At 42.9% G+C, this 109,327-nt stretch carries 111 protein-coding genes, 1 tRNA gene, 2 pseudogenes, 1 riboswitch and 1 other annotated feature; of the genes and pseudogenes, 23 read left to right on the forward strand and 91 right to left on the reverse strand.

Annotation, left to right across the window (positions count from 1 at the left end; translation table 11 throughout):
* The first annotated feature begins 404 nt into the window (after nt 1-404).
* Nucleotides 405-1,952, forward strand: coding sequence for a recombinase family protein (locus EDD57_RS02565; protein ID WP_131847925.1), 1,548 nt, complete (start codon nt 405-407; stop codon nt 1,950-1,952).
* A gap of 50 nt (nt 1,953-2,002) precedes the next feature.
* On the opposite strand, the gene EDD57_RS02570 is transcribed toward EDD57_RS02565, so the two are convergent.
* Complete coding sequence (locus EDD57_RS02570) at nt 2,003-2,536, reverse strand: DUF3298 and DUF4163 domain-containing protein (protein WP_131847926.1); 534 nt, start codon at nt 2,534-2,536, stop codon at nt 2,003-2,005.
* 219 nt (nt 2,537-2,755) lie between these two features.
* Here EDD57_RS02570 and acpP point away from each other — a divergent pair, with 219 nt between their 5' ends.
* Nucleotides 2,756-3,004, forward strand: coding sequence for an acyl carrier protein (gene acpP, locus EDD57_RS02575; RefSeq protein WP_131847927.1), 249 nt, complete (start codon nt 2,756-2,758; stop codon nt 3,002-3,004).
* An 81-nt stretch (nt 3,005-3,085) separates the two neighbouring features.
* On the opposite strand, the gene EDD57_RS02580 is transcribed toward acpP, so the two are convergent.
* The 17 genes from EDD57_RS02580 to EDD57_RS14300 all read right to left on the reverse strand — a co-directional run bounded on the left by EDD57_RS02580 (nt 3,086) and on the right by EDD57_RS14300 (nt 14,497).
* Nucleotides 3,086-3,517, reverse strand: coding sequence for a pyrimidine dimer DNA glycosylase/endonuclease V (locus EDD57_RS02580; protein WP_131847928.1), 432 nt, complete (start codon nt 3,515-3,517; stop codon nt 3,086-3,088).
* Nucleotides 3,518-3,531: 14 nt separating this feature from the next.
* Nucleotides 3,532-4,557: a spore photoproduct lyase gene (gene splB, locus EDD57_RS02585; protein ID WP_131847929.1), complete on the reverse strand. Its 1,026-nt coding sequence runs from the start codon at nt 4,555-4,557 to the stop codon at nt 3,532-3,534.
* Between the two features lie 150 nt (nt 4,558-4,707).
* Entirely contained in the window at nt 4,708-5,679 is a 972-nt protein-coding gene (locus EDD57_RS02590) for a polyprenyl synthetase family protein (protein ID WP_131847930.1), read from the reverse strand.
* 18 nt (nt 5,680-5,697) lie between these two features.
* Nucleotides 5,698-6,537 carry a menaquinone biosynthesis protein gene (locus tag EDD57_RS02595; protein ID WP_243649419.1) on the reverse strand — a complete coding sequence of 280 codons (840 nt, stop codon included), beginning with the start codon at nt 6,535-6,537 and terminating at the stop codon, nt 5,698-5,700.
* Entirely contained in the window at nt 6,534-7,127 is a 594-nt protein-coding gene (locus tag EDD57_RS02600; protein ID WP_131847932.1) for a UbiX family flavin prenyltransferase, read from the reverse strand. Before EDD57_RS02600 ends, EDD57_RS02595 begins: the two co-directional genes overlap by 4 nt.
* Entirely contained in the window at nt 7,124-7,996 is an 873-nt protein-coding gene (locus EDD57_RS02605) for a UbiA-like polyprenyltransferase (RefSeq protein ID WP_131847933.1), read from the reverse strand. The genes EDD57_RS02600 and EDD57_RS02605 overlap by 4 nt, the downstream gene beginning before the upstream one ends.
* 19 nt (nt 7,997-8,015) lie before the next feature.
* Entirely contained in the window at nt 8,016-8,738 is a 723-nt protein-coding gene (locus EDD57_RS02610; RefSeq protein ID WP_131847934.1) for a demethylmenaquinone methyltransferase, read from the reverse strand.
* 18 nt (nt 8,739-8,756) lie between these two features.
* Nucleotides 8,757-9,440 (reverse strand): heptaprenyl diphosphate synthase component 1, encoded by a 684-nt coding sequence (locus tag EDD57_RS02615; protein ID WP_131847935.1) that lies wholly within the window; start codon nt 9,438-9,440, stop codon nt 8,757-8,759.
* A gap of 80 nt (nt 9,441-9,520) precedes the next feature.
* Nucleotides 9,521-9,976, reverse strand: coding sequence for a hypothetical protein (locus EDD57_RS02620; RefSeq protein ID WP_131847936.1), 456 nt, complete (start codon nt 9,974-9,976; stop codon nt 9,521-9,523).
* A gap of 81 nt (nt 9,977-10,057) precedes the next feature.
* Nucleotides 10,058-10,279, reverse strand: a complete 222-nt coding sequence (mtrB, locus tag EDD57_RS02625; protein ID WP_131847937.1) for a trp RNA-binding attenuation protein MtrB — start codon at nt 10,277-10,279, stop codon at nt 10,058-10,060.
* A 105-nt stretch (nt 10,280-10,384) separates the two neighbouring features.
* Nucleotides 10,385-10,461 (reverse strand) — tRNA-Pro (locus EDD57_RS02630).
* 70 nt (nt 10,462-10,531) lie between these two features.
* Nucleotides 10,532-11,110: a GTP cyclohydrolase I FolE gene (folE, locus tag EDD57_RS02635; RefSeq protein ID WP_131847938.1), complete on the reverse strand. Its 579-nt coding sequence runs from the start codon at nt 11,108-11,110 to the stop codon at nt 10,532-10,534.
* A gap of 174 nt (nt 11,111-11,284) precedes the next feature.
* A complete protein-coding gene (locus EDD57_RS02640; protein ID WP_131847939.1) occupies nt 11,285-11,560 on the reverse strand; it encodes an HU family DNA-binding protein in 276 nt (91 codons plus the stop codon).
* Nucleotides 11,561-11,736: 176 nt separating this feature from the next.
* Complete coding sequence (spoIVA, locus tag EDD57_RS02645) at nt 11,737-13,215, reverse strand: stage IV sporulation protein A (protein ID WP_072329960.1); 1,479 nt, start codon at nt 13,213-13,215, stop codon at nt 11,737-11,739.
* Between the two features lie 149 nt (nt 13,216-13,364).
* Nucleotides 13,365-13,499: a hypothetical protein gene (locus tag EDD57_RS14900; RefSeq protein WP_279388930.1), complete on the reverse strand. Its 135-nt coding sequence runs from the start codon at nt 13,497-13,499 to the stop codon at nt 13,365-13,367.
* Between the two features lie 115 nt (nt 13,500-13,614).
* Nucleotides 13,615-14,310 carry a hypothetical protein gene (locus EDD57_RS02650; RefSeq protein ID WP_131847940.1) on the reverse strand — a complete coding sequence of 232 codons (696 nt, stop codon included), beginning with the start codon at nt 14,308-14,310 and terminating at the stop codon, nt 13,615-13,617.
* 19 nt (nt 14,311-14,329) lie between these two features.
* Nucleotides 14,330-14,497, reverse strand: coding sequence for a hypothetical protein (locus EDD57_RS14300; RefSeq protein ID WP_165873643.1), 168 nt, complete (start codon nt 14,495-14,497; stop codon nt 14,330-14,332).
* Between the two features lie 139 nt (nt 14,498-14,636).
* On the opposite strand from EDD57_RS14300, the gene EDD57_RS02655 reads away from it, so the two are divergent.
* Nucleotides 14,637-15,191, forward strand: coding sequence for a hypothetical protein (locus EDD57_RS02655; protein ID WP_131847941.1), 555 nt, complete (start codon nt 14,637-14,639; stop codon nt 15,189-15,191).
* Between the two features lie 217 nt (nt 15,192-15,408).
* On the opposite strand, the gene EDD57_RS02660 is transcribed toward EDD57_RS02655, so the two are convergent.
* The 10 genes and pseudogenes from EDD57_RS02660 to EDD57_RS02705 form a co-directional block, all read right to left on the reverse strand.
* Nucleotides 15,409-16,431 carry an NAD(P)H-dependent glycerol-3-phosphate dehydrogenase gene (locus EDD57_RS02660; protein ID WP_131847942.1) on the reverse strand — a complete coding sequence of 341 codons (1,023 nt, stop codon included), beginning with the start codon at nt 16,429-16,431 and terminating at the stop codon, nt 15,409-15,411.
* Nucleotides 16,432-16,454: 23 nt separating this feature from the next.
* Nucleotides 16,455-17,042 carry a glycerol-3-phosphate 1-O-acyltransferase PlsY gene (plsY, locus tag EDD57_RS02665; protein ID WP_131847943.1) on the reverse strand — a complete coding sequence of 196 codons (588 nt, stop codon included), beginning with the start codon at nt 17,040-17,042 and terminating at the stop codon, nt 16,455-16,457.
* Nucleotides 17,043-17,069: 27 nt separating this feature from the next.
* Nucleotides 17,070-18,383: a ribosome biogenesis GTPase Der gene (gene der / locus EDD57_RS02670; protein WP_131847944.1), complete on the reverse strand. Its 1,314-nt coding sequence runs from the start codon at nt 18,381-18,383 to the stop codon at nt 17,070-17,072.
* 93 nt (nt 18,384-18,476) lie between these two features.
* Nucleotides 18,477-18,665, reverse strand: a complete 189-nt coding sequence (locus tag EDD57_RS02675; RefSeq protein WP_131847945.1) for a capping complex subunit for YIEGIA — start codon at nt 18,663-18,665, stop codon at nt 18,477-18,479.
* Entirely contained in the window at nt 18,662-19,558 is an 897-nt protein-coding gene (locus EDD57_RS02680) for a YIEGIA family protein (RefSeq protein ID WP_131847946.1), read from the reverse strand. Before EDD57_RS02680 ends, EDD57_RS02675 begins: the two co-directional genes overlap by 4 nt.
* 87 nt (nt 19,559-19,645) lie before the next feature.
* Nucleotides 19,646-20,767, reverse strand: a complete 1,122-nt coding sequence (rpsA, locus tag EDD57_RS02685) for a 30S ribosomal protein S1 (RefSeq protein ID WP_131847947.1) — start codon at nt 20,765-20,767, stop codon at nt 19,646-19,648.
* An 89-nt stretch (nt 20,768-20,856) separates the two neighbouring features.
* Nucleotides 20,857-21,450 (reverse strand): lysophospholipid acyltransferase family protein, encoded by a 594-nt coding sequence (locus tag EDD57_RS02690; protein WP_131847948.1) that lies wholly within the window; start codon nt 21,448-21,450, stop codon nt 20,857-20,859.
* 1 nt (nt 21,451) lies between these two features.
* Entirely contained in the window at nt 21,452-22,123 is a 672-nt protein-coding gene (cmk, locus tag EDD57_RS02695; RefSeq protein WP_131847949.1) for a (d)CMP kinase, read from the reverse strand.
* Between the two features lie 314 nt (nt 22,124-22,437).
* A complete protein-coding gene (gene ypeB, locus EDD57_RS02700) occupies nt 22,438-23,784 on the reverse strand; it encodes a germination protein YpeB (RefSeq protein ID WP_131847950.1) in 1,347 nt (448 codons plus the stop codon).
* Between the two features lie 15 nt (nt 23,785-23,799).
* Nucleotides 23,800-24,213 (reverse strand): annotated as a pseudogene (locus EDD57_RS02705) (cell wall hydrolase); the annotation flags it as partial.
* Between the two features lie 247 nt (nt 24,214-24,460).
* Between EDD57_RS02705 and EDD57_RS02710 the strand changes: the two are divergent.
* Together EDD57_RS02710 and EDD57_RS02715 are read left to right on the forward strand one after the other, a co-directional pair.
* Complete coding sequence (locus EDD57_RS02710; RefSeq protein ID WP_131847952.1) at nt 24,461-25,096, forward strand: GDSL-type esterase/lipase family protein; 636 nt, start codon at nt 24,461-24,463, stop codon at nt 25,094-25,096.
* An 18-nt stretch (nt 25,097-25,114) separates the two neighbouring features.
* Nucleotides 25,115-26,302, forward strand: a complete 1,188-nt coding sequence (locus EDD57_RS02715; protein ID WP_131847953.1) for an acyltransferase family protein — start codon at nt 25,115-25,117, stop codon at nt 26,300-26,302.
* Between the two features lie 25 nt (nt 26,303-26,327).
* On the opposite strand, the gene EDD57_RS02720 is transcribed toward EDD57_RS02715, so the two are convergent.
* The 9 genes and pseudogenes from EDD57_RS02720 to EDD57_RS02760 all read right to left on the reverse strand — a co-directional run bounded on the left by EDD57_RS02720 (nt 26,328) and on the right by EDD57_RS02760 (nt 42,167).
* Nucleotides 26,328-27,599 carry an MFS transporter gene (locus tag EDD57_RS02720; RefSeq protein ID WP_131847954.1) on the reverse strand — a complete coding sequence of 424 codons (1,272 nt, stop codon included), beginning with the start codon at nt 27,597-27,599 and terminating at the stop codon, nt 26,328-26,330.
* 131 nt (nt 27,600-27,730) lie between these two features.
* Nucleotides 27,731-28,759 (reverse strand): bifunctional 3-deoxy-7-phosphoheptulonate synthase/chorismate mutase, encoded by a 1,029-nt coding sequence (locus EDD57_RS02725; protein WP_424205255.1) that lies wholly within the window; start codon nt 28,757-28,759, stop codon nt 27,731-27,733.
* A 35-nt stretch (nt 28,760-28,794) separates the two neighbouring features.
* The gene (locus tag EDD57_RS02730) at nt 28,795-30,189 is read right to left on the reverse strand and encodes a DHA2 family efflux MFS transporter permease subunit (RefSeq protein ID WP_279388931.1); all 1,395 of its coding nucleotides are present in this window, start codon (nt 30,187-30,189) and stop codon (nt 28,795-28,797) included.
* A gap of 13 nt (nt 30,190-30,202) precedes the next feature.
* The gene (locus tag EDD57_RS02735; RefSeq protein WP_131847956.1) at nt 30,203-30,424 is read right to left on the reverse strand and encodes an MbtH family protein; all 222 of its coding nucleotides are present in this window, start codon (nt 30,422-30,424) and stop codon (nt 30,203-30,205) included.
* Between the two features lie 14 nt (nt 30,425-30,438).
* Nucleotides 30,439-37,584 (reverse strand): amino acid adenylation domain-containing protein, encoded by a 7,146-nt coding sequence (locus EDD57_RS02740; RefSeq protein ID WP_131847957.1) that lies wholly within the window; start codon nt 37,582-37,584, stop codon nt 30,439-30,441.
* Nucleotides 37,585-37,617: 33 nt separating this feature from the next.
* A pseudogene (locus EDD57_RS02745) lies at nt 37,618-38,497 on the reverse strand (isochorismatase).
* Between the two features lie 14 nt (nt 38,498-38,511).
* On the reverse strand, nt 38,512-40,140 hold the full coding sequence (locus EDD57_RS02750; protein ID WP_131847958.1) for a (2,3-dihydroxybenzoyl)adenylate synthase: 1,629 nt from the start codon (nt 40,138-40,140) through the stop codon (nt 38,512-38,514).
* A gap of 28 nt (nt 40,141-40,168) precedes the next feature.
* Nucleotides 40,169-41,356 carry an isochorismate synthase DhbC gene (gene dhbC / locus EDD57_RS02755; RefSeq protein ID WP_243649420.1) on the reverse strand — a complete coding sequence of 396 codons (1,188 nt, stop codon included), beginning with the start codon at nt 41,354-41,356 and terminating at the stop codon, nt 40,169-40,171.
* Between the two features lie 19 nt (nt 41,357-41,375).
* On the reverse strand, nt 41,376-42,167 hold the full coding sequence (locus EDD57_RS02760; protein WP_131847959.1) for a 2,3-dihydro-2,3-dihydroxybenzoate dehydrogenase: 792 nt from the start codon (nt 42,165-42,167) through the stop codon (nt 41,376-41,378).
* Nucleotides 42,168-42,464: 297 nt separating this feature from the next.
* Here EDD57_RS02760 and EDD57_RS02765 point away from each other — a divergent pair, with 297 nt between their 5' ends.
* The 7 genes from EDD57_RS02765 to EDD57_RS02795 all read left to right on the forward strand — a co-directional run bounded on the left by EDD57_RS02765 (nt 42,465) and on the right by EDD57_RS02795 (nt 49,487).
* On the forward strand, nt 42,465-43,406 hold the full coding sequence (locus tag EDD57_RS02765; RefSeq protein WP_424205204.1) for an ABC transporter substrate-binding protein: 942 nt from the start codon (nt 42,465-42,467) through the stop codon (nt 43,404-43,406).
* 29 nt (nt 43,407-43,435) lie between these two features.
* Nucleotides 43,436-44,443, forward strand: a complete 1,008-nt coding sequence (locus EDD57_RS02770; RefSeq protein ID WP_131847960.1) for a FecCD family ABC transporter permease — start codon at nt 43,436-43,438, stop codon at nt 44,441-44,443.
* A complete protein-coding gene (locus tag EDD57_RS02775; protein WP_131847961.1) occupies nt 44,436-45,446 on the forward strand; it encodes a FecCD family ABC transporter permease in 1,011 nt (336 codons plus the stop codon). Before EDD57_RS02770 ends, EDD57_RS02775 begins: the two co-directional genes overlap by 8 nt.
* An 18-nt stretch (nt 45,447-45,464) precedes the next feature.
* Nucleotides 45,465-46,298: an ABC transporter ATP-binding protein gene (locus EDD57_RS02780; RefSeq protein WP_131847962.1), complete on the forward strand. Its 834-nt coding sequence runs from the start codon at nt 45,465-45,467 to the stop codon at nt 46,296-46,298.
* The gene (locus EDD57_RS02785; protein ID WP_131847963.1) at nt 46,295-47,119 is read left to right on the forward strand and encodes an alpha/beta hydrolase; all 825 of its coding nucleotides are present in this window, start codon (nt 46,295-46,297) and stop codon (nt 47,117-47,119) included. The genes EDD57_RS02780 and EDD57_RS02785 overlap by 4 nt, the downstream gene beginning before the upstream one ends.
* Before the next feature lie 109 nt (nt 47,120-47,228).
* Nucleotides 47,229-48,197, forward strand: coding sequence for an asparaginase (locus EDD57_RS02790; protein WP_131847964.1), 969 nt, complete (start codon nt 47,229-47,231; stop codon nt 48,195-48,197).
* An 18-nt stretch (nt 48,198-48,215) separates the two neighbouring features.
* Nucleotides 48,216-49,487 carry an NCS2 family permease gene (locus EDD57_RS02795; protein WP_165873644.1) on the forward strand — a complete coding sequence of 424 codons (1,272 nt, stop codon included), beginning with the start codon at nt 48,216-48,218 and terminating at the stop codon, nt 49,485-49,487.
* Between the two features lie 76 nt (nt 49,488-49,563).
* Here EDD57_RS02795 and EDD57_RS02800 read toward each other — a convergent pair whose 3' ends face one another.
* From EDD57_RS02800 to EDD57_RS02810, 3 genes are all read right to left on the reverse strand, one after another.
* Entirely contained in the window at nt 49,564-50,535 is a 972-nt protein-coding gene (locus EDD57_RS02800; protein WP_131847966.1) for a YpdA family putative bacillithiol disulfide reductase, read from the reverse strand.
* A 73-nt stretch (nt 50,536-50,608) separates the two neighbouring features.
* On the reverse strand, nt 50,609-51,892 hold the full coding sequence (locus tag EDD57_RS02805; RefSeq protein WP_424205211.1) for a Glu/Leu/Phe/Val family dehydrogenase: 1,284 nt from the start codon (nt 51,890-51,892) through the stop codon (nt 50,609-50,611).
* Nucleotides 51,893-52,101: 209 nt separating this feature from the next.
* Complete coding sequence (locus tag EDD57_RS02810) at nt 52,102-52,701, reverse strand: genetic competence negative regulator (RefSeq protein WP_131847967.1); 600 nt, start codon at nt 52,699-52,701, stop codon at nt 52,102-52,104.
* A 719-nt stretch (nt 52,702-53,420) separates the two neighbouring features.
* Here EDD57_RS02810 and EDD57_RS02815 point away from each other — a divergent pair.
* The 6 genes from EDD57_RS02815 to EDD57_RS02840 all read left to right on the forward strand — a co-directional run bounded on the left by EDD57_RS02815 (nt 53,421) and on the right by EDD57_RS02840 (nt 58,809).
* Entirely contained in the window at nt 53,421-53,630 is a 210-nt protein-coding gene (locus EDD57_RS02815) for a ferredoxin (protein WP_072330023.1), read from the forward strand.
* 204 nt (nt 53,631-53,834) lie between these two features.
* A complete protein-coding gene (locus EDD57_RS02820) occupies nt 53,835-54,329 on the forward strand; it encodes an inorganic diphosphatase (protein WP_131847968.1) in 495 nt (164 codons plus the stop codon).
* A 130-nt stretch (nt 54,330-54,459) separates the two neighbouring features.
* Nucleotides 54,460-54,699, forward strand: a binding site (T-box leader).
* A 64-nt stretch (nt 54,700-54,763) separates the two neighbouring features.
* On the forward strand, nt 54,764-55,921 hold the full coding sequence (locus tag EDD57_RS02825) for a pyridoxal-phosphate-dependent aminotransferase family protein (protein ID WP_131847969.1): 1,158 nt from the start codon (nt 54,764-54,766) through the stop codon (nt 55,919-55,921).
* Nucleotides 55,914-57,494 (forward strand): phosphoglycerate dehydrogenase, encoded by a 1,581-nt coding sequence (gene serA, locus EDD57_RS02830; protein ID WP_131847970.1) that lies wholly within the window; start codon nt 55,914-55,916, stop codon nt 57,492-57,494. Before EDD57_RS02825 ends, serA begins: the two co-directional genes overlap by 8 nt.
* A 45-nt stretch (nt 57,495-57,539) precedes the next feature.
* Nucleotides 57,540-58,247, forward strand: a complete 708-nt coding sequence (locus EDD57_RS02835; protein WP_165873645.1) for an SDR family oxidoreductase — start codon at nt 57,540-57,542, stop codon at nt 58,245-58,247.
* A gap of 10 nt (nt 58,248-58,257) precedes the next feature.
* The gene (locus tag EDD57_RS02840) at nt 58,258-58,809 is read left to right on the forward strand and encodes a hypothetical protein (protein ID WP_131847972.1); all 552 of its coding nucleotides are present in this window, start codon (nt 58,258-58,260) and stop codon (nt 58,807-58,809) included.
* Nucleotides 58,810-58,875: 66 nt separating this feature from the next.
* On the opposite strand, the gene EDD57_RS02845 is transcribed toward EDD57_RS02840, so the two are convergent.
* Complete coding sequence (locus tag EDD57_RS02845; RefSeq protein ID WP_131847973.1) at nt 58,876-60,030, reverse strand: cation:proton antiporter; 1,155 nt, start codon at nt 60,028-60,030, stop codon at nt 58,876-58,878.
* A 343-nt stretch (nt 60,031-60,373) separates the two neighbouring features.
* Here EDD57_RS02845 and EDD57_RS02850 point away from each other — a divergent pair, with 343 nt between their 5' ends.
* Genes EDD57_RS02850 through ribD form a run of 3 tightly spaced genes read left to right on the forward strand, consistent with a single transcriptional unit; the run spans nt 60,374 to nt 62,876 of the window.
* A complete protein-coding gene (locus tag EDD57_RS02850; protein WP_165873646.1) occupies nt 60,374-60,958 on the forward strand; it encodes a TetR/AcrR family transcriptional regulator in 585 nt (194 codons plus the stop codon).
* Nucleotides 60,955-62,145: an FAD-dependent monooxygenase gene (locus EDD57_RS02855; protein ID WP_131847975.1), complete on the forward strand. Its 1,191-nt coding sequence runs from the start codon at nt 60,955-60,957 to the stop codon at nt 62,143-62,145. Before EDD57_RS02850 ends, EDD57_RS02855 begins: the two co-directional genes overlap by 4 nt.
* A complete protein-coding gene (gene ribD, locus EDD57_RS02860; RefSeq protein ID WP_131847976.1) occupies nt 62,142-62,876 on the forward strand; it encodes a bifunctional diaminohydroxyphosphoribosylaminopyrimidine deaminase/5-amino-6-(5-phosphoribosylamino)uracil reductase RibD in 735 nt (244 codons plus the stop codon). The genes EDD57_RS02855 and ribD overlap by 4 nt, the downstream gene beginning before the upstream one ends.
* Nucleotides 62,877-63,180: 304 nt before the next feature.
* Here ribD and EDD57_RS02865 read toward each other — a convergent pair whose 3' ends face one another.
* The 31 genes from EDD57_RS02865 to EDD57_RS03015 form a co-directional block, all read right to left on the reverse strand.
* Nucleotides 63,181-64,089, reverse strand: a complete 909-nt coding sequence (locus EDD57_RS02865) for an EamA family transporter (RefSeq protein WP_165873647.1) — start codon at nt 64,087-64,089, stop codon at nt 63,181-63,183.
* A gap of 88 nt (nt 64,090-64,177) precedes the next feature.
* Complete coding sequence (locus EDD57_RS02870) at nt 64,178-66,067, reverse strand: ATP-binding protein (RefSeq protein ID WP_131847978.1); 1,890 nt, start codon at nt 66,065-66,067, stop codon at nt 64,178-64,180.
* Entirely contained in the window at nt 66,064-66,786 is a 723-nt protein-coding gene (locus tag EDD57_RS02875) for a response regulator transcription factor (RefSeq protein ID WP_131847979.1), read from the reverse strand. Before EDD57_RS02875 ends, EDD57_RS02870 begins: the two co-directional genes overlap by 4 nt.
* 11 nt (nt 66,787-66,797) lie before the next feature.
* Nucleotides 66,798-68,000 (reverse strand): c-type cytochrome biogenesis protein CcsB, encoded by a 1,203-nt coding sequence (gene ccsB, locus EDD57_RS02880; RefSeq protein WP_131847980.1) that lies wholly within the window; start codon nt 67,998-68,000, stop codon nt 66,798-66,800.
* 23 nt (nt 68,001-68,023) lie between these two features.
* Nucleotides 68,024-69,619 carry a cytochrome c biogenesis protein ResB gene (locus EDD57_RS02885; RefSeq protein WP_131847981.1) on the reverse strand — a complete coding sequence of 532 codons (1,596 nt, stop codon included), beginning with the start codon at nt 69,617-69,619 and terminating at the stop codon, nt 68,024-68,026.
* A gap of 97 nt (nt 69,620-69,716) precedes the next feature.
* On the reverse strand, nt 69,717-70,430 hold the full coding sequence (locus EDD57_RS02890; protein WP_131847982.1) for a pseudouridine synthase: 714 nt from the start codon (nt 70,428-70,430) through the stop codon (nt 69,717-69,719).
* 172 nt (nt 70,431-70,602) lie between these two features.
* Complete coding sequence (locus EDD57_RS02895) at nt 70,603-71,142, reverse strand: spore maturation protein (protein ID WP_131847983.1); 540 nt, start codon at nt 71,140-71,142, stop codon at nt 70,603-70,605.
* A 21-nt stretch (nt 71,143-71,163) separates the two neighbouring features.
* A complete protein-coding gene (locus tag EDD57_RS02900) occupies nt 71,164-71,766 on the reverse strand; it encodes a nucleoside recognition domain-containing protein (RefSeq protein WP_131847984.1) in 603 nt (200 codons plus the stop codon).
* A complete protein-coding gene (locus EDD57_RS02905; protein WP_243649421.1) occupies nt 71,759-72,934 on the reverse strand; it encodes a D-alanyl-D-alanine carboxypeptidase family protein in 1,176 nt (391 codons plus the stop codon). Before EDD57_RS02905 ends, EDD57_RS02900 begins: the two co-directional genes overlap by 8 nt.
* A gap of 116 nt (nt 72,935-73,050) precedes the next feature.
* Complete coding sequence (gene ytfJ / locus EDD57_RS02910) at nt 73,051-73,545, reverse strand: GerW family sporulation protein (RefSeq protein ID WP_131847985.1); 495 nt, start codon at nt 73,543-73,545, stop codon at nt 73,051-73,053.
* Nucleotides 73,515-74,198, reverse strand: coding sequence for a DUF2953 domain-containing protein (locus EDD57_RS02915; protein WP_131847986.1), 684 nt, complete (start codon nt 74,196-74,198; stop codon nt 73,515-73,517). The genes ytfJ and EDD57_RS02915 overlap by 31 nt, the downstream gene beginning before the upstream one ends.
* A 46-nt stretch (nt 74,199-74,244) precedes the next feature.
* Nucleotides 74,245-74,829, reverse strand: coding sequence for an SMC-Scp complex subunit ScpB (scpB, locus tag EDD57_RS02920; protein WP_131847987.1), 585 nt, complete (start codon nt 74,827-74,829; stop codon nt 74,245-74,247).
* The gene (locus EDD57_RS02925) at nt 74,826-75,578 is read right to left on the reverse strand and encodes a segregation and condensation protein A (RefSeq protein WP_131847988.1); all 753 of its coding nucleotides are present in this window, start codon (nt 75,576-75,578) and stop codon (nt 74,826-74,828) included. Before EDD57_RS02925 ends, scpB begins: the two co-directional genes overlap by 4 nt.
* Nucleotides 75,579-75,599: 21 nt before the next feature.
* Nucleotides 75,600-76,073, reverse strand: coding sequence for a 6,7-dimethyl-8-ribityllumazine synthase (ribH, locus tag EDD57_RS02930; protein WP_131847989.1), 474 nt, complete (start codon nt 76,071-76,073; stop codon nt 75,600-75,602).
* A 15-nt stretch (nt 76,074-76,088) separates the two neighbouring features.
* Nucleotides 76,089-77,288, reverse strand: coding sequence for a bifunctional 3,4-dihydroxy-2-butanone-4-phosphate synthase/GTP cyclohydrolase II (locus EDD57_RS02935; RefSeq protein WP_131847990.1), 1,200 nt, complete (start codon nt 77,286-77,288; stop codon nt 76,089-76,091).
* Nucleotides 77,272-77,958, reverse strand: a complete 687-nt coding sequence (locus tag EDD57_RS02940) for a riboflavin synthase (protein WP_131847991.1) — start codon at nt 77,956-77,958, stop codon at nt 77,272-77,274. Before EDD57_RS02940 ends, EDD57_RS02935 begins: the two co-directional genes overlap by 17 nt.
* A gap of 186 nt (nt 77,959-78,144) precedes the next feature.
* Nucleotides 78,145-78,287: riboswitch (FMN riboswitch) on the reverse strand.
* A gap of 219 nt (nt 78,288-78,506) precedes the next feature.
* A complete protein-coding gene (locus EDD57_RS02945; RefSeq protein WP_131847992.1) occupies nt 78,507-79,436 on the reverse strand; it encodes a COX15/CtaA family protein in 930 nt (309 codons plus the stop codon).
* Nucleotides 79,437-79,627: 191 nt separating this feature from the next.
* Entirely contained in the window at nt 79,628-79,879 is a 252-nt protein-coding gene (locus EDD57_RS02950; RefSeq protein WP_131847993.1) for a hypothetical protein, read from the reverse strand.
* A gap of 122 nt (nt 79,880-80,001) precedes the next feature.
* On the reverse strand, nt 80,002-80,592 hold the full coding sequence (gene spoVAEA / locus EDD57_RS02955; protein WP_131847994.1) for a stage V sporulation protein SpoVABEA: 591 nt from the start codon (nt 80,590-80,592) through the stop codon (nt 80,002-80,004).
* A gap of 7 nt (nt 80,593-80,599) precedes the next feature.
* Nucleotides 80,600-80,953: a stage V sporulation protein AE gene (gene spoVAE / locus EDD57_RS02960; RefSeq protein ID WP_131847995.1), complete on the reverse strand. Its 354-nt coding sequence runs from the start codon at nt 80,951-80,953 to the stop codon at nt 80,600-80,602.
* A gap of 18 nt (nt 80,954-80,971) precedes the next feature.
* Nucleotides 80,972-81,403, reverse strand: a complete 432-nt coding sequence (locus EDD57_RS02965; protein ID WP_131847996.1) for a stage V sporulation protein AB — start codon at nt 81,401-81,403, stop codon at nt 80,972-80,974.
* A complete protein-coding gene (locus EDD57_RS02970; RefSeq protein WP_131847997.1) occupies nt 81,381-82,010 on the reverse strand; it encodes a stage V sporulation protein AA in 630 nt (209 codons plus the stop codon). The genes EDD57_RS02965 and EDD57_RS02970 overlap by 23 nt, the downstream gene beginning before the upstream one ends.
* 146 nt (nt 82,011-82,156) lie before the next feature.
* Entirely contained in the window at nt 82,157-82,864 is a 708-nt protein-coding gene (locus tag EDD57_RS02975) for a polysaccharide deacetylase family protein (protein WP_131848029.1), read from the reverse strand.
* Nucleotides 82,865-83,008: 144 nt separating this feature from the next.
* Nucleotides 83,009-83,770: an RNA polymerase sporulation sigma factor SigF gene (gene sigF / locus EDD57_RS02980; RefSeq protein ID WP_131847998.1), complete on the reverse strand. Its 762-nt coding sequence runs from the start codon at nt 83,768-83,770 to the stop codon at nt 83,009-83,011.
* A gap of 9 nt (nt 83,771-83,779) precedes the next feature.
* Entirely contained in the window at nt 83,780-84,241 is a 462-nt protein-coding gene (gene spoIIAB / locus EDD57_RS02985; RefSeq protein WP_424205233.1) for an anti-sigma F factor, read from the reverse strand.
* Nucleotides 84,238-84,591: an anti-sigma F factor antagonist gene (gene spoIIAA, locus EDD57_RS02990; RefSeq protein WP_131847999.1), complete on the reverse strand. Its 354-nt coding sequence runs from the start codon at nt 84,589-84,591 to the stop codon at nt 84,238-84,240. Before spoIIAA ends, spoIIAB begins: the two co-directional genes overlap by 4 nt.
* A 121-nt stretch (nt 84,592-84,712) precedes the next feature.
* On the reverse strand, nt 84,713-85,873 hold the full coding sequence (locus EDD57_RS02995) for a D-alanyl-D-alanine carboxypeptidase family protein (RefSeq protein ID WP_131848000.1): 1,161 nt from the start codon (nt 85,871-85,873) through the stop codon (nt 84,713-84,715).
* 64 nt (nt 85,874-85,937) lie between these two features.
* Nucleotides 85,938-86,708, reverse strand: a complete 771-nt coding sequence (locus EDD57_RS03000; protein WP_131848001.1) for an IucA/IucC family C-terminal-domain containing protein — start codon at nt 86,706-86,708, stop codon at nt 85,938-85,940.
* 2 nt (nt 86,709-86,710) lie between these two features.
* Nucleotides 86,711-87,517, reverse strand: a complete 807-nt coding sequence (locus tag EDD57_RS03005) for an ABC transporter ATP-binding protein (RefSeq protein WP_131848031.1) — start codon at nt 87,515-87,517, stop codon at nt 86,711-86,713.
* A gap of 42 nt (nt 87,518-87,559) precedes the next feature.
* Entirely contained in the window at nt 87,560-88,627 is a 1,068-nt protein-coding gene (locus EDD57_RS03010; RefSeq protein WP_131848002.1) for a FecCD family ABC transporter permease, read from the reverse strand.
* Nucleotides 88,624-89,628, reverse strand: a complete 1,005-nt coding sequence (locus tag EDD57_RS03015) for a FecCD family ABC transporter permease (protein ID WP_131848003.1) — start codon at nt 89,626-89,628, stop codon at nt 88,624-88,626. Before EDD57_RS03015 ends, EDD57_RS03010 begins: the two co-directional genes overlap by 4 nt.
* A gap of 151 nt (nt 89,629-89,779) precedes the next feature.
* Here EDD57_RS03015 and EDD57_RS03020 point away from each other — a divergent pair, with 151 nt between their 5' ends.
* Nucleotides 89,780-90,745: an ABC transporter substrate-binding protein gene (locus EDD57_RS03020; protein ID WP_131848004.1), complete on the forward strand. Its 966-nt coding sequence runs from the start codon at nt 89,780-89,782 to the stop codon at nt 90,743-90,745.
* Between the two features lie 138 nt (nt 90,746-90,883).
* On the opposite strand, the gene EDD57_RS03025 is transcribed toward EDD57_RS03020, so the two are convergent.
* From EDD57_RS03025 to EDD57_RS03075, 11 genes are all read right to left on the reverse strand, one after another.
* A complete protein-coding gene (locus EDD57_RS03025; protein WP_131848005.1) occupies nt 90,884-92,209 on the reverse strand; it encodes a pyrimidine-nucleoside phosphorylase in 1,326 nt (441 codons plus the stop codon).
* 4 nt (nt 92,210-92,213) lie between these two features.
* The gene (locus EDD57_RS03030; protein WP_131848006.1) at nt 92,214-93,032 is read right to left on the reverse strand and encodes a purine-nucleoside phosphorylase; all 819 of its coding nucleotides are present in this window, start codon (nt 93,030-93,032) and stop codon (nt 92,214-92,216) included.
* 24 nt (nt 93,033-93,056) lie between these two features.
* A complete protein-coding gene (locus EDD57_RS03035; RefSeq protein WP_131848007.1) occupies nt 93,057-93,878 on the reverse strand; it encodes a purine-nucleoside phosphorylase in 822 nt (273 codons plus the stop codon).
* A gap of 23 nt (nt 93,879-93,901) precedes the next feature.
* The gene (deoB, locus tag EDD57_RS03040; protein ID WP_131848008.1) at nt 93,902-95,077 is read right to left on the reverse strand and encodes a phosphopentomutase; all 1,176 of its coding nucleotides are present in this window, start codon (nt 95,075-95,077) and stop codon (nt 93,902-93,904) included.
* 84 nt (nt 95,078-95,161) lie between these two features.
* Nucleotides 95,162-95,407 (reverse strand): DUF4227 family protein, encoded by a 246-nt coding sequence (locus EDD57_RS03045; protein WP_131848009.1) that lies wholly within the window; start codon nt 95,405-95,407, stop codon nt 95,162-95,164.
* Between the two features lie 59 nt (nt 95,408-95,466).
* A complete protein-coding gene (gene ald, locus EDD57_RS03050) occupies nt 95,467-96,582 on the reverse strand; it encodes an alanine dehydrogenase (protein ID WP_131848010.1) in 1,116 nt (371 codons plus the stop codon).
* A gap of 99 nt (nt 96,583-96,681) precedes the next feature.
* Nucleotides 96,682-97,161: a ferric iron uptake transcriptional regulator gene (gene fur, locus EDD57_RS03055; RefSeq protein ID WP_131848011.1), complete on the reverse strand. Its 480-nt coding sequence runs from the start codon at nt 97,159-97,161 to the stop codon at nt 96,682-96,684.
* Nucleotides 97,162-97,252: 91 nt separating this feature from the next.
* A complete protein-coding gene (spoIIM, locus tag EDD57_RS03060; protein ID WP_131848012.1) occupies nt 97,253-97,921 on the reverse strand; it encodes a stage II sporulation protein M in 669 nt (222 codons plus the stop codon).
* Between the two features lie 164 nt (nt 97,922-98,085).
* Nucleotides 98,086-98,640 (reverse strand): hypothetical protein, encoded by a 555-nt coding sequence (locus tag EDD57_RS03065; protein WP_131848013.1) that lies wholly within the window; start codon nt 98,638-98,640, stop codon nt 98,086-98,088.
* Nucleotides 98,641-98,771: 131 nt separating this feature from the next.
* Complete coding sequence (locus EDD57_RS03070; protein WP_131848014.1) at nt 98,772-99,272, reverse strand: hypothetical protein; 501 nt, start codon at nt 99,270-99,272, stop codon at nt 98,772-98,774.
* Entirely contained in the window at nt 99,245-99,787 is a 543-nt protein-coding gene (locus EDD57_RS03075) for an NUDIX domain-containing protein (protein WP_131848015.1), read from the reverse strand. The genes EDD57_RS03070 and EDD57_RS03075 overlap by 28 nt, the downstream gene beginning before the upstream one ends.
* 124 nt (nt 99,788-99,911) lie before the next feature.
* Here EDD57_RS03075 and EDD57_RS03080 point away from each other — a divergent pair, with 124 nt between their 5' ends.
* The gene (locus tag EDD57_RS03080) at nt 99,912-100,094 is read left to right on the forward strand and encodes a hypothetical protein (RefSeq protein WP_131848016.1); all 183 of its coding nucleotides are present in this window, start codon (nt 99,912-99,914) and stop codon (nt 100,092-100,094) included.
* Between the two features lie 46 nt (nt 100,095-100,140).
* On the opposite strand, the gene EDD57_RS03085 is transcribed toward EDD57_RS03080, so the two are convergent.
* From EDD57_RS03085 to EDD57_RS03120, 8 genes are all read right to left on the reverse strand, one after another.
* Entirely contained in the window at nt 100,141-101,889 is a 1,749-nt protein-coding gene (locus tag EDD57_RS03085; RefSeq protein WP_131848017.1) for an aromatic amino acid hydroxylase, read from the reverse strand.
* 438 nt (nt 101,890-102,327) lie between these two features.
* Nucleotides 102,328-103,764 (reverse strand): aldehyde dehydrogenase family protein, encoded by a 1,437-nt coding sequence (locus EDD57_RS03090; protein WP_131848018.1) that lies wholly within the window; start codon nt 103,762-103,764, stop codon nt 102,328-102,330.
* A 390-nt stretch (nt 103,765-104,154) separates the two neighbouring features.
* A complete protein-coding gene (locus EDD57_RS03095) occupies nt 104,155-105,018 on the reverse strand; it encodes a dihydrodipicolinate synthase family protein (RefSeq protein ID WP_131848019.1) in 864 nt (287 codons plus the stop codon).
* Nucleotides 105,019-105,117: 99 nt separating this feature from the next.
* Nucleotides 105,118-106,119 carry a proline racemase family protein gene (locus tag EDD57_RS03100; RefSeq protein WP_131848020.1) on the reverse strand — a complete coding sequence of 334 codons (1,002 nt, stop codon included), beginning with the start codon at nt 106,117-106,119 and terminating at the stop codon, nt 105,118-105,120.
* Nucleotides 106,116-107,300: an NAD(P)/FAD-dependent oxidoreductase gene (locus EDD57_RS03105; RefSeq protein WP_131848021.1), complete on the reverse strand. Its 1,185-nt coding sequence runs from the start codon at nt 107,298-107,300 to the stop codon at nt 106,116-106,118. Before EDD57_RS03105 ends, EDD57_RS03100 begins: the two co-directional genes overlap by 4 nt.
* A gap of 24 nt (nt 107,301-107,324) precedes the next feature.
* Nucleotides 107,325-108,548: an NAD(P)/FAD-dependent oxidoreductase gene (locus EDD57_RS03110; RefSeq protein WP_131848022.1), complete on the reverse strand. Its 1,224-nt coding sequence runs from the start codon at nt 108,546-108,548 to the stop codon at nt 107,325-107,327.
* Nucleotides 108,545-108,880 (reverse strand): (2Fe-2S)-binding protein, encoded by a 336-nt coding sequence (locus EDD57_RS03115; protein WP_424205250.1) that lies wholly within the window; start codon nt 108,878-108,880, stop codon nt 108,545-108,547. Before EDD57_RS03115 ends, EDD57_RS03110 begins: the two co-directional genes overlap by 4 nt.
* Nucleotides 108,881-109,147, reverse strand: coding sequence for a (2Fe-2S)-binding protein (locus EDD57_RS03120; RefSeq protein WP_131848023.1), 267 nt, complete (start codon nt 109,145-109,147; stop codon nt 108,881-108,883).
* Nucleotides 109,148-109,327 lie beyond the last annotated feature (180 nt).

Genomic DNA, 109,327 nt, shown 5'->3' on the forward strand with positions numbered 1-109,327 from the left:
GACAAGTTAGCCACCTCTTTTTTGGCGTTTGTATATCTGGCTTCCATTTTTAGACTGGCTCAGTGAGATAGAAAATAGTTTTAAGACACACCCTAGTTTCTCTTTAAAAATAGGGTCGTAATTCTTTCTTTTCACTTTGCAACACCACTTTCTATTGCTCTCATTATATCTCGTCTAATCTTTGTGGTGTTACAATTTCACTATATCAGGTCAGAAATCTATGTTCTTCGCTTTCCTTATTATTATGCTATTACTTTTAACTATTCTGTTTGCATTCTCAACTTCAATCATTCAACAGACATTATTTTAAGTAAAGTATTGGGTTTAATCCCAATACTTTACTATTACGACAAATGTATAATTTTATTTATCAAATATACCAACTGTATAAGGAAGTGATTAGTATGGAACGAGTAGCAATGTATTTACGGAAGTCCAGAGCAGATGTAGAGGCGGAAAATCGAGGGGAAGGAGAAACATTAGCTAAACATAAGAGAGCACTTTTTAAATTAGCTAAAGACAAGGGTTTAAACATAATTAAAGTCAGGCAAGAAGTTGTTTCTGGAGAAAGCCTTCTACATCGTCCAGAAATGATGGAATTGCTTAAAGAAGTCGAAAATAAACTCTATGACGCAGTTCTTGTAATGGATATGGATCGTCTTGGACGTGGCAATATGCGCGATCAGGCAATTATTTTGGAAACATTTAAGAATTCAAAAACAAAAATCATTACTCCTCGTAAAACATACGATTTAGAAGATGAGTTTGATGAAGAGTATAGTGAATTTGAAGCATTTATGGCTAGAAAAGAATTAAAGATCATTACCCGACGTATGCAAAGTGGCAGAAAGCGTTCTGTTATGGAAGGAAATTATATCGGCCCAACGCCACCGTACGGTTATCAAATTGTAAAGGAGAAAGAACGCCGATTCCTAGTACCCGATCCAGAGCAATCATTGGTTATAAAGATGATTTTTGACTGGTATACAAGCGAAAATCCAAAAAATAGATTAGGAACTAGAAGAATCGCTCACAAATTAAATGATCTAGGTTTTCTCAGTAGTACAGGAAACACATGGAAACCGGTAAGCATTCGAGTAATATTAAGAAATGCAGTATACATCGGTCGAATACAGTGGAGTAAGTCTGCGAGAAAAAAATCTATTGACCCATCACAAAAATACAACACCTATGTACAACCCCGTGATACATGGGTAGATGTCAAAGGTTTTCACGAACCTATTATATCAGATGAGCTTTTTGAAAAAGCCCAAGAAATCCTAAATAACCAACATCACCCACCAGTGGGGAGTGGGAAAAAAATAGCCAACCCCTTTGCTGGTTTAATTAAATGTAAAAAATGTAAATTCTCCATGTATAAGCGATCCTATCATGGAAAAGCTAGGGACAGAATTTTTTGTAAGGAAGTTACTTGTGATTGTAAATCTGGTATTTTTGAGGTTGTTGAAAAACGATTACTATCTTCATTACAAGAATGGTTAGATGAATATAAAATAAGTATATCTGAACAGGACATTACACAGAGAAACGATATGTCAAATGTCGAGTATCTACAAAAAAGTATATGTAATCTACAAAGTGAAATAAAAAGCCTACAAGAACAGAAAGAAAAGCTACACGACTTTCTAGAACGTGGAATTTATGATGAGATTACCTATTTAGAGAGATCCACAAATATTGCTGAACGTACAAAGCATGTCCAAGATCAACTTAGTAACACTCTTCAAGAATTAGAGATAGAACGTAAACGAATAGAGGCAAAAACAAAGATAATCCCGAATGTCGAACATGTATTACAACAATATCCCAAATTAGACAATCCTCTGGATAAAAATACGTTACTAAAGAGTGTTATTGACTACTGTCTTTTTGAAAAAAATACAACACGTCAGGTTGATGACTTTACTTTAATTGTATATCCAAAGCTCTAGCATCGATCTATAGGAAGATTGCTTTTTTTATAGATCGATGTGTATCTGTATTATGTTATCCCATAAACATACGGGAGTAGATCGTATAACGGAAACGTAATAACCAATGACTTATCGGCAATATAGAAATCTTGATCCGGTTTTATACTTTTAAAGGGTTCAAATACAGGGAGATCGCGTTCCTTAATTTGCAGTCGAATAATCTCAGAAATTTTCGCTACATAGTCACTATTTGGTTTAAATAAATCCTTCAGTTCGTACTTCCTTCCCGTAGTCGTATCAAAAGTGAGCGGACGAATGACCGTGTTACCATGCGCTCCTCCTGTAAAGGAGTACACACCTAAAACAAGACTTAAGATATTTCGTTCGTTTGTCTTAATCTCAAAATTCCCTACCATCTCCTGAAGATCTGGCTGCCCTAATCCTTGATCACGAAGTAAGCGGTTCAGCGTTGTCTGGATAGTATGATTGATTTTTTGTTGCACTGTCTGGTTAGATAAGCCATATACTTCAGGCTCATAAACATGAATGTGTGGATTAGGAGAATAAAGCTTCGTGTGAATATGAACCGGAAAAGTTACCATAGATGATATCTCCTTTAAATCGTTTTATACCAATCTATGATTTAGATCCATCATCCAGAATCAGCAACGTATATAACTATGCAACACGGTATTCGGCTTCCCAATGAAACCTTTTATTTTTAATCCAAAACTCCTGCAACTAATTTTTTTGATATAATATATAATGTAAATATTCTATATTTATAAACAAAAGGACCATCATAGCGAGAGGGTGATTGAATGTCTGATTTTGAAAAGCGGGTTAAAACCATTGTTGCAGAGCAATTAGGAATTAGTATTGAAGAAGTTAAAAATGAAGCATCCTTCGTAGATGATTTAGGTGCAGATTCCTTAGATACCGTAGAACTAGTCATGGCACTAGAAGATGAATTTGGTATCGAAATCCCTGATGAAGAAGCGGAAAAAATCACAACCATTCAACACGCTATTGACTATGCAAGAGTTCACGAACGTGCTGCTCATGAATGATTTTCACCCGTAGCGAATCAACATGAAGTGCTATCCTAAATAAATCAGATGGCACTTCATATCTTCATTCCATTTATTACACTATACTATTTTTTCCCAAGCTTCTATTTCACCGTCCACTACTTCAAACAACGGATGTACTTCCATTTTCGCGACGTGTTTCCATGTCTCCAATAAAGATGGATCCCGCACCTTCAACTTCTCGCATAGCCATTTCCATTCGTAATCTACTTGTCCTTTCGTCACTTTCATTTTACACTCTGTACGAACGTCCCCTACTTTGGTCTCATCAAAACGATATCCCCGTTCTTTCGATTCTTGAAGAATATACATTAAATATGTAGCAATTGCTTGAAGAGGCTGTTCATGTTGTTTGAAACGAAGTAACTGAGGATGTTTCGTATACCCTTTCGTTTGTCCACTTAAAACCGCTTGGGCCAGTAGAGATTCCCGCCAGAGTGCAACCAAGCCTTTTGAATCTAAATATTTGGGGTGGAGACTCCACAATCTCATCGGTTCATCCTCCCTTACGTAAAATATTCAATGACCGAGTTCGGAAAAAACTGATGAACATACCCTTCGATGGTCTCATGCAAATCCGTTGCTCGATCTGTATCATAGACGTATTTCATAATGCCATACCTTCCCCACTTCAATTTCCGTTCCTCTTCATTCATTTCCAACTTCGTCTTCGGATAATTTTTTTCAATCACTCGTTTTGCTGGTTTGGTAAATCGATGTTGGATCAATTCAAAGGTAATATGATCAGATAATTCTTTCGGGATTTTAGCTGATAGCATGTGGAAAAGCTCCAGATAACCTTCCTTCCATCCCTCGTGCATGTAAAGAGGTGCCACTACAAAACCAAGAGGATAACCTGCTTTAGCTACTTTAACAGCGGCCTCCACTCTTTGTTCAAGGGAAGAAGTCTTGAGTTCAAAGTTTTTGATCACATATTCTGAGTTGACACTAAATCGAAAACGAGTATTTCCGTTATGTTTAGCATGAAGCAAATGATCTACATGGTGGAATTTCGTTGTAAATCGCAATCTCCCATGGGTTGTTCCTCCAATAAATTCAATGGCTTTATATAGAGAATGGGTTAGATGGTCTATCCCTACAATATCAGAAGTACAAGAAGCTTCAAAGCGAGTAATTTCTGGTTCTCTCTCGTCCATATATTTCTGAGCTTGATCGAAAATATCATCCAGGTTTACATAGGTTCGAATGTATGGCTTCTGCCCAAGTGTTGTTTGTAAGTAGCAATAATGACAATGCGCCATACATCCAGTAGCTAGCGGAATGGCGTATTCTGCTGATGGTTTCGAGGTATCAAACTTTAACGTTTTTCTGATTCCTACCACAAGAGTAGACTTCGCAATCCGATATTTTTGCGCATCATTTTCACCAGGTAAGTCCCGAATTTGATTATGGGAAGTCGTTTCTCGTATCTCAACGTCTAATTTTTTAAATTTCTTATATAGTTCTTGTCCAAGAGGATACTTTAACGCATTGGGTTCAAAATACACAAGTTGAGGAATAAATGGCTCCACTCTAACACCTCCGATTAATAGGTCTTAGTTTGCACAAACATTAGGTAGCCATTCTAGAATTTGATTCCAACGAAACACACATAACATTTTAATGCCCCTCTATACACAAAAACCGCCTCTAGACCGACGTCCAGAGGCGATTATTCATATCTAAAACGACCGAGTCACAATAAACTCCCCAATAAAGCGCAACGACTCCCGCTCATACGTATCCGGCAACTTTTCCAAAGCCGTTAATGCCCGATTCAAATATCGTTTCGAAAGCGCAAGCGTATACGGAATGCCCTCCGATTGGCAAACCATCTTCAAGATCTGAGGCAAATCCCCTTCAGTCCCCCGTGACTCTAGATAACTACGGATCATTTGCTGCTCCACAGGTGTGCCGTTTTCCAATGTATGGATAACCGGTAACGTTACATTTCCTTGTAATAGATCACTCCCTGCCGGCTTTCCTAACACCTTTTCATCTCCTGTTAAATCGAGAACATCATCCGTCATCTGAAAAGCCATACCGACAGAGTATCCATACTGATACAAGGCCCTCACAGCCGATTCAGAGGCCCCACTCACAATCCCCCCTAGTTGACAGCTAATTGCCATCAACAAAGCTGTTTTTCGCTTAATTCGATGCAAATAACGTCGTAGGGACTGATCAGGTTGATACAGGTCATGAATTTGATCGATTTCTCCACGAACGAGGAAAACCAGAGCCTTGGCTAATATCTGATGAACACGAGGATCTGAGAGGCCTGCTACTTCAGTCAATGCACGAGCAAAGATAAAATCGCCTGTGTACATGGCAACTTGATTATCCCACTCCGCTTTTACTGTTTTTCGCCCACGACGAGTCTCAGCATCATCGATCACATCATCATGAACCAATGTGGCCATATGAATCAATTCTAGCGCAACTGCCACTTTTTCTAACTCTGACAAACGATACTCCCCAAAGTGACCTGCTAATAAGACAAATAACGGTCTCATCCGTTTGCCGCCTGCATCAAGCAAATGCCTGGACGAATGGAGTAGCTCCTTCTCATCTGTGTGAATGGTTTCCGCTAATCGATATTCAATTTGTTTTAAATCCTTTTTTAAACTTTGATATATATCTGTTAGAAGCATCTCTTCACCCTAGTTTCTCTAGCTCTTAGAAAAGGACAATTGGAACATCTGGATAGCGATTTCTGGTGGAAGCGTTCCGAGTTCCGCCGCATAGCGATAAAACAACTGTAACCCTTCCAGTTCACGTTTTCCCAAATCGTGAGACAGGCCTGCAAAGTATTGTTTCCAATACGGAACCTCTCCGCCCACTTTTCGTTGCGCCGCTTTTATAATTGCCATTGGTTCTTGCTTTCCGCTCTTTTTACTTCTCATAAACCGATCATAAATCTCTGCCATCAAATCGGGGCGCTTCTGAGCAATCTCTTTTCGAACGGCCCATACAGCAAAGACCATAGGGAGACCCGTTTGCTGATACCATAGCTCACCGAGATCATATACATGGTAGTGTGGTTTACTCCAAGCCGCTCGGATGGCATCATCTCCGATTAGTAAAGCTGCATCGGACACTTGCATCATTTGCTCCAATTTCGGCTCCATCACTTGATACAAAGGCGCTACACCGGCAAATTTCTCTAAAATCACACGCAGTAAGTTAACCGAAGAAGCCGATGCATTTGTCAGAGCGATCGATGCTTGATCTAGCTCCTGTAGGGACTTCCCTTTTGTAAATAAAAAAATAGAACCCACTGGACCATATGCGCTCACTGATAGATTCGGAAAGAGGTAATAACGATCCGAGTGCTCTGCAAAAGCAAACGAAGAGATTGCGCCTAGATCGATCTCACCTTTGGACATAGCTTGATTCAAAGTAGCCGGGACATGATTCACCCACTCGATAGGTAAGCCATTTGAATCAAAAAAATGAAAAACAGGTAAAACATTTGTGTAGGAAATCTCACCGATTCGGATAGGTTTCACTTGCCACCCTCCCATCTTTTATATAACTGATGAGCAACCCCAAGCTGGTCTAAAACCTTTCCTGATACAAAACAAACCATCTCATCTAAACTCGATGGACGATGGTAAAAGCCCGGCATAGGGGGAACGATTTGTACTCCTAGTCTACTTAACTTTAGCATATTTTCTAGATGGATCGGGCTAAGTGGAGTCTCACGGGGTACAAGGATGAGAGGATAACGTTCCTTTATCATGACATCGGCCGCTCGCTCCAATAAGTTGGACGAGATACCGGAAGCAATCTTTGCTAACGTACCCATCGTACATGGAACCACAACCATTCCATCTACTTGAAAAGACCCGGAAGCAACCTGTGCACCAATATCACGAATAGGATGGTAGACTAATTCTCCAGAGAGATGGCCAAATCGCTCGACAAAATTTTGCTCTCTCTTTACTACTTCCCAATCATGCTCCTCTAATAACACCCTCCAAGCCGCTTCCGTCACGATCACATGAACTTCATGACCCTGACGTAGCAACTCTTCCATGACCGATAAGGCGTAAGGCGCTCCGCTTGCTCCACTCATCGCTACAATATAACGTTTCATATCATCAACACATCCGCAAAGCTAAAGATGAATACGATCATACTTAATACTCCATTCATGGTAAAAAAGGCCATGTTTAGACGAGATAAATCATCTGCCGAAACAATTGAATGTTCATAAACGAGGATCATAACAGCAATCACAACACCCAGTACATAAATCCAACTTAATTGGGTGAAAAAAGCAAGAGCAATCAGTCCGAGCGCTGTTCCCACGTGCATCCAGCTTGAAATAACGAGTGCTACTCGTACTCCAAATCGAGATGGGATCGAATGTAAGCCTTCACGCTTATCAAAATCTACATCCTGACACGCATAGATAACATCAAAGCCGCCAATCCAAAGAGCCACTGTTGCAAATAAAATAAGTGACTTCAGATCAATCTGACCTGTTGTAGCCACCCAACCACCCAGAGGCCCAAGTGCAGTTGCAATTCCCAACACAACATGACAAAGCCACGTAAACCGCTTCGTATAGGAATAAAGCACAAGGAAAAACACAGCAACCGGTAGTAACTTGACAGCTAACATATTCAACTGATACGCGGCCACGAACAGTACGATAAAGGAAACGACTACGAATCCCCAAGCAAACATCTCCGATATCAGACCTGCTGGGATATGTCTGGTAGCTGTTCGCGGATTTCGGGCATCAATTTTTCGATCGATCACGCGATTGAGAGCCATAGCGGCACTTCTCGCACCCACCATCGCAAGCGTAATCCATCCGATCTGTGCCCAAGTCGGAAATCTCCCTAATACTTCTAAACTACCTAAAACTGCACCCAGATATGCAAATGGCAATGCAAAGATCGAGTGTTCAAACTTGATCATATCTTGTATGAGTCTGAGCTTGTGAAAAAATTTCATAATCCTACCTACACCATCCTTACTCGGAACGCTTTCTCCCCACATGTAGTGCTGTAATTCCGGCTGTGAGAGGGTATACATCTACCTCTAACCCAACCTCATTTTTCATCACGCTAGCTAACTCTTCATAGTCAGGAAAAGCGATAAGTGACTCAGGTAACCAGCTATACTGCTCATATCGATTCGCAAACAGTTTCCCTAAAAGAGGTAATAGGCGTTGGAAATAAAAGTAGTATAGTTTACGAAATGGCTTCCAAGTAGGCTTGGATAATTCAAGCGATACGACGAGACCACCTGGTTTCACAACACGTTTCATCTCTTTTATTACTTGTACATAATCCGGAACATTACGCAAAGCAAAGCCAATGGTTACATAATCGAAGCTAGAATCCTCAAACGGAAGACTCATCGCATTTCCCTGCACAAGTTCAATCTGGTCGCTACGCCCACTGTCTTGTACTTTTTGTCGCCCGATCTCTAGCATATTGGAGCTAAAATCTAATCCGACTACATTTCCATCTCCAGATGCTTCCGCTAATGCTAGGGTCCAATCGCAAGTTCCACAGCAGATGTCTAATGCCGTCTGCCCCGGCTGGACATTCATCTTTTTCATTGCAAATTTACGCCATGCTTTATGACGGCGGAAACTAAGCAGTGTGTTCATCCGATCATAATCTTTGGCGATACTTTGAAACACACCATGAACGAATTTTTCTTTCTCAGCCCCAGTCCGTTTCTCCATCTCCGTTACCTCTTTCTGTTAGAGATTCCTGTGTTCTTGCTCAATCCATTGCTCTAATTCACGCCGGAGCCATACTGGAAAATGAGATTGTCTCCAGATCTCTTCTGCCTGAGAAACGGCGTCGTGAAAGCGTTCTTGCCATCGGGGATGCTCTTCTTGCTCGTCCAATAGCAATAATGGCAATAGAACCGTCATCCATTCTTTGCCTATATGATGTTCGACAAGAAAAAAACCGGCGATAGCAGTTAAGATTTCCACCGATTCGATCTTTCTTATAGAAGGGGAGACAGCTTCTTCTCCACAATACATTTTCATTTTTTGCTCGTTTGTACGACTAGTGGCTTGGGAGAGACATATAATTCCATCGATTTCTCCAGCCATGGCTAATTGTTGATAAAACAAACTACTATAAAAGTCTCCTGCAAGTACGGTCAACTGACGAACTCGGTGCAATCCCTCATTTTCAATCGTCTGCAAAGGGATTTGTTCGTGCGTCGTAAGCGCCATATGTAAACATGCTGCCGCTTTGATAAAAGTCCTTTTACGCTCTTCTGGCACCTCACAAGCCGTTAGCAAGAGGTCCAATAAACGAACAAATCGAGTTGGGATGGGTGGTGCACCCAGATTCATATATAAGTCCGAATTCACAACAAGTCTTTCTAAATCCATAAGAATTTTATGATCTGTAGATATGGACGTCATCTACACGCCCCCTAAAAATACCAAATGAGAATAGATAATTTCCTTGCTAGTATACCATACTTTCGTGAAAATCAGCACAATCAATCTGTTGTTTTTTTGTCATTTGACAAGTCGAAATCTTGAATACTTTCTTTAGACCACTTCGATTTTTTGACTCTCTCTTGCCATTCCGATCTCTTGATACAAATCAAGCGGGCTGTTTCTGGCTCTTTATTTACAAATCGAAGACGAAGCACCTCTATATGTGTCAATTTAATAAAGGATTCCGTTATTACATCTTGCGCCAACTCTTCCCATTCGGTAGCAGTTTCCTTGAACTCAATAAAAAGAGCTCCTTGCTTTTGGTCGATCTGTCCTACCTTCCATTTTCGGTTTAAATCGACCACAAACGAAACCCATGAATTTTCATCCTGCAACATCACTTCTTTAACAGGTTCCTCTTGTTCTACTGAATATCGTACAAAGAGAGAAAGCCCTACTGCTAGACAAATAGCTCCAGCCATTCCCCATGACCAATAGCGAAAAAAGGTCCTCATTTCATGTAATCCTCCGTAGGCTTTTTCACCAGTTTACGCACTCAGAGCAGAAACATGCTATGCTTGACCTTTTTTGCTTGATTATTCATCCGATTCAATTGTACTAAATGGTGTGACGATCGTTGCTTTGCCTCGTACTTTTATAGCCGATGTATGTTCAGTAAATTGAGCAATCATAATCTCGCCCTGATCTAATTTCTCAGAATGATGAAACCTTGTATCTTTTCCTCTTGTAAGTCCAATTACATTTACGCCATTTTCTTTTGCTTTAATAATAAAATAGTCTCCAGAATGATTTGACATAGAAATCAGCCTCCTCTTACTATGCAATCAAAAGTGTACCACAAAATAGGGGTATCATACGAATTCCAAAATAAAAAAGACTCCCCCATCTCTGGAAGAGTTTGTTGGTCGGGCTAACCAGATTTGAACTGACGACCTCTTGCACCCCATGCAAGCGCGCTACCAAGCTGCGCCATAGCCCGATCTTAAAAAACAGTAAATCTTACCATTTCATTATAAGATCGGGGCTGGGGCACGTCAAGACCAAATAAACTAGGTTAATGATCCCATCCGAATCATCTTAAACACTTCATCCCGCTTCACTACATCTTCCGCATAGATACCACGGGCTACGCTGGTTACTGTTTTTGAGCCAGGCTTCTTAACCCCTCGCATCGTCATACACATATGTTCTGCTTCTAGTACCACAAACACTCCGTGCGGATCGAGTGTCTCCATCATCGAATCAGCAATCGTGCTTGTAATCCGCTCTTGAAGCTGAGGACGTTTGGTCACAGAATCGACCGCACGAGCTAATTTAGATAGACCTGTTACTCTGCCCCCGCGTGGGATGTAAGCAATATGGGCATGTCCAAAGAATGGAACCAAGTGATGCTCACAGGTAGAGAAGAACGGAATGTCTTTTACTAAGACAACCTCTTCATGGTCCTCTCCAAACACAACTGAGAAATGCTCCTTTGGATCTTGATCCAAGCCTTGAAATACCTCGGCATACATTCTGGCAACACGGGCTGGAGTATCTAATAGACCTTCTCGCTCTGGATCTTCACCTACAGCTTCCAAAATCATACGCACTGCTTGTTCAATTTTATCATGGTCGACGTGTTTCAAAATGACTTCCTCCATCTCATTATCTAATTTATAAAACAAATTTAATTATACTTCAGCTGAATATAACTATGTAAGATAAAAACTTATGCTAGCAAAAAGCCCCTTTTAGAAAAGGGACTTTTTGCTCAGTATATGTAGTTTCCTGAAATCCACTCAGAAATATACTTATCTGTATTACTTGTTCACTACGTCCTTTAGTTGCTTACCTGCTTTAAAAGATGGAACTTTGGTTGCAGGAATATCAATTTCTTCACCTGTTTGTGGATTCCGACCTTTACGAGCTTGACGATCGCGTACTTCAAAGTTGCCAAATCCAATCAATTGTACTTTCTCACCTTGAGATAAGGACTCAGAGATTGCACGTAATACTGCTTCAACTGCTTCTGAAGCCTCTTTTTTCGTCATTTGGGTAGCATCTGCTACTTGATTGATCAAGTCGGTTTTATTCATAACGCACCTCCTGATTAGATCCAAGCAGATTCCAGATAAAATCTAGAACTGGTTGGGACAATCCTATACTAATACAGTGCGAATCCCCTTTGCAAGAGAAAAGTCCTTGATTTCCCTATGATTGTTCAAAAAAGACACAAAAAAGGCCTAGATGGTTAGATCTAGACCTTTTTGCTCTACAGGATAATGGCAATAAGTCCGCCAGAGCCTTCGTTGATGATACGCTCTAATGTTTCTTGTAACTTGTAACGAGCATTTTCTGGCATCATAGACAATTTTGCTTGAATTCCTTCTCGAACGATGGAATTGAGCGAACGTCCGAAGATATCCGACTCCCAGATGCGTAGTGGGTCTGTCTCAAAATCTCTCATCAGGTAGTTTACCAATTCCTCAGACTGTCTCTCACTACCAATGATCGGTGCAAACTCAGAGTGTACATTTACCCGAATCATGTGAATCGAAGGAGCGGTCGCTTTCAGTCTAACTCCGAAACGAGGACCTTGTTTGATTAATTCTGGTTCATCCAAGCTCATTTCCTCTAGTGAAGGAGAAGCTACGCCGTAACCGGTTGTCCGTACCATCTTAAGTGCTTCTGCCACTTTATCATACTCTCGCTTCGCTAGTGAAAACTCTTGCATCATCTCAAGCAGATGATCTTTGCCTCGGATTTCGACACCCACAACTTCTGCTAGAACGTGATCATACAACTCATCTGGTGCATAGAGGTCGATTTCAGCGATCCCTTGCCCCATCTGCATGCCTGAGAGCGCTGCTTTCTGGATAAACTCAAAATTGTAAAAATGACCTACCACTCGGTCTACATCGCGCAGTCTTTTGATATCTTTGACTGTTTCTCTAACGGAGTTTTCAAAATCACGACGTAACCAGTGCTCATCATCAAGCACCATAACCCAGCTAGGCAGATTTACGTTCACTTCATGTACCGGGAATTCATACAATACTTCACGTAAAACACCTAAAATATCGTCCTCTCCCATCGTCGCCACAGAGAGTGCCACCACAGGAATGTCATATTTCTCAACGAGTTCGGCACGAAGCGCTTGTACCGACTCACTGTACGGACGAGTGGAGTTTAATAGCATGATAAATGGTTTTCCAACTTCTTTTAACTCATTCACAATTCGCTCTTCTACATCTTCGTAAGAATATCGAGGAATGTCAGCGATACTTCCGTCTGTTGTTACGACAATTCCCAAGGTAGAATGCTCTTGAATGACTTTTCTCGTACCAACCTCAGCCGCTTCTTGAAACGGTACTGGCTCATCAAACCACGGTGTATTAATCATTCGGGGACCATTCTCATCTTGGTATCCTTTGGCACCTTCGACAACATATCCTACACAATCTACTAAGCGTACATTTACTTTTAAACCTTCCTCTACACTTACATTAATTGCTTGATTGGGTACAAATTTTGGTTCGATCGTCGTGATCATTCTTCCTGCACCACTATGTGGGAGCTCATCTGTTGCTCTCGATCTTTCGGAATCATCACGAATGCTTGGGATCACCACTTGTTCCATAAACCGTTTGATAAAGGTGGATTTCCCTGTGCGCACCGCACCAACCACACCAAGATAGATGTCACCGCCTGTGCGCTCTGCAATGTCTTTTAAGATATCTACTTTCTCCATGCATGAACCTCCTTCAAGGTATCCGTACTACTGGATTTGTCGCCGGTGCGAAAGGCAAAATCCTCCCTTCTCCGGTTTTCCCACTCCTTAGGACACTACTAATATATGAGTGTAGAATCTATATATTCCTACGAAGAAAGAGAAACAAACTATAAATCATCATCTGAGGACTTCTTCACCCTGACCGATGTCGTATCAAAGCCAGTCATTTTCACAGAGCTAGAAAGGCGTCCCAAGAGGAAAATACCAGGAATTACAATGAGATGAAGCAATATCATTTCCATCCTGCCACACCCTTTCGGCTCTTTCTTCTTGCGGTCATTTTATGTACGGATAAGTCCCTATATGTCACAAAAAAACAAACCAAACAAGCTTTTGGTAACTTGTTTGGTTTGTTTGCTATGGTAAGATAGGCTCTTTTCCATCCCATTTTATTACAGGAGAATAGGCAGGTACCTGCAGGGAAAGCGGGCTGATCCATTGTCTGAGGTCTGTCCCTACTGCTGGTTTTTCTTTCGCTGCTTGAATGAATCGCATATAATCCATGCGGTAGTCGAGATATAAAACACCTTTATCACTGATTAAATAGGATAGCTCGAGATCCGAGTGATAAGGGCTTTTGATTTTAGAGACTTCTCCGCCTAGTTTCTTAAAATCTATCTCATACAAAGAGGGAGAAACTTTGGTTCCAAGCGGATACTCATTGTTCCTCTGATAATAAAGCCCCACACGCTCCGCAAACGTCTTAACTTTATCGTTTAATCGGAGATCAAACACCCGAACCGTTGCCTTTTTTTCTACATCTGTCAGCACATACAGATAACTTCCTCCTCTTTCAAATGCAGTAGGTGGAATCTCTGTCCGTCCCGAAATAGCTTGAAAATCTACTAAATACTTGGAAGTGAATATCCGTTCTTCCTCTTTATATTTATAAGGTAATACTTTTTTCTCATGTTGATAGGAAGACACAGCCGACTGGACTCTTTCTATATGTATCGGTAAATCATCCACCTGCTGATTCAGCTCATTCGGGTATGTACATCCAGATAATAATAAAATCATTGCACCAAGTATTGATAATAAACGAAGCTTCATCCTTTGTTCACCTCTTCACTTAACTCATCGAACGTAAACCAAACAATAAGGCCATGAGGAATGTAACAACTGCCACGATCTTTAATAGGATTCGCAATACCTTACTTTTTAATGAACCAGACCATACCACGATGAAATTGGTAAGGAGAAACAATCCAACTGCATACATCCAGTTCCATTCTTTCATCTAACATACACCTCTTTTTTTATCAACTCAACTATATTTCCGCTAGTACCTATCCACATACAGGATAAGCGTCCAGAGCGTCTACCGTGATCATTGCATACAATAAATGGACAATAGCCCTTGAATTGGAGGAGGTACTATGAAACAAAGAAGACGTCCTGCTTCGAGCACCCGCCCTAAAAGACGTGTAAGAAAGCCAACAGAAGCACGATCCACACTCCCTGCAAATCCACCCGTCCAAGAAGCCAAATCGCCCCTATCATCGATTAGTTTAGCACAGATGTTATCTGGATTCCTCACTTGCCGTTCAACTGTGCAAGATTTAAGTACATCTTTAACAAAAGTGGCATCCATTATGGATAATACCTATCAGTTTTTCAATCTAGCCCAACAATACGTAGGCAAGAAGAAAGGTTCCGTTCAAAATCAACAAAAAAATCTCTTTCCACTCCCCGAGCAAGCATCCGATCCTGGGGATTTACTAGATGATGAAATTCCCGTGATTAACCTTCCTAAAAACATGAGCACGACTGGGAACCCAATAATCGGTAAATTGCTAAAACGGATGGATCTCAATCAAATTATGTCGCTCATGCAATCACCTTTTGTGCAGAAACTGATGTCTGGCTTCCTCTCACGAGGCACCACCGCCCAGACTTCCGATCTAAATCGTCATCAAAAACAAAGAAGATAAGGGGTTTGCCACTTGGCAATACCCTTCTTTTTTGTTCATCCACATACGTGTAGCCAGTCTTTTTCAAGACTGGCTACACGTTACAAGCTACATTCAGCAAATGAGCAAAGCGCTGGTCCCTGTACCCTCTATGCTCTATGCTCGGAATGTATGGTTTCATAACCTACTACAAAATATGTTTGTTCATCGGAATGTGGCACAGGGCATTTGCCTAATTTCATGACCAACCTTGTACATAGTCCTGTAATTCGTGTGTTTTATCACGACTCATCAGATCAGTCAAAGCTTTTCTAGGACATTTGTCCGCAAAGAGCACTTGATACAATTGTTCGGTAATCGGCATTTCAACCTGATAATGCTTCGCCATCGTATAAGTAGCTTCTGTGGTCTTGACGCCTTCCACTACCATACCCATCTCCACTAACACTTGATCCAGTTTTTTCCCTTGGCTAATCATATTCCCAGCTCGCCAATTGCGACTATGCGGACTTGTGCAAGTAGCAATTAAGTCCCCTACACCCGCCAAGCCCACAAATGTATTTGGCTGTGCGCCCATCGCAAATCCAAGTCGCGCCATCTCAGCCAATCCGCGTGTGAGCAATGCAGCGATCCCGTTATCGCCAAACTCCATCCCACTACATAGTCCTGTAGCAAGAGCAATCACATTTTTCAGTGCTCCACCCATTTCACAGCCGATCACATCTGTATTGGTGTAAACGCGAAAATAGGAATTCATAAAACAAGACTGTGCAATCTCAGCAGCATGTGAGTCTTTAGACGCGACTACAACAGCCGTAGGGAGCTTCTGAATCACTTCTTCTGCATGGCTAGGACCTGTTAAAGCCACAATCTGATTCGCATGCTCAGGTAGCTCTTCCGCTAATACTTGAGACATACGCTTGAAGGTGCGAACTTCCAACCCTTTGGAGGCATGAACAATCACTGAATTTGGCTTTAGGTAGGGCCTAACTTGTCTGGCCGTCTCTCGCAGCGCTTGTGAGGGAACGACAAACACTACCACATCACTCCGCCGAATCACTTCAGATAGGTTAGCAGAAGCTTGTAGAGAAGGTGCTAGGGAAGCCTTTGGTAGATAGTGTTCATTTGTATGATAGGTATTAATCTCTTGAACAGCTGATAAACGTCTTGCATACAGTCTGGTTTCATTTCCGTTTTCAGCCAACACAGACGCAAGAGCAGTTCCCCAACTCCCCGCGCCTAGAACCGCCACATTCTTCATGTTGGTGTTCACTCTCCTACATACTAAATTTTTCTCTCGACACCTTTAAAGAGGTTGCTCAAATTCGAACGATGACGCCAAAATGCAAACACGGTAAACAACAAGCTTGTCCAAAGATACACGGTGGGATATGTACCGACAAAATAAATAGCAATCGGTAGTGTCGCAGTGAAGATGAGTGACCCCAAAGAGACATAACGGGTAATCACAATGACGATAATCGCAATCACACCCGCTATGAGGGTAGCCTGAAACATGAGGGCTAAAAAGACACCCACCGTAGTGGCGATCCCCTTCCCACCACGGAAACCTAGATAGACCGGCCAGTTATGTCCAGCTACTGCCGCAAGCCCCGAAACCATTAAAACAATGGGGTCATTTGCACTTAACCATCCTGCAAGTAGCACAGAGGCAATCCCCTTAGACAAATCAAGAGCAGCCACCACAATCGCTGCCGTTTTCCCCAAGGTTCGAAGCGTATTCGTCGCCCCCGCGTTTCCACTACCGTGTTCACGAATATCGATTCCACGGGTTATCTTTCCTACTACATAACTAAAACTGATAGATCCTAGCAGATACGCAAGTACAATGGGCACTACCCAATGAATCATATCTATTCCTCTCCCTGTCTCGATCGATCAATTTTTCTTTCGTAGATAGATATTGACTGGAGTACCTTTAAATTCAAACGCTTGACGAATTTGATTGTCTAGATAACGTATATAGCTAAAATGAGATAACTCTGGATCATTTACAAACAATACAATGGTAGGTGGCTTGACTGAAACTTGTGTTGCATAGTGGATACGTAAACGCTTTCCTTTATCCGAAGGAGGCGGTACAGCCATGATCGCATCGTGGATAACTTGATTAATCACAGAGGTGGAGATACGAAGAGCATGTTGCTCTGCAACCTCTTGAGCCGCTGGAAGAATCTGATGAACACGTTGCTTTGACTTCGCTGAGACAAACAAAATCGGTGCATAAGACATAAATTGAAACTCTTCACGGATCAATTTCCGGAAATAGTTCATCGTCTTATCATCTTTCTCTACCGCATCCCATTTATTTACCACGAAAATGGAAGCACGACCTGCTTCATGCGCATAACCTGCAATCTTTTTATCTTGCTCCGCGATTCCCCGTTCGCCATCTAATACGATCAAGCAGACATCCGATCGCTCAATCGCACGCATCGCACGGATCACACTAAACTTCTCAATCGATTCATATACTTTGCCACGTTTACGTAGTCCAGCTGTATCGATCAATACATACTCTTGGCCATCACTTTCAAACGGAGTGTCAATCGCATCACGAGTCGTGCCGGCAACCGGGCTCACAATCACTCGTGTTTCTCCTAAGATCGCGTTAACAAGTGAAGACTTTCCTACGTTTGGACGGCCGATTAAGGAGATACGAATCGTCTCTTCATCGTACTCTTCATCTGTACCCTCTTGGAAATGACTTACCACAGCATCAAGCATGTCCCCTGTACCTGAACCATGCAGGGATGAGATTCCAATTACTTCGCCAAAACCAAGCGAGTAAAACTCGTACATTAAATCCTCATGCTTAATATCATCCAGCTTGTTTACAGCTATGACCACCGGCTTCTTCGAACGATGCAAGAGGCGTGCTACCTCTTCGTCGTTGCCCGTTACTCCATCACGTCCATCGGTCACGAGCAAAATGACATCTGCTTCTTCGATGGCGAGTTCAGCTTGGTTTTTAATATGATCTAAAATTTCATCTTGTTCTCCAAACTCTAGACCACCTGTATCAATCAGATGGAATTCGCGTCCGTTCCATTCACTTTTACAGTAAATTCGGTCACGTGTAATCCCCGGCCGATCTTCAACAATCGCGATTCGTTCGCCAGCCAGACGATTAAAAATAGTGGATTTGCCCACGTTTGGTCGGCCAACAATCGCTACTACGGGTAAACTCATGACTTATATCCTCATTTCTTACTATGTATTCATTTCGTTATCTCTTACTTGCAACATACCTAATCTTAACGAGAAACTAGTGTTTTATCAACCTTAATCAGAATGACGAACCAGTATAAAGGTCGTCGGAGCCACTTCATGCACCATTGCATCAAGAATTTTCTCTAGAGTAAAAGATTGTCTTTCCAACTCTTCTCTACTATCTACGACGAAAATGGGAGACCCACCCGCTACTGTCTCTTTTTGTAGGGTAACAATGGCTAAAATTTTTTGGTCACTCATGACGTTCCACCCCTTGATGCATTTGCTTGTAGTGGTTTTTTCATCGCACTCTCTAAAACAGGTACTTTCCCAATGATATCAATGGATGTCTGTACATTTCGATCTTGTGGTAGAAGGAGAAGTCCAAGCCGCCCATCCTTTAAGTCGAGCTTCCCAAGCGGTGTGAGCGCTGGCTCCCCGGTATCTCGATACACACCGAGCACGGTGGATACATCATGCAAGATCGCTTGTCGTTGACCGACATTGGACAACGTAATTCGGCTACTCGCATCTTTCGGCGTTAAGATCATCCCGATTCCATTTTCCATAATCGCTTTTTTATCACTAGATAGCCCTACGTTCATCAGATAGATATCCTCTACATATAAACTAGCTCCATCCAATCGCAACTTTGCCTCGCGAATGTCAACGATGCTGTTAAGCATCTTACCAGACATAAAAAACCGGCTACAGATGACACACACAACTCCGACAATCACCCCGACAGTAGCATTCCACATGATTACGGTAAACGAAGTAAGGAGCGCAGAAGCGATGGTCAGGTAATTACGTCCCTCAAATACCATGGCGATTCCCTCAATATAACTCACACCACGAGGAACTAATTCCATTTGATCAATCTTCGATAACATCGTTCGCTCCATATTTCGAACATCCCGAAACTGTTGCGCCGCTAATGCCAGAAAGGTAAATGCCGTAAAATCTTTCTTTATTAATGCTGGAATCGCCACAGACCCCAGCCCCGCAGCGATAATCCCTAACGCCAGATGAATAATATATCCATGCGGATAAGTAGGGTATTGTCTGTAATCCGTTTGCAACAGATAAATCCGTGTACAAACCCCAGCTAACCCGCTGATAATAACCGCCACCATCAAATGATCTAGATTCATAACGATAAACTCCTTTGCTAGTACGCTTATCGTTAGTCTAAACAAAAATAACCAGCCCATTCTTCCGAAGGGCTGGTTTACGGTATCTTATTTAAAATTTTTTAGATCTGGGAATACATCTCCCAATGTTACATTCATAGGTTCTTCTTCTACTTGATTTTCCATTCTTACTGGTTCTTGCTTTGGTTCGACTTCCTTGATGCTCAAGCTAATCCGCTTCTGCTCTGGAAGGATATCAAGCACTTTCGCTTGCACTTCTTGCCCTTCTTGAAGAGCTTCACCCGGAGTGCCAATATGATCATGTGAGATTTGAGAAATGTGTACTAAGCCTTCCACGCCTGGTGCCACTTCTACAAATGCACCAAATGTTACCAAACGTTTCACCGTTCCTGTAATGATATCTCCAGCACTCACTTGGTCAGCTACTTTCTCCCAAGGACCTTGAAGTGTTTCTTTGATGCTTAAGCTAATCCGCTCTTGCTCACGATCAATTTTAAGAACTTTTACTTTTACCTGATCGCCTTCTTTTAAAGCATCAGCTGGATGCTCTACACGATGCCATGCAATCTCCGATACGTGAACCAAACCATCCACGCCGCCCAGATCCACAAACGCACCGAAGTCTGTCAGACGTTGTACCGTACCCTCTAATACATCGCCAGCTTCAATTTTCTCCAAAGCCGATTTTTTAGTCTGTTCCAATGCCTCTGCCAAAACTGCTTTGCGAGAAAGAATACATTTGTTTTTCTCACGGTCCAGCTCGACAACCTTTAAGGTCACTTCTTCCCCAACAAAGCCACTAAAGTCCTCGATAAACTTTGTATCTACTAAGGATGCCGGGATAAAACCACGAACACCTACGTTTACGACTAAACCACCGTTTACTACCTCATGTACAGTAGCTTGTAAAGTTGCGCCAGATGCTAATTTTTCTTCCAACAGAGTCCACGCTTTCTCTGCTTCAACGGCTTTTTTCGAAACAATAAATTGATCCTCTTCTTCATTGTGGCGAATAATCTTTACCTCTACTTCTTGACCGTCCGCTAGTACATTGGAAACTTGACTTACGTGTACGCCAGCCAACTCAGAGATAGGAAGAATGGCTTCACTTTTCCAACCAATATCAACAAGAGCTTGACTATTTTCTACCTTTACCACTTTCCCTTGCATAACATCTCCAACCTGTAAGCTTTTCATTTCTTCCGTCATGACTACTCCTCCTCAAATCGAATGACAATTCATCTTTTTATATAGAGAAAGATCAAGAGATAAGGCATAAGCCTTTGCATTTGATCCCATTACCGATATTGATGAAGTAATGATTCTACTTCTTTCTTCCAACGAGCACTCAAACGGTCCACACCATCTGATGTCGACTTACCGTCCACAAGATACTCCGCAGGTAGAATAGGCTCCCCATAAACGATCCGAACCTTCCGAAACAGACGATAGGGTCCAATAATCGCTACTGGAACAATTGGCGAATTCGTACGAAGGGCAAACATAGCTGCTCCGACATGCACTTTACGAATTTCACCTGACTTATCACGAGTTCCTTGCGGAAAAATCCCGAGCACTTTCCCTTCTCGTAGGATTCGGATGGATGCCTTTAATGCTTGTGAGTCTCCACCACCCCGTTTGACAGGAAACGTACCGACTATGTAGAGCGCTTTTTTGATGATCGGAACCCGAAACATTTCTTCTTTCGCCATAAAATGTACTTGCCTAGGTAAACTAATTCCGAGTAGAGGTGGATCTAAGTTGCTAATATGAATGGGTGATACAACCACACCACCTGATTTAGGAAACTTTTCTACTCCAATTACTTCATATGGAAAGAAAATCCGATAAATCAAGGTGATGAGGAATCGAAGGAGTTTATACAACCACATATTACTCCGCACCGCCCATTTTGGTGCAACATAGTTCTAAGATCATCTCCACCATTTCTTCGATCGTTTGATCTGTGGAATCGATTAGGATTGCATCTTTTGCTTGTCTAAGTGGTGAGAATGTGCGATTTCGATCATTTTCATCTCGTTGCTTAATCTCCTGTAATAACTTTTTATAATTAGGAGATTGATTCTTTCCTTGCAACTCCTCAAACCGACGACGCGCCCGCTCCTCAATCGATGCGGTAAGGAAAACCTTCACATGTGCTTGTGGTAAGACATGTGTGCCAATATCGCGACCATCCATCACCACACTTTGTACTTGAGCAATCTCTTGTTGCTTTCGAACCAAAGCTTCTCTAACTCTAGGCATCGCTGCAATCGTAGAAGCGAAGTTTGATATTTCCGAAGTTCGGAGTTCATCTTTTAACACTACATCACGAACCTTCACTCCACCCTCGACCAATGTCATAGGGGTAGAAAGAGCTAACTCCGAAATTTCCTCTTCCTGATCAGCAGTTAAGCTCTCCTGAAGAGCCAACCAAGCTATCGTTCGGTACATCGAACCTGTATCTACATATGGAATCTCCAAACGCCTAGCTACCCGTTTGGCTACCGTACTTTTTCCAGCTCCTGCCGGACCATCAATAGCTATTAATAAATGACTGTTCATTAAGACAACGAATCCTCCCTAACTTGCAGAGCGGACTACATGAAAAAGAGCAGGTCTCCCTGCCCGTCAATGGCAATCCAGATCGACAATTGACCTAGTTCCATGAGTCGACATCCACTCATGATCAAGCAGTATGTACTTCTTTCTTTTTTAAATGATTCAGAAACTAGACAAAAAGTTCTGACCACAATTTCCAAAAATGATACTTTTACTTTATTTTAGAATAGCACAGAGTATCATGCTTTGCAATGAAAACAACCAGAAGCCAGGTAAAAATCACTGGCTTTCTAGTTGGTTTTTTGATTAAAAGATCGTTATATCTTCTCTGGCTCTTCTTTTTCTATTTTCTCTACAAACTCTTCTTCGCCTGTATCACCATTAATGAAGATTCGATACTGATTATCCTTTAAAGTGCCTAGGAATTCGTAGCAGAGTGCTTCTTTTCCATCTTCACCGTAGATATAAGCTTGGTTGGTTCCTGTTACTTTCAAGTGAGGATTTACCTGTTTACGAGCTTGTTCATGAGTCAAAGTCGGCTTTTCGAATACGCGCTCTTTGCGATTAAATACGTACTCGTCTGCCTGAATTCCAATAATTTCACCGTTATCTAGAGCAATTTTAAGCGCTAGAGCCTCAGGGTAGATGAGAATGTTGCCTTCCTTATGTACCATGCTAAGTGTAAGGATGTGATCTTCGTCAATATGCGAAATCGGTACCATTCCCTCATATCCCATCTTCTTCAAGAAGGATTGTGCCTTTTCTAACGCCTGCTCACGGCTTAACTTAGACTCTTTGACTGGACGATTGTACAGCATCCAAGTCACATGCCCCTCTGTACGGGTTAAGTCCAAATTACAAGGTCCATTTTTCCCTTCAAAGCTAATACTGTAAACCGGGAAATCGCCCTTCTCTGCAAATGTCACTTTCATGCCTTCTGTCGTACGGTCAAGAAGTTTGGCTGCTTTCTCTTTCGCTTCTTCTTCCGAGATATTACGCCCTTTTAAGGTAGTAAATTTCTCTTTCTTACGCACTTCCAAGTTATTAACCGTCGGACCCCAATCTACTTCTGGGAATTGCACGACCATATTGTTCACTGCTTGAAACCCATCAATAATCGTATGATCCAGTTTCTTATCCTCTGTCGCTATGGCCAGTTCTACATCCATCCAACGTAAATTTTTAGAGATAACCTGTGATTGCACTTCATTTAGCTTTCCTTTAATATCCGTTGCATTTTGATAAAGCGTATTTAGGGTTTGATACTCCTTTTCCGAAAGGGGCTCTTTATTGAAATCTCTAACCCCAGCATGATAGGAGAAGGTCCCCATTCGTCCTAAGAACTTTTGTGTATCGTGAAACGGCATCAAACTAAGAGGTAGCTGGGCCACATCACTTTGAGCAGCATACGTAAGCCTCCATACATTGGTGAGAGAATCAGAGAGATGTTTTTGCGAATTAACCGCTAGCACTTTTCCAATCTCACCCTGCAAGGCATCCATATGGTTGTTTAATTCATGAAAAGCTCTTTGATACTGGTTCTCTGCTTTGATTAAAACCGAACTTTTCTCTTGATATTCTTTATATGCCCAAGCTCCCATACCAAGGAGTACTACAAGTGTGATAGGAAGGAAAACACGAGCTATTTTTCCATACGTAGACATAACCTTTCTTCCTCCTTAGCGACAAAATATATGTTTGCCGATCTTTTTCACTTGTGGGCGAGACCAAATCCATTTGGATGTAGCGGTGGCAGGATTAAAATAATAATTACATCCTACTGCTGGGTCCCAACCACCAATCGCATCCCTAGCTGCTTTATAGGCTGACTCGTTTGGCTCCATCCAAATTTGTCCATCTGCCACACAAGTAAACGCTTGTGGCTGGAAGATCACTCCGGAGATCGTATTAGGAAACTGCGTGCTATCCAAGCGGTTTAATACGACTGCCGCTACTGCTACTTGCCCCTCATATGGCTCCCCTCGTGCTTCACCATGAACTGTTCGTGCTAACAGTGTAACGTCATTGCTGGAAAATCCTTTATAACTTTTACCTGCATTAGCTGCCTGAGCAGGAGCTGTTTCGGAGCTACCAACAAGCGACATCAGTAGAAAAGCCGCCACACCACCGATAATCCACTTTCGAACTCTACTATTCATCATGACGCTCCTATCTTTGAAGCTTGAAATATTTGTCTCTAGTTTGAGCGCACGAATTTTCCTTTATGCATGTCTACAAATTTTTTATATAAAATCGACTTCATCTTTATCTAATCTTTAACTCGCTGTTTTATAGTCCTACTGTACACGAAAGAAAAAATTGTAGGAGGACAGTTACAAGATGAAAAAACTATTTACGTATATATTCGTTGGTATCTTATCTATATCGGTTGTAGCTTGTGGAGGAAAAGCAAACCAGCAGGCAACTACCGGAACAGAAAGTAAGACAGGGGAAAATAAAACAACACAGCAAGAAAAAGGGACCGATTTATTTGTTGGAGATTCTCTATTTAAAGGACTACCTGAATTTGCAGGTAAAGAAAATGTAATCTCAGTAGATGGAACCACAGTTCAATTTGTTATCGAACAAAATATAAAAGAAATCCTTGATAAAAAGCCTGAGAATCTTTATTTATTACTAGGTTTAAATGATTTATCTTTTCCCGTAAAAGATCCAGTAAAAAAAGAACTGGATGACTATGAAAAATTAATCAAACAACTAAAAGAAAAAGCACCTCAGATGAAGATTCATATGCTATCCCTTCCATCCGGGACAGCCGCGGCATTGAAACAGAATCCACAATATAAAAATATCCCTTCTGTTAATAAAGGGATCGAAGAACTTGCTAAAAAAGAAGAAGTTCACTATGTTGATTTATCCTCTTTGTTGAAGGAAAAACCAGAACTATATGGTGAGGACGGCATTCATTTCAAAAAAGAATTTTATCCACTTTTACTCGAACAAATCAAAAAATAGAGAGGAGACAGATTAACCATGCATGGCATTATGACAAAGGAGGCAAAATCCCAGCCGCTAAATAATAGATATGTCCCTGGATTAGATGGATTAAGAGCATTTGCGGTACTAGCGGTTGTTATTTATCATCTAAAAATAAATTTCTTTGCACCTGGCGGACTCATTGGAGTAGGAATCTTTTTCGTTTTATCAGGATATCTCATTACCGATATCCTCCTTACACAGTGGAAAAAACATAGAAAAATTAACTTACATGATTTCTGGGTAAAGCGAGCCAGACGATTGCTACCCGGACTGCTTTTATTATTAATCGTTGTCGTGATCGGGATAGCGATATCCAATCCTTCCCGATTCGCAACCTTCTGGGGTGACCTCCTTGCATCGCTGTTATATATAACCAATTGGTGGTTCATTGTAAGTGATGCATCGTATTTTTCTCATTTCAGCGCACCCTCTCCCTTGTTGCACCTGTGGTCTTTAGCGGTAGAAGAGCAGTTTTATCTCATTTGGCCATTTCTACTCGTGTTAGGACTTGGTGTTATGAGAAAGAAATGGATAGTCATGCTAATCCTCTTAGGAGCATTTATCTCGGCGCTTGCTATGGCCCTTCTCTATCAACCTGGCTTGTTAGATCAAAGCAGAATTTATTATGGAACCGATACTCGTGCATTCGCTCTACTCATAGGTGCCGTACTCGCTTTTTACTGTCCGATGCAAAAGATTCCAGAGAAAGTCACTACTTCCCGTAGTCTAAGAGTAGGAATCAGCTTATTGGGAGCAGGAGGATTCATCACTTTATTATGGATGATCTTGTTTACAAACGAGGTGGATCCCTTTCTTTACAAAGGGGGAATGGTCCTTCAATGCGTAGCAACTGCGGCTCTCATCATAGCAATCGTCTACCCTTCGACCAAATGGTTTCACCAAATTTGGGAATGGGGTCCGCTAAGATGGTTAGGAGTTCGCTCCTATGGGATTTACTTGTGGCATTTCCCTGTACTATTACTTCCCTTCCCAACAATACTGGAGGGAGAGGAATACACGATCATTCGTGCAGTTATTCAGGTTTCTATCATTATCATCATAGCAGCTCTTTCTTGGGAATTTATTGAAAAACCAATTCGATACAGACAACAAACGTTACGTAAAAATCGTATTTCAGAAAATCAAACAAAAATCATAAAAATCCCCTCTCGTCTTATGTGACAAGAGGGGATTTTTATGATTTTCTCTACCTTCGATTTCGAGGCCATAGTATGACTGGGATGAGCAATAAGGATAAAACTCCTCCTAATAATGACAATGTTGCATAACTGGAGTTAGCTACAATCATTCCGGAAAGTGCTCCGCCAGATGCTCCAGCTAGTGCGACAAAAACATCTACAGTGCCTTGTACCTTCGCACGCGTCTTAGGCTCGGCAGAATCGACAATCTGCGCAGTCCCACTGATTAAACCAAAGTTCCAACCTAATCCAAGTAACGAAAGGGCTACAATTAAGAGCGGAACCGAATCGCTGGGTGAAAATGCGGCTACCAGTGCTGATATCAGGAGTGTCACACCCGAAGCAATACTCATCGCTACGCGGCCTATCTTATCAACGAGAATTCCTGTAAAGAGGGAAGGCAAGTACATGGACCCTATATGGAAAGCGATCACCATGCCAATTTCACCTAGACCGTGACCGTGATGTTGCATATGAATCGGTGTCATGGTCATAATGCCCACCATCACCATCTGCGTAAGGACCATCACAGTAGCGCCAATCGTAATCCCTCTTTTTTTATCTGCGGGAATGTCTTCCGATTTAGAAGAGACCTCGTCGGTATATTTCTGCTTATAAGATTCTATTTTTCTGGCTATTTCGAGTGGATCAGGACGAAGCATGATATAAAGGACAAGACCGGCCATAAAAAAAGCAAAAGCAGATAAGATAAAAGGGCCTGCAAGTTTAGGAATACCAATAGATACAGCAAATCTTCCCATGATATCTACGAGATTAGGCCCGGCTACCGCACCAAATGTGGTCATCACCATCGTAATACTAATCGCAGTAGCTCTTTGTTTCTTGTTGGCTAAATCAGTACCCGCGTAGCGAGCTTGTAAATTGGTAGCTGTACCGGCTCCATAGACCAATAGTGAAATGAGTAAAAGGACAATACTACCTATCATGGTCGCAACGACCACACCTACAGCACCTAGCCCACCTACCATAAATCCTGTCGCAAGACCTACTCTACGCCCAGAGCGTTGTGAGAGTCTCCCTACAAGGAATGCGGCTCCTCCAGATCCCAGAGTAAATAAAGCGGCTGGTAGTCCTGCAAAGGCATCCGTTCCCAGCATCTGCTGAGCGATAAGAGCACCCACTGTAACGCCTGCTGCTAGACCTGCTCCGCCAAATATTTGGGATAAACTTATTATGATTAAGACACGTTTGTATAACTTTCTTAGTTTACTTGGTGAGTCTATATAGCTTTGAACAGCAGAATGCTCTACTTCAATCATCTATAACTCTCTCCTCTAAGATTACAAATTATATTTATAAATCACATGTTTATTATTAAAATATAACAGGAATTAATTCTTAATCATACAAGCAAAAACCCCTCTTATCCTATGAGATAAGAGGGGTTTTTCTATCTAATTACCTTACGGATCGCATCCATAAAGCAATCAAATTCATATAAATTCATTTGTTGTTTTGAATCCGATAGTGCTTTTGCCGGATTCGGATGTACTTCTGCCATGACGCCGTCTGCTCCCACAGCTAGGGCAGCTTTTGCCATAGCGGTTAGGATATCTTTTCTTCCAGCTGAATGAGTAACGTCTACGATGACAGGTAGGTGTGTCTCCTGTTTGAGGATTGGAACTGCTGAGATATCTAGCGTGTTTCGAGTCGCTGTCTCATAGGTTCGAATCCCTCTTTCGCAGAGAATTACGTTCTTATTTCCTTCTGCCAAGATGTACTCCGCCGCCAATTTGAACTCCTCAATCGTAGCTGACAAACCTCTTTTTAGTAATATAGGCTTGTTGGTTTTCCCGAGTGCTTTCAGAAGCGGGAAATGGTGCATATTGCGTGAGCCTATTTGCACGACATCCACATAAGGAAGCGCTTCATCCAGTTGGTCCACGGACAAGATTTCGGTGATGACTGCCATTCCCTGTTCTCGTGCCACTCGTGATAGAATCTGTAGCCCTTCTACACCGAGACCTTGGAAGTCATAGGGGGAAGTACGTGGTTTAAAAGCGCCTCCTCGTAACAAACGAACCCCTTGTTGTGCCATTTTTTCTGCTACTATGCTGGTTTGATCATAGCTTTCGACTGCACACGGACCCATAATAAAATGCGGATTTCCATCTCCAATTCTTTCTCCATTAATCGTGATAATGGTATCCTCTTGCTGGTATTCTCTTGAGTAATACATTACTTTTTTAGCTTTGGCTTTGGCTCGGATTTGGACCCGTTCTTGAAGCAGAGTTGCTACCATTTCTACTTCCTGTTGATCCATGTATCGAATCGCTTGTTGGAAAGGAAAATTCATCATCAATCCATGATTTTCTTTTGCATCCTGTACAAGTTCCTGTCTTTGACTCATCAGATTCAAAATCTCCCTATCTAGATCCTGAATCGTTCCGCGTAAATCGGTTACGGTTGACAATGAAATCATCTCCTTGGATGATAGATAACTTTATATCGAACTTATGAGGCACGAGCTTTTTGGGATGGTGCCTCGCTTATTTTTTCTGTGTTCTTCAGCTGAATAGCAAAGATGAGAGATAAGATTAAAAAGATAGCAGAACCGAATAATGCCCATTGGTAGGTAATTGGATTCGTCTGACTACCACCGATTAAGTCGGCCAATCCAATGACACTGGCTAAGATCGCAACGCCTAAGACGGATCCGAGGCGGTATTGAACTTGAAATAAGGTTGTTGCCCTCGCCATAGAGCCATGAGAGATATGGTTAAAAGCAGTGGCTCGCAAGGCTCCTACCGAATGACCGAGGAAAATCCCTACGCTAAACATGAGCACTCTCACAATCCATGGGTTAACCGATGCCGACAAGAATGCGATTAATGCAAAGACTACAACTGAGCCTGTTAATGATAGAATCATTAATCGCTTTACGCCTAGTTTTTTAAGGGATGTCGGTAGAAGTTGAGATGAAATCATCAGCCCGATTGCTTCCGGAAATACAGTAAGCCCCGTGTTAAGTGCAGATACATGGAGCGCACTTTGATACATGAGCGGGAACGTATACAGCATTCCAAACAACGCGGCAGCCGAACAAGCTGAGATAATGCTCATGATTCGAAACAATGGCTCATTCAACAATTTTAGATCTAACAAAGGATCTTTTGCTCGCCACTCTACGAAAATGAGAGCAATCATAAAAGAAAGTCCTAAAACGCCTGTGATCCATATCTCAGGTGAAGTCCACCCTTGAGACGGTCCCTGAGTCAAAGCATACATAAACATCGAGAATCCAAAGACTGAGAGCAAAAAACCTTTCCCGTCAAAACGTTCACGGGTCTCTTTTCGATATTCTTCGAGAAACAACATCCCTACGATCACGGCTAAAATCCCAAATGGAATATTAATATAGAAAATCCATCGCCATGAAAGCTGATCCACTAGAAATCCGCCGATAATCGGTCCTAGAGCAGGTGCGACTGCAACCGGAAACACAATCATACGTGACAACCTAGGCCGCTCTTCGGGTGTAAAGGTTCGAAAGAGAATCGCCATCCCTACTGGTGTCAATAGACCTCCTGCCGCACCTTGAATGATTCGAGCTATGTTCAGTGTGACCAAGCTATTAGCCATTCCACACAAAAACGATGACACTGTAAAAATGCTAAGGGATATTAAAAACACTCGTTTCGTTCCAAAGCGATCTCCTAACCAGCCGGCAATCGGTAGGAGCATCGCCACTCCTACCAGATACCCTACATTGATAGCGCTGGTTGCCGAGAGAGGGATTTGAAAAGCTGCCCCCATCGCAGGTAAAGCTACATTGGTAATCGTCGCATCCATCGCCGCCATAAACATGGCTAACACATAGACCAATACAACGACTTTTCTTTTACTCACTCAAATCGCCTCGTCACATAACAGGATTGATTTTTACTGCTTTTATAAGCTGTGTTGGGATTAAGCTCTTCCACTCTTCATTTATATAAGCGAGGCAGTTGTCTTTTTGATCCTTACCGTATACTACCTTCCATCCCGCAGGAACTTCGATCCAACTCGGCCATAATGAATATTGTCCTTCTTCATTCAGTAGGACGAAAAAGGTACCTGATTGCTCGTCAAATGGATTGCTCATGTTCTCCCCTCCCATTACGAATAAACTACATTTGCTAGTTCTTTTAATTTCTCTCCCAAAATCTGACCAATTTCCTTCAATGGTTCTGGTTGGCACATGTCTTTATGTCGGCATGCAATCTCGTGCACCTCGATCTCTCCATCCACATACGGTTCCCATGAATCTGCAAACAGAGGCGTGAACCAATCTGGAATCACCGTCGAGCGGAAGAAAAGAAGATTCCCTTTAAAAGGAGCTGGCATATATTTCCGTAAAATGTCTATCGAATTTATATAAGCACTTCGCAAATTCAAGATAATCTCTTTATCTAGGCTTGCTAAAGCACTACCATCTCTACTAAGAATCTCCATTGCTCCCTCTAAGTCTAGCCTCTTGTCACCCAAGTCATCAGGGTCGTATCCACCTAGTGCCAGTAGGGCAAGTAGGGCCTCGTCATCACTTGGTGTACGTTTGATCGAAAAATGGCTTGGGTACGCATCTAGCATCACTAAAAGAGCAACTTCGTCTCCTTGTCGTTGGAGTTGTGTAGCCATAGCATGAATCACATTTCCTCCTAGAGACCACCCTAGTAAATAATACGGACCTTCTGGTTGAATCTCTTTCATATGCTCTATATAATCCGCCGCCATCTCCTCAGTCGATCTCGGCATGACATCTTTCCTAGCAATCCCTCGAGCCTGTAGACCGTAGATTGGGTAATCCACACCCAGTGTCGTCATAAGACCCGCATAGCACCAGCTAAGTCCCCCAGCTGGATGAGCACAGAATAACGGATGCCGAGTCCCATTTTCTCGAAGTGGTAGAAGCACTTCTAATGGGTTATGACTACTCCCCATCGCTAGGCTTTCAGCAAGGCCGGCTACCGTCGGGGCTGTAAACAGGTGACCGATATTGATTTCCATACCCAGAGATTCACGAATTCGAGTCATCAAGCGAACTGCGAGTAATGAATGTCCTCCAAGTTCAAAAAAGCTATCATCGATTCCCACACGTGGTAGATCTAAGACTTCCATAAAGAGATCGCACAAAATCTCTTCTTGAGGCGTTCTCGGTAACCGCCCAGATGCCTGAGTCGAAAAGTCTGGTGGAGGCAACGATTTCTGATCTAATTTGCCATTTGGCGTTAAAGGTAGCTGGTCCATTAGCACCATAGCAGATGGAACCATATACTCCGGTAATCGGCTTGCCGCATGCGGGCGTAGTGATGAAAGCTCCTCTTGCGACTGAGATACCGTAACGACATAAGCAATAAGTCTCTGATTCCCAGGCTGATCCTCACGGACGACGACCGCTACCTGTTTCACATCTGGATGTTCATTTAGAACAGCTTCAATCTCCCCTAATTCAATTCGGAAACCGCGAATCTTAATCTGCTGATCTGCTCGTCCTAGGTAATCTAGCGTTCCATCAGGTCTGAGGCAAGCCAAGTCGCCTGTACGATACATCCTTGAACCCGGTTTCCCAAATGGATTTGCGATAAATCGTTCAGCCGTTAGCCCTGGGCGATTTAAGTATCCTCGGGCCAATCCATCACCCGAAATATAAAGTTCTCCTCTAACCCCCGGTGGGACTGGTTGCAACCATTGGTCTAATACATACACGCCTAAGTCAGGTATTCCTTCTCCAATCAAACTACTAGCCGAGATCTCAACACTCGCTTGATCGAGTGGACAATAACTTACATGTACGGTGGTCTCCGTGATTCCGTACATATTAATCAATCGTGGCTTTTGATCCGAATGGCGGGTATACCAATCTTTTAATCTACTAAACTCTAAAGCCTCTCCACCAAATACGATATAGCGTAAGGAGAGTCTACTTCCTATTTCCTGATTCTCTTGATCGGACTGAATCAATTGATAGAAAGCAGAAGGAGTTTGATTTAATACCGTTACCTCTTCCTCTACCAATAGCTTTAAGAAATCAACCGGAGAGCGACTCGTGTCATAAGGAACAATCACTAGACGGCCTCCATAGAGCAGTGCCCCCCACATCTCCCATACAGAGAAATCAAATGCATAGGAGTGGAATAAGGTCCACGTATCAGTAGATTGGGACTGGAACCATGAATCCGTTGATTGAAAGAGACGAATCACATTTTGATGCGGGATGACGACACCCTTCGGAAGCCCGCTCGATCCAGAAGTATAAATGATATAGGCTGGATGCTGTGGTGATAATGGCTGGATCCGATCTGCATCTACCGGATTGGATAGAGCACCTTCACCTTGATTCACATCCTCAAGCAACATAAGCGGAATCGAGTGATCTTGAGGCAACGAAGGAGCAACCTCTGCATTTGTAATCATGCATGAAGGCTTTGCATCACTCAGCATAAACGAAATGCGCTCTGTTGGATAAGCCGGATCGAGAGGAACGTATCCTGCACCCGTCTTCAGAATCCCTAGTAATGCCACCATCATCTGGGCAGATCTCGGTAGGGCAAGGGCAACAAATTGCTCAGGTCCTACTCCTTGTTCCATTAACGAGTACGCAATCTGATTCGCTTTTGCGTTTAGCTCCTCATAGCTTACTCTTGTATTCTCATAAACGAGCGCTGTCTGTTTCGGATAGAGAGTAGCCTGTCGTTCAAAGAGGGAGACAATCGTATCCTCCACCTCGAGGCTCTCTTTCACATCCTGGGTTAGTTTCGCCCGTTCTTCTCCACTCAAGATTTCAAGACGGCCAATGGATTGATTTGGATCGTGTGATGCGCCCTCTAATAACCTGAGCAATCTCTCAATTAAATGCTCCATCGTATTCCGTTCAAATAAGTCGGTACTATACTCTAAGAAGCCATGTAATCCGTTTCCAATTCCCTCTGCATCAAAGGACTCTCGAAACTCTAGAGTTAGGTCAAATTTAGCAGTGCCCGTATTGCTCAGATGGAAATCGGCGTCTAGCTCAGGTGCATTCCACTTTAGATCAGGTGTGTTTTGCATGGCGATCATAATCTGAAATAACGGATGCTTCGAACGAGAACGAGTTGGATTTAGCACTTCCACCAGCTTTTCAAACGGAACATCCTGATGTTCATATGCACCGATATTTACTTTCTTGACTCGCTCAATCAGTTCCCTGAAACTTGGCTCACCCGATGTATCCACTCGTAGCACTAATGTGTTTACAAACAACCCCACGAGATCGACAATCCGATCATCATTCCGGCCCGCAATCGGACTTCCAAGTGGAATATCGGTCCCTGCTCCCAACCTTGTTAATAAAGCGGCGAACCCAGCTTGTAGAACCATAAAGAGGCTGGCACCATTTTTACGAGCGATCTCCGTTAGTCGGCTATGGAGCCCAGAAGGTATCTCGAAAATGAGGCTTTCTCCTTGATAGCTTGATTCGAATGGACGCTGGTGGTCGGTTTGCAACTCTAACTGATCCGGAAGGTGGGACAAAGCCCCTTTCCAGTATTCAATTTGCTGAGCAATTAAGCCATCTTGATTGTTATCGTAGTTTAGTAAATTCTCCTGCCAAATGGCATAGTCCGCATACTGAACGGGTAACTCAGCAAAAGAATGCGTTTCTCCTTTTGCTCTTTCTCGGTATGCAAACTCCAGATCTTTTATCAGTGGCGCAAGTGACCAGCCGTCTCCTACGATGTGATGTAGCAATAGTACCAGCACACCGGAATTGGCTGAAAGCTCAAATAGCTCGGCACGAATGGCAGGTTCTTTTGATAAATCAAAGCTATATCGTGCTGCCTGATGTTGAAGCTCCGAAAGCTCTTCTTCCGTGCACAAGGTCACATGTAACGTTGGCACCGCCTGACTTGCTTCTAAGATCAGTTGGCAAGTGCTACCTTGTTGATCTGGGAAAATCGTCCGAAGAACTTCATGACGTTTCACTACATCAGCGAGGGCTTTCTCTAGCGCACCTTTGTTCATATTTCCTTGTAGCTGAATGATAAGAGGAATGTTATAAGTAGGACTTGGTCCCTCTAGTTGATGAAGAAACCATAAACGCTTCTGGGAAAACGACAATGGAGCCTCTGACTCTCTCTCCACTCTCACGATCGGCGGGCGAACTGGCTTCCCTTGATCCAGCTGCCCAATTAATCCAGCTACAGTAGGCGTTTCGAATAATTTTCCAATACCGAGTTCCACATCGAAAACGGCCCGAATCCGATTCATCAGATTCCCTGCCAGTAGTGAGTGTCCTCCTAAATTGAAAAAGTTATCATCAATTCCCACTCGAAATAAGCCTAATACCCCAGCGAACAGATCACATAAGATTTCCTCTTGTGGTGTTCTTGGCTCCCTCTTGATAGTAATCGACTCAAAATCAGGTGCAGGAAGCCTCTTTCGATCTAGTTTGCCATTCGGAGTAAGCGGTAGTTCTTCTAACGAGACAAAAGAGGATGGAATCATATAAGCAGGTAAACTTCCACCCACAAACTGACGAAACTCTGCCCAGTCCAAGTTGACACCAGCTGGTGGGACGATATAAGCGACCAATCGTTTGTCTCCCGGCCGATCCTCTCTCACGATGACGGCTACTTGGTGAACTAGCGAATGACTCGCAATCACCGCTTCCACTTCACCTAGTTCAATCCGATACCCTCTAATTTTGAACTGATGATCCGCTCGACTGACATACTCTAACGTTCCATCTGGACGCCAACGGGCAATATCGCCTGTTCGATACATGCGCGAACCCGCAGGTCCATATGGATTAGCAATAAATCGCTCCGCTGTAAGATCTGGACGGCCAAAGTATCCCCGTGCTAATCCTGCGCCCGCTATGTATAAATCTCCTGGAATCCCTGGGGGCAGTAATCGTAAGCTAGCATCCAGAATGTATACTTGCGTATTCCATAACGGCCGACCAATCGGAGGCGATAGCAATTGCTCCTTAGAAAGAATACATGATGTTGACCAAATCGTGGTTTCCGTCGGTCCGTATAGATTGGTTACCTTACAACCCAGCTCAACCAGCGCAGATGCCAGATGACTCGGAAGCGCTTCTCCTCCTACCAGCACTTTTAGCCCTTCAATCGAAACATCGTCATAAGAGGCAATCGTTTGCCAAAGTGTCGGCGTTGCCTGCATATGCGTAATACCATTCTCTTGAATCATCTTGACCAAAGCAGAGGGTGTTTGAATCGCTTCTTTCTGGGCAACCAGACAAACCGCTCCACTAATCAACGGAAGGAAAATCTCTAGAACCGAGATATCAAAAGCGATCGTGGTAACAGCTAATAGGCGATCCTCTTGGCCCATCGAAAATTGATCTTGCATCGATAATAGGAAGTTTAAGAGGCTCTGCCGATGTATGACTACCCCTTTAGGCTTGCCCGTAGAGCCAGAGGTGTAGATCATATACGCTGGATGCAATGGGGAAATGGTTTCGCTCGGTGCAAAGTCGTAGCTACTAAATGTATCTAGCTCCTTATTCAACTCTGTATCATCTAAAACCAACTTGGCAACAGGAGCCTCTTCCGATAGTTGACCTTCTAACTCCCTTGTCGTAATGATGTAAGAAGGACTCGCATCCTCTAACATGTACGAAATACGTCCCACCGGATATTCTGGATCAATCGGAAGATAGCCAGCTCCCGTCTTTAGAACCGCTAACATCGCAACGACCATATCTACACCACGAGGCAACATAATCGCAACAAATTGCTCTGGACCCACACCACGTGAAGTAAGCAAATTGGCTAAACGATTACTTCGTTCACTTAATCCCCTATAAGAAAGAGTCGTATCAGCACAGATCACAGCTGTTTCTTCTTTACGCGCCCATACTTGTTGTTCAAAAAGCTCCAACACACTACTGTCAGCAAATGGCTGCTCCGATTGATTCCAATCCTCTACAATCTTCCTACTCTCCTCAGGAAGCAAGAGATCGCAGGAACCTAGAGAATCTGCACTCTCCATTTGGATCACCTGCCTGATGACAGATTGGATCCGGCGAAGATGAAGACTCACTTCCTCCGCTTCGTAGAGATCCGCATTTGCCGCGAGATCCATTCGTAATCCTTGTCCACCTTGTTGCTCATAGAGATGGAGAGAGATATCTTCAACCGGTCCCGTGGCTAGCTTGTGAACGATGCCACAAGCATCAGCAAAACGAAGTCCATATTCAAATGGCATAATATTGATTTGCGGACCAAACAGGCGATTGTTTTCACCTAATAATTTACAATCCCGACGGATCTCTTCATGCCGATAACGTTGGTGATTTCTCGTATCGCCCATTGCCTGGCGAATTTGTTTCATAAGCTCACGAAATGACATCCCCGGATGCATGTCTAGCCAAAGTGGCACGATATTCATAACCATCGCTGGTACCTTCAACGAAGCAGAACCCATGCGCCCCATCATCGGCACACTTAACACAATCTCCTTCGATCCAGTCAAACGATGCACATAGATGGCCATAGCCGCAATCATGCACTCCTGCCAGCTCGTCTCACATTCTCTAGCCCATTTTTTCAGGTTTTCAAAGTCGTCAGGATGTAAAAAACAAGTAGACAAGTCCGTATTTCCAGATAACAAAACGGCACGATCCGCTAAACTAACAATATCGGTTTGATTCTGGTACTGTTCCATCCAAAATAGACGATCATCCTGATATTTTTGTGAATTCCGATATGTGACATCTTCCTCAATAACCCGCTCAAATGAGCCGAAAAATCGCTCCCCACAAGGACTTCCTTCGATCAAAGCGGTATACACTTTCGCAACTTGTTTTGACAAGAGGGAAAATCCAAAACCATCAATCGCGATGTGGTGGATCTTCTGATACCAAAATGTACGATGATCCTCTAGCTTTAACAAAACTTGCCTACAAAGTGCCTCATGAAGCAAGTCAATGGGTTTAGCCAAATCCTCTTTCATCCACTTCATCGCTGAATCGTACGGATCGCTCTCTTGACTCATATCGATAACTAGGACTTCAACCTCCTGATCACTACGAATCTCCTGCCACGGCTCACCCTCATCTTCATGAAACCGAACATGTAACGATTCTGCTTCTACAATCGTCTGTTTAATGGCTTGGATTAATGGTTCTAACTCCACATTTCCTTCTATTTCTACATATTCACCCGTGTTATAAATCGGATTCTCTGGATCTAACTTCTGAGCATACCAGATCCCTGATTGTGCCCGAGTAAGGGGTCTACGATTTGTGTTTGTATGCAACATCTATTTTGCCACCTTTAAACAAGTTGGTGTGAATTAAGCGTGTCGTTTAGCAGAAGATAATAGTTCCCACCAATGAGAAAGGGTTGGGTTCTCCGCCAGAGCAATAAAGTCAACCTCCACGCCATCCTGTCTCCAGCTCTCCACCAAACTCATCATCCGAATGGAATCAAGGCCTCTATCAAGTAGATTCTCTGTTTCCGAAATCGTTGCTTCTGGTTCATCTAATAAATGGGCTACTTGTTTACAAAGTGTCTCAAACGTCATAAGAATACTGCTCCTTTTTCAATTGCTCGATGATCTGATTTGTCGTAATGGTGTAAGCGCAGCGTGAAGCAGCATAATGCATGGCCATTTGATGATCCTGAAGGGAGAAATCAGCGACTGCATCTGCTACAAAGAAGGACTGAATGTCTTTCATAAATGCGTCACAAGCCGTAAGTAGGCATCCGATATGCGCGTACACTCCGCAAATGATAAGCTGGTCCCGTCCCTGCTCTTGCATGTATTCTAGTAGATCCGTTCTCTGAAAAGCACTATAACGCCATTTCGTCAGGACTCGGTCATTCGCTTCAGGCGAAAGCTCATCCACGATATCCGTCTGCAACGGGTCTTCTCCCATCCCTGGCCCCCAGAAATCAATCAGTAACGCTCGATCCTCTGGACTTTGATCTCCTGGTTGTGCCGAATAAACAGCCGGAATCTCCATTTCGCTGCATGTCTCTTTGAGAGATCGTATGTGATCCATCAACTCCACAATCGGCGATTGATTCACTTGATACGGGCGCATAAAGTACTTTTGCATGTCGTGAATCAGTAATACAGCACGCTTTGGATCGGCCTCCCAAGCAACTTTATTGGTAGGTAAATCGATCATTGTTGGCATCGCATAGGGTGTAATCAATGGAATCCCCATGGTTTCACTTCCTTTTAAACTTTTTTAAGTGTCATCTTCTCCACAATCATCTGGCGCAACATTTTTTTACTCACTTTTCCGAGTGGTGTCTTCGGGAATTTATCTACAAACTCAATCCGATCAGGAATTTTATATGCGGCAAGTCCCCTGTCCTGCAGAAAACGCCTAATTTCGGATGGAGTAGGACGATTCTCTCTTGGAATCATAAACGCACATGATCTCTCTCCGAGGAATGAGTCTGGCATCGATACGATGGATACATCTAAGAGGTCTGGATGAGCCAATAGATGATTCTCTACTTCTTCAGCGGCGATCTTCTCGCCACCGCGATTAATTTGATCTTTGTTTCTTCCCTCCACGATGATATAACCTTCCTTGCTCAACCTCACAATGTCCCCTGTCCGATAAAAACCGTCAGCGGTAAACGAACGAGCATTATGTTCTTCTGCTTTGTAATAACCTCGTATCGTATACGGACCACGGGTTAATAGTTCACCTGCTTCTCCTTGTGACACTTCCTGATCTTCTTCATCCACAATTCGAATCTCATCATAAGATGACATCGGTCTACCTTGTGTTTCATGAATCAAATCATCTGAATCATCAAGTCTCGTATAATTAACTAAGCCCTCCGCCATTCCAAACACCTGTTGAAGTGTACATCCGAACGAAGGCTTTACTCGCTTCGCCATCTCTGTACTAAACTTCGCTCCCCCAACTTGCAGCACTTTCAAGCTTGAAAAATCAAACGTACGTGTTTTAACCCCTTCAAGCCAGATAAGCGCAATCGGTGGAACCATCGCAGTGATCGTTACTCGTTCTTTCTCAATGAGTGGAAAAGTCTCATCTGGACTGGAGCCAGAAGATAGGACAACCCTTCCCCCCGCATACAAAGTACCGAGCACTCCAGGCGAACTAAGCGGAAAATTATGAGCAACTGGCAGCACTGCCATATAGACACTATCCACATTCATCTGACATACTTCATTACTCATACGAAGGCTATAAATATAATCATTATGAGTCCGCGGGATAAACTTAGGTAATCCTGTGCTTCCTCCCGATAATTGAAAAAGAGCGACATCTTCACCACTTACTTGTACCTCTATCATAGGTGATGAGTCATACACATTAGCTAGAGAGAGAAATCCACTTTCATTCCCCTCTCCCGTAACGAATACATGCTTTAATGAAGCGGTTTCTTCTTGAACCTTTGTAGCCAAAGAAACATAATCAAATCCAGCATGGCGGCTTCCTGGGATAATGTAAGCGACTGCTGCTGTAAATCCACAGAAATAGGAAATCTCACTATATCGATGAGTCGGAAGGGCTAGTACTGGAACCGCTCCCAATCGAAACAATGCAAAACAAACTTCAAAAAACTCGATCGTATTTGGAAGCTGAACAACCACCCGATCTCCTTTTTGAATCCCCCTCTTTTGCAATCCTGATGCAAGTTGATCTGCTCTATGATCTAGCTCCAGGTAGCTAATTTGAAGATCCCCTGCCGTAACTGCGATGCGCTCCCCATATAAGTTAGCACGCTCTCGCAAGATCTCGCCAAACGTTTCTCCCTGCCAACACTGGGTATCCTTGTATTTTTTGACAAAATCACTTGGCCAAGTTGAACAACCTGATAACATCATGCCCCTCCGCTCATATCATTCTGAATTATAAGGCTTTTGTTCCGATCCCCATCGCATAAAGCATCGTCCGCATCTTAGCTGATGTCTCCGCTAATTCGTCCTCCGATTTGGAACCTGATACCACTCCCGCCCCTGCATATAAGGACATCGACGCCCCTTCTAATTCAGCGCACCGAATCGCAACAGCCCACTCTCCGTCGCCACTCTCATCACACCAGCCAACCATACCGGTAAAATACCCTCGATCAAACGGCTCGATTTCTTGAATCGCTTGAAACGCTCTCTCTGTCGGATAACCACAAACAGCCGGCGTTGGATGCAAGGCAAGAGCTAGATCCAAGGAAGAGATCGAATCATCTAACGCCTCTCCTTTTACCACAGTTGAAAGATGCCACATGGTTTCAGTTTGGACAAGTGTCGGCATGCTCGGAACTTCTAGGTTCCGGCACAAAGGTTGCAATGCTCCCTTCACAGCCTCCACCACAATTCGATGCTCATGAAGATCTTTTTCCGATTGAAGTAACTCTTTCGCCCGTCTCTCATCTTCTACTGGATCTTCACTTCGCGGCCTAGACCCTGCAAGCGGATTCGCGATAACCATATGATCTAACTTGGAGACAAGAAGTTCAGGGCTCGCTCCCAAAAAAGTTCTCTGCTTCCCTTCCTCGACCTCTTCACTTCTTACATCAACAGCAAATGTAAAGCCTTGTGGATTATACTGCGCTAGCTTTTGTAGAATCCCTTTTGGATCAATCGATTCCGTCGCATGAACTCGTACTGATCTAGATAGGACCACCTTATCGAAATCCCCTGCTGCAATACCAGCAAGCCCTTTATCTACACCGGCTCGATATGCTTCTGGCGCTGGCACCGGCTCGATTTCAAATTGAGCCAATGGTGAGAACTCCTCATTTAATGCCTTCTCATATCGATGTGGCTCTGAAAATACGCACTTTTCCGGAATAACCAGTTGTAACTCATTTTGATGATCAAACGGAATTGCTCCCACAACCACGGGATGCTCATGCCCTTGTTCACGTGCATCTGACAACGCCTGCTTAACCAGATGAGCCACTTCACCCCCATCTACTACTCGCTTGAAAACACCTGTTCCGTGTACCACATTCCTCGGGGAAGCAAAATAAAAATCCCCTGCGGCGTACTCATCGAGCAACGGTTTCTCTTGTACTTCCTCCTGAACCATTCGATTCATGTTTCCATCTCCTCCTCAGCTAAACACCTAAAGTGGCTCCACCATCGATGCAAATATTTTGCATGGTAATATGGGACGATCGATCCGAAACCAAAAATAGTACGGTTTCCGCTATATCAATCGGCCTTGCTATCTTCCCAAGCGGAATTCCAAGTCGGTAGTCTTCACTCACTCCATTAATGCATCGATCTTTGCTACGTTGTTCATCATCTTGCCACAGCAATTTAAGCATGTCTGTCTCTGTTGATCCAGGAGAGACGATATTGCATCGAATGTTGTATTGCGCTAGTTCAAGACCTAGACACTTGGTAAACATCACTGCTGCTGCTTTAGAAGAAGCATAAGCAGAAAACGACATTCTCGGTGTGCTTGCGGCGTTCGACCCAACGGTTACAATCGAACCTCTTCTTCGTGGAATCATGCGCCGACTCACACTACGCGACAGATAAAAGACACCTGTCGAGTTAACAGCGAAGGTTTGCTCCCAATCTTCATCTGTCAGATTGCTGACTGTTCCCATCCGCAATACACCTGCTACATTTACTAAAACCTCAATCGGACCTATTTCCGCTTCGATCTGATCAACCACGCTCTCCACTTCGGTCCGGTTTCGAATATCCACTGGAAATACAGCTACATCCGATCCAGCCTCTTTCAACTCTGACTCCAACTGATAGAGCCCCTGTTCATCACGATCAAAAACCGCTACAAACATTCCACTCTTAGCGAGCTCCTGAGCAACGGTCCGTCCAATTCCTCCAGCAGCACCTGTTACAATCGCTACCCGACGATTTAACTTTGACTCCCCCATCGAACTTCATTCCTTTCAGTAACAAAACGTATCTATTTAAACAATCGAAAATGATTCTCAGTGTCATTCGCGCAAGTAAATGATAACTATTATCAATCTAATAGTCAATAAATATTAAGCTAGTTGTAAAATTATTTTTTTATATATTAAAGAAACAATTTTGTAATGAGATTGTTATATACCTTATCTTTTTGTGTTTTTAGTATTGACTCAAATGTCAATCAAGGCTATATTGGTGATGATAATGATTATCAATACTATTGTAACCTATTTGTTTACATAAAAGGAGAAAAAATAGTGAAAAAGAATGTAGTCAGACTTAATTTAATAGCCGTTTTTATGTTGTTATTCGTACTCGTTGCTTGTAACAACAAAACCGAAACCGTTTCCAGTGAAAGCGGAAACAAAACACAAACCCTTTCTTATCTGGGTAAAGAGTATAAAGTCCCTACTCAAGTGAAAAACATCGCAACCGCTAGTCTAGAAGCGATGGAAGATGCTGCTGTGCTTGGTGTAAAACCAGTAGGCTCTATTACAGTAGGAGGAAAAATTCCTAGTTACCTTGCCAAAGAGTTAGACGGCGCCAAATCAATCGGGGAAAAGCAACAACCTAATTACGAAGCTCTCCTCACTTTAAAGCCGGATGTCATTATGGGTACATCGAAGTTTCAACCAGACGTAGTAGAAAAGTTAAACAAAATGGCTCCTATGCTCCCTGTCTCCCATATCGCAACAAATTGGGAAGCGAATCTTAAGCTAATGGCGGATCTAACTAAGAACAAAGAAAAAGCAGAACAGATTATTGGTAAATTTAAAGAGGACGCTGCTAAATTGAAGGAATCCCTGCAACCTCTGAAAGATAAAAAAGTCGTCGTCATCCGAATTCGTAGTGGAAGCATCAACCTGTATGCAGATAATGCCTACTTCAACCCAATTTTATATAACGACCTAGGGCTAACCGTTCCAAAAGAACTCCAAACACTCAAAGCACCTGTTGTTTCATTGGAAAAGTTCGCTGAAATCAATCCAAATTATATCTTCGTTCAATTTGCCGAAAGTGAAAATGCTGACAAGAAACAAGCACTAGAAGACCTGAAAAAGAACCCAATCTGGAACAGCATCCAAGCGGTTAAAAACAAAAAAGTCTTTGTAAACGCAGTAGACCCGATGGCTCAAGGCGGAACAGCTTGGAGTAAAATCGCTTTCCTAAAAGCAGCAGAACAATTAAAGAATAAGTAAGCTAGCGCAAAGTTAGGTGTGTCACTGATATGGTAAATAAAAATCGAGTACCCAAATTGATCATTTTCACAGCTCCATTGCTGTTTGTTCTCGTCATTTTCCTATCCATTCTCTTTGGAGCGAAATCGATTGAACCAATGACCATTTGGAACGCAATCTTTCACTATCATGCAGACAACGTGGATCATGCGATTATTCAAAGCTCGCGATTCCCTAGAGCACTAGGCGCATTACTCGTAGGTGCATATCTAGCCATATCGGGCGCACTCATGCAGGGGATGACAAGAAATTATCTTGCATCCCCTTCTATTATGGGCGTTACGGATGGGTCCGTCTTTGTCATTACGCTATGCATGGTTTTCATTCCAAGCCTCTCTTCTTATCAGATGATATCTGCCTCTATGATCGGATCGGCACTAGGTGCCATCATCGTATTTGGCTTTGGTAATCTCGTTCGAAATGGGCTCTCTCCTATTCGACTGGCCATTATCGGTACCGTAATCGGTACTTTTTTAAGCAGTCTGTCCGCTGCGATTGCCTCCTACTTTCAAGTATCACAAAATGTTAGCTTTTGGTATAACGCTAGATTGCATCAGATTGATCCGAGTATGCTGAAACTAGCGATTCCTTTTGGTGTAATCGGAATCATCCTTGCCTTATACGTATCCAAATCCATTACCATTCTCTCACTAGGAGAAGATATCTCCATCGCCCTCGGGCAACGTACCAAGTACATAAAAGTGATGTCCATGTTAGCCGTTATATTCTTAACAGGAACGGCAGTTGCTCTAGTTGGAAAAATCGGATTCGTTGGACTTATCATCCCACATATGACTCGGTTTCTAGTAGGGATCGACTATAAATGGGTGATTCCCTGCGCAGGAATCGTGGGTGGGTTATTCCTCGCTGTATGCGATATCCTAAGCCGATTTATTAATTATCCGTTTGAAACGCCGATTGGTGTTTTGACTGCCATTATTGGTGTTCCTTTCTTCCTCTATCTCATTCGCACCAAGGGGGGAAAGAATGTTGTCTAAATCAACAGGCCCTCGATACGTAAAAAGCTTATTGATCCTGATTCCCTTATTCGTCACGATTTTTTATATCAGTTTAACCAATGGAACTTTTGACCTCACCATAAACGATGTCATACATACTCTCTTACGAATCAATCCTGTTCCAGCACATGATCTTGTCCTATTCGACTACCGACTCCCGAGAATTGTCGTTGCCAGTTTAGTCGGCTTGGGACTCGGAATCGCTGGAGCCGTCATCCAAGGGATCACAAAAAATGGATTAGCCGATCCTGGAATTTTAGGAATCAATGCAGGAGCAGGGGCTGCTATCGTTCTATTTCTTTTCTTCTTTCATGAACAATTTGGCTCGTTTTCGGTTCTCATGCAACCACTGTTTGGGTTGATTGGTGGACTAGTGGCTGCTGTTATTATTTATCTGTTAGCTTGGAAGAATGGTCGGATAGATACACAACGGCTGATTCTAACCGGGATTGCCATCAGCTCCGGCTTTGGCGCGCTCGCTATGTATCTATCCCTGAAAATGAAGGCATCCGACTTTGAAATGGCCACCGTCTGGACTACAGGGAGTGTATACAATGCGAACTGGCAATCGATTCTCGCCATGTTACCATGGTTCCTTCTTATCATCCCAATCTATCGAAAATCCTACTTGCTCGACTTGTTTCAACTAGAAGAATCGAGCTTGAAAAGCTTAGGGGTCTCGATCGAAAAAGAAAAAGCGATCCTTTTATTAAGTAGTATTGGGCTCGTAAGTGCCTGTGTCTCGGTCTCTGGTGGAATTGGCTTTATTGGTTTGATGGGTCCGCATATAGCCAAACAACTCGTCGGGCTACAGCACCGTTACATCATGCCTATCTGCGGCGTAATCGGCATGATTCTTGTCGTCGCATCCGATTTTATCGCCAAGAATCTATTTTCCCCAGCGGAAATATCAGTAGGGATCATCATTTCAATCATAGGTGTACCTTACTTTCTTTATTTACTATTAAAGGCTAGAAGTTAGATTTTAGGAGAGATCGCGATGAGTATCCTACGTGTAGAAAATGCGGAAGCAAGATATGAGGGGCATATCATCTTTGAAAATCTGTGCCTAGACGTAATCAAAGGAAAAATTACAACCATCATTGGTCCCAATGGTTGTGGGAAGTCCACTCTACTTAAAACCATGGGGCGAATTCTCAAACCGAAGGTTGGAAAAGTCTACTTACAGGAACAAGATATTAACACACTTCCTACGCAAGAAATTGCGAAGCGCCTTACCTTGCTTCCCCAAAACCCTGTAGCTCCTGGAGAACTTGAGGTAGAAGAACTGATTTCCTATGGTAGATATCCGCATCGGAAAAACATCAGCAAATTAACCACCGAGGATAAGGAAAAGATTGAATGGGCACTCGAAATTACTCACATCCTCCCCTATCGCAATCGTCCACTCGGTAGCTTATCAGGAGGACAAAGGCAAAAAGTCTGGTTAGCCATGGCGCTCGCGCAAGATACAACGGTCCTACTATTAGATGAACCAACTACTTATCTAGATTTAGCCCATCAACTAGATGTCTTGCAAATCGTCGAAAATCTAAATCAACATCATCAATGTACCGTTGTGATGGTACTACATGATATTAACCATGCCGCTCGATTTTCTCATGAAATTGTGGGGATGCGGGACGGAAACATCATCGCAACCGGGAGCCCTGATGAAATGATTACAGTAGATATCTTAAAGCAAATCTTTCATATCGATGCCCGAATCATGGTCGATCCATTTAATGGCTCACCTGTATGCTTTGGATACGAAAGTGCGTTAGCAGAAGAAGGGTTAGAATTGCTTACGAAAAAGGAGAATGTTGCCACATGAGCAGGAGCATCGAAAAACTCGAATCATCTTCTCCTCAGATAGACCGCTGGGTTATACATAGCAAAGAATTAAATCTACCCTACCATCTAGATATTTCTGTACCCACAAAACCAGCTCCACCTACAGGGTACCCAGTAATCTATATACTAGATGGGAATGCCTTTTTCCAGACCATACAGGAACAAGTTCGCTTACAATCAAAGCGGGCAGACAAAACAGGCATCCACCCTTCCATTGTCGTCAGCATCGGTTATCCAGGCGACAAAGACTTTAATCTTCCACGTCGCTTTTTTGATTTCACTGCACCATCCGCATCAGAGATTCCACCTAAGCCAAATGGTGAGAAATGGCCCGAATCAGGAGGGGCCGATCAGTTTCTCCACTTTATCGAAACCGAACTAAAGCCGTTTATTCTCGAGAAATACAAAGTAGATGAAAGCAAGCAGACCCTTTTAGGCCATTCTCTAGGAGGTTTGTTCGTTCTCGAAGTACTCTTTACCAAACCTCAAGCTTTCCAAGGGTATGTCGCCAGCAGTCCTTCGATTTGGTGGAACCAATGTGATGTTTTAACGAGAGAAGCCAATCTCCCTTCTCTCCTCTCATCCATTTCTTCCGAAGTTCGGCTCTTTCTGACGGTTGGCTCCTTAGAACTGGATCACATGGTCAAAGATGCTACTGCGCTAGCTAAAAGACTCCAAGCCCTAAACCACGACTCATTCAAAATGAACTTTCACAACGCAGAATTTGAAAATCATTTATCTGTCGTAGCTACCACACTCAGCCGTGCTCTACGTTTTGCCGGAAATAACGAGATATCATAAAGTTAAACCGATCGGTATGCAGATCCTAATTGCATGCCGATCTCTTTGATTTCATACATCTTTATCGTATAATACTAAGGTTAGTCATCACGGAAAGGCAGGCACTTGGATGAAAACCATTCAAATCATTACAACAGGTGGCACGATTGGGATGGCTGTAGATCCCGAATCGCAAGGAGCAAAACCGACTAGCTTCTCATTTATCACAGATAACATTTCTCTATTTTCACCTTATGCCCACATACAAGTGGATTCTTATCTTAATATCCCAAGCCCACATATGACACTGAATCATATGGTAAATCTCGCTCAAAAAGTGACACATTATCTGGAGCAACCCGAAATTGATGGAGTCGTCATCACCCATGGGACTGATACCATGGAGGAAACTGCCTATTATCTACAACATGTCTTACCAAAAGGAAAGCCAGTTATCATAACAGGCTCAATGTCGAATCAAAGCGAGGCTAGTTTTGATGGACTGCAAAATCTCGTTCACTCTGTACATATTGCAACTTTGCCTGAATCTGCACCCCATGGAGTCTTAGTTGTGTTTCAAAATGAGGTGCACAGCCCGATCTATATGACGAAAACATATCCAGACCGCCTTCCTTTCTTCGAATCCTTAGTAGTGGGTCCGATGGCAAAGCGATTAAAAGCAGATGAATTCGAATGGATTGTCCCAGCACTCGACCACCCGCAATTCCCCATCCAATACTTAACCAAAGATGTCGTCCTCTTCACTGCTTATGCAGGCATGGATTGTTCTTACATCGATTGGGCAATTGCTAATAAAAAGGATGGCATCATCATTCAAGCACTCGGTTTCGGACATTTACCCCCGGCTGTCATCCCTTCCATAGTAGTAGCGATTCAATCCGGTATCCCCGTAGTCATCACTTCACGATGTGCTTATAGTACGACAGGTACCGCGTATGCATATGAAGGAGGAGGGAAACATTTAGAAGAACTTGGCTGTATCCTTGCCCAAGGAAATGGTCAGAAAATAAGAATTTTCCTAAGTATGATCCTAGAGCAAACAACCAATTTAACCAAAATCAAAACCTACTTTAGTTAGAAATCGAGGGAATCAATCTTGAAACCACTTCTTTCACTCTTTGAGTTTGAAAAAAATAATACTACGTTTCAACGAGAAATTACCGCAGGCTTAACCGCATTTTTCACCGTAGCCTATATCATCGTGGTAAATAGTTCCATCCTCCATGATAGCGGGATTAATCTTCAAATGGCCGTTTTAGCAACTGTTTTTGTTTCGATCTTCGGATGTCTATTGATGGGGCTATATGCAAATGCTCCTATCGTCCTCGTACCCGGCATGGGCATTAACACGTATTTCACCTATACCATCGTACACAACCAAGGTTTATCGTGGCAGTCAGCCCTGGGAATCGTCGTGGTCTCTGGTCTTATTTTCATCATCGTCGCGTTTTCCAGCATAGGGGTAAAAATCACCAAATCCATCCCTGCATCTCTGAAGCACGCCATCTCCGTTGGTATTGGTGTCCTTATCACCTTTATTGGTCTGCAAAAAGGCGGAGTCGTCTTGGTTCACCCTCAAACAGGGCTTCAATTAGGGAGTCTGAGTGATCCCCAAGTGATCCTAACCTTAATTGGTCTTTTGATTGCACTCGTCTTATTTATACTTGATCTAAAAACAGCATTTTTGCTAACCATTCTCTCCATCACTGGCTTAGCCGCTTATATTGGAATCATAAACTTATCAGGGTCAAAGCCCCTACACATAAGCGAATACTCCTCGTTCTTTGGCTCATTTTCGCTCAAAGATATTGGTACAGTAGATTTCTGGTTAGCTGTTTTCTCGTTAACCCTTCTTTCTGTGTTTGAACATGTTGGCTTACTTCAAGGACTACTACCTAACAAAGATCGTTTTGCGCGATCCTTAAAAGCAGGTTCCATTACAGCTATGGTATCCGGATTATTTGGCACCAGTCCGACCATTAGTGCAGCCGAAAGCGCGGCTGGAACAGCGGTAGGGGGACGAACAGGGCTCACAGCAATCACAGCTGGAATTGCATTTGCGTTTACACTGTTGTTCTTACCATTTATCAACATGATTCCAAACAGTGCTACCTCTCCCATACTCGTCATCGTTGGAGCACTCATGTTTCAATCCGTAAAAGAGATTCCGTTCCATAATCTCAGCGAAGCCATCCCTGCCTTTTTGCTTATCATCTTCATCGGCTTCACACAAAGCATCCCAGACGGAATGGCATTCGGCTTTATCAGCTACGCCATTATTCGGATTATCAATAAAGATTTCCGTAAAGATAATATTGTGTTATTTGTAATTGCAGGACTCTTCCTGATATCGTTGTTTTTGAAGTAAATGAATAGACAAAAAAGACCCCCTTACCAATTAAGATGGCTGAGGGGGTCTTTTGCTTTCTCTGTTACATTATCTATTACTTAAACCGCTTCCTTATTAAATCCTCTGCTATCTTCTTCCCATGATAACGGCCATTTTCTATAAAAATCTTAGTCGAATCAAATCCTGTAGCAACTACGCCTGCTAAATAGGCACCTGGGATACCCGTTTCCATCGAGTCGCTTAAAATGGGAACATATCGCTTGGAATCGATCTCAACACCCAGTTTCTCTAAAAACGATAGATTAGGACGATAGCCAATCATGGCAAATACGACATCGGCAGGAATCGATATCTGTTCCCCCTTTGCATCCACAATCACCTCATGGGGTGTAATCTCCTTCATTTGTGCTCCCCAGACCATCTTCACTCGTCCATGTTCAATAGCTGCTTCAATTTGTGGTAGCACCCATGCCTTCACGCTAGATGGAAAAGCATCCTTACGATATACCATCGTGACATCCGTTCCTGCTAATGATAGCTCTAAAGCTGTATCAATAGCAGAGTTACGACCACCTATGACGACCGCCTTTTGATGCGCATAAGGGTGTGCATCTTTAAAGTAGTGATGGACATGAGGCAAATCCTCCCCAGGTACCGCTAGTAAATTAGGATTATCATAATAACCAGTAGCAAGGATTACATTTCGGGCCTCATAAACCTGTTTCCCTTGGCGATTTTCACTTGTTATGCGAAATCCATCTGGTGTTCTCTGTATATCGACTACTTCTTCATGTGTATGAATCCGAATTTGAAACAGATGAGCCAATGTACGAAAATACTTGAGTGCCTCTTCCCTACTTGGCCTCTCTTTAGAAGAGATAAAAGGAACTCCACCAATTTCGATCTTATCCGGAGTGCTAAAAAAAGTCATAGATGATGGGTAGTGATAGACAGAGTTAACAGCACATCCCTTTTCTAAGATGAGTGGCTCGATTCCCGCCTTTTTCAATTCAATAGCTGTAGATAATCCACAAGGACCCGCACCAATAATGATGGCTTCCTGCATCAAACTTCATTCCTTTGCCAAAAGAAAAACACCCGTTTATAGGGCGTTTTTCTATTCGAGATCGTTATTTTTATTATACCCAACCTCTGAAGCGTGATGCCTCAGCCATCTTTCGTACCCCTACCATGTAGGCGGCCAAGCGCATGTCCACTCCCCGAGATTCAGCAGCGTTATAAACATTCTCAAAGCCTTTAACCATCACTTTTTCGAGTTTCTCTTCCACTTCTTCCTCAGTCCAGTAATAACCTTGATTGTTCTGAACCCACTCGAAATAAGAGACAGTTACTCCACCCGCACTTGCCAGTACGTCTGGAACGATCAAAACACCGCGTTCATGAAGGATTTTCGTCGCTTCAAGTGTCGTTGGACCATTCGCCGCTTCTACTACAATGCCCGCCTTAATGTTATGAGCATTTTTCGCCGTAATCTGGTTTTCGACAGCAGCTGGAACCAGAATATCACAATCAAGCTCTAATAGCTCTTGGTTTGTAATCGTCTCTTTAAACAAGTTCGTTACAGTCCCAAAAGAATCACGACGCTCGATCAAATATTCTATATCTAAGCCATCTGGATCATGCAAAGCCGCCTGAGCATCGGAAATCCCGATTACTTTTGCGCCTGCTTCATGCATAAATTTCGCTAGGAAACTACCTGCATTACCAAAACCTTGAACCACAACTCGCGCGCCTTTTAGTTCTAAGCCACGTTTTTTAGCGGCTTCTCCGATCATGATCGTAACACCTTTAGCAGTAGCCGTTTCACGTCCTCGTGATCCTCCAAGCACCAAAGGCTTACCTGTAATAAAGCCAGGTGAATCGAATTCACGAATACGGCTATATTCATCCATCATCCATGCCATTACTTGCGAGTTTGTAAACACATCTGGTGCAGGGATATCCTTTGTAGGCCCCACTAGTTGGCTAATAGCTCGTACATAGCCACGAGAGATACGTTCTAGCTCACCAAATGACATTTGACGCGGATCACAGATGATACCACCTTTACCACCGCCGTATGGCAAATCGACAATTCCCGATTTTAAACTCATCCAAATTGAAAGCGCTTTCACTTCTGATTCGGTCACATCCGGATGAAAACGTACTCCACCCTTAGTCGGACCCACTGCATCATTATGTTGCGCGCGATATCCAGTAAATACCTGCACAGAACCGTCATCCATTTTAATGGGAATACGCACAGTCAATACGCGTAGGGGTTCCTTTAACAACTCATACATCGCTTCTGAATATCCAAGCTTATCAAGTGCTTCTTTAATAACGGTTTGTGTTGATACAAGTACATCTAGATTTTCCTGTTCACGAGACTCCTGACCTGTGGCCATCGTATGTTGTCCCATCATTACCACCTCGAAGAGTAATTACAAATAAAAGAAAAAGACTAAAGCGTTGCAGAAATGTAATAGCAAACCAAGTATACACCAATTATATTAGGTAAGAGAACCCCTATCACTACCACACTCTACTACATTATGATTCCAGAATCAATTGTATAGAGCAAAATGGATTTTTATTGATGACAAAAAGCACGTCCTATGCCGGACGTGCCTCAATCACTTGTACCAAAACATTTATTAATCTCACGGATCGCATTATTCCCCCAGATTACTTTGCCATACTCAGTAAGAACAGCATCCGTGACTGTAGAGGCTTCTCCATACTCAGATAACATTGCGACCAGTGTATCCAGATTAGGTGCTTCCAATCCTTCATCTAGCACTAGATAGTAAACATCTTGGTAGGTGTATACTCTTCCACCTTGAGGAATAATTGACTTCATGCGTATCGCTGCCTGAATCAGATATTCGAGGTCAGAAAAACGGAAAATAACTCGATCCGTCTCTTCCATAGTGACTTCTAACTCATACATATCATCTGTATCAAAGTCATCATCGCTTGCCTGTGGTGTACGACCACGAGTTACCACCACAACCATACCTTGTGCAGGCATTGCAAACACCTCTACTGCAACAGGTCCAGCAATCTCAAAGCCCAATTCTTGGTATGCATGCTCCATCATATCGTTGAACAATTCATGTACCTTAGGGATATCACGCCACATGTCTTCTTTCTTGATCCCGCGATCCATGAGATCGTCTAAGGTCAAGAAGAAACGGACCTTGTCTCCCCCTAGACGCTCGACACGCATGATTAACCCTCCCTCACTGGAGACCTCCACAACATATAATATGTGGAGAAAGAGTGAACCGTTCCGTCCTCGGGTCTCCATTTCTTTCTTCTTTTATTTTACACGATTTAGTAAGCTTTTGCATTAGCCACTCAAAGCCACGTGGTGGTTTTCTGTTTCTTTACCCATCTTTTCCCCTCTTGTAAACCTATTAACAAACAAAAAAGGAGAATAATCAACGGAGAAGACCAGATTAATAATAAGAGAAGTCCTATGTATCCTAGACAGATAAAAAACTCAATATTTATCCCTTTCCGTAGCCGTTCCCAAGGTAGCTCCAACAACATACCAAATATATATAAAAAGTTAGTAATGCATAAAAAAACACTGCTGATATAAAATAACATAACAATCAGGAAGCGATAGTTTAGATACTGCCACCAACTATTTGTGTCAGTGTAGTCTAAGCTCACTGCCACAAAAACAAGCAAAGATGTAAACAGAAGCAAAGAAATCTTTCGCACTATCATAGTATGTTTCTCCTTTAATGTTTGAAACTAGTCTATGAGCTTAGACAAGCAAACATCCTTCTCCATTTACGAAATAACAAAAAAATCTTGATCTTTTCGCAATGAGCATTTTGTTTTCCCTTGCAATCTATAGGAAATCGTTCTAAAATGAGGTTTGGAAGTGGACTTTGTTCACAATTTTGCTTGATAAACGAGAGGGGTTTGAAACCTATGCGTACTTGGGTTGATAAAGACACATGTATTGCTTGTGGCGCATGTGGAGCAACCGCACCAGACGTGTATGATTACGATGAAGATGGTATCGCATTCGTAATCCTCGACGACAATACTGGTACTGCTGATGTACCTGATAATTTACATGATGACGTTCGCGACGCTCAAGAAGGCTGTCCAACTGATTCTATCAAAGTTGAAGACTAATATTTTTTTGAGACTTGCAATCATTCATATGTATGATTGCAACTACAATACCTAGTGAGCTTCTATTGAAGTCTACTAGGTATTGTTTTTTATTTGCTTCCTCTTGAAAAACTGAATACAATGGGAATAGACGAAAATCGGTAGCAAAACTTGCTCCACACGATCGTCCATTACATATCGCATTACAATTTAGGAGGAACTCTTATGTCTAAAGAACTAGTAGTAGATGCTTTTATTGAAATTCCTACAGGAAGTCAAAACAAATATGAATTTGACAAAGAAAACGGTGTGTTCCGTCTGGATCGTGTATTATTTTCCCCTATGCATTATCCAACCGAATACGGCTACTTAGAAGGAACCCTTGCTAAAGATGGTGATCCACTTGACATCCTAGTCCTTACAAGCTTCCCAACCTTCCCAGGTTGCGTCATCTCTAGCCGTATAGTTGGCGTACTAGTCATGTCAGATGACAAAGGCCAAGATGAAAAAGTACTTGCTGTACCAACAGAAGATCCACGTTTTAAAGACATCAAATCCTTGGATGACGTAACTGATCATGTGAAGAAAGAAATCGAACATTTCTTCCGCGTCTACAAAGATCTTGAAAACAAAACCACCGTCATCGAAGGTTGGCAAGGCGCAGATTTCGCTGCTAATCTATACCAAGAATGCTTAGATCGTTATCAAAGCAATAAATAAAAATAATGATACAAACAGTCTAAAGAGAGCCGATTTGGCTCTCTTTCTTATATAATCTGCTAAAAAACACGAATTAAAATCCGTTGACTCGTTATATTATTCGTGTTAATGTAGATGAAACTTCAAATATGACATTACTTTGATGGAGCCAAATGAATGCATTCACTCTCAGAGAGCCGGTGGTAGGTGCGAACCGGTAGGAAATCATTCATAGAGCACTCCGGAGTAGACTAGCTGAACTCTATGAATAGTAGGTTAGTACGGTGGAAACCGTTATCCCATGTGTCGATATGTTTTATTTCGACCAACAAGGTCATATGTGTGAGCATATGACAAACTGAGGGTGGCACCACGACCTTTCGTCCCTCATCCATAATAGGATGAGTATGGGATGAAAGGTCTTTTTTTATTACCTTTGAGGAGGAATTATACCCATGACATTTTCGGAAAAGTTTCATCTACGCATCCCCGGGCCTACGCCCATCCCATCACGAGTTCAACAAGCGATGAATCAACCGATCTTCGGACATCGTAGCCCTGAAGCCACACAGCTCATTCTCGAATGTAGTCAACAACTAAAGCCTATTTTTGGCACAGAGCAAGACCCGCTCATTCTCACCAGTAGCGGTACATCTGCCTTAGAAGCGGCTGTTATCAACACATTATCGCCTGGGGACGAAGCTCTAGTGATCGTCACAGGAGCATTTGGCGACCGCTTTGCAAAAATCGTGGAGCGTTATGGATTCACACTACATCGGCTCGATATCGAATGGGGGAAAGCATGTAGACCTGAACAGTTACAAGCAGCACTCCAGCAGCACCCTAAGACGAAAGCTGTTTTTGTCACGTACTGTGAGACGTCTACAGGTGTCTTAAATCCGATTCAAGAACTATCTCAAGTGGTTCGCACTCACTCAGAAGCTCTTTTCATCGTAGATGGTGTTAGTTGCTTAGGCGCCGTACCTTGTCAGATGGACGACTGGGGACTTGATATAGTCGTAACGGGTTCACAAAAAGCCCTTATGCTCCCACCAGGGTTAGCGTTTATCGCCGTCAGCGAGCGTGCATGGGGAGAAATTGAACAGAATCAAACATCTAGTTTCTATCTAGATTTACTTCGTTATCGAGACAGCTTATCACAAAACACAACTCCTTATACTCCGGCTGTTTCCCTGCTTCTAGGTCTAAAAGAAGCACTATGCATGTTAGAAGAAGAGGGGTTGGAGCAAGTCTTTAAGCGACATGAGTTATTGATGAACATGTGCCGAGCAGGAGTGCAAAGCCTTGGACTCACCCTCATGGCAAGTGATCAAGACTCCTCTCCTACTGTTACCTCGATTTACGGTGGAGCTGAGGCATGGAGTTCAGAAGACGTAAGAAAGCATTTAAAACAATTACGCGTCTTAGTAGCGGGTGGACAACAACATTTAAAAGGACAGATATTCCGTATCGGTCATATGGGCTACTGTGATTCTCTAGACGTACTAACCGCTTTAAGCGCACTCGAAATCGCCCTTATCCAAGCAGGAGCATCTGTTTCACTTGGTTCTGGCGTAAAAGCAGCTCAGGAGGTGTACCTTAACCATGTATAAAGTACTTATTACGGATCCACTAAGCGATCTTGGAATCGAAAAATTACTACACGCAACCGATGTGCAAGTAATTCGCCAAACCAATCTAACCCCCGAACAGCTCCTTATCGCGATCGAAGATGTTGATGCCTTACTCGTACGTAGCCAGACAAAGGTAACGGCTGATGTTATCGCAAAAGGGAAAAAACTAAAGGTAATTGGCCGAGCAGGAGTGGGTGTTGATAACATTGATGTCTTGGCTGCTACACAGCACGGTGTCATTGTTCTCAATGCACCAGATGGAAACACCATCTCCACTGCTGAGCACACCTTTGCCATGATGATCTCCCTCGCCCGTAACATCCCACAAGCTTACCGTTCTACGGTCCAAGGAGAATGGAAACGGAAAGAGTTTGTCGGGATAGAGCTAAATAAAAAGACTCTCTCCATCATTGGCTTAGGAAGAATTGGGGCTGAACTGGCTAAGAAAGCAAAAGCATTTCGCATGCAGGTAGTCGCCTTCGACCCGTATCTGACCGAAGAGCGTGCAGAGAAGTTAGGGGTGCAAAAAGCGACCCTTCATGAAGCGATTGCCCAAGGAGACTTTATCTCCGTCCATACCCCTCTCACCAAGCAAACTCGTCATCTCATTAGTGATCATGAATTTACCATGATGAAAGACGGCGCACGCATCTTAAACTGTGCTCGTGGTGGCATTATTGACGAAGATGCTCTATATCGAGCGCTAGTGGAGGGCAAAGTAGCAGGTGCCGCATTAGATGTGTTTGAAATAGAGCCTCCTGTTGAGCACCCTCTATTTGGTTTGGAGCAAGTAATCGTAACTCCCCACTTAGGAGCCTCTACGGTGGAAGCTCAAGAAAACGTAGCAATCGACGTATCCGAAGAAGTGCTGAAAGTATTACGTGAGGAAGCATTTAAAAATGCGGTCAACTTACCTTCCATCCCAGCAGATCTACAACAAAAAATTGCCCCTTATCAAACATTAGTAGAAAAATTGGGTGAGTTTGTAGCCCAAATTTCGAAAGGTGCACTGAAAAAAATCACCGTTACCTACGCAGGTGACGTGGCAAATATGGAAGTAGCACCGCTCACACGTACCATTCTAAAAGGGGTGCTTTCGCATCATCTTTCTGACGTCAATTATATAAATGCTCCTGAGATCGCTAAGCAACGTGGTATTCAGATCGTTGAGCAGAAATCTTCTCATAACCACGGATTTACACAGTTAATCAGTGTCCATGTAGAGACGGAACAAGATTCCTATAGCGCAGAAGGAACCCTCTTAAATGGATTTGGCGCTCGTATCACGAAAGTAAACGGCTATTCGGTGGATCTCTCCCCTACCGGGCATCTCCTCTTTATCGAGCATCAAGACCAACCGGGGGTAATCGGGAAGGTGGGAACCTTGCTCGGCACTTATAAGGTAAATATCGCGACCATGCAAGTAGGACGTGAAACCATCGGTGGGCAAGCAATTATGCTCCTCCATATTGATAAAGCAATTGATGAAACTCTGCAAATGGACTTACAAAAAGTTGATTCCATCCAAAAGGTGACGATCTTAGAATTGTAGTCTAAAATGGATAGGACTCGAAAAGAAAGGGTGACGACCATCCTTATGGCCAATCATTCGCCCATAAAAGCCGCCCTCGTAACAGGGGCTAGTAAAGGTCTTGGTAAGGAGATCGTTCGACGCTTTGCTTCCGCGGGGATTTATGTCCTCGCAACTGCTCGAAGTGTAGAAAAACTAAATGAGCTCCAAGAGGAGTTCCCAGATCATGTTATTACCTTCCCTGGTGATATTTCAGACAGCAATCATGTGAAAAATTTAGTGGATCAGGTGATTCATTCCTTTGGACGACTTGATTTCGTCATTAACAATGCAGGTCTTGCCCATTTTGCTCCCGTTGAAGACCTAACCGAAAATCAATGGGATGAAATGATGAGTGTCAATCTTAAAGCGGCATTCCTAGCTTGTAAATACGCGATCCCCCATCTAAAGAAGACTCAAGGCCACATCGTCAATATTTCTAGCGTGGCAGGAACAGAAGCATTTGCTCGAGGTGCGGGTTACTGCGCATCCAAATTTGGGATGATGGCATTATCGGATGCCTTAACCCAAGAGTTAAAACCTCATTATGTAAAAGTAAGTACACTCTGTCCGGGCTCTATTCAGACCGAGTTCAGCTCCAACCCGAAGAGTTATTCTCTTCATGCATCTGATGTAGCTGAATCTGTTTATCAAATTATCACTGCACCTGCTAATATGATTATTGGACGCGTCATCATGCGCCCAGTCGTACCCGTAGACTTCCAGAAGAAATGAGGATTTTTAGTTGAAATCTTTTGTAATAGAAACAACTCTTCAAGCTCCTGTGGAGTATGTTTATGATTACCTCTGCGATGCCGAGCGAGAAATCGCAAATAATCAAGGTAAAATCATCGATGCAGCCTATGATACGACGGAAGCTGGAGGACATCTCATCCTCTCCTATCAAGTTGATCTGAGCTTGGCCATCGTTCGAGAAGTCCTTTCCTTTCAAGAAAAGGTAAAAAATCAATCCATCATCTCTCAATTTCAATACGAACGCTACTCGATCAGCGAATCCATTCAGCTACAAGCAGATTCCGAGATCAGTACTCGGGTTCGAATTGAATACAAACCCAAATCCGATACGTTCTACAACTTCACGACATTTGGAATGAATCGGATCGATGCCAAGCGAATGGCAGAACAACTTTGTAACTTAAAAGCCATCTCCATTCGAGATATCGAAGACTTGTATCTTCGCACACATAGTGCCTACTCTCCATTCCCTGTACGCCATCAGGTTAGCAAAGATGAGATAAAAGAACGATTAAAGCGTAAGTCTATTGTGCGAGTGTAGGAAATGATCTTAGAAAATAAAACAGAGCTACCACATCTGATATAAAAAGATGCGGTAGCTCTGTTTTTATATGTCTGTTTCATGATCTGCTTCTAACTTCGCAAATACTTTCTTTAACAAAGGTGGTGTAATGAGAGTAGTCAGGATCACTACAGTAATAATAGCTGTGAAATACTCTTGCTTCAATAAATGTGACTCTAACCCTATCGCCGCGATAATAAGAGCCACTTCTCCTCTTGATACCATCCCTGCACCAATTCCTAGCGCAGAACGACGACGAAAACCGGTTAACCTAGCTCCGAGGCCCGAACCAATTAGCTTTGTTAAGACAGCAATAATCGTAAGCCCCACGATAAGCAAAAGTTGACTCTCCATACCAGCAAACGAAACGGACAAACCGATACTTACAAAGAAGATCGGCACAAAAAAGGCGTATGCAATCGGCTCAATCTTCTGCTCAACCGAATGTCTATATGGAGTTTGAGAAATAGAAACTCCCGCAGCGAATGCACCTATAATAGCAGCAACTCCTAGAGACTCTGCTAAATAAGCAAAAAAGAAACAAAGAACAAGTGCCGTACTCACCACAGACTCTGATACCCGCCAAAAACTGAACTTCTTCATGACCCACGGAACAATCTTCCATCCAAGCAGCCCGATCGTAACAAAAAAGGCCAATTTTTTAAGCAGTACCACCCCTAAGCTAACCTCTCCCGTAGTCAGTAAACTCATCATGACAGCCAAGCCAATTACTACCAAAATATCGTCCAATACGGCTGCACCTAAGATAGTAGCACTCTCTCGGCTTTTTAAATGTCCCAGCTCTTTTAACGTCTGTGCAGAGATACTAACCGAAGTAGCAGATAGCAATAAGCCTAGAAAAAGAGCATGAGACTGACTTAATTCCATCCCTAAGCCAACTAAATATCCTCCCAAAAGAGGAAATATAATCCCCCCCACCGCCACTGCGATTGAAGAATTTCGGTTCTGATGCAACGATCTGATATCCGTCTCCAATCCTGCGATAAACATTAACAGGATCACTCCGATTTCACTAAGCTGACGAATCATATCTGACCCTTGAATCCATCCAAACACCGCCGGGCCAATGATAATACCAATTAGCAACTTTCCAAGAACCGCCGGTTGCCCAAGCCTTATACTAATCTCACCCGCTACTTTCGTCGCAAGCAAAATAATTAAAATCTCTACGAATAACATATAGCACCCCTTTCACGATCTCCTTAGTAGTACCGATGGAAAGCGTCATCGTATCCAATATCATCATCATTTAAAATGGCAATAAACATAGCAGATCATCCCTCTCCTTCCCAACATACAAAAAGAGCCTGTCCATGCAGGGAACTTTCCACCTAAAAATAGGCAGAAAGGCCCCTGCATGACAGGCTCCTCCGAATTCAGTCGTATTGATTTATATTGTTATTATATTGTATCTTCCTTAGACAAGTAAAGATAATTTGTTGACTTGATGTTCGGAAATAGAATAGAATAATGACCATAGTCATATATGACTATGGTCATTATTCTAGGTGGTGATTCATTTATGTTAAGAGAAGCCAAGAAAAAAGCTCTAAAAGAAAAAATTTTCTTGCAATCTATGCGCTTATTTGTTGAAAAGGGATTTGATCATGTAACCATAGAAGAAATTACCCAATCGTGTGGGATTGCCAAAGGAACTTTCTATAATTATTTTCCTCAAAAAGAGTCGATTTTACTTTATTTAGGCTCATCTCAAATGGAATTCATACAACAAAATATTTCAAAGTATGCTCATCTAGAAATAAAAGAAAGGGTCTTCCAGCTTTTTGATGACCTCACTAGTCGTTATCTAGATCATCCAGAGTTGATAAAGGTTTTCCTCTCAGAGATGATCCGATCCTCTGGACTAATGAAAGAAGAACAGAAAACGATTGATCACTTTAGATCTGTGTTAATGAAAATGATTGATGAAGCTAAACAATCTAAGCAAATAGTAGGAAATCCATCCTCTGAGCATGTTACCTCTGTGTTAATGGCTATATATTTTTATTCCTTAGTGAATTGGAGTATCGTTAATTCTGACAAAAAGGAGTTAAAGAGTATGGTTCGCAATCAACTAGAAATGGTTTGGAAGGGGATTCATTCATGAGAAAAAAAGTCATTATAATAGGCGGTGGAATAGCAGGTCTCAGCGCTGCCATTGCTTTGCAGAAGCTTGGATTCGATGTGAATATTTATGAGGAATATCCAGAACGGAAGCCTGCTGGTGCTGGGATAGTCCTCGCATCCAATGCTTTAAAAGGATTAGATCATCTAGGCATTTATCAACAAGTTAAGAATCATGGCAGATCCATTCATGGACTTACACTTTTATCAGAAAAAGGAAAGCACTTATCTAAGCAAACCATTCCATCTCCGTTTGAACAAATATCCATTCACAGAGCAGATTTACATCTCCTATTAAGCTCGGCTGTACAACCGGATACAGTTTATATGGGAAAGAAGTGTATTCACTTTGAACAGGATGAAACTGGGGTAACTGTATTTTTTCAAGATCATAGTAAGGCTACCGGAGATTTTTTACTTGCTACTGATGGCATACACTCTGTTATCCGAAAAAATCTACTACCTTCCACGCAACTTCGTTATGCAGGTTACACTTGCTGGAGAGGTGTTATTACTCAAAGTAATGTCAATTGTATTCCAGAAGATGCTACTGAAACCTGGGGGATCAAAGGGAGATTTGGTATAGTGCCATTACCTAATCAACAAATCTACTGGTACGCCTTAATCAATGCACCTTATCAAAGCGCGCAATACTCTGCATATCAAGCAAAAGATCTATTCGAACATTTTAAAGATTATCATGATCCGATTCCTAGTATTTTGAATGGTAATGCGAACAACAAGATGATTCATAATGATATTATCGATATTCCATCTCTTCAACGATTTGCCTTTCATCGAATACTTTTGATGGGCGATGCTGCACATGCCATAACTCCAAATTTAGGACAAGGAGCATGTCAAGCTATCGAAGATGCTGTTGTCCTTGCCCATTGTTTAAAAAATAATCCATCTGTTCATAAAGCATTTTCTGAGTTTGAGGCCAAGCGATTAAAAAGAACAGAAACAATCTCACGATATTCACGGTTAGTAGGAAAAATGGCCCAAGTGGATAATCCATTTCTTTCTTTATTACGAAATACACTATTAAAACGAATACCTAAATCTGTAAACCGCAAGCAACTTGAATATCTGTATAAAGTTGACTTTAACTCACATTTGGGTAATATAACCAATAACATTGAAAAAACACAGGGGGATAGATCGTGATCGTGAAGCATCTCAAAAAGCTCAAGGAAGAAGCAGATTCCTACTATAAACAAACAGGTCTACCTTTTGTTGTACTAAAGTCAGCGATGACACTAGACGGAAAAATTGCTACCTCGACAGGAGATAGCAAATGGGTAACGGGAGAGACTTCGAGGCATCATGTTCATGAATTACGGCACATCTATGATGGGATTATGATCGGTGTAGAGACGGCTATCAAAGATCGACCACAACTGACAACTCGCTTACCCGATGGAAATGGGAGAAATCCAGTTCGAATCATCGCAGACAGTCAATTACGCTTGCCACTTGATTCACCGCTGGTAGATACAAGTGAGGCCCAAACGTGGGTGCTTTGTACAGATAAAGCAGATATGGAGAAGGAGAAAAGATTAACAGGGTATGGAGTAAACGTGCTTCGTACGGGTAAAGGATCGCGAGTGGAGTTACGTAAAGCAATGAAGAAATTAGGGGAAAATGGGATTCAATCCATCCTACTAGAAGGTGGAGGGCAGTTGAATTGGTCGATGCTGGAGGCTTCTTTGGTCCAGAAAACAATGATCTTTATCGCTCCAAAATTGCTTGGTGGAAAGAATAGTATTTCTCCGATTTCAGGTGAGGGGTTTACACGAATGGGGCTAGCTGTTCATCTAGACAAGCTTTCAATCGAACGTTTTGATGAAGATATTTGCATCAGTGGATATCCAATCTACATAAAAGTTGAAAAGTGATATGACTGTACTAAAAAAGCAGTGAAGGGAAATCAGCCCTCAGCTGCTTTTAGTCTATCTAGTAGGAACACATCCGATTAACCGTTTCTAACACTAATTTCTTAAATTCACTAATATTTACGGTTTCATCCCAAGTAATTTGTAACAGAAACCTTTGAAATAGCGCGATCATGGCACGAGCTGTACCTTCGGGGGATAAGTTTTTCGAAATCTCTCCATTTGTCAAAAAGAAAATATAACCAAATCAAACAAACAAAACCCAGCTCATATAGAACTGGGTCATCTTTGCGTTATGATATCTATGTTATTTCGCTAATTTCATCTTCTTTTCACTACTAGCACGACGGAACTCGGAGTACCCAATTCCGACGAGAATAAGAATGGTCCCCATCCATTGGATCATCGAAACAGATTCATTTAATAAAAGAGCAGATGTTAAGATGACGACGGGTAGTTCGACTGATCCTAAGATCGAAGCCATACCTGACCCGATATGCGGTATCCCAATCGCAAATAAGTAGGAAGGAATGAGAGAACCAAATAATCCTAGTAAAAGTCCCCAAGCCCACAAGCCATCCAGTAAAGAACCATCCACTAAAAAGGTTGGCGGATAGATTCCAAACATAGCAATCAAGGTCCCGGTTATCATCCAAGCACCCCGAAGAGAAGGGTGGACAGTTGGCGCTAGTGTTCCATTGAAATAGATAAATCCTGTATAACCAATGGCAGAAAGAATACCATAGAAAATCCCAATCCCAGAAAGCTTAGACAGCTCCTCTGCTGAAATTCCTGCCGCTAAGCAAGTTCCAAGTAAAATAACGCCAATGGAAATAAGTTCATCCTTCGTTGGCTTACGGCGTGATGTTAGACACTCAAGTAGCATACCCATCCATGTAAATTGGAACATCAAAATAATAGCAAAAGATGCCGGTATTGTTTGTAAGCATAGATAGTAGGCAACTCCTGTAATGGCAGAAAATGCACCACCCAATAAGAGTGATACGAGATCTTTACAACTGATCTGCTTTTTTCTCCACTCTACGCGTCCTCGATACGCTAGATACCACATACCTAGTGTCCCGACGAGCACTTGGCTTCCTGACACTTGTGCAGGGCTATATCCCTTGGCATAAGCCAACTTAACAATGAGACTAATAAAACCATATGAAATTCCGGCAATTAAAACTAGTATGGATGCTTTAATACGACTCAACGTTAACCCTCCCTTATTACAAAACGAGGTAGACCTCTTAACAGGAAAAAATTCCATAAAGAGGTCCACCTTGTTCAGCTTTTTTTATTTAATTATCTTCAACTATTTGTGGAAGCTGAACGCAGAATGTAGTCCCAACGCCCAATTCACTGCGAACGTAAATCTTACCGTTATGAGCATGCACCAAATGTTTGGCAATCGCAAGCCCAAGTCCTGTACCACCTGAAACTGTTTTTCTGGTCCGCGCTTTATCTGCCTTATAAAAGCGCTGAAAAACATATGGCAAGTCTTCGATTGGAATCCCAGTTCCAGTATCTTCGACTTCTAAGTATACATGATGATCGAGCCATTTGGCACGTACTGTTACCCTGCCATTTTCTGGAGTGTGTTGAATCGCATTTCCAATTAGGTTGGTTAGGATTTGTTCCATACGGTCTTCATCCCAATACACAATTGGGACATCTTCTTGTACTTCTCCAATCAATTCAATCTTCTTGTCACCAGCTAGTCCACTAAATTTACGAGTCACACGATCCACAAATGACTTCACAGGTAACTCCGATAATACGAGATCAATATGCCCTGCTTCCATCCTTGCTAGGTCTAATAACTCATTTACCAGTCGACTCATCCGCTGGGATTCATCATTGATAATCTGAGCTAACTCTTGACGCATCTCTGGAGAGTCCGCGATATCATCGAGCAATGCTTCACTATATCCCTGCAACATCGAGAGTGGTGTACGTAATTCGTGCGATACATTGGCTACAAAATCTTTGCGCAGTTTCTCTAAGTGGCGCTCTTCTGTCACATCACGCATCACCGCAACCGCTCCACGTACTTGTTCACGTGCATATAACGGCGCCATGATCAGTTGCCAAGTTCGACCTTGCTCCTCAATATCCCCCACTTGTTCCGCTTCATCTTCCAATACATATCGGAACACTTCCAGTAAGGTCGGAGGTAAGCTATTATTCTGCTTGAAATCTTGTGGGTCACGATAAAGATTTAAAAAACGCTCAGCTGGCGGATTAGACAAGATAATCTTTCCATGCGCATTAATACTGATTACCCCATCCGACATACTACGAAGAATGCTAGTCAACTGCTCTTTTTCGTGAGAAAGAAGATTGATCGACTCTTCCAGTTGGCCTGCCATTTGGTTAAAAGTCATTGCTAATTCAGCAATCTCATCCCGTTCATGAGCCCGGACCATAACCCTCGTCGAGAACTTCCCGCGCGCCATCTTCTCGGCAGCTCTTTGCATCTGAATAAGAGGCTGTGTAATCCGCGTGGATAGGAAGAAAGCAAATACGGTTGTAAGTGCAATCCCAATCAGAGCAGAATAAAAAATCCATTTCTTGATATCTTGTTCACTAAAAGCACCTTGCTTTTGAAACAGGACAATTGCCCCTTTGATCTTCGCACCTGTTAAGTAAGGAATCGCATAGACCAGAACTTGTCCATCTTCAAATCCCTTCTCTACTAACTCAGCCTTTGGAAGCTGTAGCTTTCCAGTCCGTCTCGCCGTTGATTCCTCAGATGTTAACTCTTGTTGCAATTGTTCCAGCTTCAATACACTTTTAATGCCATCCAAATATCTCTGCGTTTGAGCCGATTGATCAAATAGTGGTTTTCCTTGAAAATCGGTGATGACCACATGCGTATGAAAATGACCCGCAATCTCTGTCACCGTATCAACATATTGTTTTTCAATATTACGATTCAATTCAGCCTCATTAATGCCTAGTTTTTGTTGATTTTTGATGGAAGAAGAGATTCGCGAGTTGGCATGATTTTTAACACCTGTCAAACCGTTCTGAATCTCTTCTCCCACTTCTTTTAAGCTCTTGAGTTGATCCTGCTCATAAAATTGCTCTACTTGTTCACTTAAAAACAAGCTTAGTAAAATCAGGACAAGAGATACCAAGACAATAATGGTAAGCCAAAGCTTCCCTACTACACTACGCAGAATCACTCTTTGGGCACCTCTAGTTTATATCCAACTCCCCAAACCGTCGTAATCATACTAGCCGCACGAGAGGAGGCACGATTTAATTTCTCACGAAGACGTTTTACGTGTGTATCTACCGTTCGTAAATCACCAAAGAATTCATAATTCCAAACATCCCGCAACAAGGTTTCGCGTGTAAAAACTTTATCGGGAGATTTCGCAAGATAATGCAAGAGCTCATACTCTTTTGGTGTTAAGGAGATACTCTTGCCCCCTGCTTTTACCTCATGCGCATCATGATCAATGGTCAGCTCAGGGAAAACAATGACGTTGTGAGTATTGGTTTTGGTTGTAAGGTACGCAGTCGCCGAAGCACGTCGCACTACCGCCTTCACACGATGTACCAATTCACGTGGACTAAAAGGCTTCACCACATAGTCATCGGTTCCTGCTTCAAATCCATCTACCCGATTCGTCTCTTCTCCCCTCGCTGTTAGCATGATGATCGGAGTAGCTTTCTTTTTACGAATTTCAGCACATACTTCCAATCCATCCATACCTGGCAACATGAGATCCAAAAGGATTAAGTCGTAATCCTTTTGAAACGCTTTTTCTAAGGCTTTCTCGCCATCTTCTGCTTCATCGATGATATATCCTTCTCTTTCCAAGTACATCCGGAGCAGACGGCGAATACGATCCTCGTCGTCTACCACTAATATGGTTTGTTGATTTTGATTGTCCATACTTTCACCTCTTATGTGTAGGAGTGCAGACCTGAAATAACGAGATTAATTACAATCAAGTTAATTAAGATGATAGCAAAGCCAACTACTGCTAACCATGCCGACTTTTCACCGTGCCATCCTCTAGACAAACGAAGATGGAGATAAGCACTATAAAACATCCATGTAATAAATGCCCACGTCTCTTTCGGATCCCAACCCCACGGTCTACCCCAGGCTTGGTTAGCCCAGATCATCGCAAAAATCAAAGCGCCGAGTGTAAAGATAGGATACCCAATGACGATGGAGCGGTACACGATTTCATCCATCAGTTCTAAGTTTAACTTTTGCACCAGTGGATGGAGTAGCTTTCCTAAGCGCTTCCGGGCAATCGCAAAGTAAATTCCATAGATGATTAACCCCGAACCAATCGACCAGAGAACCGAATTCAACTTGCTTGCCGCTTTTTCTCCTTGAAAAATTTTGGGTGATTCAAAGAGCGGTTTGGACATTCCTGCAAATGAATCCATTTTTACCGCCTTACTTTCATAAGGTGATACGATCGCCGGCAGTTTATACTCCTGCACGACTTCTGCTCCCTTGTAAGCATGTTTGAAAGTTGCTTGATATCCTGTCATTTGGAAAATCGTAGACACAATCGAAAAACTCCCAAACATGATTAAGACCAAGAAAATCAATTCTAATGAGATCGCTGACTTGCTTTTATCTCGATTCCCCACTTTATGGATGAGATAAACCAATCCAGCAACAAAAGAAACACCGAACAACCCCTGACCAATCGCCGCCGTGGTCACATGGATATACAACCAGCTACTTTGCAAAGCTGGGATGAGAGGCTGTACATCACGTGGAAATACAGTGGCATATGAAAGCAAGATCACCGCGATCGGCATAACAAAAGCACCGAGTACAAAAGAGCGATAGATAAAAAACACAATAATAAAACCTAACACGACAGCAAAACATAGGAATGCGATAAACTCAAACATGTTACTTGTCGGGAAATGCCCGCTGATCATGATTCGTATGATGATAAAAGCAACATGTAAGGTAACTCCTATGATTGCGAGGATGAGACCTGTTTGACCCCATTTTTTCACCCGTTCTGCATTGCCCTTCTTTTTAGCACCGGACACACCCACTAAAAAGGCAACTGCTGAGAACAAATATAGAAAGAACGTGGCAAACAGTAAGTACTCCATGACCGTCTTCATGATTACACTACACCTCTCTTTCACTACTCTTTTTCATTTTCCACTAGTCCAAATACCTGACCAATTGGCTTACCCACCATTTCCAATTCACGACGTAGGGCAAACCAGTTCTTATTTGTGTGTGCTCCTATATATAGGACCCCATCTTCGACACGCGCCCATACCCGGCGATGTTGCCAATAGGATCCCATGGTGACGCCAATCATAAAGATGATGCCGCCCACCAAATATACCCATAAACTTTTCTCTGCACGAACCATTAACCCAGTCTGATTGGCGAGATCAAAGCCTGCTAAATCAATACCGTATTGATTTCCTTCAGGATCTGGAAGGCGCTCTCCTGAGATCACCCAGGATTTCTCTTCCTTACCGTCTGGCTTTTGAATCGTAAAGATGAAAGCTGGTTTATTTGGTTCTCGTGATTTCGTGATCGGGCGTTGGTTTTCAATCGCAAAATCAGGATAGTACTCTTCCATTTTCACTTTCAGATCTCCAACCTGATAAACCTGATGTAGCGAAATATCATGAAAGACTACCGTAAACTGTCCCTTACTTTGTTTGGTATTTTTATCCTTGATACCAAGCTTAATACCACGAAGTTGCTGAGGTTGAAAATCGCTCTGCAATAAATTTAACCCTTCATATGTAAGGGGATCATTTACTTGGATCTCGTGTCTGGTAACTTCCTTCATTTCGTTGCTTCCAAACACTTTTTTAAGCAAAATCGCATCTGTTTGATATTTCTTGATCACCTGACCTCCACCGCTTCTCATGGCTGGAGGTAACTCTTCCGGACGATAATACTCAGCAACTGTTTTCTCATTTTTAACATAGTACTCCGTTTGAGGTACACGTTTGATTTCACCTTCAACCAAGTTAACAAATGAATCGATATTCCAACCCGGTATAAATCTCAGGAGAATCCCAAATAAGAATATAATGAGTCCAATATGATTAATATAAGGGCCCCAACGACTAAAACGTCCTTTTTCCGCGAGAATTGCCTTCCCATCACGCTGAATGTGGTAATGGTGCTTGCTTAGTTGTTGCTCTAATTCCGCTAACTTCGCTTCTTCTTCATCCGTTGCCACTTCTACCGCCACGTGAATCCGTTGACGTTTCATGAACTCAATATTTTTAATCACTTTTTGTCCCTTTAATGCCTTATATAAAGGAACAACGCGATCCAAACTACAAATGACTAACGAAATCCCAATCATGGCGATTAAGCTAGCAAACCACCACTGTGAATACATCTTTGAAAGTCCTAATTGATAAAATGTCGATCCCCACCAACCGTACTCCTGTTGGTAAAACAACTCCTTAGAAGCCGCTCCCACAAACTCCTCTTGTGGGAAGATCGTTCCAACAGCAGAAAGGACTAAGGTAATCACAATCAGGCTAATGGCTACTTTCACAGATGAGAAGAAGGCCCAGACACGGTCAAATAGCGACATTACCGATTGCTGAGAACGTCTTGCTGCTCCCTCATACCTCATCTCATTTTCAATAGAGGATTTCTCTATCACTTCCTGCTGAAGTGGCTTTCCGCAGTACTCACAAAGAATCGTACCGACGGGGTTATTATGACCACATTCGCATTTGGTGTTTTCGACCATTCTCCTCCCCCGTTCCTTGCACTTATCAATCCAACTTCATTATATCGTTACATCCTTCACAAACTTTGATTACAAATTTGAAGATTATTTGAACATACTAGCGTAACATACGATTTAATTTCTCAATCTCTGCTTTGGTCAATTCACGTTTATCCCCAGGATTTAAGCCTTGTAAGTGGAGAAAAGCATACTTGGTCCGAATTAAGTGAAGAACTGGATAGCCAATTACTTCACACATACGACGAATTTGGCGATTTCGACCTTCGTGAATTTGAATCCGAAGCTTACTCTTCTCAGGATTCGCTTGCATCATACGCACTTGAGCAGGTGCAGTCATCCCATCATCCAAACGAACTCCCCCGCGAAGACGTTCTAACTCTTCATCTGTCGGCTTTCCTTTGACCGTCGCAACGTATAATTTGTTCACTTCATAACGAGGATGAGCTAAGCGGTTGGCAAGCTCTCCATCGTTTGTCATGAGTAACAATCCCTCTGTCTCGTAGTCTAAACGACCTACAGGATAAATCCGTTCCGGAACATCATCAAAGTAATCCACAACCGTTTTACGGCCTTCTGGATCACTCATACTCGTGATTACCAGCTTTGGTTTATAAAATACAAACGTGCGCTTCTTCTCTTGTTTGATATGCTTTCCATTTACTTCGATCCAATCGTGGCCTGGATCGACCTTGGTTCCTAATGTCTGTACAACTTGTCCATTTACTTTTACCTTACCTTGTAGGATCAACTCTTCACTTTGTCTACGTGAAGCAATCCCCGCTTGGGCAAGTACTTTTTGTAAACGCTCCATCATTACACCTCTCTGTCATCTTAACCGTTTCGACCGGAGCTTACACTCATATTGATGATAGCAGAACTTGGGTGGCGAATCTAATTTTATTCTAAAAAGCAAAATAAGTGCCATTTCCCCTGTTGGGTAATAGCACTCATTTTAAGGTTTATTGTGAAAGAAAGATTACCTATTACATGCCTCCAAACATAATCGTACAAATCACCAGTGAAGCGATAAATCCAATCAAGTCAGCTAGAAGTCCAACTTTAAGGGCATATAAGGATTTCTTAACGCCAACTGCACCGAAGTAGACTGTGATCACGTATAAAGTTGTGTCTGTACTCGCTTGTATTGTAGAAGCAAGCTTCCCCATAAAAGAATCAGGGCCAAATGTGTGAAAGATGCTTTCTACAAATGCGAGCGAGCCGGTTCCTGAGATAGGTCTTAGAATCCCGATAGGCAGGATATCAGGGGGAATATGCAGCCAGTTAGCAAGTGGGACTAAAGCTTGAAGGTAGAAATCGAGTGCCCCTGTATCTCGAAATACAGCTACAGCAAACATCATGCCTACTAAGTGCGGGATAATCTGGATTGCTGTGGGAAATCCTTCTTTTGCTCCCTCCACAAAACTTTCATATACAGGAACTTTCCGAAACAATGCATAGAGAGGGATAAGAACGATCATGGCAGGTAACATATAGTTCGATATAGCTGAGATTATTTCATACAATGAATCCCTCTCCTTTGCATTTTACTTCTTATATGGATTGATTCCTCTAAAATGGCGATTCCGATAATAACGGTCTAATAAAACAGCGCCACCCGTAGCGACAATCGTGGCCAAAAGGGTAGGGCCAATAATGTCCGTCGGATTAGCAGAGTCATATTTCATACGAATCCCAATCATCGTAGCGGGGATCAGCGTTAAGCCGGATGTGTTTAATGCTAATAAGGTACACATCGCAGGCGTCGCTTTATGGGGCTCTGGGTTTAGCTTCTGTAACTCTTCCATCGCCTTAATCCCCATAGGAGTAGCGGCATTTCCCAATCCAAATAAATTGGCACTCATATTAGATAAAATATAACCCATCGCTGGATGATTTTCGGGCACACTTGGAAACAACAATTTGGCAACCGGCCTTAACACTTTTGTTAGCTTCTTAAGAAGACCTGAATCTTCCGCAATCTTCATCATCCCTAACCAAAAAACAAGGATGCTAATAAGTCCAATACATACCGCAACAGCATCTTTCGCACCTGTTAGCGCGGCAGTCGTAACCAGATCGATCTTTCCTTGAAGGATAGCGGCGATAATTCCACTTACGATCATAAACACCCAGATATAATTAATCACCCTGCCCCATCCTTCCACACATAAATGCCAATACTTCCTTCCAACTATTTAAGACACTTGGATCTTGTGTGAACTTACTATAGAGGGGGACTGTTCCCACTAACTCTTGTCCAAAGTAGACTTTCCCTGTTCCAACTAATACTCCGTTCTTCTCCACTTTCTCTAAGGGGTAGCTTACCGTGGGCTCAATCTTTACTTGGCTTGTCTCTGTGTTTTGTAATGGATAGGATAAAGGTTTTCCAGACACGAGAATCAAACGCTTCTTCTCTTTATTTACAATCTCGGTAGAGGTTATTTTCTGATCTTTCGCCACTACGTCCTTAAGCTGAAAGTTTTGGAATCCATAATCAAACAAATTCATATGGTCTTTCCAGTCATCTCCGTCATTTAAGGTGACTGCAATCAGCTGTTGTCCATCTTTTGTCGCGGAGGTAACAAGGGTACGCTTAGCCTGTTTCGTATACCCTGTCTTAACACCATCTGCAAATGGATACAATTTTAAAAGTTTATTTTTATTTAACAACGTACGTTTCCACTCTTCGCCTGGCCACTCCACAGTCTTTAGCTCGGTTTTAACAATTTGCTGAAAAGTGGGATTTCGAAGTGCATACTGGGTTAACAAAGCTAAGTCCTTAGCAGATGAATAATGTTTCTCTTCATCTAATCCATGTGGATTTGTAAAATGCGTATGTTCCAATCCCAATTCTTGTGCTTTCTCATTCATTAAAAAAACAAAGCCTTCCAGTGAACCTCCCACATGCTGTGCAATTGCAGTAGCAGCATCATTTCCTGAGCGTAACATCAGTCCATATACAAGCGCCTCTAGAGGTACTTTCTCGCCCGCTTTTAAATAAATGGATGATCCTTCTACACCCACCGCACTGGGCTGAATCGTAACAAGATCTTGAAGGTCTCCTTTTTCAATCGCAAGAAGGGCTGTCATAATCTTCGTCAGACTGGCAATTTTCATCTCATCATTTTCTTTTTTTGCGTATAAGACTCGTCCCGAAGTTTGATCTAATAAAATCGATGCAGCAGCACTATCTCCAATTTTAGCGGAGACTTGCTGTGCTTGATTTTGATTTTCTTGGCTATAAATTCGTGAGGGAAACAGGGTACAAACCAAACAAATGATGCAAATCCCGATGATAACCCGCCACTTTTTCACTGCATCCACCTCGTCCACCATAGGGGTTTGTACCATTTATATGCGGACAGGTCCTTGTTATGATGGAACAAAAAAAAGAATATGGCCTTTATCTCCATATCCTTTCTTCTATCCTATTAACATTCAGGCTGACATCCGCCATCATGAGGATGTTGATGTTTCTTCTTCGAGAACCGTTCAAACAATTGGGGTACAGAGTCAATTAGACGATCATATAAATGGTTAGCGCCCTCTAAGTTAAGAAGACGAATTCCATGAGGACCTACTACAATAAACGCAACAGGAGTAATCGATACTCCACCCCCACTACCCCCACCAAATGGATAGTGTTGTTTGTTCGATCCAGAGTTTGATTCATCCCGACGTTCACCTCGGCGGTCTGTAGAACTCTCCGAACGAGATGAGCGGGTTTCTTGGTTTTGTATCTTTCCAAGTCCTGCAAATTCGGAACCACCTGCAGCAAAACCAAATCCTACTTTTGACACAGGAATGATGATTTGACCATCAACGGTTTCCACTGGCTCACCAATGATTGTATTTACATCAATCATTTCTTTTAAATTTTCCATTGCCGTCATCATTAAGCCTTGAATTGGGTGCTCGCCTGCCATGTCCGTTCCCTCCCTTTTCGCATTTGGATCCAGAGACGGGTCACTACAACGATAGCATGCCACACCCGAAAGCAAAGTATACTATGGAAAACCATATTTAACGCAAACTGGTTGAAGTGAGGGATCACATCGATCTCAGGCGGTTTTTTCCACTTAATATAATTTCCCACTGCACTAATCAAAAATGATTTAATTCCCCAGACAAGTCCAGTTAGAACACCCGCTTCAGCCGCATCTCCTGTACCTACTTGGGTCTTCCATTCTAATTTTTTACAACAGACCTTCGAGCAAAAATAACGGATTAATGGAAAGAAATCCTGCACTCTTTCCAGTGTATCTGCAAATCTCTCTCTTGCATGCTTAAATCCAGACCAATCCATACTTTCTTTACTTGTTCCAGATTGTACAGTGGAGTCACCTGCATCCGCACTCCAGTCAGATTGAACCGAAATCCCCTTTTTTGGATCTCCATCCATATCTATATCTGAGATTCGCATCTTATAGCGGATAAGCCCGTAAAGTGCCTTTATACGAACGTATCCATCATCCATCTTGCCTTCACGTTGATATTCTAATTCAATTTGAATGTGTGAACAGACGATTAAGATCAATACAACAAGCAAAATAAGAAGGATCCACAAAAAAATCTGCACGCACCTCACCTACCATAGTAGGTAGTATGAGCCTGAATAATGGGGTTTAAACCTTCTCTACTCCTAAGCGTTCGAATAATTCATGACGTTCCTGCTCCATCTCTTGCCAGTTAAAAAGGCTATCAGGTGCAGGCAAGTCTTCCAACCGATTTAAACCGAAGTACTCAAGAAATTCCTTGGTTGTACCTAATAAAATCGGGCGACCAGGCCCTTCTCCACGTCCTGTTTCTCTGACTAACCCTTTTCGTTGCAACAATTGGACCGTTCTATCCGTCTTCACTCCACGGATCTCTTCAATTTCCAAACGCGTAATCGGTTGACGGTACGCTATGATCGCTAATGTTTCTAAAGCCGCACGAGATAATTGCGAACGCGTTGGTGCGCTTGCCAGCTTTTCAAAGTACTGATTATGCTCCGCGAGAGTGGTAATCTGGTACACCTTTGCCACTTGAACAATCTGAATCCCTCGCTGGTCTAGCTTCCACTCCATCACCATCTCATTCACAAACATTTGTACCTCTTGCTTAGACAGTTCTGTGATCTCTGATAGCTCTTTTACACTTAGTCCCTCATCCCCAGCTGCAAATAGTAAGCCCTCGATAATGGCTTTATATTCTCTGTTTTCTGTCATGGGGCCACCTCCTGCACGAATGGTTCAATCAAGATATCAGTAAAGAGATCGTACTGGCTACATTTGATCCGTTTCGTTTTCATTAGTTCAAGTAGAGCTAAAAAAGTCGTAATGACTCGTTCCTTACTCATCTTCGTCCAATCTAACAAAGACGTAAATAAAATCCGTCCCTGGATCGCCAATTCTTGAACAATCTCTTCCATACGATCACTTACTGAGATTTCCTCTCGTGCAAGCCTGGTCATCGGTTCGTTTTTAGGTGGATGGGTCTGAAGAGCAAGCACAAATGCTTGTAAGAGATCATCCGTTGTCAAACCTGCTACTGGATTTTCAACAGGAGCAAACGGGCTTAGATCGGCAGGGACTCGTGTATAAACCTGACTCCGCTCTTCTTCCTGCTCTCGGAGCATTTCTCCCAATCGTTTGTACCGTTTATATTCCAATAACTTCTCAACCAACTCTTCCCTAGGGTCCATCCATTCATCGTCCATAAAGCTGTGTGCTTCTTCAAAAATCTCTTGTTTCGGAAGTAACATCCGGCTTTTAATCGCTAATAGAGTAGCGGCCATCACGATAAATTCACTTGCTACCTCTATCTCATAATGGTTTGCCTCTTGAATCATGTTCATATATTGATCCGTAATCTGGGAAATGGGCACTTCATAAATATCCACCTCAGATTGATCAATTAGATGAAGTAAGAGATCAAGAGGGCCTTCAAACGAATTTAGTTTAAATTTTACTTCCACCGTCATTCATCACGACTTTCTTTATCCAAGTAATTCGCGTTGTAAGCTTGCCATCTCAATGGCTCCTACAGCCACTTCATATCCTTTATTTCCTGCTTTCGTTCCCGCTCGCTCAATGGCTTGCTCAATATTCTCAGTCGTAATCACGCCAAACATCACCGGCAAACGATGGCGAACACTTGCACTCGCCACTCCCTTGGCTACCTCATTACACACATAATCATAATGAGTAGTTGCACCGCGGATTACACATCCTAACGTAATAATCGCATCGTATTTCTTAGAAGCTGCCATCTCTTCTACAATCAGCGGAATCTCAAACGCGCCTGGTACCCAAGCTATCTCTATATTCTCTTGTTCTGCGCCATGACGCAAGAGGGCATCTTTTGCTCCACCCAATAATTTGCTCGTAATAAACTCATTAAATCGAGCTACCACAATCCCAAAACGATATCCTTGTGCAGTTAATTTGCCTTCATATACTTTTTCTACCATAAGAAGCCCTCTCCTCTATACCCACTGTAATCGGTGTCCTAATTTTTCTTTCTTGGTCACTAAATAACGTTTATTTTCTGTATATGGCTGAATTTCAATCGGTACTCGCTCTAGGACTTCAATCCCTGACTGCTGTAATCCTGATACCTTTCGTGGATTATTGGTAATCAAATGAACCTGCTGAACCCCTAGATCACGTAAAATTTGCGCTGCACTATTATAGTCACGCCCATCATCAGGAAAACCCAGATGCAGATTTGCTTCCACCGTATCGAGCCCTTGGTCTTGTAATTGGTAAGCGCGCATCTTATTTAACAGACCAATCCCACGACCCTCTTGAGGAAGATAGATGAAGACACCACTTCCGTTTTCTTCGATCATCAATAGCGATTCATGTAGTTGCAAACCACAATCACAACGTCTGGAGGTAAACAGATCACCAGTCATACATTCTGAATGAACTCGAACTAAGACCGGCTTTTCTAGATGTAAACCCCCCTTTACCAAGGCGATTTGCTCTTTTCCATCCGGAGCCGTATAAGCAATCATCCGAAAATCTCCATATTCCGTTGGAAGGTGAATTTCTTCACGACGCTGAACAGTTGGTTCTTGTGCTAAACGATATTGGATTAAATCTTGAATGGTAATCATTTTGAGATCCCATTTTTCGGCAAAGGGGATAAGATCCGGAACACGAGCCATCGTTCCATCTTCATTTAAAATTTCACAGAGTACACCAGCGGGGGCTGATCCACAAAGTTTCGCTAGATCGACTGCTGCTTCTGTATGGCCCGATCTCTCGATTACACCGCCTTCTTTCGCAATGAGAGGGAAAATGTGACCCGGGCGCCGAAAATCATGTGCTCGTTTGGTCCCATCAATTAAATCGATCACCGTTTGAGAACGTTCAAAGGCAGAAATCCCGGTATGTGAAGTTTGAGAGTCAACTGAAACAGTAAAAGCGGTTCCGTGTCTGTCCGTATTATCATTTGCCTCGATCATGTAAGGGATCTTCAATTGCTGAGCTCGTTGCTCTGTAATCGGCACACATACAAGACCACGGCCATGGGTAACCATAAAATTGATTAACTCTGGTGTTGCATACTCAGCAAGCGCCACGAGGTCCCCTTCATTTTCTCGATCTTCATCATCCACCACGATAATCAATTTCCCTTGTTTTAGATCAGCTAATGCTTCCTCAATCGCATGAAACATGTATCGTTTCCTCCTTATCTAGAAAACCAGCTTTTTGTAGAGTCGTAAGTTGGACTCCGTTTGAAGTCATCGCAATACCTGAATGATCCCCGGTCCATTTTGCTATATATTTGGCCATCATATCGCACTCGATATTAACCCGATCACCCACTGCTAGGGAGCCAAACTGCGTTTCTCGCATGGTATGTGGAATCAAGGAGACACAAAAGGTTGTATTTGTCACCGCAACTAAGGTTAGGCTTGTGCCGTTGATTGCAATAGATCCTTTGGGAATCATAAAATGGGTCCAACTTGGCTCGGTTTCAAAATGAAATATGACTGCATTCTCAGCAGGTTCTTGCCGGATGAATGTGGCCATTCCATCAACATGCCCCTGAACAAAATGCCCTCCCATCCGATCCGCTAGAGCCATAGCACGTTCTAGATTGACGGGATCTCCTGAACGAAGAAACCGGAAGCAAGTCCGTTGGTATGTTTCTGGCATCACATCGGCGTAGAAAAAGCCATGATCCATCTGGGTAACCGTAAGGCAAACACCGTTTACGGCAATGCTGTCGCCCAATTTCGTTCCTTCCAATACTTTGCGGCAACCAATGGTTAGTACTTGTGTCTGACCAACCGTACGTACCCGACCTACGTACCCCACTTCTTCGATAATTCCTGTAAACATGGGATTTGTTCACCTCTTTCTATACATGGATACATAAAAGCCCCAACGATTTTTTCGTTGGGGCTTGTTTTTAGGCATGGGAAAGAAACGTACGACTATCTGTTATTTCGCTATTTTATGTACAGAAAAATAACCCTTGAAAGGTTGAGTTTTTGAAAAAAATCAACGATCAAGGAGTCGTTCCATATCATCCTTCTCCCATCCAGACTATACTGTCGGCTCCGGAGTTTCACCGAATCCACCGCTAAAAGCGGGTCACGGGCTAAGGCGCCATCTATTCACACGCCATCACCGCCGGTAGGGAATTTCACCCTGCCCCGAAGGATGTAACCTTGTATTAAATTGTGATTTGTGTAACAAGTCAAGTATATCCTGTTAGTAAAAAATTGTCTAGGATGAGTTGCTTTGGGTAATAGATTGCTTCAGGGAATGTATCTGACCAACTTTTATTTACTGGTGGAGTGGCCAAAGAAAAAAGACCTGGTTACGTAATTCTACCGTTTATCCGTAGAGTTATTTAATCAAGTCTTTGTTTGTTGTTCCCGAAGCTAACTTCTCTTCTTCCACGGTGCACCAGCTAACATACACAAATAAGAAATTGCAGTAAAGTAAATCGTAATAATCGTAGTGTGAAGCAATGCTGCCATCAGCACTCCGCCCGTTTTCACTGTGATAATTCCAGCAATAGCTTGCAAGGTAATCAGGATCATCGCAATCCAACTACCTTGAACAAAATCTCGATTATCACGATATTTCCGAAGAACAACGATTAATAGACACAACGTTAGCACGAATAGCAAGATCCCCGCATAGCGGTGGAGCATATGAATCTCCGCAGCGGAACCGAATCCCGGAAATTTCGTTATCCCACAACTAGGGAATTCATAACCACAACCCATTGTCGCTTCCATATGACGAACGAGCGCACCACTATAGACAGCTATGTACGTGTACGTAGCCAAACCCCATACACTCCAACCAAATCCACGACTTAACGGGGTACCTGAGCTTTTATCTGGCTTTCCATCGCGAAGGCGATAAAGTTGAATAACCAGTAGCATCACACTTGCAAACGAAATAAGCGAAAAACCGAAATGAAGTGCCAACATAAATTTTTTAATAAACGGACCTTCAAACATAACTGTTAAAGCGCCTAAAGCTCCTTGTAACAAAACAAAAAATACACTCATAATCCCAAATAGCTTCACGCGAAAGTTATCACGATAAACAATCCAGGACCAGATCGTAAGTGCAAGAATTAACATTCCAGCTCCTGACGAGATAATCCGATGACTATACTCGATAATCGACTCAAGTGGCATCGATTCCGGGATCAACTCTCCCTTACAAATCGGCCATGAGTTACCGCACCCTTTGCCTGAACCCGTCTTAGTTACAATGGCACCCATTAGTAACATGAAATATGAAACGAGTGCTGTGACGATAGATAAAAAGCGCAATGTAGCATGCTTTTTCATGTGAATCCCCTCTTCAAAGGCATATATGTGAAATTCATCACTAATTGTAACACAAGGGTCAGGATTAGGCTTTACCGACACAAAGTAGACACAAAATCAATCCGATTCATTGATGATTGAATCCGCCTTATACCTTTTTCTTAAGCTTCCACACTTCTTTCTCCATCGCATACTGACGATCGATTAGAAATTCAAATGTTGTCTTTCGTAGCTGACAAATCATTTGTCATAATCGACATATCCTCTTCTATCGTAGACAGTCTGTCGTCCATCTTAGACAATCTCTCGTCCATCTTAGATTGCCTCTCACCCATCTCAGACAGTCTGTCGTCCATCCTAGATTGCCTCTCATCCATTTGGTCGAGCTTATTATGGTTCTTCCCTGCCATTTCAACTAACTGAGTCATCATATCCCCGATTTGGTCGAGATCATACTTTGACATCATGAATCCTCTCCCCTAAACGATCAAACTGTGAATTTTTGTAATTGTATCATAGGAACTATCCCTTTACAACGAAATAGATCCAACCATTTTCAAATAAACCATTATCTGTTGGGTTCTCTTTAAATGGAATCGGTCCCTGTATTGTTGTTATAAATATCTAATAATAGTTTAATTGCCTTCGTGGTAACAGGAGCACCTATTTTATAGTAATCATACCTGCGCATCTTCCCAACATCGCCAATCCCGATGATGATCGGAATCTGAATAGCATTTAAAATTTCTACCGTATCTCCATAGATTCGTAGTTCTTCGTTATATTGAGGCTTCCCATATTTATCGACTGGATGGCTAATGATATTACCGTGACAATCTAGAGCCATGTGGACTGGGGTTCCTCTGCTCTTTATACAATTTGAAGCAACGGCGAGCGCGCCGATTACCTCGATGCTTTCATGATTCGCTACATAGCGTAATGCCCGTTCTCCAAATCCTTCCTTTGCATTTCCACAGTCATCAAACATGACAATGACAGGATCGTATTTGGCACGATGGATCAGTCTCACAAGCTCAGGGCCTGAGAGATGGGTAGGGTTACCCGCAGAAAGGGAGATTACACGGCCATGAATTCGTTTGGCTACTTGTTCCAATGCTTCTTGAGCAACCTGATCTCCATCTGTCACGACAATCACTTTTCTTCTTTGACGATCCATCTTTTTCTTACCCTTTCGGTTTAAAAATAAGGGCAGTTAAACAAGCAAATACGATGGCCGCCGTAATACCTGCACTTGTGATGGAAAACATGCCTGATAATAAACCTGCAATTCCATTTTCTTGCGTATGTTTTACCGTACCATGAACGAGTGCATTTCCAAAGCTGGTAATGGGTACCGTTGCACCTGCTCCGGCAAATTTGATAAGCGGTTCGTACAAACCTACACCGTCTAATACAGCTCCCGTAACTACCAATAATGTCATCACATGCGCTTGAGTAAGTGGCGTTAAATCAATTAATAATTGCCCAATTACACAAATTAAGCCTCCCACTACAAAAGCTGTCAAAAACGTCCCCATTCGATTTCATCCTTTCTGCTACCAAATTTTAAAATAGGTCCATTGTAAAAGAGATCCGATCACCTTCCCGAGCGACATGGCCATCAGGAACATCAACAGAGATTCCTTCATCCCCATACGCTTCACGAGGATCGGAAATACGTTTAATGCTTCGGTCAGTGCAGCCGCTAACATCCCAACAAAAATTCCCATAAAGGCACCTAGTGGCAGGATAATCCACATCGGAATTCCGAGCGTCATATTTCTCAGATCGAGCCATGTGAAGACTAATGTACCCGTAATAATAGCTCCCTCATACCAATGAATCGAAGACTTCGAACGAGTAAGATGAGTAAGGCGAGGAACGATATCTAATACGGCAATAAACGCGACAAATCCACTTCCTACTGCAAAGCCACCCGCCAAACCGAAAAAGACAAGAATGACACTATCGAGGAGATGTTGAATCATTTGAGTCTCCTTCTGCACGAACCTTTTCGTGTTCGATGACATACTGATCAATTGTCTCTTGATATAGATACATTTCCAATTCCATTGGACTTGGCTCTTCATTAAATCGACGTTTAAACACGTGATTGAAGAAGAGGATCATTCCCACGCCAATGCCGATTGAGTACGGAATCTGTAACCATAATGAGCCATCTACCTGATCTCCCGTTACGAGGAAATAGATCCGATCATGCACCTTTTTCATACTGACATCTGTATGAAAGTTCATAATGGCTAGTCCCGAACCTGTAAAAAGAAAAATCCATGTTAAAAAAACAAACAGTTTCTTACGGAGACGTGTTTCGGGAGATCGCTCGATAATGGAATGAACCGGTCCTAACATCTGAATCTGGAGATGTGGAAAGGCATGTTTCACCACACGAAGTACATGAATCGCTTCAATAACGGCATAGGTTCCGTATTTAGAAGTTAGCTGGATAATCGGCATCTGTTGTAACTCCATTTGATTCTGATCGGCTACAACCTCCGCTATATCCTGCAACAAAATCCGTTGCTCCATCTGTGCTTTTATTTTTTTCTTCAACTTGATATAAACGATTGATGCCACAAGTGTGCGACTCCTTTCACATTGTGGTTAAGAGTAGTATGTACAAAAAAATATTTTTCAGTGAAAAACAGAAAAAAATGCAGAAATAAGGCTCTTCACTTTGTGTATATCCCATCAAAGTAAGAGCCTTCTTTATAGGGTAAAACTTAGATCCCCTGCGGAAGATGAAACATTTGACCAATGGTAACTAAACGAGTTCCATTTGATTTCAGAATCGGAATTAGTTGATCTAGGGCTTCAACTGAACCTTGCAGTTTCATGGGATACATAGAGTGTTGTAGGATAATAGCTCCCGGTGTAGCGGAATCCAAGGCTCTTGCTAAAACTTCATCTTTGCTTAATCCTTTCCAATCTAATGTATCGACATTCCATTGGGTGACCAGATACTTATTATTGCTTGCCCATTTTACTTGTTTCTCACTAATAGAACCATAAGGTGGTCTAAATGCTTTTGGTGTATATCCGACTAGATTCCGTATGAGTCTTCCAGTTTTTTCAACTTGTTCATGGTAATCTTTATCAGACAGTTTTTTCATATCCGAGTGATCATAACTATGATTCCCAATTTGATGGCCTTCTCTTGAAATTCGTTTCACTACTTCTGGATATTTTTCTACATTATTTCCAACCAAAAAAAAGGTTGCTTTTACTCCATGTTTTTTCAGAATATCCAATACCTTTGGGGTATAGACCATATCAGGTCCATCATCAAATGTAAGGGCCATTGCATTTTTATTATAAGGGCCACTATACACATAAGAATATTTTCCCACCCAAGAAAAATCATTTACCGATATATTCGAGATGGAATTAATTCTCTTCCAAGGATAGATCAGATTTTGAACAAAACCCATGCGAGCCAAGAAGAACACATCCTTTCGAATTAGAAGAGATATACTACCTTTATGAGCAAAATGTGGATTTGCTATAGTTGAAAGCCTAAATAAAGAAAAGAAAGAGGAGCCATCCTATTTTTAGTAGGACACTCCTCATGTGAACTAATTAATTTGTGACAAATCTTCTTTCATCCGAGCAATGATTTTTTTCTCTAATCTAGAAACTTGAACCTGAGATATACCAAGCCTCTCGGCTACTTCCGATTGCGTTTGATCCTTAAAATACCGAAGGTACACGATTAGTTGCTCTCGTTCTGATAGACGATCAATCGCATCATGTAACACCAGCTTATCAAACCAAGACTTTTCACTATCATCCGCGATTTGATCCATCAATGTAATCGGATCACCATCGTTTTCATATACCGTCTCATGAATAGAAGTAGGGGCCCGGTTTGCTTCTTGTGCGAAAACGATCTCTTCCGGCTCAATTCCAATCTCTTTCGCAATCTCATGTAGTGTAGGAAGGCGGTTTAGACGTTTTGACAGCTCATCCTTGGTTTTACGAACTTTATTGGCTAATTCCTTCAAACTGCGACTTACTTTTACCATGCCATCATCCCGCAGGAAGCGTTGAATCTCTCCGATAATCATCGGGACTGCATAAGTAGAAAACTTTACTTCATAACTAAGGTCAAATTTATCTACTGCTTTTAGTAATCCAATGCTACCTATTTGAAACAAGTCCTCTGCTTCATAGCCACGATTTAAGAAACGCTGCACAACGGACCAAACTAAGCGAATATTATGACTCACTAAACGATCCCTGGCCAACAGATCTCCTTGCTGGCTGAGTAAAATGAGCTCCTTGACTTCTGCATCCGACAAATGATTATGACGCTCTTTACGCACTTCCGCATCCATATGCTTCCCTCAATTCACTAGCGATTGCTGAGATTGCGGAGTAAGCTGCTTGACTAGCTGAATGGTCGTACCTTCTCCTGGTTTGGAGTGAATCATCACCTCATCCATAAAATTCTCCATGATCGTAAAACCCATACCCGATCGCTCCAACTCGGGCTTCGATGTGTATAGAGGTTGCCGTGCTTCTGTTACATCTTCGATTCCTAAGCCATAATCCGTAATTTGCACACAAATCTTCGTACCCTCGATCTCAGTGCGAATCAAGATAACGCCTTCTGGGTTTTCCTCATATCCATGAATGACTGAGTTCGTGACTGCTTCACTCACGACTGTTTTAATATCAGTTAAATCCTCTATAGTAGGATCTAACTGTGATAGAAAAGCAGCCACAGCCACACGAGCAAATGATTCATTTTCCGATCGAGCATTAAAACATAATTCCATAAAGTTTGTATGTACCGGTTTCATCATGACGCCACCCCACATGCAGAAACTGCACTGCTTTCATCTTGAAACATCTGAAGAATCTTAAACAATCCTGACATCTCCATGATTCGCTGAATCGAAGGTTGTACAGAGCAGATGGTCATCTTGCCCCCCATTTGCGTTACTCGTTTATAGCGACCGAGGATGACTCCTAAACCAGAACTATCCATAAATTCGAGTTTTTCCAGGTTTAATACAAGATGAGTAACCCATTCATGATTTAATTCTTCTTCAATCACTTTGCGAACATGGGCCGCTGTATGATGGTCTAATTCTCCATCCAAACGAGCGACTAACACATTCTTTGACCGTTTTACATCTAAATGTAAAGCCAACTGAACCCCTCCTTCTCATTCAGGTGCTTCTCTTCTGTAAGATGTTTTCTGCAAATAATTCCCATATCCTGCTATGAAAACAAAAAAGGAAACTGCTTTATGGCCAGTTTCCTTTTAGGAGCTACTTAAAGATATCCGTAAACACTTTTTGAATTGAGTTCCAGAGGCTTGCTTCTTCGATATCCCGAGAACTTGTGATCTCTAGATGCGTTACAACTTTTCCTTCTTTATTCGTAAAGTCGATCGTCCCAATCGTCTCTCCTTGCTTAATCGGGGCTTTTAGCTCTTTAAAATGAACTACCTTTTTATATTGCTTCGGATCTTCACCCTTCTTCATTAGAATCGACATGGAGTGATGTGCACGAATCAATATCTCTTCAGGGGTTCCTTTATCCACTGCAACTTTGGCAATGAAGTCGCCTTTTTTGTAGAAAGTGTAGTTGGTGTACTGGCTAAAGGAGTAGTCTAACATCTTGGAAATTTCTTGGTTTCGCATCTTCGAGTCAGGTTCACCTAGCACAACTGCAATGACACGGAAGTTATCGCGTTTCGCCGTTGCAGTTAAGCAAAAACGTGCCTCAGTAGTAAAGCCAGTTTTCAGACCATCTAGGCCCTGATAAAAACGAACCAGTTTATTGGTATTTACAAGCCAAAATGGTTTTTTCGAATCTTGACGTAAATAGTCCTGATACAAACTCGTATACTTGGTGATCTCTGGGTGTTTTAGCAGTTCCCGAGATAACAAAGCAATGTCATAAGCAGAAGAATAGTGATCTGCTACAGGTAAGCCATTGGGATTCTGAAACTTCGTATCCTTTAATCCTAGCCCTACAGCGCGTTTGTTCATCATCGCAACAAAGTTATCCTCTGTCCCTCCGATATGTTCGGCGAGAGCGACTGAGGCATCATTTGCCGAACCGATGGCAACTCCTTTTAGTAAATCATGAACGGTCATCGATTCACCTGGTTCTAAGAAAATCTGAGAGCCACCTTTTGACGAAGCATTTTCTGAAACAGTGACCGAATCCGTCAGCTTCAATTTCTTCTGTTCGATGGATTCCATCACCAGAAGCATCGTCATTACCTTCGTAATACTAGCAGGAGGTAATTTTTCATGGCTATTTTTCTCATAAATAACCGTTCCTGTATCTGCGTCCATCAATACAGCTGATTTCGCATTAGGTGCTAGATCTAATTCTGCCGCATGTACGACCGCTCGTGGTACAAACAAAGAGAGTACAAAGATTGAAATAAAAACAGAGATACTGATCCGTTTCAGCATCTAGCATTCCTCCTATTGGCCTAATGAGCATAGTTTCTCTCAGACAAACAGGAAGTATGCGAAATCAGTCAGAGGATGATTCACGAGCGCTACAATTTACCGGACAAGTCTTACAATGTTGCGGTCGCAAGGAAGTCAAATAGGCTAGGCAACACGTTTTACGGTTATCAGCGAATTCTGCTTGCGAAAAGATATTAAAGGGGTTGGTTCCTTTTTGATCAAGAGATAAAGTAGGATCGGAAACGAGTGCGTGATAATCTTCCCCAATCTGTCTTTTCAAATCTTCAGAAGAAACTTCACTGAGCATAGTCTGATACATCCATTTGATGTAGACGTATACATTTTCCCATAGCGTCATTTCGGAAATGTTGACAGAGCTTCGGACTCCAATCATCCATGGTGCAAAATGCTGTTGAAACATCCAGCGAAATAACTCTGTTCGCTCAGAAGAGCGCTCATTTGCATGTACTTCTTGTATCTCAGATAGATCCATCACAATGCTAGGGATCCATACCGAATCAGATTCAGGAGGGGTTAACAATGCTACATTCCAAGTAGAGCCTACTACTCTCTTTTGATATAAGGAAAATAGTGTTAACGGAATCAAGAAGGCGAAGCTAATTCTCTTCACCAGCATCGAGCTAGCGACTGATAAGTTAGCTGTCCCTAGAAGATCTTTGATCTGGCGCAACACTTGTTCTCTAGGTCTGGCTTCAAGCAAGTCACTCAGCGGAAAGCTCCATCCCTGTACTTCATCCTTTATTTCACTCCAAGATCGCGAATCGAGACGAAAGCGAGTTTGTAATAAATGAAGCTCTTCTATCATCATAGACATGTCTATCCCTCCTTTCTGACAACGCTTCTCCCTTTCCCGTGCGGGATCAATAAAGGAGTTCCAAAAATCGGGTCCGAAATGATCTTACAGTCCATTTGGAATACATCTCGTACTAAGCTAGGCGTCATAATATCCTCTGGTGATCCTTGTGCATAAATCGCTCCACGCTTAACCGCAATCAGGTGGTCCGCATAGCGACAGGCTAAATTGAGATCATGTAATACCATCAGAATAGTGCGATTCTCTTGACGATTTAATGTAAATAATAAGTCCAGAACTTCCACTTGGTGCGTTAAATCTAGGTAAGTCGTCGGCTCATCTAGCAAGAGAATATCTGGATTCTGCGCGAGGGTCATAGCGATCCAAGCACGTTGCCTCTGTCCGCCTGATAACGAATCGACATCCTGATCTCGTAATTCATCTAGCCCCGTCGCGTGAAGTGCTTTATTTACAAGCTCCTCATCTTCCGTAGACCACTGACGAAGCATGCTTTGATAAGGAAATCGCCCTTGTTTCACTAACTGTAAAACCGTTAATCCCTCTGGAGCGACAGGACCTTGTGGCAAAATCGCTAACTGTTTCGCGATCTCCTTCGTGGCCATCTTGGAAATCGCCTGTCCTTCCAGTAAAATGGTCCCGGTTTTCGGTTTTAGTAGCCGAGCCATAGAGCGTAATAGGGTTGATTTTCCGCATCCATTACAGCCAATTAATACCGTAATCTTCCCCTTTGGAATCTCAACATCCAACCCATCTATAATAACTCGCTCTCCGTATGCCAATTTTAATTGACTTGTCTCTAGTGCAATCATACCGTCAACCATCACCTTCCCCATCATGCCTATATCACCACGCTAGCCTCGTTCGCGAATTAATAAATAAATAAAATAAGGAGCTCCTAAAATCGAGATAAACACACCTGCTGGCACTTCCAGTGGCAGAAAGAAAGTCCGCCCGATCGTATCGGCGAGCAATACGAGAAATCCACCTATTAAAGCCGAAATAGGCAAAAGAGCGCCATAGTTAGAACCAACTAATCTACGGGCGATGTGTGGTGCCATTAGACCCACAAAACTAATTCCTCCGCCATAGGCAACTGCTACTCCAGCTGTTACCGTACTTAACGTAAGGAGCCATAATCTTTGTTTCGAGACCTGACCCCCTAAACCAACTGCAATTTCTTCCCCAAAAGCCTGAACATTTAACTGACGTACTGACAAGAAAATACATAAAATTAATAAAAGTGCGACCGGGACTAATACCGATACATGATCCCAATTTGTGCCATATACCGAACCTGTAATCCACACATTTGCTTGGCTTGCACGGTAAATGACACTCTTTACCATAAACAACGTCGTTAACGCTTTCGTCAAGGCCCAAACGCCAATCCCCATCAATACAAGACGAACGGGTGATAAGCCATTTTTCCATGCCAGACTATATAAAATGAAGGCTGCAACGAGAGCCCCACATATCGCAATCAACGGAAGCCAATGGATGCTTACTATTAGGGCATTCGTCTTAGGACTGCTAAACATCCCTAAAAACATGACAACCGCTACACTCGCACCACCTGTGATTCCCAATAAGTCAGGGGAAGCAAGTGGATTTCGAACAACCCCCTGCAAAATAGAGCCTGAAATCGCTAATAACGTTCCGACTAACACAGCTACAATCATTCGAGGTAGCCGAAACGATTCTACGACTAACTTCGAAAATGCATTCGCATCCATACCAAATATGACTCTCCCCACTTCAATCGGGTTCACATATACCTCTCCTGCTCCTGCAGCCAGGAGAAACGTTACTATTAGAAGGAGTGAAAAAATCGTGATCATCCAAACTGAACGCTTTTCAAATAGAAGTGAGACTCGTTCTGCTTTCCCTCTACGTATTATCAACCATCGTTTCGTTTTCATGCCTTTCCTACTCCCCTACGTGCTACTGCTAAGAAAAATGGGATCCCGATTAATGCTGTCATCACTCCCACAGGCACTTCTTCGGGCATCATGACAAATCGAGCCGCTAGATCAGCCAGCACGAGGACAATCCCTCCGATCGTTATGCTAAAAGGAACTAACCAACGATAATCATTACCTACTAAGCCTTTGACTATATGAGGAACCATCACTCCAATAAAGCTAATAGGGCCTGCTACCGATACAGCACTTCCTGCTAGAAGAACGATCGAAACGAGTCCAAGCAATTTTACTAACCACGTTTTCTGCCCCAAGCCCGTTGCCACATCTTCCCCCATTTGCAACACATTAATCGATTTTCCTAAGAAAAGAGCGATTAGGAATCCAATCGTCAAATAGGGAACTACCAGTTGCAATAATTCTAGCTTTCGTCCTTCGATCGAACCCGCTAACCAAAACATTACTTGATCCAGCGCCGATTCATCTAATACTAACAATCCTTGTGTCATGGAGGCGAATAACATGGCCGTCGCTGCACCAGCTAAGGTAATTTTTAATGGAGACAGCCCACCACTCCCCACAGAGCCTAACAAGTAAACAGCGAGTGAGGTCACAGCAGAACCTACCAATCCGATCCATAAAAACGCTTCTAATGAAGTAACAGAAAACAGCATCATCGCCGCAACGATAAAGAAGCTAGCACCCGCATTTACCCCGATAAAATCTGGGGAAGCCATTGGATTACGGGTAAGCGCTTGCATCAATGCACCTGCAACGGCTAACGCTCCACCAATCGCTGCACCAATCAAAGCTCGTGGAAGGCGGACTTCTGTAATCACTAATTGATCAAAAACGCCAGTCGGATGTGAAAAAGCCTGGATGGCAGTATGAATGGACGTATCAGTATAGCCAAGTAATACACTACCTAGCATGCAAAGAATGAGTACAAATATAGAAATGATTAGTGCAAGCCATTTCCCCTGGTGTGTATAAATCTTCATTTCTTACTACATACTCCCCTCAGATGGTGACAAAGTTGTTTTTTAATAAGAATTATTTTCAATTTCTTTTGTTGACAGCTGCACTAAATATTGATTATGATTCTCATTGTAAATGAAAATCATTTTCAAATCAACGGAGGGAATCACCTATATGTTTTCACGATTTATAAAAAGTCGCTCTCTTTTCATCTTAGCGAGCTTACTATTCATTACATCTGCTCTTACTGCTTGTGGCAGTAAATCCACGACTGAATCTGGAAAATCAGACGGTCCAACTACTACGATTGAACATGCAATGGGAAAAACCGAAATCAAAGGTACTCCTAAAAAAGTGGTTATTCTTACGAATGAAGGAACGGAAGCCCTACTCGCTCTCGGAGTAAAACCAGTTGGGGCAGTACAGTCTTTTACTGGTAAGCCTTGGTACGACCATATTAAGGGGCAAATGGATGGCGTAAAGGTCGTTGGTTTAGAAAGTGAACCAAGCCTTGAAACAATCGCTTCTTTAAAACCAGATTTAATTATAGGGAACAAAATGCGTCAGGAAAAAGTGTACGAACAATTAAAAGCAATTGCACCGACTGTTTTCTCAGAATCACTACGTGGTGACTGGAAAGAAAACTTCAAGTTTTATGCAAAAGTACTAAACAAAGAGTCAGAAGGACAAAAAATTCTTGCTCAGTACGATGAAAAAATCTCCCAATTAAAAGGTAAATTGGGAGATAAGCTAAAAAGTAAAGTTTCCATGGTTCGCTTTGTAACAGGTGATGTTCGTATCTACCACTTAGATTCTTTCTCTGGCGTGATCCTAAAAGACCTCGGATTTGCACGTCCTGAATCACAAAATAAAAACGACTTAGCTGAACGTGGTGTAGGAAAAGAACGCATCCCAGCGATGGATGGAGATTATCTCTTCTACTTCACTTATGAAACAGGCGATAACAAAGCAACAGACCTCGAAAAAGAATGGCTAAAAGATCCACTCTTCCAAGGACTAAACGCAGTTAAAAACAAAAAAGCATTCAAAGTAAGTGACACGATCTGGAACACCGCTGGTGGCGTTCTAGCAGCAAACCTCATGGTTGACGATGTAGCGAAATTCTTTGAAGTAAAATAAGGATTCATCAAAAAAGGTACTAATACTGCTTACGGTAAGCAGTATTAGTACCTTTTTTGCATGTCTCGTTTTCAATAGGTTTATAAGAAGAAACCAGCACCTCTCGCTGGAAAGCGAAATGGGCTGGTTTTTTACACATTATATCTTTTGCACACCATCTTCTGTAATAATACAGCGTATTAATGCAGATGTCTGAACTTTCTCAGAACCAATTTGGATCGCTTGGTGTAGACGAGACATTACCTCATCAAGGTTCTCTTTTTCGTTCACATAGAGAGTTGCAATCGTTTCCTTATCAGAGACAGAATCGCCTACTTTCTTATGGAGAACAATTCCTACTGCATAATCGATCACATCATCTTTGGTTTCACGGCCTGCGCCCAACTTCATCGCACAAAGACCCACTTCTTCAGCGAGAATACGTTGTACAAATCCAGATTTCTCAGCGAGGACTTGGATTTTCTCTGCTGGTTGTGGAAGAAGTTCTGGTTGATCGACAATCTCTGCATTTCCGTGTTGTCCTTTAATAAACTCACGGAACTTCGCAAGGGCACTACCGTCTTTCACTACACCTTCTAGCAAACTACGTGCTTCTTCAGTTGTTTTCGCACGACCTGCAAGGATCAGCATCTGAGAACCGAGGACAAGCCCTAACTCGTGAAGATCTTCCGGACCTTCTCCTTTGAGGGTATCGATCGCTTCCTTTACTTCAACAGCATTTCCGATCGCATAACCTAATGGTTGGCTCATGTCACTGATAACAGCGATTGTTTTTCGGCCTACTTGCTTTCCGATTGCCACCATCGCTTCTGCTAGTTTAATCGCATCTGCTTCTTCTTTCATAAAAGCACCGTCACCGGTTTTTACATCGAGAACAATCGCGTCTGCACCTGATGCAATCTTTTTACTCATAATCGAACTCGCAATGAGGGGAATGGAGTCAACCGTTCCTGTTACATCGCGAAGGGCGTAAAGCTTCTTATCCGCAGGTGTTAAGTTTGCTGTTTGGCCCACTACGGCTACTTTGCTGTTATTCACTAGCTGGATAAACTCTTCAATGTCTAGCTCCGTAGAAAACCCTTGGATCGCATCTAACTTATCGATCGTTCCACCTGTATGCCCGAGTCCTCGTCCAGAGAGCTTCGCTACTGGAACACCTGCAGCTGCTACGAGTGGGACCAATGTTAAAGTAGTCGTATCCCCTACGCCACCTGTGCTATGTTTATCTACTTTGATTCCATTAATCTTAGAAAGATCAACTTGTTCACCAGACTCTACCATTGCCATGGTGAGGTCTGCCGTTTCTCGGTCTGTCATCCCTTTGAAGAAGATTGCCATAGCAAACGAAGACATCTGATAATCTGGGATTTCTCCCGCAGAAAAACCTTCTACAAGAAAACGAATTTCTTCTGTCGATAATTCGTGTCCATCCCGTTTTTTGCGAATTAAAGAAACTGTGTCCATCCACTTACACCTCTTTTAAAATTCCCTGAACCAAATTCATGAAGATTGGTTTGGTACGATTTGCTACTTCTACTACTTGTTCATGAGTAAGCGGTTCGAGTGCTTCTCCAATCGCCATGTCCGTGATACAAGTGATCCCTAGCACCTTCATCCCTGCATGACGGGCTACGATTACCTCTGGGACAGTCGACATCCCGATCGCATCTCCACCCATATTACGTAACATAATCAGCTCTGCTGGCGTCATATAAGTAGGACCGCTAATCCCAGCGTATACACCTTGTTGAACCGTAACTCCTTGATCAGCCGCTACACGCTTCGCTACTTCCACTAATTCGGGGGTGTAAGCAGTTGACATATCTGGGAAACGAGGACCTAGTTCCGCAAAATTAGGGCCAATGAGTGGATTGGAACCAGTCATATTAATATGATCCGTAATAAGCATGAGATCCCCTGCATGGAAATCTGCATTCATCCCACCTGCTGCGTTGGTTACGAGCACCGTTTCGACTCCGAGCGCTTTCATCACACGCACTGGGAACGTTACATCTTGTTGACTGTAGCCTTCATAGAAATGAAACCGTCCTTGCATCGCAATCACTTGCTTACCCGCTAAAGTACCGAGAACTAACTGCCCTGCATGACCTTCCACTGTGGATACAGGAAAATGAGGAACTTCATCGTATTTGATCGTTACTTTGTTTTCTACCTTATCTGCCAGATCACCTAAGCCAGAACCGAGGATCAACCCAAATTGATAGGTTTGATTTGTTTTGCTTGAGATAAACTCTTTCGCCTCTTGGATACGTTGGATCATGTTCATAGTTGCACCTCGAAATGTAAGATTTTAGATGTTGCGCAAGATCCCTTTTACCAGATTAATAAACTGAGATCTTACTAGCTCTGTTGTCTCCATTACTTCATCGTGGGAAAGAGGTTGCTCTAAGATTCCTGCTGCCATGTTGCTAATGCAGGAGATACCTAAGCAACGAATCCCAGCGTGACGAGCAACAATTACTTCAGGCACAGTTGACATTCCAATCGCATCTCCACCTAGAAAGCGGCACATACGAATCTCTGCTGGCGTTTCATAAGTAGGGCCAAGAAGTCCGATATATACACCTTCTTGGAATTTCACTCCCTGCTCTGTTGCCACCTTGCGAGCCATTTCGCGTAGCTCTGGATCATAGGCAGTCGACATATCTGGGAAACGTACCCCTTGCTCTGGATCATTTGGCCCGATCAATGGGTTTTGGAACGTCATGTTAATATGATCCTTAATCAGCATGAGGTCACCTGGCTCATAGGAAGTATTCACTCCACCAGCCGCATTGGTTACGATGATCGTGTCGACTCCTAATGCTTTCATCACACGGATCGGGAAGGTTACCGATGTTAATGGATGCCCTTCATACAGATGAAAACGACCTGCCATCACTAATACCGGTTGATCTTCTAGCATGCCTACCACTAGCTCTCCAGCATGTCCTTCTACTGTAGATTGTGGAAAATGAGGAATATCATTGTAAGGGAGCTTCACAGGGTTTTCTACTTCACCAGCTAGTACTCCTAAACCAGAACCTAAAATAAGGCCAATTTTCGGTTGAACTTGGATTTTGGATTGAATCCATTCTGTTGCTTCTCGGATATTTGATTGATTTTGACTCACGTCAGCACCGTCCTATCATTTATTTAAGGTAATTCTTTTAAAAAACTAGTCCCATAAGGAGAGGTTACTCCAAAATTCTCAGCGATAGAAGCACCAATATCTGCAAATGTTTCACGAACACCTAAATTTGTACCTTCTGCCATAGATGGACTATATACGACAAGTGGCGTATATTCACGAGTATGATCGGTTCCGTGGAAGGTTGGATCGTTCCCATGATCAGCTGTGATGATGAGAAGATCGTCCTCGCGCAGATTTGCTAGAATCTCAGGCAAGCGAGCATCAAATTCTTCTAACGCCCGGCCATATCCTTCTGGATCGCGACGATGCCCAAATTTAGCATCAAAATCAACTAGATTAGCAAAAGCGAGGCCGTGGAACTCCTGTTTCGCCACTGCTAAAACTTGATCTACTCCGTCCATATTGTCTTTCGTATGAATCGAACGAACAATTCCCTCTCCTGCGTAGATGTCAGAGATTTTGCCGATCGAGATCACTTCTTTACCAGCCTCTTGCAAATAGTTCAAAACAGTCTTAATAGGCGGTTTCACAGAATAATCACGCCGATTTGAAGTACGTGTAAAGCTTCCTGGATTTCCCACAAATGGACGTGCAATCACTCGCACTACACAATACTTTTCATCGAGCGTTAGTTCTCTTGCTACTTCACAAATTTTATATAGCTCTTCTAGTGGCACGACTTCTTCATGTGCTGCGATTTGGAATACACTATCCGCAGAAGTGTAAACAATGACGGCACCTGTCTTCATGTGCTCTTCACCAAATTGATCTAACACTTCTGTACCCGAAGCAGGTTTGTTACACAAAACCTTACGACCAATCCGCTCTTCAAACTCCTGAATCAGCTCACTCGGGAAGCCATCTGGATAAGTTTTAAATGGAGTCTCTGTGATAATCCCCATAAACTCCCAATGTCCAGTGGTGGTATCCTTACCACGTGACACTTCTTTCATCCGAGCATAAGCAGCTTGCGGGATATCAGCTGGTAAGATCCCTTCCACTGCTTCAATATTTCCAAGTCCTAACTTCGACATGTTGGGCATAGCTAATCCATTTACATGCTGTGCTATATGACCTAATGTATGAGCTCCGACATCATTATATAAATTGGCATCTGGTAATTCACCAATTCCTACACTATCCAAGACAACGAGGAAGACACGATTGTATTTTCTCATGTCTGATCCCCCTCTCATAGTTGTTGATAAAAAAAGAATCACCCTATTTTTGTTAGGATGTTTACATAGAAAATCTTACTATTCTTATTCCCCAATCTCATAAAACCATAACAGGCGCTCTCGGACTAGTTCTGAGAATGTCGCTTGTGATGTTTGTCTACCATAGTCTGAAAATACCTTTACTGCATCACCGATTGGTTCTTTATAAATCGAATCTGGTTCAAACATGTCAGTAAAAAAGCTCATCACTTGATAGAGAAGAAGGGTAAACAAGACAAATAATATTAAAAAAGTCAGCCATTGCTTGATCCGTCTGGTGGATATAATCATAAGTAACTCGTCCCCCACCCATTTTTTATCAATGTATGGGTAGGAGAACTGATTTATTCTTATAAAACTTCTTCAAGAGGCGTGTAAGTCAAGTTCAAGCTTTCTGCAACTGCTTGATATGTACATTTTCCTTGAATTGTGTTTACACCAAGTGCCAATGGTTTACTCTCCGCTAAAGCACGTGCCGCGCCTTTATTGGCGATCTGAAGTGCATAAGGGATGGTTACATTGGTTAACGCGATCGTAGAAGTACGAGGAACTGCACCTGGCATGTTAGCCACTGAGTAATGCACCACTCCATGTTTTACATAAGTTGGTTCACTATGCGTGGTTACACGGTCAATCGTTTCAATCGAACCACCTTGGTCAATCGCAACGTCCACGATAACGGAACCAGGTTGCATTTGTTTTACCATCTCTTCGGTCACCAGACGAGGAGCACGACGACCCGGGATGAGTACCGCACCAATGAGCAAGTCTGCTTTCTTAACCGCTTCTGCTAGGTTGTAGGAGTTGGACATCACAGTCCGTAATTTTCCGTCAAATTGATCGTCTAGTTGACGCAGACGGTCTGGATTCACATCGAGGATCGTTACATTCGCACCAAGACCTACAGCCATCTTCGCTGCATTGGTACCTACGATTCCTCCCCCTACGATTACTACTTCACCAGGAAGAACTCCCGGTACACCACCTAATAGCACACCCTTCCCACCATGTGGCTTTTCTAAGAAAGAAGCACCAATTTGTACAGACATACGACCTGCTACTTCACTCATTGGGGTTAATAAAGGAAGAGATCTATTATCTAATTGAATAGTTTCATAAGCAATTGCAGTTACTTTCTTTTCCATCAGCGCCGCTGTTAACTCTGGCTCAGGAGCAAGATGGAGATATGTAAATAAAACTAACCCTTCACGGAAATATCCATATTCCGTAGGTTGTGGTTCTTTTACTTTCAAAATCATATCGGAGTTTGCCCAAACTTGTTCTGCACTGTCCACAATCTGAGCACCATGGAAAGCATAAACCTCATCAGTGAAACCGCTTCCAATTCCTGCATCTTTCTCTACTATAACCGAATGGCCAGCCGTGATGAACGCATCTACGCCACCAGGGGTAATCGCAACCCGGTTCTCGTTGTTCTTAATTTCTCTAGGAATCCCTATTCTCATGAATGAACCTCCTTCTGCATCAAACCTATCTTAACACTTTCTAATTGTACTTAAAACCTAAAAATCGCCAAAAAGAAGTGAGAGCTATGATTTAGCATCTCACGTTACTTTCGAACCTATTAATTTTTTTGGATCAATTGCCTGACCTTTACAACGATAACAAATTCCGTGGAACGTCAAACGATGATCCATAATTTGAAAATGGAACTCCCGCTCCACTTGTTGTTCAATAGGCCCTAGTAAATCTTCCATAATTTCATCAACAGAGCCACAATTTAAACACATTAAGTGATGATGGTGATGTTCAGCTCCCTCAGCACGAAACTCATATCGGGTCACACCATCACCAAAATTCAGCTTATGAATGATGTGAAGATCGCTAAGTAGTTCCAACGTACGATAAACTGTCGCAAGCCCAATCTCAGGTGCTTTGTCCTTCACCAACAGGTAAACATCCTCTGCGCTCAAATGGTCATCTTCATTTTCCAGTAAAACACGCACAGTCGCTTCCCGTTGGGGGGTTAGTTTATAATTGTGGGCGGATAATTGTTGTTTAATTTGATTTACTCGGTTTTCCACATCCACACCCCCCTCAATCTACTCAACATTATATGAGAGATATACGGGAAAAGTCAAACCAACTAAAAGAGATTATCAGATAATAATTACTTTAAACTGAAGGGAAATGTGGCAACATAAAAGCAATTTCGGGTAGCGACCCTCTCATGATCATCGGCGAAAGGTATGCCTCCACCAGAGAAGAAAGCATCATGAGGCAAGCCATCATCACCACAACTCCACAATACGAAACAAATTTGGGGTAAAGCGAGCCGCGATGCGCAATAATATGATTTTTTACTAGGTCTACGGAGAAATAAACTCCCGCCACAGAGACGATCATCATAGCAGGTATCACAAACAGATTCGTAGGAACGATAGAAACAAAGGCAAACCATAATCCAGTCCATGAAAACTGTTGAACGAGAAAGCCCACTGTAAATCCAATCACCATTCCTTTAAAGAACAAAAACAGGCATAAAATCGGAATTCCGATCACAGATAAGCCTAATAACCACATCAGACCAATCGTTTTCAAATGCTCTCCGATCGAATGTTGTAAGGCAATTTCAGAGTCGGCAATACTACCTCTCCCTAGTTCCTTAAAGAAGTGTCCCAGATAACTAGATAGTCCCGTACGTTGTGTGGCAGTCAACATGTTCACGATAACCGCTCCAAACACAACACCTGTCAAAAACAAGACGACTACAAAAATATAGAGCGATTTTTGACTCTGTACATGCGCTTGAATCGCTTGACTCCAGTAATGTTTTCTTCCCATTGATCCGTCCCCCTCACTCTCTTAAAACAATTCTATGAGAGGAATGAGAGAGATATGATCAATTTACTAGATTCAATCGGAACCATGATCAACCAATAGAAGAAGCGCAAATGGAATAATTCTCATTTGCGCTTCTTATGGAAACCGGACTAATATTCTGTTTGTTATGATGGATAATAATAGTTATGTAGCAAGCCCCCAGTATAGTAAGTGAATGCCGCCGCGATCGAGCTCATCAGACCGGGTGCATCCATCGTAGGAGACCATCCATATGTATAGGCAATCTGTGCAAAAACCAAAGGGAAACTAATCGTAAAGAGCAAGATCACTTTGGCACACCAGCCACATAGAAACAAGTTTTTACGATACATCACACCTAACAGGGCATTAATCGCAAAAATGGCTATAAGGACAAACTCCAATCGAACATCCACATATGCTTTTGCTAAAAACATGATTCCAAAAAAACAAGCAACATACACCTGAATCAAAATCATCAAAATGCTTATTCGTCTCGTATAAAGTTGATACATAACTACAATGATATTATTTACAAGTACACAGCAACCCAATCCAATTACCACCGATACCCAAAAGTCGGACCAATCATAGATCGACGCTAACAATACACCAAAGGTTAACGGTAGTAAAAACAAAATCCAAGAGTAAAGCGTATATCGAGTTGCTGTGAGAGGATTGTGTCCTTCTGTGTGATTCATCCACATCACCTCTCCTATTCCAAGTTAAAAAATCGTTATTTAACAGAATAATTGTATTATATCATTATTACTAGAGGAAAGTTAAATGAATTTGGAGAATCGAAATAATTTCTCCAAATCCATGTATGGAATTATTGCTTGATTTTCCCATAAGATCCCCCTCCACCTTCGACTAAATCTACCATTCCCTTCCTTGATAAATCGATATAATGAGCGATTCGATCCCCTACAATGCTTTGTAAATCTTTCAGCTTAGCACTATGCAAGATATTCATCTCCGTTCCAAACACAGAGAGCAGACGATCAATGGTTTTCTTCCCTACACCCGGTAGAAACTCCAAAGGAATTTGATGAATATAAGGCGGCCTATGATTTAGATGCTTCGTCGGTTGATCTGCAAGCTGGGCAATTCGATCGGCGACTCCTAAAACGGATGGCGACTGCGCATCAATGATCCCAATGCATTGAAGGCCTTTCCGATCAGAAGCTTCTTGGAGGATATTGCGAAAAGTTAAGTTTTGAGCAGCTGTTATTTTCACAGGTCGATTCGTTTGCGTTCGACCAATATGAATGTGCAAATCCGCAAATATGTTTGTTAAAGCAGTCATGATTGATGTAGTTGATTCTGCCAAAATAAGATCGCCGCGACTGTCTTCGCATCACAAATATCTCCACGAGAGATAGCTTGAACACATTCTGGAAGTGTCCACTCTACCAGCTCCACAAACTCATCTTCATCTAGATTTACTTGTCCTTTGCCCAGCTCATCCGCTTGATAGAGATGAAGATATTCATCCGCAAATCCTGGGGATGTGTAGAATGAGACAAGGTGATTCCATTTTCCTGCGCGATAGCCTGTCTCTTCCTCTAGTTCACGCTCTGCACAAACTTGTGGGTCTTCTCCAGCCTCTCTCTTACCCGCAGGGATTTCATAAATCGTCTTTTCGAGTGGCTTGCGAAATTGACGTACTAAAATAATTCGATCTTCTGGCGTAATCGCCACTACGGCTACTGCTCCAGGATGCTTCACAATTTCTCTATTTGACGTATTTCCATTTGGCAATTCAACTTGATCTACTTGGAGAGAAATGACTCTACCTTGAAAAATAGATTGTGTCGAAATCGTTTTTTCCTCTAAATTCCTCATGCAATCGCAACCTTTCGGCTTTTTATATCCCTCTATTATACACAAAAATATATTTCAAAAAGGGTATATTTCCTTCGTTTTTAGCGTATCCCGTTAGAAAGACTTTCATTAAGGATGATAAGATATGGAGAAGAAAATATATGCGAACGGCATCCGCCTATCCGGAACCGTGCAAGAAATTCAGGATACCCTTCAAGAATGGGCCCACCTTCCGATCACTCTACAAGAATTAATCGAAGCCCATCACGCCGGGAGACCCCATCTGATTCCGATCCGGTCAAAAAGAGGAACGAGAAAACCCAGCTAACCACACGATCATATGGTCAGCTGGGTTTTCTCATACATTTTTCTCCCTATGTCGTCTGTTTGACGAGAATAGTATGAGGCTCTTGTTCTGCTAGCCGGATCCCATTATCGATTAGGGATCGGTTCTCGATTTGTCTTTCTGAGATCTCACTCAACTCTGCTCTCACTCGGCTCTCTAAGCTCTTGTCTTCAAGGGCAATTGCTAATTCTAAGATCTCTACTCGTAATAGCCAATCATCTGGATCAACTTGACGCAGGCGGGCCAAAATACTTGTAGCCTCCCACGTTCTTCTCTGCTCTTCTCGTAAATCACGAACATCCTGATAGAGATCATCTAGATCAGTCCAAACCACCTCAGGTTTATGAACGGTCCAGACATCCTGCTCTGCAAAAGCAAAACGATCATGATCAGCAGGTCCTGCGTAAACCGACTGGATTCTCTCTCCAACTGGCATATCAAACGTTCCCCACTCAGGCTGAAACAATACTCGATCGCCCCATGTAACCTTACAATCTTTCAAAGAGAGTAAGATCAAACGATCTCTCTGGAACGTCATATCCATGATCGTTCCCTCTACCTCAACTCCGCTCACAAACCTTAAGCTCAACTGACTACCTACCTGAATTCCTTCCTCTTCACACTCTACTAAGCTCATCTCTTCTAACTGCTTCTCTAAACCCTCTACTCTACCTATTGGAGCTGAAAATCCGTGATGATGAACCGCACATCCTTGGTTGGGTAACTCTTCATCCTCAAACGAGAGCTGTGTTCCGCCTTCTGTCCGGAGGTAAATCGCTTCTCCTTGCTCATCATGGAGAAGCTCCGTCACAACTCCACTTACTTGTAAGCCCGAACTATATACAGAAGTGGTTACTTGTCCAGAACGCAGTGCTTTTTCCAAACTTTCTGTCCCACCAACACGATACGCCATTCGTTCACCATAGAGCTTGATCTCTTCAATTAATTGATCGAAGTCTCGACAAACAAACAAGTGTGGTTGCGGCTTAGTCACATCAAAGTCAGTATCCATACATACATCCACATCAAAAGGGATTTTCTCCACATCGGACGATAGACATCGCTGTCCTTCACTGATCGAAGAAAGCAATCCAGCTCCATAGATTTTCGGATCATCTAGTGTACCAACTAAACCGTATTCAACCGTCCACCAGTACAATCTGGAAATCTCAGTCGCCTCCGACCGCCCTGTAGCAGCCTTCATCTTCTCAGCGTGGACCTTCTCTACTTCAGCAATCATCTCTGGAGTGGAGGCTGGATCTTCCATGATCTGAGTTAGCTTACGAGTTGCTAAAAACAACTCATGCTCTTCTCGTGAAGAGATCGCCTTTGCTCCAATCTGTCCAAACAGCCTTACATACTCCGCAAATTTCGGTTCGCTTAAGATGGGACCATGCCCTCCAGCCTCATGAAGCATATCAGGGGCAGGTGTATAACCGATATGCTTCAGAGTCCGGATTTCTGTAGCAATGGGTAGAAATCCATGACCTTGGAAGTCAAAGAACGCCGTTCCAGGGATCAATCCATCGATTGTCACTGCCGCGAGTCCAAATGGCTCCAAGCATCGACTCATCTCATCTACATGAGGGATTCGATCGAGGGAAATACCCGACTTCTCCAAGCCACCCTGATAAGATTCATGAGCAAGATCACGGAAAAAATGATAGTTTTGTCTCATCACATAACGCCATACAGCCTGATTAATAGGCGTATATAGATCATAATCCTGCTTTGAAACATAGGCTTGTAGATGGGACGGTATTGTTTTCCTCGACATAAATCTCTCTCCTTTTAAGCAAAATAAAAAGCCTCCATCCTATAGGGACGAAAAGCTCCGCGGTACCACCCTAATTGGTTATAGCATGTAAGCTACAACCCACTCTTTATGGCATCCTCTTGACAAGGGTAATTCACATCTAACATTGCCTAGGTTTGCACCTTCCACCTAGTCTCTGACACTGCTCATGTAAGTTGCTACTGAATCTTGTCGATGCCGCATATTCACTTTATCACTTGTTTGCTTTTATGTGATAAAGCAACTATACAGTATTGGGAGTAATTGTGCAATAGGAAATTTTTCACACAAACATATTTGTTTACTTTAATTATTTCGATTAAAGCTATAATATATCCTTCTTCTTACTATTTTTTAGACGTTCGATTATTTTATAAAAAAATCCAGCTTCACTTTCTAAGCTGGATTTGCATCATTCATCTAAACGGAATAGCTTATCGCACACGTTTTCCATTGTGTATAGAAATCGAGAGCAGCTACTCCTTGTTCACGTGTGTGAGAGCTAGAGAGTTTCATACCGCCAAATGGTGATTGGTATTCGACACCGGCCGTTTCTTGGTTCACACGAACCATTCCTACTTCTGCTTCGTCTAGAAATCGGAACGCGTGATTTACATCTTTTGTAAAAATAGACGCACTTAATCCGTAGACTGTTTGATTACATAATTGCATCGCTTCCTCAAAGTCATGAGCGGGCAGGAGAGTTACAACGGGGCCAAAGATTTCCTCTTGCACCAGCTTATGATCGTTTCCTACTCCTTTTACAACGAGAGGTGGGATATAATAGCCTGGTTTTTGGAGCGTATTCGCCCCTTCTACCACAACCTCTGCTTCCCGGCGCGCCAACTCAACATACGTATTAACCGTTTGATACTGTTCTTTTGATGCAACCGGTCCTAGATACGCACTTGGATCAAGGGCATCACTTAACTTCACACTCGAAACTCCTTTCCGGAGCGCATCGATAAATGCATTCATAATCCCTTTTTCCACAATCACGCGACTGGTTGCCGTACACTTTTGGCCTGCGGAACGAAAAGCACCGCTTAAAATCATCGGAATCGTTTTTTCGATATCTGCATCATTTAAAACGATAGCGGCATTTTTCCCACCCATCTCCGTCTGATACTTAATATGTCGCTTCGCGCAAGTGGCCGCGATATGACTACCTACCATAGAAGAGCCTGTAAAGCTGATCGCATCTACATCCATCTTCTCAATCATCTGATTCCCAATTACACTACCCTTACCAATCACTAGATTGAAAACACCTTCAGGCAATCCAGCTTGGGCCAATATTTCGGTTAAGCGAACAGCTGTTAAAGAAGCATATTCCGCGGGTTTCCAGACCACCGTATTCCCGCAGATTAACGCAGGAGCAATCTTCCAAATCGGAATTGCTACAGGGAAATTCCACGGTGTAATAATTCCGACTACTCCAAGCGGAACCCGTTTTGAATACTGAATCGCATCCGTCTGCGTGGACGGAATCAGCTGCCCATGAGTCCTCACCCCTTCTGCCGCGTAGTACCTGAGTAAATGCACACCCCGCATCACTTCCATCTTCATCTCAGTGATCGGCTTCCCCATCTCTTGGCTAGCTAATTGAGCGACTTCCTCCGCATGACTCTGCAACAGATCTGCCATCTTATAGAGAAACTCTCCCCTAGCAGAACCCGTTAACTTCGCCCAGCCTTTCGCAGCTCTCCTCGCCGCTTCTCCCGCTTGTAACACATGCGAACCATCAGAAAGAGTGATCGTCCCTACTTCCATCTCCGTATGCGAAGGACTTTTAATAATCACCTTCTCCCCCACCGGCTCAATCCATTCCCCACCAATCCAATTTCGACTCTCCACCATATCTCCTCCTGTAAACCGTAGCATCATTTTCACAAGAATAAAGAAGCTAAGAAGCATTCCTACTAAAAAGATATTACTCGTCTCAAGTCTTCTTCCACAAACCCCAAGCTTGTTCCTTAATCAGAAAACAGAAATGGAAAAGGGGCAATGTATCTGGCCACTGCGATTGAGTAGAGCCTACTTAGCACAGTCCTTCGCAGCTAGGGCGTTTTGTGGCAATGTTTGAGCGTGTTCTTCGCGAGTTTTGCCACTTGCCCGAAGCGAAGAAGGACGAAGCGGACTTGCTTTTCCACATCCTCGCAGGCTCACTATTGAGCTGTGGCCAGATACATGCCCCGGGACATTCGATTCTGATTAATCAACAACAACTCACCACTCAACTAACATTCATATACATTGATTTGCCTTTTCAATGCTTTCCTTCTCCTCATTCGTTAAATCCAGGCGCGGAGCACGAGCCTTACCCACTGGTCTCCCTACCAACTCCAACGCATACTTAATCGATTGCACCAAACGCGGAGTAGAGTCATATCGGAAAAGAGGTAGCAATCGACGATACAATTGCGTGGCTTCCGCGACTTTTCCGTTAATTGCGAAGTTAAATAACTCAACACTTTCTTTCGGATGCGAATTGGTAAAGCCAGCGATCCAACCCGTAGCACCTGCTAACAAGCCTTCTAAAGCCAAATCATCCGCTCCAGCCAAAACTTCCAAATCGGTCTTTTCATATATCTCATGAATCCGGCGAATATCTCCGGAGAATTCTTTCACCGCAACTACATGTTCGAGCTTACAAAGCTCTGCTAATAAATCAGGGGTTAAATCGACTTTGGTATCAAATGGGTTGTTATAAGCAATGATCGGTAGACCCACGTCCGACAGAGATTGATAAAAAGAAATCACTTCCGATCGAGTTGGATTGTAGTTAATCGGCGGCAAAGCCATAATTCCGCTTGCGCCTATCCTCTTCGCATGTTCTGCCCAGCCAACCGCTTTTTGCGTAGACGGAGCACCTGTCCCCACTACTACAGGAACACGGCCCGCAGCTGCCTCGACAACCGTTTCCACTACCTTGGCTCTCTCTTCATCATCCAAAGCAGCATACTCTCCTACTGATCCAACTGGTACAAGTCCATGAACACCATTTTGAATTAACCAGTCAACATGGTCGCGCAATCGATCGTAGTCCACCTTCATCGAATCTGTAAACGGGGTTACAATCGCCACATAGATGCCGTAAAATCGTTTCATTTCACTTTCCCCCTGTATTTAGTATGTGAACATGATGAACAAAGCTTACTTCTTACGAGTATCTAGAAATGCATCACCTCCCTTCCTATCCTCTCATCATTAAAGAATTAAAAATCCATCCAATAGCGGATCACTCGGATCAATCACAAACTGATGGAAACCCGTAACCCATGCAGATCCAGAAATTTGCGGAATCACTGCAGAAAAATCGCCTACTGTGGTTTCATCCAGCACCTCCGCATAAAAGAGTGAGCCCACGATGCTTTCATGCACAAACTCTTGATGAAGTGCCAACTCCCCTCTGGCAAATAGCGTTGCTACCTTCGCAGAAGTTCCCGTTCCACACGGTGAACGATCTATTCCACCCGGCGGTATTACAACCGTATTCCGGCAATCTGCTTCTGAAGATATCGGATCAGCATAAAACTCCACATGCGTAAGCCCCCGAATCTCAGGAATCTCAGGATGAACGACCTCGATCTGCTCGTTGATAGCCTCTCGAATTCGAATCGCCTTCTGGACGATGTCAGCTGCATGTTCAGTCGTAAGCTCCAATCCGACTTGCTGTGCATCCACTAATGCATAAAAGTTACCACCATACGCAATATCACATGTTACTTCGCCCAAACCGGTCACTGTCACGCGTACCTCTCGTTTGTATAAGAAGGAAGGGATATTCGTAAACGTAACCCGCTTCACTTTTCCCTCTTCTATTAAAAGCTTTGCTTCTACTAAGCCGGCGGGTGTATCCAAACGCAAGATTGTTTGATCAGCTGGAAAAATTCCTGCTTCCACTAATGCCGTACATAAACCAATCGTATCATGCCCACACATTGGGAGATAGCCACCTGTCTCAATAAATACCACGCCAATATCCGCTGTAGGATCACAAGGCTCCGTCAAGATACATCCGGACATCACACCATGCCCACGTGGTTCATACATGAGAAGACGACGAAAATCATCGTGATGCTCTTTCATATAAACCATTTTCTCTGTCATCGTTTTCCCAATTAACTTAGGTGCACCGCTCGTAACGGTACGAGTTGGATTGCCACCCGTATGTGTATCAATGGTCGAAATTAGTTTTGAAATCCTCATTTTTTTCCATCTTCCTTTTGAAATCGTTTATAGTGTAGCGGTTCTATTGAAATCGTGGTCTCTTGACCCATAATACATTCACTCATCACTTTTCCAGTAATCGCAGCCAGACTAATCCCATCTCCTTCATGGCCAGCCGCGATATAAAACCCAGGCACCTCTTCCACTGGGGACACAATCGGCAAATGGTCAGGGGTCCAAGGACGAAGCCCACAGTAGCTCCGTAATACAGGGATATCTTTCATCACAGGAAAAAATCGAATCGCCCGTCTTGCAATACAGCGAATCACTTCTACATTTATTTTCATATCAAATCCCACAAACTCACGACTACTTCCGATCAGGAAATTTTGAGAGGCAGTCGGTTCAAATACCAATGCAACCCCATATTGTTCTGTTAACCTATCTACTTTTCTCTCCTTGCCAAACTTGCTCATCAAATAACTAAATTCCATCACTTTTCTCGTCCCAATACTCTCTGTCCGAGAAGAAACTAAAATATGCCCTTTTCGCGGCTCCACCGGAATCTCAATCCCCACCATCTGGGCAATAGGCTTGGACCACACACCCGCGGCATTCACCACATGCTTGGTTCGAATCAATCCATTTGATGTCTCCACTCCGGCCACGGCTCCGGATTCATCTAAACGAATCCCGGTCACCCATGTATGCGTTTTCAATCTAGCACCTAAACGCTGCGCTGTAACAGCTAATGAATACGTGAATAGCACAGGGTTTACAGTGGAATCAGTCGCACACTCTAATCCACCGTGGATATCGCCTGCCATGTGCTTCCATTCACTTCGAATCTCACCTCGATCTAGCATTCGAAAGGGTAATCCTGCCTCTTTTTGCCGATTTACCCACGTTTGCGCCGCTTCCATCTCTTCATCTGACTCACAAACCAAAATACTGCCCGGTGCCCGATATTCAAACTCCTCATCTAACTCAGCCACTAATTGAGTAACCAATTTTTGTGACTCTAGCGACATCTGGCTATCAAAACCCGGCTCCTTATCAATCGCCAAAATATTGCCGTCACACTTCGAAGAAGTCCCCCCCGCAATCTCTCCCTTTTCCACGACCACTACATCAGAACCCAGTTTCGCTAGATAGTAAGCGGTTGCCATCCCGATAATGCCACCACCAATAATCACGACATCTGCACTCTCTGTTGTCATCCAAGTCTCACCCCCTTCTCAAACCTACGTCCAATGATCAAATAGCTCGTAAATCCGCTTTCTAGCCTCATCAATCTCTGGATGAAATTGAATCATCGCCGACCGCCGGACCTCTTTTACCTCATCGATTGCATCCAGCAACTTTTGCTCTTCTTCACACGCAAACCATCCCGCATCATACGAAATCGAGTGTGCCACTAAACGTCCTTGCGCCATTGCGACTTGTGCGCCTTCTACCCCTGTTATATTTCCTGCTACATAGAGGTTAGGCAAGGTCGTTTTCATTCGTTCATTATGAATAGGGATATTCCCGCCTAATTCTGAAACATAGAGGAAGGGACAACCTGCCAACGCCGCCAACTCAGCTAACGGATATAAACCTCCTGCTATAGCAACGAAATCAACCTCTATCTCCCTCTGGCTTCCTTCTATCATCTCTCCACTACTCGTCACATCGGCCACGATCACCGACTCTACTTGATCTACTCCTTGGATGGAAACGAGTGCGGTTCGCAATTGCAGAGGAAGATCCCACACTTTAACCCCTCTTTTCGGAAAACAAGAGGCAATCAATCGACTCAACTTCATTTTCTGGGCCAGCTTTCCACCCCAGCGCATCCACGGAGCAGGTGCCGCATCCGATAGCCTTGTTAAAAGTTCAACCGCGGCAACTGGAGTAGTCTCCTCTGTCGCAAATAAATCACTGGATGGTAAGGCAATCCCCTCAAGCTCAATCCCTGCTACTACTAACTCTCTAGCAATGGCGAGGGACAACACATTTACACCTACAATAAAACCCTTCTCGCCCGGCTTTACTTGATGGACATTTGCCATCACTTGGGCCGCCCCAATCGACATCACCCCTGGGAGAGTCCATCCCGAGACGGGAACAGGAACCTCAGCCGCACCCGTTGCTAGTAGTAAGTATTTCGTATGAATGTCTCCATTCGAAGTAAGAACCTTCCACCCATCTGGAAGTAACTCCAGTCCATACACCGAAACTCCGCACTGAATCGTAACCCCTGCTAGGGTGTTTTGTGCGATGAGATCTGCGGCGACTGTTTTCCCAATCCACCACGAATGGTCTCTCTCTTCATGAAACTGCCCTAACAAGCGTCCACCTGGTTCAGGGAATTCATCGATGACCATCACCCTAAAATCATGATCCGCCGAAATCGTAGCCGCAGCTGATAGTCCTGCCGGACCTGCACCTACAATCAGCAGGTCGGTTTGCTGTATCTCACTCATGAATCCACCCTCCCCGTAATCGCATTGGGAAGTCTGCTTCCTTCTTGAATCTCCATTCCTTCTTGCAAGGGAGTGAGGCATGCCCGTACTTGCCCTTTTCCTTGCACCTGAACGCGACACTCCATACAGTGACCAATCCCACAATAAAGCCCTCGAGCAGATCCTGATTCCTCGTGTCTACGTAACACCCGAATGTGACTCGCCAGCAACGCTACCGCAATCGGTTCACCCTCGAGTCCCTGTAACTTCTCACCATTATAAGTAAATGAGATCACTTTCTTATCCATCTCGCCCAAAAGAGGGTGATGACTGATGCGAAGAGATTTCTTCACTTATTCCTCACCTGCCAATTCCCCGAAAGTAACGAGCCTGATCGGAGTTCGATAAGATAATGGTTCGACTCCTTTGTCAGCACGATAATCTTTCTTACTTAGCCATAGATTGACCAGCTGACGACATACCCTTCCCTGACAAGCTCCCATCGTAGCCCTCGTTTTCATCTTCAGTTGACGAGATGTGATCGCTCCTGAGAGATAGGCATCCTCCAATTGTTTGACCGTTACTTCCTCACATCTGCAAACAATGAACCCTTCATTCATCTACTCACCCCATCGTTACCCGTTTGCTCATTAATCAAATTTGCTAATATTCCGTTCAATATGGTTCTCCATCCGCTTTTGTGCTAATCGAGTAGGAGGGGGTGATTAACCCCCGACCTCTCACACCACCTAGCATGCGGTTCCGCACTAGGCGGTTCACTTAAGTCTGACGAATCCAAT

Source organism: Baia soyae, assembly GCF_004341445.1.
Lineage (GTDB): Bacteria > Bacillota > Bacilli > Thermoactinomycetales > Thermoactinomycetaceae > Baia > Baia soyae.

Bases quoted from the DNA above. Each gene is read 5' to 3' on its own strand.
- EDD57_RS02565 (WP_131847925.1), top strand. From the start codon at position 405: ATGGAACGAGTAGCAATGTATTTACGGAAGTCCAGAGCAGATGTAGAG.
- EDD57_RS02570 (WP_131847926.1), bottom strand. From the start codon at position 2,536: ATGGTAACTTTTCCGGTTCATATTCACACGAAGCTTTATTCTCCTAAT.
- acpP (WP_131847927.1), top strand. From the start codon at position 2,756: ATGTCTGATTTTGAAAAGCGGGTTAAAACCATTGTTGCAGAGCAATTA.
- EDD57_RS02580 (WP_131847928.1), bottom strand. From the start codon at position 3,517: ATGAGATTGTGGAGTCTCCACCCCAAATATTTAGATTCAAAAGGCTTG.
- EDD57_RS02590 (WP_131847930.1), bottom strand. From the start codon at position 5,679: ATGCTTCTAACAGATATATATCAAAGTTTAAAAAAGGATTTAAAACAA.
- EDD57_RS02600 (WP_131847932.1), bottom strand. From the start codon at position 7,127: ATGAAACGTTATATTGTAGCGATGAGTGGAGCAAGCGGAGCGCCTTAC.
- EDD57_RS02605 (WP_131847933.1), bottom strand. From the start codon at position 7,996: ATGAAATTTTTTCACAAGCTCAGACTCATACAAGATATGATCAAGTTT.
- EDD57_RS02610 (WP_131847934.1), bottom strand. From the start codon at position 8,738: ATGGAGAAACGGACTGGGGCTGAGAAAGAAAAATTCGTTCATGGTGTG.
- EDD57_RS02615 (WP_131847935.1), bottom strand. From the start codon at position 9,440: ATGACGTCCATATCTACAGATCATAAAATTCTTATGGATTTAGAAAGA.
- EDD57_RS02620 (WP_131847936.1), bottom strand. From the start codon at position 9,976: ATGAGGACCTTTTTTCGCTATTGGTCATGGGGAATGGCTGGAGCTATT.
- mtrB (WP_131847937.1), bottom strand. From the start codon at position 10,279: ATGTCAAATCATTCTGGAGACTATTTTATTATTAAAGCAAAAGAAAAT.
- EDD57_RS02640 (WP_131847939.1), bottom strand. From the start codon at position 11,560: ATGAATAAAACCGACTTGATCAATCAAGTAGCAGATGCTACCCAAATG.
- spoIVA (WP_072329960.1), bottom strand. From the start codon at position 13,215: ATGGAGAAAGTAGATATCTTAAAAGACATTGCAGAGCGCACAGGCGGT.
- EDD57_RS14900 (WP_279388930.1), bottom strand. From the start codon at position 13,499: ATGGAAATGATATTGCTTCATCTCATTGTAATTCCTGGTATTTTCCTC.
- EDD57_RS02650 (WP_131847940.1), bottom strand. From the start codon at position 14,310: ATGAAGCTTCGTTTATTATCAATACTTGGTGCAATGATTTTATTATTA.
- EDD57_RS14300 (WP_165873643.1), bottom strand. From the start codon at position 14,497: ATGAAAGAATGGAACTGGATGTATGCAGTTGGATTGTTTCTCCTTACC.
- EDD57_RS02655 (WP_131847941.1), top strand. From the start codon at position 14,637: ATGAAACAAAGAAGACGTCCTGCTTCGAGCACCCGCCCTAAAAGACGT.
- EDD57_RS02660 (WP_131847942.1), bottom strand. From the start codon at position 16,431: ATGAAGAATGTGGCGGTTCTAGGCGCGGGGAGTTGGGGAACTGCTCTT.
- plsY (WP_131847943.1), bottom strand. From the start codon at position 17,042: ATGATTCATTGGGTAGTGCCCATTGTACTTGCGTATCTGCTAGGATCT.
- der (WP_131847944.1), bottom strand. From the start codon at position 18,383: ATGAGTTTACCCGTAGTAGCGATTGTTGGCCGACCAAACGTGGGCAAA.
- EDD57_RS02675 (WP_131847945.1), bottom strand. From the start codon at position 18,665: ATGAGTGACCAAAAAATTTTAGCCATTGTTACCCTACAAAAAGAGACA.
- EDD57_RS02680 (WP_131847946.1), bottom strand. From the start codon at position 19,558: ATGAATCTAGATCATTTGATGGTGGCGGTTATTATCAGCGGGTTAGCT.
- rpsA (WP_131847947.1), bottom strand. From the start codon at position 20,767: ATGACGGAAGAAATGAAAAGCTTACAGGTTGGAGATGTTATGCAAGGG.
- EDD57_RS02690 (WP_131847948.1), bottom strand. From the start codon at position 21,450: ATGTGGTTGTATAAACTCCTTCGATTCCTCATCACCTTGATTTATCGG.
- cmk (WP_131847949.1), bottom strand. From the start codon at position 22,123: ATGAACAGTCATTTATTAATAGCTATTGATGGTCCGGCAGGAGCTGGA.
- ypeB (WP_131847950.1), bottom strand. From the start codon at position 23,784: ATGTCTACGTATGGAAAAATAGCTCGTGTTTTCCTTCCTATCACACTT.
- EDD57_RS02710 (WP_131847952.1), top strand. From the start codon at position 24,461: ATGAAAAAACTATTTACGTATATATTCGTTGGTATCTTATCTATATCG.
- EDD57_RS02715 (WP_131847953.1), top strand. From the start codon at position 25,115: ATGCATGGCATTATGACAAAGGAGGCAAAATCCCAGCCGCTAAATAAT.
- EDD57_RS02720 (WP_131847954.1), bottom strand. From the start codon at position 27,599: ATGATTGAAGTAGAGCATTCTGCTGTTCAAAGCTATATAGACTCACCA.
- EDD57_RS02735 (WP_131847956.1), bottom strand. From the start codon at position 30,424: ATGAGCAATCCATTTGACGAGCAATCAGGTACCTTTTTCGTCCTACTG.
- EDD57_RS02740 (WP_131847957.1), bottom strand. From the start codon at position 37,584: ATGTTGCATACAAACACAAATCGTAGACCCCTTACTCGGGCACAATCA.
- EDD57_RS02750 (WP_131847958.1), bottom strand. From the start codon at position 40,140: ATGTTATCAGGTTGTTCAACTTGGCCAAGTGATTTTGTCAAAAAATAC.
- dhbC (WP_243649420.1), bottom strand. From the start codon at position 41,356: ATGAATCGAATGGTTCAGGAGGAAGTACAAGAGAAACCGTTGCTCGAT.
- EDD57_RS02760 (WP_131847959.1), bottom strand. From the start codon at position 42,167: ATGGGGGAGTCAAAGTTAAATCGTCGGGTAGCGATTGTAACAGGTGCT.
- EDD57_RS02770 (WP_131847960.1), top strand. From the start codon at position 43,436: ATGGTAAATAAAAATCGAGTACCCAAATTGATCATTTTCACAGCTCCA.
- EDD57_RS02780 (WP_131847962.1), top strand. From the start codon at position 45,465: ATGAGTATCCTACGTGTAGAAAATGCGGAAGCAAGATATGAGGGGCAT.
- EDD57_RS02785 (WP_131847963.1), top strand. From the start codon at position 46,295: ATGAGCAGGAGCATCGAAAAACTCGAATCATCTTCTCCTCAGATAGAC.
- EDD57_RS02790 (WP_131847964.1), top strand. From the start codon at position 47,229: ATGAAAACCATTCAAATCATTACAACAGGTGGCACGATTGGGATGGCT.
- EDD57_RS02800 (WP_131847966.1), bottom strand. From the start codon at position 50,535: ATGCAGGAAGCCATCATTATTGGTGCGGGTCCTTGTGGATTATCTACA.
- EDD57_RS02805 (WP_424205211.1), bottom strand. From the start codon at position 51,892: ATGGGACAACATACGATGGCCACAGGTCAGGAGTCTCGTGAACAGGAA.
- EDD57_RS02810 (WP_131847967.1), bottom strand. From the start codon at position 52,701: ATGCGTGTCGAGCGTCTAGGGGGAGACAAGGTCCGTTTCTTCTTGACC.
- EDD57_RS02815 (WP_072330023.1), top strand. From the start codon at position 53,421: ATGCGTACTTGGGTTGATAAAGACACATGTATTGCTTGTGGCGCATGT.
- EDD57_RS02820 (WP_131847968.1), top strand. From the start codon at position 53,835: ATGTCTAAAGAACTAGTAGTAGATGCTTTTATTGAAATTCCTACAGGA.
- EDD57_RS02825 (WP_131847969.1), top strand. From the start codon at position 54,764: ATGACATTTTCGGAAAAGTTTCATCTACGCATCCCCGGGCCTACGCCC.
- serA (WP_131847970.1), top strand. From the start codon at position 55,914: ATGTATAAAGTACTTATTACGGATCCACTAAGCGATCTTGGAATCGAA.
- EDD57_RS02835 (WP_165873645.1), top strand. From the start codon at position 57,540: ATGGCCAATCATTCGCCCATAAAAGCCGCCCTCGTAACAGGGGCTAGT.
- EDD57_RS02845 (WP_131847973.1), bottom strand. From the start codon at position 60,030: ATGTTATTCGTAGAGATTTTAATTATTTTGCTTGCGACGAAAGTAGCG.
- EDD57_RS02850 (WP_165873646.1), top strand. From the start codon at position 60,374: ATGTTAAGAGAAGCCAAGAAAAAAGCTCTAAAAGAAAAAATTTTCTTG.
- EDD57_RS02855 (WP_131847975.1), top strand. From the start codon at position 60,955: ATGAGAAAAAAAGTCATTATAATAGGCGGTGGAATAGCAGGTCTCAGC.
- EDD57_RS02875 (WP_131847979.1), bottom strand. From the start codon at position 66,786: ATGGACAATCAAAATCAACAAACCATATTAGTGGTAGACGACGAGGAT.
- ccsB (WP_131847980.1), bottom strand. From the start codon at position 68,000: ATGAAGACGGTCATGGAGTACTTACTGTTTGCCACGTTCTTTCTATAT.
- EDD57_RS02885 (WP_131847981.1), bottom strand. From the start codon at position 69,619: ATGGTCGAAAACACCAAATGCGAATGTGGTCATAATAACCCCGTCGGT.
- EDD57_RS02890 (WP_131847982.1), bottom strand. From the start codon at position 70,430: ATGGAGCGTTTACAAAAAGTACTTGCCCAAGCGGGGATTGCTTCACGT.
- ytfJ (WP_131847985.1), bottom strand. From the start codon at position 73,545: ATGGCAGGCGAGCACCCAATTCAAGGCTTAATGATGACGGCAATGGAA.
- scpB (WP_131847987.1), bottom strand. From the start codon at position 74,829: ATGACAGAAAACAGAGAATATAAAGCCATTATCGAGGGCTTACTATTT.
- ribH (WP_131847989.1), bottom strand. From the start codon at position 76,073: ATGGTAGAAAAAGTATATGAAGGCAAATTAACTGCACAAGGATATCGT.
- EDD57_RS02935 (WP_131847990.1), bottom strand. From the start codon at position 77,288: ATGTTTCATGCGATTGAGGAAGCATTAGCTGATCTAAAACAAGGGAAA.
- EDD57_RS02940 (WP_131847991.1), bottom strand. From the start codon at position 77,958: ATGTTTACAGGAATTATCGAAGAAGTGGGGTACGTAGGTCGGGTACGT.
- EDD57_RS02945 (WP_131847992.1), bottom strand. From the start codon at position 79,436: ATGAAAAAGCATGCTACATTGCGCTTTTTATCTATCGTCACAGCACTC.
- EDD57_RS02950 (WP_131847993.1), bottom strand. From the start codon at position 79,879: ATGTCAAAGTATGATCTCGACCAAATCGGGGATATGATGACTCAGTTA.
- spoVAEA (WP_131847994.1), bottom strand. From the start codon at position 80,592: ATGGATCGTCAAAGAAGAAAAGTGATTGTCGTGACAGATGGAGATCAG.
- spoVAE (WP_131847995.1), bottom strand. From the start codon at position 80,953: ATGGGGACGTTTTTGACAGCTTTTGTAGTGGGAGGCTTAATTTGTGTA.
- EDD57_RS02965 (WP_131847996.1), bottom strand. From the start codon at position 81,403: ATGATTCAACATCTCCTCGATAGTGTCATTCTTGTCTTTTTCGGTTTG.
- EDD57_RS02975 (WP_131848029.1), bottom strand. From the start codon at position 82,864: ATGGGTTTTGTTCAAAATCTGATCTATCCTTGGAAGAGAATTAATTCC.
- sigF (WP_131847998.1), bottom strand. From the start codon at position 83,770: ATGGATGCGGAAGTGCGTAAAGAGCGTCATAATCATTTGTCGGATGCA.
- spoIIAB (WP_424205233.1), bottom strand. From the start codon at position 84,241: ATGATGAAACCGGTACATACAAACTTTATGGAATTATGTTTTAATGCT.
- EDD57_RS02995 (WP_131848000.1), bottom strand. From the start codon at position 85,873: ATGCTGAAACGGATCAGTATCTCTGTTTTTATTTCAATCTTTGTACTC.
- EDD57_RS03000 (WP_131848001.1), bottom strand. From the start codon at position 86,708: ATGTCTATGATGATAGAAGAGCTTCATTTATTACAAACTCGCTTTCGT.
- EDD57_RS03005 (WP_131848031.1), bottom strand. From the start codon at position 87,517: ATGATTGCACTAGAGACAAGTCAATTAAAATTGGCATACGGAGAGCGA.
- EDD57_RS03010 (WP_131848002.1), bottom strand. From the start codon at position 88,627: ATGAAAACGAAACGATGGTTGATAATACGTAGAGGGAAAGCAGAACGA.
- EDD57_RS03015 (WP_131848003.1), bottom strand. From the start codon at position 89,628: ATGAAGATTTATACACACCAGGGGAAATGGCTTGCACTAATCATTTCT.
- EDD57_RS03020 (WP_131848004.1), top strand. From the start codon at position 89,780: ATGTTTTCACGATTTATAAAAAGTCGCTCTCTTTTCATCTTAGCGAGC.
- EDD57_RS03025 (WP_131848005.1), bottom strand. From the start codon at position 92,209: ATGGACACAGTTTCTTTAATTCGCAAAAAACGGGATGGACACGAATTA.
- EDD57_RS03030 (WP_131848006.1), bottom strand. From the start codon at position 93,032: ATGAACATGATCCAACGTATCCAAGAGGCGAAAGAGTTTATCTCAAGC.
- deoB (WP_131848008.1), bottom strand. From the start codon at position 95,077: ATGAGAAAATACAATCGTGTCTTCCTCGTTGTCTTGGATAGTGTAGGA.
- EDD57_RS03045 (WP_131848009.1), bottom strand. From the start codon at position 95,407: ATGATTATATCCACCAGACGGATCAAGCAATGGCTGACTTTTTTAATA.
- ald (WP_131848010.1), bottom strand. From the start codon at position 96,582: ATGAGAATAGGGATTCCTAGAGAAATTAAGAACAACGAGAACCGGGTT.
- spoIIM (WP_131848012.1), bottom strand. From the start codon at position 97,921: ATGGGAAGAAAACATTACTGGAGTCAAGCGATTCAAGCGCATGTACAG.
- EDD57_RS03065 (WP_131848013.1), bottom strand. From the start codon at position 98,640: ATGAATCACACAGAAGGACACAATCCTCTCACAGCAACTCGATATACG.
- EDD57_RS03075 (WP_131848015.1), bottom strand. From the start codon at position 99,787: ATGAGGAATTTAGAGGAAAAAACGATTTCGACACAATCTATTTTTCAA.
- EDD57_RS03080 (WP_131848016.1), top strand. From the start codon at position 99,912: ATGGAGAAGAAAATATATGCGAACGGCATCCGCCTATCCGGAACCGTG.
- EDD57_RS03085 (WP_131848017.1), bottom strand. From the start codon at position 101,889: ATGTCGAGGAAAACAATACCGTCCCATCTACAAGCCTATGTTTCAAAG.
- EDD57_RS03095 (WP_131848019.1), bottom strand. From the start codon at position 105,018: ATGAAACGATTTTACGGCATCTATGTGGCGATTGTAACCCCGTTTACA.
- EDD57_RS03100 (WP_131848020.1), bottom strand. From the start codon at position 106,119: ATGAGGATTTCAAAACTAATTTCGACCATTGATACACATACGGGTGGC.
- EDD57_RS03105 (WP_131848021.1), bottom strand. From the start codon at position 107,300: ATGACAACAGAGAGTGCAGATGTCGTGATTATTGGTGGTGGCATTATC.
- EDD57_RS03110 (WP_131848022.1), bottom strand. From the start codon at position 108,548: ATGAGTGAGATACAGCAAACCGACCTGCTGATTGTAGGTGCAGGTCCG.
- EDD57_RS03120 (WP_131848023.1), bottom strand. From the start codon at position 109,147: ATGAATGAAGGGTTCATTGTTTGCAGATGTGAGGAAGTAACGGTCAAA.